Genomic DNA, 115343 nt, shown 5'->3' on the forward strand with positions numbered 1-115343 from the left:
TGAAATACAGCTTGCTCATGTTGATAAGAACAGCATTCGAGGGACTTACAATCACGCCCAATATCTGGATGGTCGCAGGGAAATGCTTCAATGGTATTCTGACTATATGGATACACTTGAATTAGGTGAAAATGTGGTGCATGGCAAATTTATGAAACGTGCTTGATTGAATTATCTGAAAATAATCATTTACTATTAATACATAACTATTTATGGCTTCATATTAATCATAAATAGTTATCTTTGTAAACTGTAAGGCGTAATATCCTCTTTGTATGAAATGGATTACTATTCCTATGTGATGATCTCAAACTGTAACTTCGGTTTAATTATCCCTGTTCTAATAACGTCTAGAAACATCAAATATAGATAAGTTAACAGGGAAAACCACATGTCAATAATTACCACACCTAAAGAAAGTCTTATTCGTTTATCAGAAGTCCAACGTAGAACAGGTTACAGTAAAGCGTGGATCTATAGGCTTATCGGAGAAGATAGATTCCCGAAACAAATCAAAATTGGCACTCGCTCAGTTGCTTTTCTTGAATCAGAAGTTGATGGCTGGATAGCCCAACGCATTTCTGAATCTCGCGGTGAAATGTAATAGAAAATATATTTTCAGAATAACCAAAAAGCACAATAAATAAAAAATCATGAACAATAAAAATACGGATAATAGCCGTTACGGATACCCTTACGCTAAAAATAAGACAACCGATATTTTAATTATCGGTATAGCTATTAATTGGGCTGAAAAAGAAAAGGATAGCACTGTGAATGCTACCCTTAAATTATCTTTCTTGAAAAAGAATGTTACCCACTGGGATTATTGTTGGCTCATTCAAGAATTAGATTCAATACCTCTTGATTGCAATTCTTTGCGGATAATTCTCTTTATCCATGCAGATACGGAAGCGTCACCATCTTGGGCTAACGCTGTTTTTATTCCTTGCTCAAGGGATGGCTCTACCCTTAATGCGATTTGCTTATTTCCCTTTCCTGATATCTTGATGGTTGACACTTGGTTTACTCCTGCTTATATTAAACTTATATACCAAGTGTATGACAGGTGTGAACCAAAAACAACGCCCCGAAGTGCTACCAACACTATCGAGGCGTCTAACCAACAACCGTTAATAGAGGTAACGACTATGGCTGGCATACAGCATACCCAAACTCACCCTAAATTTACATGCCTAATTGCGTCAGGTAATCAACGACTAATAGATATTCATGTCCAGCGCTTTATCTCCGTTTTGGCGGGCATTTCCTCCCTGAGATCCGTTTCCCGTCAGGAGATGCGCCGTGGGTAAAAAAACTCTTTCATTAAAACAGGCAGAGTATCGCACGCAGCTAGCAGCCTCTGTTTTCACGTTTATTCTCGAAAAGTCACCGGAAGAATGCACCATTGAACTCAATAACTTGATTTTGCTGGCGCGTGATATCAATCAGGAAATACAGCAAGCATTGTTGAAACATACACCACAGCCCTTGTTGATGACATTGTTAGGTTATGTGGTGAACAGACATCAGAAAGCGATACCGTTAGATCAGGCCATGTATCGGGCAGGGCTAGCCATATCATTATTTGAGGTCATTCTTGACCAAATAGGCAGGGATTGTTCAGAAGAACTGCGCGATCTGCTGGCGCTAGCTTGTGACTTTAATCAAGACGTCTATCACGCACTGTGTGCGGCTGTTTATGGGGAGGAATAAATCATGCCCCATTCCTCTTCAAAATATACGGAGAATCGACCGATAGACGTTAGGCGCATGGAAAGCCTGCCAGACTGATTATGATGAATACGACCTTAAAGGGCTGGAGTGTTACGCCGGACTGGATTTATCTTCAACGAGCGATATCACCAGTATTTGTTACACCTTCCCCGTGGATAATGAACTGTTATTACTCACCCGCCATTACTTGCCCGAAACCCAGTTGCAGAATCCCGCCAATAAGAATCGGGCGGTTTATCGCCAGTGGGCGCAAGCAGGCTGGATACGCACCACCGCAGGCGATTGTATTGATTACGATCGTATCCGTGATGACATTCTCAACGACAGCCAGCAGTTTGATATCAAGCTGCTGGGCTTTGACACATGGAACGCCACGCATCTACGTACCCAATTACAGGGGGCAGGGCTGGATGTTGAACCCTTCCCACAAACCTATATGCGCTTTAGCCCTGTGGCTAAATCGGCTGAGGTATTCGTGAATCGCAAAATCATTCGTCACAATGGCGATCCGGTGCTCGCGTGGGCAATGTCCAATGTGGTGATGGAAACCGATGCCAACTCCAATATCAAGCCGAACAAGAAGAAATCCGCAAATAAAATCGACCCTGCAATTGCGTTCCTGATGAGTTTTGGTACATGGCAGATTGAGCATGCAGAGTTTGCGTTTAGCTTAAGTGAGGAACAGCGGCAGCGATTGAATAGCTTTGATGGAATTTAGATAACCGATTGATTTTTTTAATACCTGTGCAGTATAGGAATTAATGAAATCAAATGTTCAAAAGGTTAGATATTGCACACGTTTTTGGGATTAATCTCTAGTTTATTTGACAGTATTCTGTATAAAAGTGCGTCTAAATCGGACAATAAGATACTTTATAACTGTATCTTTATTGTCTGCAAGGCGGTTCTTGGTTATTAATAATTCAATATTTAACGAGATGTATTATGACGAGTCAAGCAACAGAAGAGTTGAAAGAAATTTACCAAAAAATTAGTAAGAAAATGGTTAAATTAATACCTTATCTGACGTTTTTGTCTGGCATAATGGTATGGAGTTACTTAAATAATATTGGTAGACTAGATTTACTAATAGACTCTTTTTCAATTAATATAGGATTGATTTCTTTATTAATATCTGCGGTAATTCTCTCTATTGCTATAGTTATAACCCTCATTCTACCTAGCTCCATACTTATTCTTCATTATTCCATATTTCCTGATGTAATTAAAAATCCAATATCTACACCTTGGCTAGGTTGGGGGTGTTCAACTTTATTCTTAACATTAACATTCCTTCCTCATGTTCCTTTTATTAAAAAAATAACCTCACCTCCTTCTGCATTACTAACCATCACTATAATAGTAATATTATCTTTTTTAATTTTTATATTAACTTCCTTATTTAAGGGGGATTTTAAAAATAATAGTATTTTTGATAAGTTTAGAAAGATAGGTCAAATACTAGTAGCTACATTCACAATAGTATTCGCTACATTATCAATATCGCTTCCTGTTAGTTTGCTGTTAAAGAATAGTACAGGAGAGAAAACAATATCATTGCTAATAGCATTGGTTTTCATGATTGCATTTGCACTATCATCATTTCTTCCAGCAATGGTATATTTTAATGATATAAAAAACACTCCATCAAGTAGTGAAAACAGAAGTATAATTCTATTAGCAAAAAAATTATCAATCGCTGTTATTTTAACCACAATAACCACATCCATTCTATTTCCTAATATAACCTCTACACTAGTGAATAGTTCTCTTTATTCTATTGGGATCATGGATAATAAAAACCATCATTTTCTAATTAATGGCAACAAGTATCAGCCAAAAATGTTTCCCCAGCACTTATGGATGACATCGACAACAAACAAGATTGAGAAAGACTTTTTCATCTATGGAATAAGAATGTTTTCCACTGGAAATAAAAATTTAATATGCCCAGAGAGTGTTAGTGAATTTAAAAAAAATATTGATAGAAGAAATTACGATTTAATTACTTCCTCTGGTAGTGAAGGCAGTGCAAGAAAACTAAAAGACATGACTGATATTTGTGTTATTTTGAATAGTGATGATGCTAAGCAATGGGATACTTTCTTTAAAATTAATAGCCAAAACTAAATGATTTTTTATATAATCCTATAGCCAGAATAATAATTCTGGCTTTATTCTTTTCGTTACAAAAAATTTGATGGAAGAAAGAACTATTATTCTGAGTTTGGGATCTCCCCAACATCCTTTACTAGCACGGAGTTGACTGTCATATTTGCTTGAACTCAAAGTAGCAAGGTATCAGATCTTATCTGGACAGCATATAACGCAAAAAGTTAAGTGTTTATACGAGTTCGCTTATTGAACCAGATAAACCAATCAGTTAAAGTAGCCTCGCCATTGGCAAAATCCAATGGTCAAGGATTCTCACCCTTGTTAAGAGCTATCCACTGGTAGGAAATTTCTACCAGTGTGTCTGCTATCGCCCTTTCAATGGCGGTTCAGGCGGGGGAGGTTTCGGCCTCGCTGGAAGATAGCTCCCAGTTGTGAGAACCCTGTCTGGATCGCCACCATCAATATAAATTAATGGAAGGGGTAGCAGGAATGAATAACGTTAGAAATGACTGGCATCAAGCCGATATTATTGCTGCATTACGTAAGCGCGGTACGACCTTAGCGGCTGTCTCCCGTGAATCGGGACTCAGTTCATCAACATTAGCGAATACACTTTCTCGTCCGTGGCCTAAAGGCGAATGGATTATCGCTAACTATCTCGAAATACATCCCTCTGAAATCTGGCCTAGTCGTTATTTTGATTCTCATACCGGAGAATTATTAGAAAGGAAAGTTCGCGATAAACCAGAAGAATAATTATTCTAAAATCAAAAAAGACATCAGGGAAATAGTCACCTCATCTTGTTACTTGCAGTACGTTATTGGATTTGATGAGGTGCTACTATCAATTAGCTATTACCTCAACCCTTGTAGCCTCCGCCGTAATTCATCGTAATTTTGAATTGATACAAAAAAATATTTTTATATCAATGATATAACTCAGAGAGTAAGATCGAAGTGTTGAATGTACTGAGCTAACTTTTATGTGAGGACATTAGAGCATAAAGGGATAACCCCAAAAGGGTAATAAAATAATGTGGGGGTACAAATGGGGGTATATTAACTTTTTAATGAAAATAATTTGTTTAATATTAAATGGTTATATATTTAATATTGCTCCCTCCTGCGCTAACAGACTTGGCAATCAAACGAGCCAAACCAAAAGAAAAAGCCTATACGCTGTGAACTGACCCCAAAAAGTTGGACATTTTAGTTAAGCGGCATGTAAGGCCTGATTTCGATATTCTATCGGAGTTAGGCCTTTTAATTTCACCTTAATCCGTTTTGTATTGTAATATTCGATGTATTCTTCTATCTTTTCAATCAGTTCATCAGCATCTTTAAAGTACTGTCGGTGATACATTTCTGTTTTGAGTAAGGCAAAAAAGTTTTCGGCCATCGCATTATCCAAACAGTTCCCTTTCCTCGACATACTTTGCTTAATATCTTTATCAGCAAGTTGTTTTTGATAAGCCCTATGTCGATATTGCCAACCTTGATCACTGTGAATGAGTGGCTTAGCGTGAGCATCTACCCGGGGTCGTTAAATTGAGAACTGCGCTAGTGTGAGTGAGAGACCAATCATTTGTCCACATTAATTTCAAAGCATGGAGTTTTGTTGTAGCACAAAGAGAGTGAGGCGTTGGCAAAAAAGCGTTATCACCATGAATGGCAACAACTTGAGACCAGTATCGAATTTGTCGAGAAGAGATTGAATATTCCGCTGATAGCTTATCCGATGCGTTACCTGCTAGACATCGTTTAGCAATCATGATTTTTAGTTCACGACTATATTTAGACATAAAAAACCCCCAGTCATTGGTTGTCCAACTATTGGGGGTCACTTCAAACGCCGCATAAATTCGACGCGGATAAACAGCAACAATTTATTGAGACCTACAACGCGCTGAAAGCGAAATGTGGTCAGCATGAGCCGATTTTGTTTATTGATGCCATGCATCCTACCCAGTCCACAAAATTAAGTTACGGTTGGATGAAACGCGGAAGAGAGCAGGTCAAAGTGGTTGAAACGACAGGAAGCCGTACTCGACTCAATCTCATGGGGGCGCTCAATTTGCAACGGATTGAAGAGACCGTTATTCGTGAATATCCGACGATTAACGCCAAAAATGTCGTCCTGTTTTTCGGTGCCATCCGGGAAACGTATCCGCTTTCACAAAAAATGCATCTTATTCTGGATGGAGCCGGTTACCATCGCGCTGAAATCGTTAAATTTTTCGCCGAGGTTCTGAATATAGAGTTACATTATCTGCCACCTTACAGCCCTAATCTCAATCCGATAGAGCGATTAGAGAAGTACGCTAATGAACAGATACGCAACAATGTCTATTCCCGGATGCAAAAACATTCCGCGAAACATTTCATCATTTTTTTCATGTCACCTTCCCCGAAAAAATACAGGCATTGGCTACTCGGCTGACGGATAATTTCCAAACTTTAATTCCTGCATCTTCAAGTTAATTGCGTATATATAAAAACTCTCAATTCTCCAGATTAAGATTAAAAGCTAGAAAATTGAGAGAATATCATTTTTTATTCTTAGAACCGAAAGCTCTATATTATTACTCTGATACCATCATTTTCAGGGCTTCATAAACAGGTAACAGACGAGTAAAACCGTCTCTATCAAGAAAATGACCGCCATTATCAATGGTAATCACTTTAGTTTGCAACGATTGAGCCAAAGCATGAGAAGATTGTGGAGAAACAATCTCATCATTAGAGGAAATGATTGAAATACGGTGTTCTGTTATTTCTCGCAAAAAAGCATGATCTAACGGCTCAGCGGTAAAAGAATCCAGTTCTGGTAAAGTAGCTTGAGGTGAGTCACACCCTGCAACCAGAATATATCCGCCAATATGAAGAGAAGCTGAACGTATGACCTCTAAATGTCTCAGAACAGTAATACACCCGAGGCTATGACCAATAAAAATTGTATTGCTATCTACCTGTGGCGCAATATCCATCATCATCTTAGCCCATGCTTCAGGTTTCGGTGCTAACGGTTCAGGCATCGCAGGTATGATAACCTCTGCGCCTTGTTCAGTCAGTAGCTCTTTTAACCAAGGGAACCAATGCAATGAAGGTGATGCAGTATATCCATGAATAATAATTACTTTCTTTCCAGAAAACAGCTCATTGTTCTTTATTTTTTCTAACGTCATTGACTTTATCCTGCTGAATAATACACCGATTTTATTGGGATAAAACTTGGCCTTATTAATAACTTATAAACAACATAAGTCAATAACATATTGATTAACTATTGGTTGATAAATACAAAATCATTCAACTAAATGGCTTGTCAAAGCGGAGTTTTTGCTTTCTGGGGGAAAGCAAGCCTCATTATGATAATTATTCCTTCCCTAATTATTATACCCATTGGATTTCAAGATGCAGCGCGACGGCAAGGAACGAATCCCCTGGAGGATAGATAACTATGTGACCGGGGTGAGTGAGCGCAGCCAACAAAGCTGCAACTTGAAAGACGACAGGTAGAACTGGTTTTGTAGACTTTCTTTATCTGATTTAAGTTATCAGTGCTGCCCTTATTTTAATATGGAATGTTCAGAGATTATGCAGGTAATATCTAAGTGATGTTTGGCAAGGTTAATTTGTATAAATAAGAGGATTGTTATGATAAATAAAAAAGTGAGTTTTATTGCGGGGCTGCTTTTATCTCTGGTTGCTGGAACCGGAATAGCTGCTGAACGAGTAACAATTGGGAAAGAAGTCATTAATCCTAGTACTTTTAACTGTGATAAATTTATGTCGTCAGGCTATTATATAGGTAAGTTGGATTATGTAATATCTTTAAATAGCCTGAATAGTACTCATTATTGGTTTGTAAGTTCAGAGCAGGATAATCAAACAGGGTGTGTCCGAGTTGATGAATCAAAAGTGAAGCAAGCTCAGATTATTCATGACGCATTCCTTCAAGGAAAGATTGTAAAAGTTAAACTGAATGGGTTTGTCATAGAATCGATGTCATATTGAGTTTGTATATTAGAATCTCATAGCCCCGCGCTCGCGGGGTTTTTTTTACTGCCTAAAATCCCCCTTTTCTTCGATTTAGGAAACTATTGTGAATTTAAGTGACATATCCTTAATTAACGACGGCTCGCTAAACTTTACAGAACATTACCGGGGGCTTGATTACTCGAAAGGCGATGGCTATTTCAAACAATGCCGGGATTTGAAACAGTCGGGATTTAAACCGCTTGTCGATGATTTTCGTGATGCCCGGAAAACTTAGGCGTCACGGCAAAAGACATTCACGCCGCCACCGAGAAGCATGGGCGATATTTCTACGTCAGCAGGCTCTTATTTCTATAGGAATACGCCGTGAGTACAACATTAATATTCAAAGATCGTGAAATTATCCCTTTTGATAATGGTGATGGGAACATTTGGTTTACCAGTAAACAACTGGCTGATTTATTTTTCAATAAATGAGACGAGTAAGAATGCAGGGAACGTATTCTTAGATTACAAAATACATAATTATGTTAAGGCATGTAGAGATAATCAAAGAGGAAAAAGCTAAGGAAATAGAATATAGTCTGTAGATGGATGTAGTGTATCCCCGTAGAGTGGGAAGAGTAACAATCCAGCCCCGCTGGTGTTTTATTTTTTAGTAAGTTTTTTGAGTGAGTCTTCGATTTGTTGGTATGAATCATATTGGTCAAGAGAAACCATAGTCGCCTTCCATTATGATGAAGAAATAAGCACGTTATTCATTGATGTAGACCTGCCGGAAATAGAAGACACACCAGTCTCTAATGGCGAGCGCTTGAAAACCGCTGAGGAATATTTTTATGATTACACGAGGCATGTTCACGCTGTGATCCTTCGTGTATCCGGCATAGCTTTCAGAGTGTGTCCAGAAGTTCAATTTGTCGTGACGGCTGGTTATTCACAAATATTTAATCACGATACTGGTGATGAAGATGACTGTTATCTGATTAATGCTAGGCTCAATAGAGAGAAATTTGAGTGGCTACCAATCAAAAACATAGCTAAGTGTGACCCCATACAATATTTGTCAGGTTTTGATGTGTTAGTTAACATGGTAAACAATAAAATGAATGCAATTGAGGTGAGATGGTGACATAAAACTCCTTATGGGGCTTTTCTTTGTAATTACTCTTAGCAATCAACTGTTATAATTACCGCAAAAAAGAGAGGACGGTATGAAAAAGCGACACTGGGAACAAGGGAGACGGGAAACAACAGGGCCAGCTAAAGCCCTGTTAAGAGCAATAGACAAAGATCCCATTAATGTTCTAAAAGCGCTATCCTACCCTTATCTTTTAAAGGGGTATAAGTGGCTTAAGGTAGTTTATCAACCTTTGCCTCCACAACAACCCCCACAATATGTACATGATTGTTGAGAGGGATCATATTATATTGCGGATTCAGTGGCTTCAAAAACTTATCATATCCTTCAGTAATCAATTGCTTAAAAGTCAGTTCTTTTTCCCCATCCAGCTTTGCGACGACTAACTTGTTGATTGTAGGCTTTATTTCTGGATCAATTAAAATGATCATGCCTGATGGTATGCTTAATCCATTTGGGGAAGCCATTGAATCACCTTTTACTTCCAGCCAAAAAGCACGCTGTGAACATTCGACAACAGTTTCATATCTCTTTTCAATACGATTTGAATTGTATGTAGTCGCGGGTTCTTCACACCAATGGCCTGCACTTGCCCAGTCAAGTAATGGGTATTGTTTTTGAAGTTGTGGATGGTCAGAAAATGCAACATTATCGCCATAGAGAACAGTAACAAGTTTTCTGGCTTGTTTCTCTAATAATGGACTGAAATCTGCAATCTGAACCCCTAATTTTTGGGCAAAATAAGTTGCCATCTCCAGATTAAGTGCGTTTATGCCGTTGAGATAGTGTGAAATTGCACTTTGAGTCTTGCCAATTTCTTCTGCAAGCGTTTCCTGAGAGATGCCGAGCTGTTTTTTCTTGGATTCAAATAGCTCTTTTAAGCGTGTGGCATCTGCAAGTTGTTCTGCTGTGAGTTTCTTTTTCATGAGAGCATTTTAATACCAACGCTATTAAAATGATAAATACTAAAAGTATTGAAATATTTAGTACTTTAGATATTATTTTGAGATGTACAGGAGGAAACTTATGGAAAAAATTCCATTATCAGAATATGTAAAGCTAAATGGCCAAGCTAAAACAGCAGGTTTGGTTGGTGTTCACCAGACTGCGATAAGTAAGGCATTGAGATCAGGCCGTAAAATATTTTTAATTCGTCAGGAAGATGGAACTTATAAAGCTGAAGAATGTCGCCCATTTCCTAGCCAAAAACAGGCTGTATTACGGGTAGAGGAAATATAAGAAGGATGACTAATTCATCTCTATTATAGATTGAGTTTAGTGATGTCACTGATTTTATTAAGATGTTTTTTGTGTATATTGCTTGGGAGAAAACATGAATTCTAACATTTACCACTATTTGAGAATGATAGGGAGTATCCTGGATATCATGCCTGCAAACGATTATCGTGATACTTTAGAAACTGATTCATCAAATGAATATTTATTCGAAAATAGAGAGTATTCTTGTTATTTTGACTTACTTCCATCACCAGAAGTATTAAAAAATTATGAGTCAATCTTACCGGGTTGTACAGAAAGAATATTCTCTCTGAGAGAGAAAGAGCAACTTTTTCAACATGAAAAACAGAAAAAAGCGCTTGATGGCCTGATTAACCGGGATAAAAGAGGGCAATGGATGGGTTTCTTCATCGCTATGTTTATCTTAATGATTGCGACTGTTTTTGCTTTTAAAGGTGAAATTTTGTTTGCTGGTACTTTAATCACTATTGATTTAGTCGGATTGGTTGCTGTGTTTGTCATAGGGCGAAAATTAAATATTGCGTGACATTAAATCACTATAGAAAGTGATTCAGAGAATATGTACTATTTTGACTTACTATTTTTTATAGCTGTTATTTTTGTTCAAATTTATCTCCATGGTTCTTACTCTATGTCAATCAAACTGGCATGGAATTCATCGACAAATATAAAAAAAATTGTATGATAGAGGAAATGCTTGTGTATTAAAAATAAATTAGCGTGTAATAGAGAGTTAATATGGATATTAAAACTGTATGTGATCTTCACCAATCAGGAAAGAAACTGAAATATCTTTTTTTCTGGGGACATAAAACGAATCATACCAACCATATGGCTAAATTTTGTCTGAGTCAGTGGTATCCCATCCAATTTACTGTTGATGAAATAGAATATGCCAGTGCGGAACATTATATGATGGCAGAGAAGGCGCGTCTGTTTAATGATCCTGAAGCATTGAAGAAAATTATCAATGCTAAAAATCCTGGTGCAGTGAAAGTATATGGTCGTGAAATACGTGGCTTTAAGCAGTCTATTTGGGATGAACATAGATTTAAGATAGTAATTGAGGGTAATCTGGCTAAATTTTCTCAAAATAAGATTTTGGCTGAATTCTTATTGAAAACAGGGGATCAAATATTGGTTGAGGCCAGCCCTATGGATCGTATCTGGGGAATCGGGTTGGCAGAAAACTCTCCCAATATTCAGAATCCTTTGACATGGGATGGACTGAATTTACTGGGATTTGCATTGATGGCTGTACGTGAGAGATTAAAGGCATAAGTTAAAACTTGGAGCTTGATTGGATAGGCTCAAAAAACAGCTGGGTTGAGCTGAAAAGGGGGTAATACCTTATCTATGCTCTACTCTCAGCTAATTAAGAATTGTAATTTAATCAATTTATTCTGTTATAGAAAAAGAAACTAATAGTTATTACTCTATATTTAATGAACTTCATCTAAAGTTATCCATACGACCAAAGGAACTTAATCTTGCTTGATTCAGTTTTATTTTCTGCGATCAAAAGGCCGAAAGCTAAAGTACAGTTGGTATTTTTACACCACGCTGGAGGTTCTTGTTTTTCCTATATGGAATTAGCTAACAAATTGTCGGAGTCTATTGAAGTCTATTTTCTGGAACTTCCGGGTAGGGGAATGCGAATGTCGGAACCTTTCCAGACAGACGCTGGCACTGTACTGTCTGATATTCTTGCATCAATAAAACGTTTAAGGCTAGGAGAGGATAAACCTTTGCTATTGTTTGGTCACAGTTTAGGTGCAGAGCTTGCTTATCAAGTTGTTCGTAAAATTGAGAGTGAAATACCTGAAAAAAATTTAGCGCTAATTCTTTCTGCCCGTGCTTTTGTCGATCCAGAAAGTTTTAAAAATAGCCCAAGTGAGGAATATTCTGATACTCATGTATTGGATGTCATTGAGCAATGTGAAGGAACACCCTCAGATGTTCTTGCTAACCCTGAGTTACGTAATTATTTAATAAGAACAATGAAAAATGATTTGGTTTTACTTAATTCTTTATCTCGATTACCAAAAGGGAAAATTAATACCCAAACTCATGTCATAGGTGGATCCCAGGACAACAGAGTTCCTGTTTCCCGTTTGGAGGGATGGTGGAATGTATTGACTGCACCAATAGAACAACAAATTTTTACCGGAGGGCATTTTTATTTGTTTATTAATGATGCAGTACTCCCTTGGCTTGAAAAACGGGCCAGAGAATTAGTTGAACAAATTTAGCGTTATCACTTCTGAGGATTGTTTGTTAAGCGAGCAGTGTTCTTTATTTACTCAGAGGATCTGAAATTAATAGAATGATAATACGAGTGAAATATCCACCTAGTTGAATGATTTGGTATTTATCAACCAATAGTTAATCAATATGTTATTGACTTATGTTGTTTATAAGTTATTAATAATGTCAAGTTTTATCCCAATAAAATCGGTGTATTATTCAGCAGGATAAAGTCAATGACGTTAGAAAAAATAAAGAACGATGAGCTGTTTTCTGGAAAGAAAGTAATTATTATTCATGGATATACTGCATCACCTTCATTGCATTGGTTCCCTTGGTTAAAAGAGGTACTGATTGAACAAGGCGCAGAGGTTATCATACCTGCGATGCCTGAATCGTTAGCACCGAAACCTGAAGCATGGGCTAAGATGATGATGGATATTGCGCCACAGGTGGATAGCAATACAATTTTTATTGGCCATAGCCTCGGGTGTATTACTGTTCTGAGACATTTAGAGGTCATACGTTCAGCTTCTCTTCATATTGACGGATATATTCTGGTTGCAGGGTGTGACTCACCTCAAGCTACTTTACCAGAACTGGATTCTTTTACCGCTGAGCCGTTAGATCATGCTTTTTTGCGAGAAATAACAGAACACCGTATTTCAATCATTTCCTCTAATGATGAGATTGTTTCTCCACAATCTTCTCATGCTTTGGCTCAATCGTTGCAAACTAAAGTGATTACCATTGATAATGGCGGTCATTTTCTTGATAGAGACGGTTTTACTCGTCTGTTACCTGTTTATGAAGCCCTGAAAATGATGGTATCAGAGTAATAATATAGAGCTTTCGGTTCTAAGAATAAAAAATTATATTCTCTCAATTTTCTAGCTTTTAATCTTGATCTGGAGAATTGAGAGTTTTTATATATTAAATATAAAAGACCAGTGAGTTATTTAAAGTAATACCCACTCATTCACCTCGTCTATGATGGTAGCTTAATATGTGAATTCAAGTGATTTTTAAATATTTTATTTAATAAAAATGAGTTGTTATAAAGTTATATTATTTCTGACTATCAAAAAATCACAGAGTATGAGTCTGAGAAAAAGTGTGATTATAATGGTTTTGTTATACAAAATTCACTTTTAATTAAAATTTGTTGGCCGATAAAAACAGCTCTCTGAGGATTTTATGCCCCTGTTTTTTAGTATCTCTCCGATTATTCTGCTGATTTGGATGATGACCAAACGTAATGGTATTCCATCCTATATTGCTTTACCCCTGACTGCGCTTATTGTTTATCTCATGCAAGCATTTTGGTTTGGGGTTCAACCGAGATTATTACATGCCAATATCATAACCGCGTTGATTGCTGTTTTTACTCCTGTCACGATTATTTTAGGTGCGATTTTACTGAGTAAATTGATGCAAATTAGTGGCGCTGAAGATGTTGTACGCAATTGGTTAGAAAATATCAGTCCTAATCCTGTAGCTCAGTTGATGATCATTGGCTGGGCTTTTGCTTTTATGATTGAAGGTGCCAGTGGTTTTGGAACACCAGCTGCGATTGCTGCTCCTATATTGGTAGGTTTAGGGTTTAATCCATTGAGGGTGGTTTTACTGACTTTGGTAATGAACTCAGTTCCTGTTTCTTTCGGGGCAGTAGGAACGCCGACTTGGTTCGGTTTTGCCAATCTTGGGCTGCCTGATGATAATTTATTGGAAATTGGTCGATTGAGTGCATTGATCCATTTTGTTGCTGGTTTGGTTATTCCACTATTGGCATTGAGATTTATTGTGTCGTGGCAGGAAATCCGCCAAAACATCTTATTTATTTTTTTGAGCATTTTAAGTTGCACAGTGCCTTACTTATTATTGGCTCAGGTCAATTATGAATTTCCTGCGCTAATGGGAGGAGCGATTGGTTTGGCTTTATCAGTATTACTCGCTCGCTTGAGTATCGGCATAAGACATTATGAAAGGAGATACTCTGTGCAATCTGTCCCTTTTAACAAGATAGTCAAAGCCATGATGCCAACTATGTTATTAATTGTGATTTTAGTTATTACCCGTATTTATCAATTGGGGATCAAAGAACTATTAAATAACGCTGAAATTGCTTGGCAATTGAATTTAGGATGGTTGGGTGATTTGATTATCAGTAAATCTTTAATTATCAGTTTGCAACAAGTATTAGGCACGTCAGCTTCTGCCGGCTATAAAATGTTATATGTACCCGCAATTGTTCCATTTCTATTGGTAGTATTGATGTGCATTCCATTGTTTCAATTGAATCGCCATCAGGTCAAACAGATGTTTTGTGAGACGGCCTCAGGGATTTTCAAGCCATTTATTGCGTTATTTGGTGCATTAATAATGGTCAATATGATGATGATTGGGGATGAAAATTCACCAGTTATTATTATTGGCAAAGCACTGGCTTCAATGACTGGGGAGGGTTGGCTTTTGTTTTCTTCATTTCTGGGGGCACTGGGCTCCTTCTTTTCAGGTTCTAATACGGTTTCTAATCTGACATTTGGAGGGATCCAGCATTCCATTGCGTTAAGCAATGGAATAAATATCAATCTAATGCTGGCCTTACAATCTGTTGGCGGTGCTATGGGCAACATGATTTGTCTGAATAATATTATTGCTGTTTGTTCTATTTTAGGACTCTCCAATGTTGAAGGTCAGATTATGAAAAAGACGGTTTTACCAATGCTGGTTTATGGGGGAATTGCGGCTGTGATGGCCTTAATTCTGGCATCCTGAAAATGTGCAAATAATTTTTCAACAATAAGGTGCATATTATGATTATTTCCGCTTCAACTGATTATCGAGCGGCAGCACAGGCTAAGTTACCGCCTTTTTTATTCCATTATATTGATGGTGGAGCCTATGCAGAGCATACCCTTAAACGTAATACCACAGATTTATCGGATATTGAGTTACGCCAACGTGTATTGAAAGACATGTCTGAATTGAGTCTGGAAACCAGTCTGTTCGGAGAAAAAGTCTCAATGCCTGTGGCGCTGGCACCTGTGGGATTATCGGGAATGTATGCGCGTCGTGGTGAAGTGCAGGCTGCACGTGCTGCGGCTAAAAAGGGAATTCCATTTACTTTGTCGACGGTATCAATATGCCCGATTGAAGAAGTGGCTGCTGCGATTGATCGTCCGATATGGTTTCAGCTTTATGTACTGAAAGATCGTGGTTTTATGCGTAATGTGCTGGAAAGGGCACAAGCTGCGGGTGTTAAGAATCTGGTGTTTACGGTTGATATGCCAGTTCCCGGAGCACGTTATCGTGATGCACATTCTGGTATGAGTGGCCCGAATGCTGCCATGCGACGTATTTTGCAAGCGATGACCCACCCGCGTTGGGCATGGGATGTGGGGCTTCGGGGCAAGCCACATGATCTTGGTAATATTTCTGTATATCGCGGCAAGCCAATCAAACTGGAAGATTATATGGGATGGTTGGGAAGTAATTTTGATCCTTCTATTTCATGGAAAGATTTGGAATGGATCCGTGATCTCTGGAAAGGGCCAATGATTATTAAAGGCATTCTTGATCCTGAAGATGCTAAAGATGCTGTACGTTTTGGCGCAGATGGCATTGTAGTATCTAACCACGGCGGGCGTCAGCTTGATGGTGTCCTGTCAACGGCACGGGCTTTACCCTCAATTGTCGATGCAGTAAAAAATGACATTACCATCCTTACCGATTCTGGTATACGAACCGGATTGGATGTACTGAGAATGCTTGCTCTGGGAGCCGATAGTGTTTTGTTGGGGCGTGCTTTTGTTTATGCGCTTGCAGCGGCGGGTGAGGCGGGGGTTTTCAATCTGTTGGATCTGATTGATAAAGAGATGAGAGTGGCGATGATGTTAACTGGAGCAAAATCAATCTCAGAAATTAATTCAGAATTGTTGGTACACCATCAGGCTTAATGGACAATGGTAGCCATTGTGAGTCAGCAGAATTTATTCTGCTGACTGTATTCCTATTAGCTTTATCCCTATGGAGCGATATTCCTGTCATTCAGGTTTATCTGGCTGTTCGTGAAGGTTTTCAGTCAAGTGAATATGATAACGACTAATTTGCCCGAGAAGTAGTTAGACAGTTATCAATATCTTTAAGATTATTTTTATTTCATTAATCATGTTGGTTTTATTATTTTTTATATAAAAATTATGTTCTACACGTTTTCGAGCAATATTTGCCCATATGAAAAGAGTGTTGCTTTGCCCGTCAGATAAACACGATCGCCATCTATTCTGCATAATAATTCACCTCCTCGTTCGGATAATTGACGAGCCCGGAGTTCGGTTTTATTGAGCCGTTTTCCCCAAAAAGGAGCTAAAACACAATGGCTGGAACCCGTGACAGGATCTTCATTGACGCCTTTTGCGGGAGAGAAATAGCGTGAAACAAAATCAGCAGATGAATCCCCAATAGCAGTAATGGCAAGCCCTGGTAAGGAAAGGGTAGCGATTTTATCAAAGTGAGGTTGGGTACCGATGATTTGTTCAACAGAGTCTAATACACAAATGTAGCGATCTCGTGAGATAAGGACTTCAAGGACGTTTTGTCTCAAGGCTTCTTGCATAATCGGGATAAGTGCCTTTTCATCATGGCAATCGACGGCAGGGAAATCCAGTGTAAAAATTCCATTTTGATGAGAAACACGAAGTTCACCAGAGTTGCTTTGGAAAGTGAGCTGGTTACTCTGATAGTTTCTATGTTCTATCAGAACAAATGCAGTCGCCAATGTTGCGTGTCCACATAAATCGACTTCGGTTCTAGGTGTAAACCAGCGAAGTTGGTCTTCTACCAGAAAAGCCGTTTCGGGGAGACCGATTTCCGCGGCAATGGAAACTAATGTTTCATCTGTCGGCCATTTATCCAATAAGACAACAGCAGCGGGATTGCCGGAAAACAGTTTTTCTGTAAAAGCATCTACTTGGTAAATCGGGTATGAATGCATCAGGGTTTCACTTTATTTTTTTCAATGGGGAATAGAATACAGAATGTTAAAAATGCTTTTATTTGTAAAGAGTTATATTGTTTGAATGCAAAATATACAAATATTTTGGTATTGACCTTAGGTGATAATGACTATTAAATAATAATTATTTGTTATAATTACAATAGGGAATAATATGAAAATCAAAGGATCTCCTTTCCTGTTTTTTATTTTGTCAGTGTGTTTTTCTCAGGCTCTGGCATTGGATTTAGGCTACAAAAGCGCTATACCTGCTGATAACAAACCTTCAGAAGAGTATCTGAAAAAAAGAAACCAGTTGGATCACAAAGACTGGAATATGGAAAAACTGGCTTCTGATAATGCTTTGGCTGAGAAACGGGAGAATGAACGTCAGGAATACCAGAATAGGTTTAAACACAATACATTTGAACAGAAACAACCTTCGCCATTCCCTTACGATTGGGATGAGAAAAGGTGGATAACCTCTTCTCATATGAGCCAGCCACACGTTATGGCGCAATTCAATTACGATTCGGAAGAGAGAAAGTGGACAATTTCTCCTTCTACTCATATGAGCACGGTACACATTATGCAGAATTTCAAAAAACATAAACGCCGATGCTATAGAGAAACCAGACAGAAATTAGAAAAGGAAAAAGGAAATGGCTATTCCTATGCTGATATTTCTGATGCTTGTGGTTTTTATTAGAATACCGATGATTATCAGATTGAGCGCTGCATCAGGGGAAATGGGTCGATTCAGGTTGAAGTAAGTCCAACTGTGGTTCTACTTCAGCTTGATAAAATTGTATCAAAACCGCCCAATCTCGTTTTCATTGAGTTTACATAAAAGTAAAGCCATCTCAGTATAACGAAGATGGCTTTTGTACATCTAATTATCGATTATTTTCTCAATTAGGATTTTGCTTCCGTTCCATATAATCTGCTCATCAAACGACGATGGCTTATCCGCACATACGTGATAGGGATAAAACCGTCGTGGTTGCAAAGCGAAAAATCAGCAGTGCTATCAGTATTCCCAATCCATCGACGTCAAAGCTCCAGTACCAATCATAATATTGTTATTTCAGATTATCTTTTTTCTAATTTTCTGATTTATAGTCTTTTTTTAGAAATTGGTTATCAAATGATTTGTATTAGTGGATATTATCGTTATCACCGTATAGGGATGGCATCCCTTCTGGGCGTGTCTTGAAGCGACGATGTAGCCACATATATTGTTCAGGTGATTGCATAATTTCCTGCTCAATTACCTTATTAATAAATGTTGCCGCTTCTATTTCATTCTTCAGAGGAAAACCTTCTACAGCAGCTTGGATAATTAATTCATAGCCTTTGCCATCAGGCAACCTGTGAGGAGTAAAAGGGATTAATGCAGGATTGGATAAGCGGACGAGAATTGAAGTGCCTGTTGTGGTTGCAGCATGCTTAACAGCAAATAACGGAGCGAAAACGCTGTTGCGTGGGCCATAATCATGATCAGGCGCATACCAGACAATTTCGCCGTTTTTCAGACAGCGGATCATCCCCTTAACATCTTTTCTATCCAGCATGTATTTATTAGAGCGTAGTCGTCCCCAAGTTTGCAGCCAATCCATGACTGGATTGTCATTTGGGCGATAAACTCCAATGCCCGGGTTCAGAATCCCAAAGATACGTGCCCCTAATTCTAATGTTAGAAAATGAATCCCAATAACGATAATCCCTTGGCCTTCGGACTGCACTTTTTGAATGTTTTCCCGTCCGGTGATTTTAAACCAGCGTTTGACTCTCCAGTCAGGCCAGAACCAGGCCATTCCGGTTTCAAACAGACCCATGCCAACAGATTCAAAATTTTTGATCAGCCATTCATGCCGTTTTTCTGGTGACATTTCAGGAAAACAGAGTGCCAGATTACGTTCAGCAACTTTGGCACGTTTTTTCAAAAAACGTTGTGAAAGCCGCCCCAACCGAGTACCCATCCAGTAAATCGCGGGATAAGGAAGTAAAACCAATAAATAAAGTATGCCGATACCTAGCCAAGTCAGCCAGTAACGGGGGTGTAAAAATGAACGATGAAAAGAGGGTGCTTGTATCATGTGTTTTCAGTATGTTTTGTCAGGTACCTACAGAGATAGGCCCTAAGAGTAATATTGGCATGATTATGATATTCCCTTGCCTGATATTCAAATATTTGATTTAGATTGTTTGGATAAAAGAACATAAATCATGATGGGCTGCAGGCCATTTTCACTATGATATCAATGACTTTGATATCGATGTCAAAGAGCGTCGATTCCTGTCCTTACAGTGATAGGCAAGTTAGTTTTGAGGTTTTAGTAGATTCATGGTACGGATTGATAGATCTAGGTCACAAGAAAAAGTAATATTGTAGAAAATAAAAAATCCCAAGTGTGCTTGGGATTTCTGATTAAAAATTGTCGATAATGGTCCAGTGTGTCCACTTTGTGGGCATAGAAAGACATAAAATCATAAATATCAATGAACTACGAGGATATTCTGAACACCATGCCAGTGTTACACAACCGTATTTCTAATAAAGAGCTGAAAGAGCACATGTTGGCTGAAGTTGAGCCGCGCACGACTATCTCTTTTTATAAATATTTTACCATCGCCGAACCACAGTTTTTTCGCGATAGTTTTTATCGTAAATTCACTGAGTTGTCTGTTTTTGGGCGAGTTTATATCGCCAAAGAAGGTATCAATGCACAAATCAGTGTGCCCTCCAAAAATGTTGATGCCTTAAAAGCATTATTGGATGAAACTGATCCTGCGTTACGCAACCTGCGCCTTAACATTGCTCTGGAAGATGACGGTAAGTCATTCTGGGTACTACGAATGAAAGTACGTGAGCGTATTGTTGCTGATGGTATTGAAGATGAAACTTTTGATCCATCAAAGACGGGCGAATATCTTAAAGCGGAACAGGTTAACCAAATGCTGGATGATCCTGAAACCGTCTTTGTCGATATGCGTAACCACTACGAATATGAAGTAGGGCATTTCGAAAATGCAATTGAAATTCCTTCAGATACGTTTCGTGAACAGTTACCAATGGCAGTAGACATGCTGAAGGACAACAAAGATAAAAATATCGTGATGTATTGCACTGGTGGCATTCGTTGTGAAAAAGCCAGTGCTTATATGTTGCATAACGGTTTTAACAAAGTCTACCACGTAGAGGGCGGCATTATTGAATATGCCCGTAAAGCGAAAGAACAAGAGTTACCGGTTCGCTTTATTGGTAAAAACTTTGTTTTTGATGAGCGAATGGGTGAGCGCATTTCTGAAGAAATCATTGCACACTGTCATCAGTGTGGTGCGCTGTGTGATAGTCATATCAATTGTAAAAATGATGGCTGTCACCTGCTATTTATCCAATGCCCATCTTGCGCAGAACGTTTTGAGGGCTGTTGTAGTAATGTTTGTCGTGAAGAAATGAAGCTTCCTGAAGAAGAACAACGTGCTCGTCGGGCAGGAAGAGAAAATGGGGCTAAGATTTTTAATAAGTCCCGTTATCGGTTAAATGATGGCTTAAATATAACTTCACTGCAATCCATTAAGTAATATACCCGTCGTCTTTCAAGTTTCAGTTTGGTTGACTGCACTTATTCCTCCCGGTCATGTAGATATCTATGTGACAGGGGGAATGTTCCCTTGTCTTCGCGTTACGACTGAAATTGAGTTAATGAATTTGTGAGGGCCAAACGTAGCGTAAATTAGGATTATTTGCGATTAAATAATTATTTAGAGGGATGCAACAGATATATTTAAAAATATTATAAATGAGAATTAACTCTATTTTGTCAGAAGCGCCTGATTTTTATATAATATATCTTTTATGAGAATAAACTGTTCTATTACTGATTTTTAATGTTTGGTGCTTCTATGGATGTCAGGTAAGCGTCAACTAAACCCCACCTTGCTTTTTCCATGGCAGCAGTTTTTCCAGATCCGGGGCGGGCTGGCATAACTCATCCAAACAGGTCATGACATAATCGAAGGGGATCAGGCCATTGGCTTTGGCCGTTTCAATGACACTGTAGAGGATCGCACTCGCCTGCGCACCGCGCGGGGTATGGCTGAACAGCCACGCCTTTCGCCCGATGACAAACGGTTTAATCGCCCTTTCAGCCCGGTTATTGTCGATCGACAAACGACCATCCTCCCGATAGCGGATCAGTTTGGGCCATTGATTACTCAGGTAAGTCACGGCCTCACCCAGCTTGCTTTTGGGGATCACCTGAGATTGGGTTTTAACCAGCCAGGCCGATAACTTATCCCAGATAGGAAGCGCTTTTTCCTGGCGGATCCGGTATTTTTCGGCCGGGCTTAACCCCTTGATCTGATGCTCAACCCGGTACAGTGACTGGATCAGGCTCAGCGCGATATCGGCTTTGCCCGTTTTGTTTTTTCCCTGCGCCTGCTTCGCTTCCATAAATTTACGACGGGCATGGGCCATGCAACCGACCAGCCGGGCACCGGTCTGCTCATAGCCTTGATAGCCATCCACCTGCAGATAACCTTGAAAACCGGCGAGATAGTCAGCAGCGCAGGTGCCTGAACGGCTGGCCTGGTGGTCATACAGCACAATATTCGGTGTGAGCGCCGCCGGTTCGGGGGTATCAGTGCCCACACAATAGACCCACATGTAATGGGTCGTTTTTTCAGACGTCACCCCCTTCACCGGGGTTTCATCCGCATGGAGAACCGGTTGTTGCAACAGCGTTTCCCTGAACCTGGTCACCAAAGGCGCAAACAACTGCGCGGATTTTACTATCCAGTCACTCTGGGTCTGGCGGCTGAGGTCAATGCCATACTGTTTGAACACACTTTCCTGACGGTACAGCGGTAACCCATACTGATATTTACTGGTGATAAGCTGGCTGAGCAGGCTGCTGGTCGCCATGCCTTTCTTGATGGGCATCGCTGGCAGGGAGGCTTGTTTGACAGGCGTCTGAATGCCGGATTTTTCACATTCACGGCAGGCGTATTTGGGGCGGACATGCTCAACCACCCTGATTTGAGCGGGAATGAACAACAGTTTTTCACTGCGATCTGCCCCCATCTGATGCAACCTGCCGCCACAGCACGCACACTGTTTTTCTTCCTCGGCGATATCATGGAACACGGTTTCGCGCGGTAAATCTTTGGGCAGGGGGTTGCGTGTCGGCTTACGGCGGGGAGGTGTGAGGGTTTCCTGTGCGGCGGCCGTTTCAGCCGGCAGCGCAATTTCTTCCGCTTCGTTAAACAACTCCCCCTGGCCGGGGAACGCTTCCGAGGAAGCCCCAAACCGTTTTTGTTGGGCTAAACGGAACTGCTCTTCCAAAAAGGCCAGCCGCTGCGACTGCTTAATCAGCAGCCGTTTCAGTTCAGCGGGGTCATTGGGCAGGGCATCAATATCAATTTTCATGGGGACATTTTATGCCATCCCCGGCGAAAAAGCGTAATTAATGCCCGTTGGTTTGATGATCATCAAGGGATCAGGCGACATGGCAATCCTGGACGGAGAAGGGCTGGTGCCCGATGACCTCATAACCCGATAACAACCCGTGCAGTTGCTGCTCTGTCAGGGTCAGGGAGGCACTGTTGACGGCGGTGGGCCATTTGAATTTCGCGTTCTCCAGCCGTTTGTACCAGAGCGCAAACCCGGTTTTATCCCAGTAGAGGATTTTGAGTTTATCCCGCTTCTTGTTGCAAAAGAGGAATAACGCGGTTTGCGTCGGCGACAGTTGCATTTCCAGCTCTACCCAGACCGCCAGCCCGTTGATGGATTTTCGGAAGTCGATAAATGAGCGGCACAAATACACCTCCGGCACATCCACAAACATTTTCATGCGGCGAGCCCTCGAATAATCGCAATGATAACATGCTTATCCGTGCCGGCAGGAAAACGCAGTGTGCCCTGTGGTGTCTCAAATAAGATGGGGAGTGGGCTGGATGAGGCGGATTTTTTCTGAGCGGTGCTGACGTTAATAAAAGCAGACGGTGAAGCCAGCCCAGACGGCTTTTCCGGTGGATGGGAGGTGCGTTGGCGGTGGTGATAGAACCGGGTGGTCGACACACCGATTTTTTGGCAAAACTGCGGGACAGTCAGTTCGGATTTTTTCTGCTGTTCAAACAGGTCCCGCCACTCGGCTTGAGTAAACCTGGATTGGCTCATGTGAGTTTTTTCCATCATCAGAATAGGTGAAACTATTTTAATCAATGGATTTATCCTGGCTAGGTGGGGTTCCCCGTACGCTTACGATGTCAGTTCTTAACATCCAGTAGTAGATAATTCTATTTTCCTGATAACTAAAATAGAGTTGTATGTGTTGAAGTTAGCGGATGGGTGTTTGACTGAAAGGATATGGTTTATCAATATAAATGTATAAATGCGCACTATATCTTGAGATTCATTGGGTATACAGATTATTTTGTTGGCTAATATTCATCCAGATGTTCTTGCTGGACACTCAAGGGGTTGAGTGTCCGAATTTTTTTGAAGTGTTGAAATCTATTGTTAAAGCTAATGTTTAATGTAATCGAGCTGACTATATTCTGAGGCTTCTATCTTTTCAATCCCAGCCTGTAAAATAAGGATGAGTTGCTTTGCAACACCCGTTGTTAACCATAATGTTTTGTCGACACTGACATTCTCTGGTGGTTGAGCTTCGGAAGATGAGTAATGAAGACGGAGCATCATGGCATCATAGGCGTCAACAGTACTGATATCCCAACCTACAACAGGATGAGTTTGAATTATTTCATTTTTTCTATCCATATAACCTCCTAATCAGACTACAGCATCACTATTGATATAATTGACTAAGAGCAAAAGATCTCATCTAAGACGAGCCAATAGCAGTATAAACCTTTTTAGCAATCAAAGAAGCGAAAAAAGCAGAATTTTTCACTTTATCACTGATAGAAATCATTGTAAGTTATTCCTGAACCTTATAAATAAGGATAACTACCCGGAAATAAAGAATAATTTCCGCACAGAAGTCAGTGAAAAAATTACTTACATACTTTGACATCCCATCCAGCATCTTCTCCGGCGAGGAAGGGGATTAATTTCTCATCTCCACACTCAATATATTCAACGACTTGTGTAGGTTTACGTGTAAGTTCGATAAACCCTTTGTTAATGGGAAGATTATAAAAGGAAGGGCCATTTAGAGAGCAAAAAGATTCAAAATGTTCCATTGCTCTTAACTCTTCAAAAACAGTAGCGTAAGCAGCCAAAGCTGTAGGTGCATTAAAAACTCCTGCACAACCGCAAGATGATTCTTTACGGTGTAGCACATGTGGGGCCGAATCTGTCCCCAGGAAAAATCGGTTACAGCCGCTGGTAACTGCCGCTCGCAGAGCTTCCTGATGAATATTGCGTTTCAGTACAGGTAAGCAGTAAAGGTGGGGGCGAATACCACCAACCAACATATGATTCCGGTTGAACATCAAGTGCTGTGGTGTCAAAGTTGCACCTAAGTTGTCGTCCCCTTCAAGAACGTATTCAGCAGCTTCTTTAGTTGTAATATGCTCAAAAACAACTTTCAGTCCAGGAAATTGCTTACGTAATGGTTCCATTACCTGTTCGATAAATCTAGCTTCACGGTCAAAAATATCAATATGAGCAGCGGTGACTTCACCATGGATCAGTAAAGGTATTCCTATTTTTTCCATGGTCTCCAATAAAGGATAGATTTTCTTTATATCAGAAACACCGTGGCTGGAATTAGTTGTTGCATTGGCTGGGTAAAGTTTACAGGCAGTGAAAACCCCTTCGCTGTAGCCAACTTCAATTTGGGTGTTGTCTGTTGAGTCAGTCAGATAACAAGTCATAAGAGGCTGGAAATGGTGATCTGATGGAGTTGCTGCAATTATCCGATCTTTGTAGGCTTTGGCACTGGCTACATCTGTCACTGGAGGAGCAAGATTAGGCATGACGATAGCTCGGCCAAAGAAACGGCTGGTATGGGGGACGATAGTTTTTAGCATATCACCATCGCGGAAATGGACATGCCAGTCGTCAGGACGGCGGATTTTAATTGTGTATGATTCAGTGGTCATGGAACCGGCTCCAGAATATAGATGAAAAATGATGGATGCTGATTCAGCATTCCTTAAGCCGGAGGAGGATGATAAAGAGAAAATAGCCAAATAGCTATTATTGAATGATAGATTTCTATGAATTTTTTGTAATTAGAATTTTAATTTTTTGTGTTAGGGTATTCAGAGGAATTTTCATATCAAAAAATAAAAAATAGAAGTAACAACACGAGGGTGAATTGAATTTGGCTCCTCCAGCTGGACTCGAACCAGCGACATACGGATTAACAGTCCGCCGTTCTACCGACTGAACTATGGAGGAACTCCTTCAAGACGGGTGCATATTAACGGTACTCTTACCGTTTGTCAAAGCAGAAAATATCAATAATTGTTTAATTGCCTGCAATGTATACTGTATCTGTTTTTTTGTCTTTATTACTGCTCATTTGAGGGAAAGCAGAAAATAAAGATATCATGTGCAAACAGAAAGGTGGAGAAAAGATAAAAAGTGGAAGGGGAATAGCAAAGGGCCTGATTAGTTTTACTAATCAGGCCCTTTAGAATATTTGGCTCCTCCAACTGGACTCGAACCAGTGACATACGGATTAACAGTCCGCCGTTCTACCGACTGAACTATGGAGGAACTCCGTTTAAGTGGCAGGAATATTAACGGCACTTTTTACATTTGTCAAAGCAGAAAATAATGATAACCGTTTGATTGCTGAAAATATGTTCTTATTGTGTTGTTTTTGATCATATCTGTATTTTTAGCATGTGTAATGCAATCTTATGAATTTCAAGATACGGTATTTATTCCTTGTGGATAAATCTGAGCATTGGAGGATGAGGGAACATAAGTGAGTGGAAGGACGAAAATACAACGAAATTATAAAGTGGTAGTGATAAAAGAAAGTTTTGGGTTTATTAGAAATAGAAAAACCGATTAGCAATGCTAATCGGTTTTTCCAGAATTTGGCTCCTCCAGCTGGACTCGAACCAGCGACATACGGATTAACAGTCCGCCGTTCTACCGACTGAACTATGGAGGAATTGGTTTGCTCCTGAGAACGAGGAGGATAATACAGTTGTTGCTTCAGTGTTGTAAAGTAAAAAAAAGGAAAATAGGCTCAACTGGTTTATTTTAGTTCAGAATGGTGATTTTTTGTTATTTCTTGATGAAATTATCAAACATTCAGGGAAACTTTTCTTGATTTTTCTATTTCTGATGAAATCTGGTTTATTTTGGCCAGAAGCTAATTTATCTATGATAAAAGCGTTAATGAAAGTATTAACCTGTCAAATACTTGTTTGAGATGGAAACAGTATTCACTACATCGTGGTAGTTGGTATAGAAGTTACAAGACTAAAGGCTATTGAACTTAATGGAAGTAAAGAATGGAGAAACTCTGGAGCAAAAAAATGGCTTTCCAAACGGAAAGCCATTTCTAACAAATTAGGCCGATTGGTCTAATTTTACATCACGCTTGTAAATTCTGCGCGATGCTTTGAATTTGGCTCCTCCAGCTGGACTCGAACCAGCGACATACGGATTAACAGTCCGCCGTTCTACCGACTGAACTATGGAGGAATTACTTCGTTCTTGAGAACGGGGCGAATATTAGCGATGAACTTAAATAGTGTCAACGCAAAAATACCATTTTCTTACTGTTTGCCTGCTATGTAAGCGTATTGTGTCATCATCATACTAATTTGTTGAATTTATGCGCTTTTATTTACCATAATCATGGACTGAACATAAGGTGACTGTTTTGAACAAGTAAGCATAAACACATCATAGAAACAAATGCTTTGTTTCTTTTTCATAATGTATTTGATGTCATTTTTGATTTCACTAGGTACTTGAGGATGAGTAAGTATTTGATTGACAGCTTTTTGGGAAACTTGTTCGCTGACGAACCACTCACCATTATAACATACGCGTAAATCGAGCACATCGATATCTTCAAAATGGTAGACGGGTTTAATATCAAATAGCAGAACAGCTGCCATAGCAATAAAAGCCACGGTAAATGCCAAAAGAGACCATGTACCGAAATAGGGTGCATACCACATGAGCGCAGCCATAAAAGCATAAGCGATAACCATCGCCAGACATAGGTATGGATGGTGGCGAATAAAGATACTGTTGAAGTGTACTTTACCATCGCGATGTTCTTTAAGATTGATCCGCTCAAGATCCTGAATCAATATCTGTTTGATGATGTTCATAATACTAACCCACTTATTTTCTAGAAAAGTGTTGTAAAAAGCATAATCGAATTGAAAGTTGTACCATTTTCAAGGTTAACATGGCCCGAACACACATCTGTATATCAATTGGTTTAATTTATTTATGAAATTGTTATTGTTGGCGTCTAGTATCAGTATTTTCGCTAAGACAAAAGTTGAATAAATCAAATAAAATTATAAATGACCCACTTTATTATGCTATTTTGTTCTAATATTGAGCAGATTCGTTTTTTTTAAAACGAGAATACATAAAAAGGTTGCTATTCGTGTGCGTTAATGCGTTAATGCGTTTGGCCTGATTAACAGACCTACTTTATGTACGACATCTTGAGTTAATGAGTTATGTGTAAGTGCTATTTCTGGTAGCCTTTGTTGACCGTTTCCTTCTTAGTGCCTCCATAAGTAATAGCTGATACTGGCCAACACATGCCCAAGGTGGCGAGTTTTTTTTGATATATAGGAAAGTCAAATGTCCGACAAAATGAAAGGTCAAGTGAAGTGGTTCAACGAGTCTAAAGGCTTTGGTTTCATCACTCCAGCTGATGGCAGCAAAGACGTATTCGTACACTTCTCTGCCATTCAAGGTAACGGCTTCAAAACTCTGGCAGAAGGCCAGAACGTAGAATTCACCATTGAAAGTGGTGCCAAAGGCCCAGCGGCAGCAAACGTAACTGCTATCTAATTGCCTTAAGCCTTATTTAAGCTCGTCAGACCAATAAATTGCCCTGACGGGCTTTTTGCTTTTTGTAGTGCAACCCGTATCATATGAATCCTATATCACACAGCCTCCGTTCTAAAAATAGTTTCCATTATAACAATTTCTAATTGAATTTATTTACATAATAAAAGTAACTTTATGAAAATAAATAGTTATTTATTATGGGATAAAATAAATTTTGGTTGGATGACAAAATATTTGCAGAACCATTGTTGTCCAATGAAACAAAGAATGTATGATTTCTTGTAAAATTGTATTTGTTCTTGTTAGTTTAGTCGCTAATGGTTTCTTGCGATCCGCACTATGTTTTGGCACCTTAATTGAAGCTGCACACTAATGGCATCAACTATGGCTGGTGTCGCACAAATTGTTTCTGGAATTGGTTTTCTTTGCGTTGGGACAATATGGGTCGCAGGTATTGGGCGGTCACTATTCTGTGTGACAACATCTCATTAAGATAAGCTGCACAGCGAATTAATGCTCAACTCCATCAACATGCATTGGGTTTAGAGCCGCGTTATAAAATTTATATTATCTTCGCTATAAATGATGAAATCTTGGTAACTACTTTGATTTTACAAGCGATTAATAGACTGGGCGGCAGTGAGTAGTGCTGGTGCTCTTCAGTCTGACAGGCTTGAAATTTGTGTGGAAAATTGGCAATACCCGCTGAATAAAAATAAATCGAATTGATTATCTGCCGAGTAAATCTGGAAAAAAGTGTTAGTGCAGTTAACTGGAAAACTGCTATTGAATTGCCAGATTAGAATCCATTAACAGGTCGCATCGTTACATCCTGACTCAACTCCTTATCACCTTTCCATAACCCTCTTATCTATATATTATCACTATTGGTCATGGTCTTTTTTCGTACTGTTCACTTCTTACTATCATTCAGCGAGGAAGAAGTATGATCCCGCTGATTTATGCTTAATAGAGTTCAGGTATTTATTTGTCGACCAGGCGATCTTGATGATAGAAGTGATCCCGATCGAGAAATGCAATATCTATTGCGAGATTAATTGTAACTTAATGCAATGTAGAGTCTTTGCTCAATGGGCGGGCGGTGTACCGATAAAACGGAGGCATTAACTCAAGGAAAAATTATTCTCCAGTATTATTTGGATACAGAGAGTAGAGATTCTTTGTTCTCCATTTATTTTGGTTCAACTGCATCCATCAAAGGGATAGCAGAAATCTAATGAATCAAGCGATCATTGGTTATGACAGTAGAAATTCAGCTATCAATTTTGTATGCAGCTACAGAAAAATTGATGAGTTACTATTTGATTTTGTTAGACCCAGTCAATCAATTTTGCACATAATTTGTATAAAAAAATACCAATTAGCTGACAAGAGTGTTGTGCAAGAACTGCTATCAGTTTGCTCCTATATTAAAGATAAAGGAGAAAATAATTTCTCTCACTGAAGAAAGTCGTAACAATGTGGTGTAACTGGTTAGTCGCTATAACGGACAAGGTTTCAGGGTGTTAATCTTAGTGACACGGGAGTTAAGCATTGATGGAGCGAATTATCCTCTTTTTGTTACTGATGAAAAGGTGATGATGCAATAGGGTTTATAACATTTTTAGATCTAGCAAAAGAAAATGAAACAATGGCAATAACAACATTAGGATAAATGGTATTCTGGCTAAGGTGATTACCGGAGATAATCCTGTCATTATGGCTAAAGTTTACCGTGATGTAGATTTAGATTCTGGAAATATTTTTATTGACTCTGATATTGAGTTAATGAGTGATGAAAACCTTTCAAAATAAGTGGAATTAAGGTCGGTTTTTTGTAAGTTAACCGGGTTACAAAAATCACTCATTTTAAAGCCATCGTAAAAGAATGGTCATGCCTTTGTTTTTCTTCATGGTGGAATAAATGAAGCTCTTACATTACAGGTTACTGATGTCAAAATTTCAGTTGATACAGTGGCAGATATCACAAAAGAGTCAGCAGAATCATTCAGCCTGATGAAAACCGGATGATATTAGTGAAAGGGGATAATTAAGAGAAGGGTATCGTTTAGGAATATTACTAATTATTTAAATATGACGACTAATTCGAAATTTGTGAACATATTTTCTGTACTAGTTATCAGTGAATTTATTTCATTTTATTGATGTTAACCGTTCATTTGCCCATACAAAACCTAATATGCGATATTTCACAACAGTTTTTGCTTTGAAATAAAACAGATATAGAATTTCTGCAAAAAACATAAGTGGATACGAACATAGTATTGAGTGTTTTCTGCTCTGGAGCGAGATTGCTCATCTATCTTCTATATAACGACATACGACGTGATGTGGTATGTATTTGCAGCGAACAGCTAGAATATCAAGCCTTATTTCAATCAGAATGATCTGTGGAAGGGTTATTATTATCAACATGGATTGTACATATATCATTCACTCAAAAGATCTCCTTGTAAAAAATGTGGCTGTATTACCTGTTTTATTAGCGTCATTAATAATAATGGCATTAGGTAATTAATTTCATTTCTTTCCCTTGATACCCCTATGGAGTTACATTCGCTACCTTGCGATTGCTTTTCATGGTTAATCAGGAGGTTAATAAGCTAGTGTATTGTTGTTCAAATGATAAAGAGATTTTACATTCACTTCTTAGTGGATGGTTGTAAATAATTATCATTAAATAATATCTTATTCTGTATGTTTTAAAGGAGCAATTCATACAGTGCGTACTCCATTGTAACTCTCCTTAAAACAAATTTTTTATGAATATTTAGAATAGGTATTGATGTTATTCTTTGAATGTGAACTTCCTATCACAATAGGAATTAATTTAAGGAAGTAATAGGGTTATATTTAGCTGTTATATTATTTATTTGAAACGGCAATTCAAATCATCTATTGTTATTTGTATTCCAACTTAAGTTGGATAAATTTATTTTTAATTTATTTTATCTATTAATACTCATTTAATTTTATTTTTAATATCTATTCTTCTTGTAATTGGATTTTATACAATAATAATTAGTCACTAAATTTGCATTTGGGGATGATTTTATATCTATATTTTTTGTTATTTAAGCGAATTGATTTTTAATCAATAATCTAACTTTCTTGTGAATTTTCTCATCAGTTTTTAAGTTATAGAATGCCACCAAAAACATTGATTATCCTTATCATTTGTGAATTTGTAAGTAATTTAATTGATTATTTTTTCTTATGTTTTTGAGTGGAAGCTAGCCAGTAAGTGGAAATAATCACCAATGAGCATTTGGTTAAATTTATGTCACAAACAGGCTATGAATGCGTTTTCTTTGTTTAGAAAAATTTATTTATTTTTATGGGCAAGAATAGCTTCGATGGCTCTTGATAGACGTTGATTTTGTTTAGTTGGCAAAGCATTGCTGGCTATATCTATAGGAGGGTAATAAGGTAGATGTTTTTTTATTTCAATATCATACTGTATTTTATCTTATTTTTGTGATCTGTGTGAGATTTGACCCGTGAGTGGATGAAGTGCCTCTCTTTCTTCTGTGTGAAAAAAATACGATCATAAATTAAAAATGATCAGACTGGTATCTTTTTAATAACTAGTATTCACATATAATTAATAAATTTGGCATAACTATGATCTAAATCAAGTTATAGTGGAAGATGAGTACCTACCTACATTATCAAGAGGCAAATTTTACTAAGATATTGGTAATTTTACTAAAGGAGAGATTTTTTATCGTTATTTTGGATTTATAAGTTTAATAGATCGCATAAAACAAAAAACAGTCCCTAATATTTTTATTTAAATAATTTAACTTATTAATTGTAGACTATTTTTTGTTTTCTATTGCTTGAATAGTTAATGAGCTAGAATCATAATAAAAAGTGTTAGTTTTGTGATCATGGTCACATAGTATTTAAAATGACATATATTCTCCGTTGTATAAGTTGATGATTCAGGAGTAAAGTTAATTAGCATTAAGAATATTCTTAATCAATTGTGGCAAGTGTATTACCCAGATGACGCAATAATACTTTCACAACCCATTACCGAAATATTTTAGAAATTGGGCGATCCCAAGAGTAATACAAAGGACAGTTACTGCTCTGGCTAAAGATGTATATTTCAGTTATGTCGGAGATTATTGAATCTCATGCTACTGGTAATTTTGTCGTGAGTGATTCTTTGATCACTTAATTTAATTTTTTCATGTAATCGGACGGGATATATAGAAATGAGTACGGTTGAATTGCTCAAACATATTTATGACATAAATTTATCGTATTTGCTTTTAGCGCAACGGCTAATTAACCATGAGAAAGCATCTGCGATGTTCCGTTTAGGTATTAGTGAATCGATGGCTGATACGTTGGCCGAGCTGACATTGCCTCAGTTAGTAAAATTAGCTGAAACAAACCAACTGATTTGCCATTTTCGGTTTGAAGACCACGAAACCGTGCAGCAGTTAACGAAGGAGTCGCGGGTGGACGATCTGCAACAAATTCATACAGGTATCTTGCTGTCTACTCATCTTTTTCAGCAGTTATCCGCTCAGGATGACACTTCAATCAAGAAAAGAGCGTAAAGATGGTTGAAAAAAGTATTGTTCAGGAAGCGAAAGATATTCAGCTGGCAATGGAACTCATCACTTTAGGTGCACGATTGCAGATGCTTGAAAGTGAAACTCAACTAAGCAGGGGCCGACTGATCCGGTTGTATAAAGAGTTGCGGGGAAGTCCTCCACCTAAAGGGATGCTCCCCTTTTCGACGGATTGGTTTATGACTTGGGAACAGAATATTCATTCATCAATGTTCTATAATGCTTACCGTTTTCTGTTGAAAAGTGGACATTGTGAAGGTGTAGAAGTTGTTGTAAGAGCTTATCGACTGTACCTTGAGCAATGTCCCCCGGGAAATAATGGGGATGTGCCTATTTTGGCATTGACCAGAGCTTGGACACTGGTTCGTTTTGTTGACAGTGGTATGCTACAACCAACAGAGTGCCGTTGTTGTGGTGGAACTTTCATCACACATGCTCACCAACCAGTCAATAGTTTTGTTTGTAGTCTTTGCCAGCCGCCGTCACGAGCGGTAAAAAAACGTAAACTTTCCTCTCAACCTGCCGATACTAATTCACAACTGCTGGATGGATTTGCTCAGCAAGCTGTGTGAATTTAAATGGGAAAGTAAAATTCAGGTTACAGGCTTTAAAAACCTGTAACCTGCCACCCACCCTTCTTCATTTATCAATTCACTCTGTTCAAATCCCATCTGCTCACCAACTTAGCTAAAGGATATCGCGTGTTAGTACTTTTAGGATATATAGTGGTTTTTGGTGCGGTAATTGGTGGCTATCTGCTTGTCGGTGGTCACATGGGCGCACTTTATCAGCCAGCGGAATTTCTAATTATTGCAGGCGCGGGAATTGGTGCTTTTATCGTGGGCAATAATGGCAAGGCGATAAAGGCAACCCTGCGTGTTTTACCAAAAATATTGCGCAGATCAAAATACAATAAAGCGATGTATATGGATCTTATGGCGTTACAGTTTCGCCTACTATCTAAATCGCGCCAGAATGGGCTTCTTGCTTTGGAACGGGATATTGAAAACCCACATCAAAGTGACATTTTCACCCAGTATCCCCGTTTACTGAAAGATCAGCAATTGATGGATTTCATCACTGATTATATGCGCTTGATCATCGGCGGTAACATGAACCCTCATGAAATCGAAGCTTTGATGGATGAAGAAATCGAAACTTATGAACAGGAGAGTGAAGTACCCGCTACAAGTTTAGCAATGGTGGGAGACTCACTGCCAGCATTTGGTATTGTTGCAGCTGTAATGGGGGTTGTCCACGCTCTGGGATCTGCGGATCGTCCGGCAGGGGAATTAGGTGCTTTGATCGCACATGCGATGGTGGGAACATTTTTAGGGATCTTGCTGGCTTATGGTTTTATTTCTCCCCTGGCCACATTACTTCGTCAACGCAGCAGCGAACAAGTCAAAATGATGCAATGCATCAAAGTGACACTACTTTCCAGTCTCCACGGTTATGCACCACAAATTGCCGTTGAATTCGGTCGCAAAACATTATTCCTCACCGATCGCCCTTCATTTACAGAACTTGAAGAGCATGTTCGTCGGGTTAAAGCCCCTATACAACAAGAAGTTGAAGAATAATTATGAGAGCGAATAATATTACCGTCATCAGAATAAAGAAGCGTAAAAAACATGATCCGGGCCATTGCGGTGGATCATGGAAGATTGCGTATGCTGACTTTATGACTGCGATGATGGCATTCTTTTTAGTGATGTGGTTGATATCCATCGCCAGCCCACAGGAGTTGACCAGCATCGCAGAATATTTTCGTACTCCTTTGCAAGTCGCTATTAATAAAGGGCAACAAAGCAGTGATAGCACAAACCCGATCCCTGGTGGAGGAGAGGATGTTTTCCAACAGGATGGAGAAGTCTTCCGCCAAATTAAACAAGTTGAAACCAGCGAAGACACTCGCCGTCTGAACCGCCTGCGCCAGCAACTTGATCAGCTGATTATTACCGATCCCCGCCTTAAAGAACTGCGTCCTCATTTATTGATTGACATGATGGATGAGGGATTGCGCATTCAGATCATCGATCGGGAAAATCGTCCTATGTTTATGATTGGCAGCGCAAAAGTTGAAAGTCACATGAGCGATATTTTACGGGCAATTGCGCCGATCCTGAATGATATTCCGAATAAAGTCAGCCTTTCTGGTCATACCGATAATCTACAGTATGTCAATGGTCAGCGAGGTTACAGCAACTGGGAACTTTCTTCTGATCGTGCGAATGCATCAAGGCGTGAATTGTTGATGGGGGGATTGGACGAAGTGAAAATCCTGCGGGTTGTCGGGATGGCATCCACTGTTAGCATGCAGAAAGGCATTGATCCTAATGCGCCGGTTAACCGTCGTATCAGTATCATTGTACTGAATAAAGATGCAGAAAAACGAATTGAGCAGGAAAATAGTGGCGGCAGCGCCATGACCGCTAACGATAGTATGGACATGCAAAAAGTCATCAGAATGGATTCGAATGAGGGAACACCTGTTCAACAACCTACCGACCAATCCAATGAAATCACAAAACCGGAGCAGCCATCGGCTGAACCGAGTAGTGATACTAATAAGGTGACAGAGTAAGTAACGATGGATATTACCGCGTTTTATCAGACTTTCTTTGATGAAGCAGATGAGTTATTGGCGGATATGGAGCAGCATTTATTACTGCTCAACGCTGATGAACCTGATCCTGAACAGCTAAATGCAATATTTCGCAGTGCCCATTCAATTAAGGGGGGGGCTGCGACTTTTGGTTTTACCAAGCTGCAACAAACTACGCATGTTTTGGAGAATCTGCTCGATAGTGCCAGACGTGATGAAATACGCCTGACCATTGAGATTATCAACCTGTTTTTAGAAGCGAAAGATATTATGCAGCAACAATTGGATGCCTATAAAAGTTCACAGGAGCCGGATGAAGATACATTCAATTATATCTGCGAGACATTGCGTCAGCTTGCGTTAGAGCTACAGGAAGATAAACAGGAAGAGGAACTTTTCGCTGCATCATCTGAAATTCAAGCTGATCTTGTCATAGAAAAAGCTGTAGATACTATAGAGATAGAGAAAGAACAAGCGGTAGCAGGCGTTCAATCTTCTTCTTTAAATAAACCCGATAATGGGCAGATCCGTATTCATCTATCTGGACTGAAAGAACGCGAAGTTGCGTTGATGAAGGATGAATTAGCTCATCTTGGTGATATATATGATGTGGAACAAACTTCAAACAGCCTTGAAGCATCCTTGATAACATCTGCGACAGAAGATGATATTACTGCTGTACTGTGTTTTGTGGTTGAGCCTGAACAAATAACGTTTTTACCGACGCATGAATCCCAGGCAGAAGTGACTAAAATTGAAACTGAAAAAACTGTTGTAGCAGAAACAGTGAGCACAGAAAAAAATACAGCAAGCGAAAATCCTGTAGCGACAAATACAGAAACTCCAAATAAGCCACAATCTGATGAAGCACCGAAAAAGACAGATGTACGTGAAATCGGGCGTCCTGCACCTCGTCCTGCGGCGGGATCACCACGTCAACGTGCGGAATCTTCCAGTATTCGTGTCGCTGTTGAAAAAGTCGATCAACTTATCAATTTGGTAGGGGAATTGGTCATTACCCAATCTATGCTGGCACAGCACTGTGATGGTCTGGAACCGGCAATACACAGCGAACTGTTGAGTTGTATGACTCAATTGCAGCGAAATTCCCGCGATTTGCAAGAGTCTGTCATGTCTATCCGTATGATGCCGATGGAATATGTGTTTAGCCGTTATCCACGTTTAGTGCGTGATTTGGCCGGAAAACTCAATAAAAAAGTGGAGCTGACACTGATCGGTAGCTCCACAGAACTGGATAAGAGTTTGATTGAGAGAATTATCGATCCTCTGACACATTTGGTGCGTAACAGTCTTGATCATGGTATCGAAAGTCCAGAAAAACGTCTTGCAGCAGGGAAATCAGAAACCGGTAATTTGACACTGGCGGCTGAGCATCAGGGTGGGAATATCTGTATTGAAGTTATTGATGATGGTGCAGGTTTAAACCGCAAGAAGATTTTGGCTAAAGCACAGTCTCAGGGCCTGAACATCAGCGAAAACATGAGCAATGAAGAAGTGGCCATGCTGATTTTTGCTCCCGGATTCTCTACCGCAGAAGTGGTAACAGATGTTTCTGGTCGTGGTGTCGGAATGGATGTGGTTAAACGTAATATTCAGGATATGGGTGGGCAGATTCAGATCAACTTCCAAGAAGGGAAGGGCACCATCATTCGTATTCTGCTCCCACTGACATTGGCAATACTGGATGGTATGTCCGTCAAAGTTAATGGGGAAGTTTTCATTCTGCCTCTGGGGGCTGTAGTCAGTTCATTGCAGCCACAGGAAGAAGATATTTACCCATTGGCGGGTGATGAGAAATTATTGCAGGTACGTGGGGAGTATTTACCGTTGCTTGAACTGTACCGCATACTCGATATCCCGAATGGAAAAACCGATCCTACAAAAGGCATTGCCGTTATTGTGCAGAGTGCCGGACGCCGTTATGCGTTGTTGGTAGATAAACTGGTGGGGCAGCACCAAGTTGTTGTTAAAAATATTGAGAGCAATTACCGCAAAGTGCCGGGTATTTCTGCGGCCACCATCATGGGGGATGGTAGTGTTGCACTCATCATTGATATTCCTGCTTTGCAGAAACTCAACCATGAACAATTGGCTGTGCGTAAAGCAGAATTGGTGAATAAATAACAAATAAGATAGACCCGATAGATTTCAGGTTGCGGCATAGCCAATAGAGCGGTGGCTTGAAAGGTAAAGGTGATAATCATCTCAAAGTCAAAAGGTAACATCATGTCAGCCATAGAAGAATTAAATAAATTATCAGGGGAAACAACCGGAAAGGAATATCTGGTTTTCACCTTGGGTGACGAAGAGTATGGAATTGAAATACTGAAAGTGCAGGAAATTCGTGGTTATGACCAAGTTACCCGCATTGCGAATACGCCTAACTTTATAAAAGGGATTACTAACCTGCGTGGGGTAATCGTTCCTATTATTGATTTGAGGATCAAATTCTCACAGGAAGATGTTACCTATAACGACAACACTGTTGTTATTGTTCTGAACCTGCTGAATCGCATCGTCGGAATTGTGGTGGATGGCGTGTCAGATGTCCTTTCCCTGAAGGAAGATCAAATCTGCCCTGCACCGGAATTTGCGGTTACGTTATCAACAGAATATTTGACAGGGCTTGGTTCCCTTGATGAACGGATGCTGATTCTGGTAGACATTGAAAAGCTCCTCAATAGTGAAGAAATGGCATTGGTCGATTCAGTTGCGAAAGGCTGATGTTTCTAAAGCTGCTGTACTAAGAAAAACAGCAGCTTTATTGTTTCAGGTCGTCGGATAAAAAATGTTTTAGATCAAAATTGCTCTAGATCAAAAAAAGCACTGTAAAAAAATCAATTTTTAGAATTACGCATAAAGTTCCCTTTAAGCGTGCCGATAACACTGGCATAGCAATTTATTACAAAAGGGAAGTCATGTTTAACCGAATGAAAATAGTGACGGGCCTGATCTCGGTCATCATATTATTTGGTGCTCTGCAATTTATCTCCGGGGGCTTATTCTTCAATGGGTTGAAGGATGATACAGAAGCATTTGAGCTGACGGATAAAATGCGCGAGCAACAAAAATTACTGGATGAAAGTTGGATTAACCTGCTGCAAGCCCGTAATAATCTGAATCGTATTGGTATCGTCACCATAATGAAGCAGCAGAATTTTGATAGTGAATATTCTGTCGACGAAATCTGGGCGGAAGCCAAAGTCAATATTGCTCGTGCGGAACGTCGTTTCGAACAGTTTGATAAACTGCCAAAATTGCCTGTACATGATCCAGAGCGTCTTCAAATACTGAAACAAACTTACCGTGACTACCTTAATGCTTTGAAAGAACTTGATATTCTTTTGACAAAAAAAGACTTTAAATCCTTTTTTGAACAGCCAACCACTGGCTTCCAAAACGCTTTTAATGTGGAACATACATTCTATTTGAACCAGAATGACAAACTGTATCAAGAAATATCAGAAACAGCGAATAGCGCTTATCGCAACGTCATTATCAGCCTGATTTCTGTATTTGTGTTGCTGATTGGTGTCATGACCGTAAGTTGGATTGGCCTGCGTAAAGCACTTATCGATCCATTGCATACATTGCTGGAAAACATAAAAGCCTTCTCAAAAGGAGATCTGACTCAGACGATTACCGTATCCGGTAATAATGAGATGGGCATGTTAGCTGTTGGCTTGAGAGACATGCAGGAAGAATTGATTAACACGGTCAGAAGCGTCCATCAAAGTACTGAAACCATTTATACCGGCACCAGCGAAATTGCTGCGGGTAATAACGATCTTTCTGCCCGGACAGAACAGCAAGTGGCTTCGTTGGAAGAAACAGCTGCCAGCATGGAACAGCTGACTGCGACAGTAAAACAAAATGCTGACAATGCTCGCCAGGCCAGTAATTTAGCTGACAATGCCTCTGATATCGCCCGTCAGGGAGGTAAGGTGGTGGCTAACGTTGTTGAGACAATGCATGAAATCGCTGACAGTTCCCGAAAAATCTCTGATATCACTGGCGTGATTGATGCCATCGCTTTTCAAACCAACATCCTTGCACTTAATGCTGCGGTGGAAGCTGCCCGTGCCGGAGAGCATGGACGCGGTTTTGCCGTTGTTGCGGGTGAAGTACGCAATCTGGCGCAGCGTAGTGCTGAAGCAGCCAAAGAGATTAAGGGACTGATTGAAGACTCTGTAAACCGCACTGATACTGGCTCTATGCAGGTAGAAAGTGCGGGTGAAACCATGAAGAAAATTGTCAATTCCGTAACACGCGTGACCGACATCATGGGAGAAATTGCATCGGCTTCTGATGAGCAAAGCAGGGGAATTACTCAAGTTGGTGTGGCTATCTCTGAAATGGATAGAGTTACTCAACAAAACGCGTCACTGGTTGAACAGTCTGCCGCTGCGGCGGCGGCATTGGAAGAGCAGGCAAAAGTATTGACCAAAGCGGTCGCGTTGTTTCAGTTACCGGAGCAGGTAGAAAGGATGAAACCTGAAAACAGAAAATATGAAGTTTTATTGACGAAAAAGATGTCAACCCCTCCAGCTAATAAAACGAATTCCCCCACACTGAAAAAAAGCAGTGATGTGGAAGACCCATCTAATTGGGAAACATTCTAAAAAAATAATAGCGATAACCACGGCTGCTTAAGGCAGCCGTTAAACGAGGTGATTACATGTTAGGCAAGCTTCGCATATCAACCAGTTTGTATCTATTATTAATGATGTTTTGTGTTATGCAAATTGTTTCGAGTGGTTTATCTCTGGGAATAATTCATACAGATCAGACATATATTGAAAGAATTGATCTGGGAACTCAACGGAGAGATACCCTTGGCTTGAGTTGGGCAGCATTGTTACAAACGCGTAACACTCTGAATAAAATCGCAATTGCACAAAAAGTAGGACAGCCGCAAGTTCAGATAGATGCGATGGAAGCATTACTTAAAAGCTCACTGAATGAATCGGAAAGAAATTTTGCCAAATTTATTTCACTGCCCCAAATTGGAGAGAGTAAAAAAAGGGATGACTTATTAGCTGAGATTGAACAGGCTCATCGAGAATATTTTAATGCTCTGAAAGAGCTGAAGGATTTTCTTTATGGAGGAGATTTTCAGGCTTTCCTTGATCAGCCGACAGAAGAGCATCAGCGTCGGATGGAAGTTGTATATAACAATTATATGCATTACCTCAATACCAACATTATAGAGTTGATGGCCGACGCAGCACTGTATTACAAAATTGCTGTTGCTATGTTCTTCGGCTCCATTCTGATGGTATTTACTGTCGCTATAGCAGCTAATTGGTGGCTGAAACGTAATCTGCTCAAACCATTTGAAAATCTGAGAGCTTGTTTTCAAGATATGGCAGAAGGCCGTTTGGATAAAGAAGTGTCTGTCACAACCAATGATGAAATTGGCGACATATTCAGAAAACTACGTGATATGCAGGAATCGTTAATTAAATCGATTTCGGCAGTGAGGGATAACACCGATCAAATGCATATCGGTATTCAGGAAATTACACAGGGAAATACCGACTTATCGTCACGGACAGAAGAACAAGCAGCATCACTGGAAGAAACCGCAGCCAGTATGGAAGAACTGACCGTCACTGTGAAGCAGAACGCAGAAAATGCACGTCAGGCCAGCGAATTAGCAGTTTCCGCATCCCAAACTGCCTCAAAAGGTGGTGAATTGACCACGAGTGTTGTGGCAACCATGGATGAAATTGCCAATAGTTCGAAGAAAATCAGCGCAATTATCAGCGTTATTGATGGCATTGCTTTCCAGACCAATATCCTTGCTCTTAATGCTGCGGTAGAAGCTGCCCGCGCAGGAGAACAAGGGCGTGGATTCTCCGTGGTTGCAGGTGAAGTACGTGATTTGGCACAGAGAAGTGCCGAGGCAGCAAAAGAGATCAAAACCTTAATTGATGAATCTGTCCATCGTGTAAACCAAGGCTCAGAACTCGTTAATCATGCGGGGCAAACCATGGATGAATTAGTCAGCTCTGTTAACCGGGTAACAGAACTGATGGCTGAAATTGCGGCTGCTTCCGATGAACAAAGCCGTGGTATTCATCAAGTTGCCCAAGCTGTCAGCCAAATGGATCAAGTCACACAGCAAAATGCGGCCTTGGTGGAGCAATCTGCGGCGGCTGCATCAGCACTTGAAGAGAAAGCAGACATGCTGGTGAAAAACGTTGCTCAATTTGAACTGCCTAAAGATTCTGGCAATGAATATAGTCATCAGAAGTCTTCTGCATCAAACATGACCAATGAGTATATTGTAAGTTAAGTACACTGAGGTCAGATGAAATCCAATTTAACAGCTTCAGATATTGATGCTATTGCACCGCTGAACTTTATGCTCCAGCGGCATGTTTTGTCAGATGCGCAATTTGAGCGCATCTGCCAGTTTATCTATCAACGGGCTGGCATTGTACTGGCAAAAAATAAACGTGAGATGGTGTATAACCGCTTAGTCAGGCGGCTTCGTGTATTAGGGCTTAATAACTTTGGCCAATACCTGTCGATTTTGGAACAAGATATCCACAGTAACGAATGGGAATTGTTCATCAACGCATTAACCACCAATCTCACGGCATTTTTCAGGGAAGCCCATCATTTTCCTATTCTGGCGACACATGCCAGCAGGAAAAATGGGGGAACATACCGTGTTTGGAGCGCAGCTGCTTCAACGGGTGAGGAGCCGTATTCTATTGCAATGACCTTGTGTGATGCACTGGGGCATCGTTCAAATCGGCTAAAAATCATTGGCAGCGATATCGATACTAGCGTGCTGGAGAAAGCCCGGCAGGGTGTTTATCGACTGGAAGAATTACAGTCTCTGAGTGAGACCCAAAAGAAAAAATATTTTTTCAAAGGAGTTGGTCTTTTCGAAGGTCATGCTCGGGTTCGCCCTTTGCTTGCTGAGTTGGTGAATTTTCAGCACTTGAATCTATTGGATTCTGATTGGGCTCTAGACGGTAAATTTGATGCGATATTTTGTCGTAATGTCATGATTTATTTTGATAAAAAGACACAGGAAAGGATTTTGCGCCGTTTTATCAATGTCTTAAAACCGGATGGTTTGCTCTTCGCAGGGCATTCCGAAAACGTCACTCAAATCAGCCGAGAGTTCTACTTGCAAGGACATACCGTTTACGGTGTAAGTCGGGCAAGGAGGGGTCATGAATAAAATAACTGTTCTTTGTGTGGATGATTCGGCGCTGATGCGTCAAATCATGCGGGAAATTATCAATAGCCACCCTGATATGGAAGTGGTCGATTGTGCTCCGGATCCATTTGTTGCCCGCGATTTAATAAAAAAATACAACCCGCAGGTATTAACGTTGGATGTCGAGATGCCTCGCATGGATGGGATCGATTTTCTTGAAAAATTAATGCGGTTACGTCCTATGCCAGTTGTGATGGTTTCTTCTCTGACAGCAAAAGGTTCGGAAATTACATTAAAAGCGCTGGAATTAGGTGCCGTGGATTTTGTCACCAAGCCACAGCTGGGTATCCGTGAAGGTATGTTAGCTTATAGTGAACTGATTGCTGAGAAAATCCGTGCTGCGGCACAGGCAAAAGTCAGTTCCAAGGCACAGTCTTCTGAAATTGCTGCACCGCTGAATTTCAAGCCATTATTATCCAGTGAAAAACTGATCGCAGTTGGAGCTTCGACGGGGGGAACGGAAGCAATTAAAAATTTGCTGCAACCCCTGCCTGTTACCAGCCCGGCATTGATGATCACACAGCATATGCCCCCTGGTTTCACGCGCTCATTCGCTGAACGACTCAATAAACTGAGTCAAATCACTGTCAAAGAAGCCGAGGATGGAGAGCGAGTCCTGCCTGGTCATGCTTACATAGCACCGGGGGATTGCCATATGGAGCTTTGTCGCAGTGGTGCCAATTACCAAATCATGATAACTAATGCACCCCCGGTTAATCGTCATCGCCCTTCTGTTGATGTTTTATTCCGCTCTGTTGCCAAATATGCGGGGCGCAATGCCATAGGCGTCATTTTAACGGGCATGGGCAGTGATGGTGCGGCGGGATTGTTGGAAATGAAACAGGCGGGAGCCTATACCCTGGCGCAGAACGAAGCAAGCTGCGTGGTATTTGGCATGCCACGGGCAGCGATTCAATTGGGAGCAGTGGATGATGTCATGGACATCCGAAACATCAGCAAAGCTATGCTTGCTAAAATCAGCGCAGGGCAATCGATTCGCATTTAGTAGTTGTTATTTGACGTTAATTTTTGCAGCACTGTTTTTGCAACATTATTTTTACAACTTTATTTTTACTGTGTTGTTTTTGCAAACAAAATTGTGCTGCCGGACAAATGAAATTCCAAGGAGTTTTTATGGCAAGTAAGGATCTGAGATTTTTGGTTGTTGATGACTTTTCAACTATGCGCCGGATTGTGCGTAATCTATTGAAAGAGCTAGGTTTCAACAACGTAGATGAGGCTCAGGATGGGGCTGAAGCGCTGACTAAACTTCGTACTTCTGAATTTGATTTCGTTATTTCTGACTGGAACATGCCAAATATTGATGGTCTCGAATTATTGAAAACGATTCGCGGCGAAGAAAAATTGGCTTCTTTACCTGTTTTGATGGTGACAGCAGAAGCGAAGAAAGAAAACATTATTGCAGCAGCACAGGCTGGAGCCAGCGGTTATGTGGTGAAACCGTTTACTGCCGCTATCTTAGAAGAGAAGCTCGATAAGATATTTGAAAAATTGGGGCTCTAAGGAGACAAAATGAGTGAAAATCCAGTCATGCCTAGAGGTGAGGCAATTCCTACCAGTGAAATAATTAGTCGTATTGGGCAGTTGACAAGAATGCTGCGCGATAGTCTGCGTGAACTGGGATTGGATCAAACTATAGCTCAGGCGGCTGAGGCGATCCCAGATGCAAGGGAGAGATTGAATTACGTTGTTCAAATGACGGCACAGGCTGCTGAAAGAGTGCTGAACTGTGTTGAAGCAGCGCAGCCCCGTCAGAATGAACTGGAAGCGTCTGCAAAATCTCTGACTGAACGTTGGGATGAGTGGTTTGCAAACCCGAAAGATTTGGAGCTGACTGATGCCCGCTCACTGATAACAGATACGAGAAACTACCTGACTCTTGTGCCTGATTATGTCTCATTTACCAATACCCAATTGCTTGAGATCATGATGGCACAAGACTTTCAAGATCTCACGGGACAGGTAATCAAGAGGATGATGGAAGTCATTCAGGAACTGGAAAAACAATTGGTTATGGTATTAATGGAGAATATGCCCTCTGACCAGATGGCTAAAGGGAAAAAAGAGAACGATAGTCTCCTTAACGGCCCTCAAGTCAACCAAAATGGTACAGGTATCATTGCCAACCAAGAACAAGTTGATGATTTGTTGGATAGCTTAGGTTTTTGATAACGAGAGAAAATACTTAAAAACGGTGTATTAAAAAATAACTTAATGAACAGGACGATTGTGTTTTGATCACGTTTGGGTGAGTCTGATGGCTGGCCCAAACATCCACCTTGGCTTTCCCCCACTATTCTTCTATATCCAATGAATTTCAAAATTAGTGTATAAAAGGACACTGTCCTACATCACACAGAGGAAAACATTGTGAAGTCGATTGATAAGATTATTAAGTTGAAAAATTCATTTGTTTCTTACCGTAAAGAATCAGAAGACGGTCTGGAGAATAATCGAAACCCCATCGTTTTTCTGCACGGTACAAATAGCAGTGGTCAAAGCAGCTTTGGTGAAATAACAAAAGCATTTAACGGTGATCGCACCGTGATTATTCCAGATTATGCGGGATGTGGAAATTCTGGATTACCGCCCGAAACATTGACAATTGAACATCTCGCAGAGCAGGTGGCGGCTGTCATAGAAGACAGTAGCAGTATGCCAGTCGATTTAGTGGGAGTATCTCTGGGAGCGGTAGTTGCTGCTGTTGTGGCGGCTAAATATCCGAATCTTATAAATAAATTGATATTGACCGCTCCATGGGCAGCAAATGATGATCCTCGCCATCAATTAATATTGAAGACTTGGTTACATTTGGCGCTTAATGACAAAATATCATCGATGGCCTTTAGTTTATCACATGCTTTAAGTCCGGAGTTTCTTTCATCGTTAGGACATGAAACCATACAGCGGGTCTGTACCCAACCAGCAGAAAAAGAGATCGATAAACGTATTGCTTTGGGATTAACCATAAACATAAAGCATTATCTCACTCAAATAGATAAAGACACCTTAGTTATTGGATTAAGCAGTGATTCGTTAATTCCACCTTATCTAGTACATGAAGTTTATAAAAAGATTAAGAACAGCATATACAAAGAAATTGATAGCGGTCATGCCGTACAAATTGAGAAACCAACCGAATGGAGCAATTTAATAAAAGATTTTACGCTTTCAATATCGTAGCTTACTAATCGAGTTGATTTTGAAATGGAAAATTAACCACTTTCCCTACGGGTAAATACTTATAAATTGTTGATAACGAGACATTGTAAATAATTGACAGCTGTTTTCGGGAGTGTCCCTTAGTCAATAGTCTGGCAGCTTGCTGACGATCTTCTTCGGTAAATATCACGGGTCGTCCACCAATTCTTCCCTGTTCCCGTGCTGCTGCCAGACCCGCATTGGTTCTTTCCACAATTAGTTCACGTTCCATTTCTGCCAGCGCACTCATTACATGAAAGAAAAATCGCCCCATTGCGGTACTGGTATCAATACTGTCAGTCAGACTCTGAAAATGAATATCACGCTCATGCAGTTCAGAAATAAGAGTGATAAGATTTTTTACACTGCGGCCTAATCGATCCAACTTCCAAACTACCAGAGTATCACCGGGTTTAAGGTGTTTTAAAGCACGTTTCAGTCCGGGGCGATTTGCCGTTTTACCACTTATTTTATCTTCAAAAATCAGTTCACAATGAATATTGACCAACGCATTTCTTTGTAAATCACTATTTTGGTCAGTTGTTGACACTCTAATATAACCTACTTTTGCCACAGATGTTCCTTTTATTACTTTTAGAAACTGTTAATTACATAAATAATACCCATTTATTCGATATAAAAAACCTTTTATTTATCTAAATGCGTGATAAAAAATGGTTGTCGTGAAGTGTTTATCCGATTAAGTGATGAAAGAGAAATTATTACCAATCAATTCAATAAAAAATAACCTAAACGAGTGAGCTGATTCACAGTATCAATTTTTTCTTATCAGTAATACGCAATTAGTTCTCGCTTATTTTTCCAAAATGCTCTTTATTTAATTGAAATAATTTTGTTGCTAACTTGTTATATTAAACTGCCGAGGGTGTATATGGAATTGATTACACAATGGTTAGGTGCAATAAACGGGGTAGTATGGGGCGTTCCCATGCTGATCGGTCTTTTAGGTATCGGTATTTTCATGCAAATTCGTTTGTCATTCTTACCGATCCGTAAACTGGGCACCGGGTTCAAATTACTCTTCCAAAAAAATGACCAACGGGGTGAAGGCCAGATTTCACCTTTCAATGCGTTGATGACAGCCCTGTCAGCGACAATTGGGACAGGAAATATCGCGGGTGTGGCGACAGCCATTGTTATGGGGGGGCCGGGAGCATTGTTCTGGATGTGGATGACCGCATTGGTGGGTATGGCCACAAAATATTCAGAAGCGGTACTGGCGATACGTTTCCGTGAAACTGATAAAAATGGTAATTACGTTGGCGGTCCAATGTATTACATCAAAAACGGATTGGGGAAAAAATGGGTCTGGCTGGGAACACTCTTTGCTTTTTTTGGCAGTATTGCAGGCTTTGGCATTGGCAATACTGTACAAGCCAACTCAGTCGCTGATGTACTGGAAAGTAACTTCGGAATAGAAAAAGTCATAACGGCCGGAATTCTGGTTGTTTTGGTCGGTGCTGTACTGATTGGTGGTATCAAACGGATTTCTGATGTTGCAGGTAAATTAGTACCTATCATGACCGTAGGTTACTTTGGTGCAGGTGTAGTAGTTATTGCCCTCAATATCTCTGCTGTTCCTGATGCATTTGTTTTAATCATTAAATCAGCCTTCACACCTGTCGCTGCACAGGGCGGTTTTGCTGGTGCGGCAGTCTGGGCGGCAATCCGTTTCGGTATCGCCCGTGGCGTATTCTCTAACGAAGCCGGTATGGGGAGCGCGCCGATCGCCCACGCGGCTGCAAAAACCCAAAACCCGATCCGTCAGGGTTTAATTGCTATGTTAGGCACCTTTATTGATACGATCATTGTCTGTTCTGTCACTGGCTTAACCATTGTCATTACCGGTGGCTGGCTGACAGGTCAGACAGGGGCAACATTGACTGCAGCTTCTTTCTCCGCAGTGATCCCGGGTGGTAACTATATTGTTGCCATCGCTTTGGCTATTTTCGCCTTCACAACCATTTTGGGATGGAGTTTCTATGGTGAGAAATGTATTCAATACTTACTGGGACCAAAAGCTATCGTGCCTTTCCGGATTGCCTGGATTATTGCATTGCCGATTGGTGCAACCCAGTCACTGACTTTTGTCTGGTTGCTGGCGGATACCCTCAATGCGATGATGGCAATTCCCAACCTGATAGCAATCGCGTTACTCAGCCCGATTGTTTATAGGCTGACAAAAGACCATATTCGTGATGTTAATGCGGATAGTATTGATATTAAACCGATGACGAAGACAGACTAAGATTCATATTATTTGAGTGAGAAAATCAAAAAAGAGGTGGCTTGAAATATCACCTCTTATTTTTTGTGTTTTCAGTAGATTGAAAGATAAAAAATGCATAATTTACTGAATTTATTCTTCAATAGGTGCAGCATTGGATAATGGTGCAGCGTCAGAGAGAAATTAAGTCACTATTAAATTAGGGTTAAACTGAAAGCTTTTCTTTTCAGAAATAAATAAAGATAATGAGTTGTAGGTATATTTAGAATTACCTCTTGTGTTATTTATATTTACCAGACGAGAATATATTGGTCAGAATTCAATGGATTTATTCAACAAACAAATAAACCAATGGCAAGTATTCATGCTGATTATCCATTCATGTCAGTTATCTATTCTGGGTTGTTTAAGTTTTTATTACCCTAAAATGAACATCGGTAAATGGAAAGATTTATCAATCAAACCTGTGATAAGGGTTATACCTGTCGATTAATAATGTTATTGATAAAGGTACCTTGACTCACGCTATCAAATTCTTCAAAAACGGATATTTCAGAACATCATCCGGCTTTTTATTAAGATAAAATGGATATGGACTTGAGCCAGAAAACCGGGAATGAAGAAATGGGTTCAACACTGTTATGAAACCTCTTTTAAAATGATGATTTTTTATTATCCTTTGTTTATAAAGACATTTTTCTTTTTTCTTTTTTTATTTCATATTTTTTTGTTATTCTATTGCCACGATACCTTTATTTTGTGTATATTTCTCCCTCTTTTATTAAGAGATTTTTTGCAGGATGTTAATAAGCTAATAGTTATAAGCCTTGTACTTTTTAATGATTAGTCTGGTGGATGTATTTCTTAAATGGCACGCAAGCGAATATTATAGATCTTTTAATTAATTTTAATTATATGTTTAAATAATTGTTTAGAATAAGGTTAGGTATTTATTTTTATGCAACTTAATAAATTATCAGCTATGGCAATGGTCATTGGTGTATTAAGCAGTACATCTGTAATGGCTGTTTCTAATGGAACAATCACTTTTAAAGGGGAGGTGTTGGCAACTACTTGTAATGTAGTGCTTGATAGTGGCGGCTCAGCGAATGGCACTGTTTCATTACCATCTGCTCTCCTGTCAGATTTGGATAGAGACGGGAAGGTCGCGGGGGAGACTGGTTTTACTTTGACGCTTACGGACTGTGTTCAGCCGAGCCACAGATCCGCTCCTCCTGTCCCGTTTGCCTATTTTAGCAGTAGCGATTCCTTAAAAAGATTAGCTAATCAGAAGGTTGACGGAGCTGCTAATGTTGAAATTGAACTCCTTGATTCTAACAAAAACGCTATAGAAATAAATGATATTATTCAACAGAGAACTAACGCTGCACCTGCTACTATGAAATCCGGAGGTGGTGTAAAAACCGGAACTGGTAAGTTGCAATATTATGCCCGATATAGGGCAACAGGGATAGCTACTGCGGGGGCTATTACCTCAACGGTAAGTTATAACATCCAATATAAATAATGATATAACAGCGGAGGAAACTCCGCTCTGCCACTCAGAATAAAGAGCTGTAACATGTCATCAAAATTTTATCTGTTATTAAAAAAAGTACCGGGAGTATTGCTTCTGGCAATCATGGCACATCCTGTTTTTGCATCTGTTGTGCTCTCATCTACCCGCGTGATATATCCACAAACAGAGAAGGAAGTTACAGTACAGGTAAATAATCAGGGAAAATCACCGGTGTTATTACAAAGCTGGATAGATAATGGCGATGCAGAAGCACTACCGGAAGATATTAATGTCCCTTTTATTCTCACACCACCGGTTAATCGGATTGACCCCAATAAAGGCCAGTCTCTGCGTATTCGTTATATTGAAAATAATCATCTTCCGGCGGATCGGGAATCTCTCTTCTGGTTAAATGCGTTGGAAATTCCGGTGAAAATTAAAGAAGAAGGTAATCGTAATTACTTACAATTTGCGATACGTACCCGTATCAAAATATTCTTTCGTCCCTCCTCCCTCAAAGGAGAGCCTGAATCAGCGGCTAAAACGTTGCGCTGGGAAATCGACAACAAGGGCATTACTGCTATTAATGATTCTCCCTGGTATATCAATCTGATGAATATCACGGTAGAGCAAAAGGGTAAAGAACAGCTCATCGAAGGCGATGCGGTTCCCCCGTTTGGCAAACGTACCTTCGCAATTAAAGGCTCCCCTGTTGGTAAAATAATGGACTGGCAATATATTAATGACTATGGCGCCATACACAGTACACAATAAGATATTTTAGTCTTCAGGAATAAATAAAGATATAAAGATATAAAGAAATAACAGAGTAAAGGAATACAATGAAACCAACTAAAATTAATAACCGTTTATATCCTGCCATTGTATTTCGTTTACTGTTATTTTCCTTGGTAATGGTATCTGCTTATTCTGTCGCATACACCAGCGAAGATATTGAATTTGAGGCGGCATTTTTACGTAGTGTCTCTCCAGAGAAATTGGATTTAAAACATTTCAGTCAAGGAGCGGCCATGTTGCCGGGAACTTATTTATCTGAGATCTGGCTGAATGGGGAATACCTGACACAGGATAGTGTTACCTTTAAAGGATTACCAAACTATCAGGTCAATTTGTGTGTGCAGGCGGATGTCTTAAAGCAATTGCCCCTTGAGCTGAAACTATTGGCAAAAGATATCACAGCAGCAGGAGCGGAAGATCAGGATTGTACTTCATTGGCTGAATGGTTGCCGGAAGCCACGGTAAATTATGATAGTAGTTATCAACAACTCAATATTAGCCTGCCGCAGATATATATTAAAAAACAGGCCCGGGATGCAGTTGATCCCACATTGTGGGACAAAGGTATCAGTGCTGCTACTCTGGGTTATAATTTCAGCGCATACCGTAGTGAATCCGGTGGTGATCACCATGATTCTGCTTATGGTTCATTGAACACTGGTTTGAATCTGGGAGCATGGTATTTCCGCCATAATGGCAACCTCAATTGGCAGCAGGAGAGCCAAAAAAAATATCATGCCCTGAATACCTATGTACAGCGTGATATTCCTGCATTGCAGGGCCGAGTATTGATTGGAGAGTCATATACTTCCGGTCAATTGTTCGATACCTTGCCATTTACTGGGGTTTCGTTGACCAGCGTTCCATATATGTTACCACTTTCACAACAAGGCTACGCGCCTGAAATTCGGGGTATTGCCCGTACCAATGCCAGAGTGACCGTGCATCAGGGAGAGCAAGTTATATATGAAACTACGGTGCCGCCCGGTGATTTTATTATTAATGATCTTTATCCGACGGGTTATGGTGGTAATCTGGCGGTAACGGTTCATGAAGCTAATGGCAGCAAACAGCGTTTTGAAGTGCCGTATACAGCTGTCGCTCAGTTATTACGTCCCGGTTCCAGCCAATATAGTTTTACCGTGGGTAAATATCGCAGTCACGAGTTAAAGGAGCCACCACTGTTTGCCGAAACGACCTGGCAGCAGGGTTTAACTAACCGTATAACCGGTAATGCGGGATTACAATATTCACGTAATTATTATGCCGGGCAGTTGGGTATGGCAGTTGATACCCCTATAGGAGCACTATCGGCAGCTGTCGCTCATACTCATTTAAATACCGGTAATGGTAAGTCGTTACGTGGGCAGAGTTATAACTTAAGCTACAGTCAATATGTGCATGAAACTGGCAGCAATTTCTCTTTGGCAACTTATCGTTTTTCAACCAAAGATTATCGAAGCTTGTCCGATGCAGTATCTTCACAGGGCATGGCTGATGATTATGGGAGCACACCACGCAACCGCGTCACGTTAACATTCAATCAGAGCCTGCCAGAACATTGGGGACAGTTCCATTTAAGTGGTTCCATGGAGAATTCCTGGGAACGTAAGGGTTATAGCCAGCAATATCAGCTCGGCTACAATAACCATTGGCAAGGAATCAGCTATGGTGTATCGGTGACTCGTAACCAGAATAACCGGAGGAAATTCCAAAATAGCTGGCTGTTTAATGTCAGTCTGCCTCTGGAAAAAAAGGCTTTCAGTCATATCAGTACTCAACTGACGCATGATGAGCAAAGTAAATGGAGGAAACAGCTTAGCCTGTCCGGCACGGTCGGGAAAGACACTCCATTTTATTATAACTTGAATGCTTCACAGCATCAGGGTTCTGACTATGCGACCTCACTTTCCGGTAATTATCGTAACTCGTGGAGTGCGTTGTCTGCTTCTTATAGTAAAGGAAAAAACTATAGCAGTGCTTCGGCCGGAATAAATGGCACGGTAATCGCGCATTCAGGAGGCATCAGTTTTTCATCCCATAGCGGCAATACTTTTGCCATTGTCGAAGCAAAAGGGGCTAAAGGGGCACAGGTTTCATCCTACTCAAATATCCGTATTGATTCTCAGGGTTATGCGATAGTGCCCAACCTGAATCCGTATCAGATGAATGACATTATCATCGATCCCAAAGGAGCCAGTGATGGTGTGGAATTAAGGACTACACGGCAGAAAGTGGCACCGTTATCGGGCGCGGTTGTTAAGGTGAATTATGGTGTTAAACAGGGCGCTGCAATCTTGCTGAGACTACAGCAGCCAAATCAGCAGCCTATTCCTTTTGGGTCGGAAGTCACAGACGAAAAGGGAGGGCTGGTAGGTCACGTCGGTCAGGCAGGGCAATTGTTTGCCCGTGTTCAGACATCAACGGGTGAACTGAAAGTGCAATGGGGCAGTCGCAATCAAATGCAGTGTCGGGTGAAATATCAATTACCGGATAGCAAAAGTTCGTGGTGGGATAATACTCAGAACGTGCAGTTGTGTAATCACGGGCAACACTGACGGTATTCAGTGTGCTAAAGGAATGATCAGCGAGTTGATGATGAAGAAATTATATCAATTATTTTTATCGGTAATCTTTCTGGGGGGGATATTATGTTCCACTGGAGTTGAAGCATATGAACGGGTTAATTGTGACGGCAGAGATAAGGATACCGAAGAGATCAGTGTGCTCTTGCCTGGTAGTGTTTCGATTGTGGATATCAAAAAGAATCTTATATTTGACAAGGAAATCTATCCTTCTTTCTTAAAAACGCAAACTAAGTCTTTATCATATGGTTTTTCCTTAATACCTCCTGTCGTTATTGACAGTCCCGATTGGCGGGTGTTTAGTACAGCAATGAAAGGTATTAATATGGTAGCGAAACGTGGAAACACTTTCTTCCCATCTAAGACGGTTCCTGATACAGAGAGTAAAAGTGTATGGTTTAGGCTTTTCAAAAGTTCGGGCTTACAGCCGGGAAAACTCGATGGTTCTTCTCTTCCTGAGTTATGTATCAACAGTGGCGGTCAGACCAAAGTTATAATCAGATTTACAGGAACACTCGAGATCACTGAACCGACTTGCAAAGCCCCTGATAAAACAGTGGATATGGGAGTCCATCATATTAATACGTTTACGGGTAAAGGTTCCGGCACAAGATGGGAGGATACCAGTATTGTTTTGACCGAATGTCAATATGCTCCTAGCCTGTCGATTAGTATCTCTCCCGTTAATCTAGCGAATGATCAAAAAAAGGGTATCATGGAGATTGACAGTAGTGGAGATGCTGCTAAAGGTATAGGTATTCAGTTGAGATATGGCCTTACTGGCAATAGCTTTGTAGAATTTGGAAAGAAACATAAGTTGAATGCATCGATGAGTAATGGTCTCGGGATTGAGATCCCATTATCAGCACGCTATATCCAAACCGAAGATAAAGTCACCCCCGGCACCGCCAGCGGCAGAGTCACCTATACTATGAGCTACTATTAGCTATAAGTAACATCAGCTATAAATAGCACCAATCCCATTGCCGGAGCTGCCCAGCCTCCGGCACTCCTATAATTCCCCAAATACCCCCGCAAATTTTGCAGTGTTCCCGCCATTGAATTTCTGGGCTTTTGTCATGCTTAACACAATTTCATTTGTCCTTTGCCAAAGGCAAATTTTCTGCATGTAATCACGAATGCTCACCAGGGAAAGCCGTGGCTGAAGATAGCGACCTCGAAAAAACCGAAGAACCCACGCCCCATAAACGGGAAAAAGCCCGTAAAGATGGACAAATTGCGCGTTCGAAGGAACTCACCTCAATCCTGATGTTAGCGGGAGGGGTAAGTTTGCTCTGGATGAGCGGACAATCGATCACCTATGAACTTTCTCTGATGGTGTTTGAAGGGTTTAATTTTGATCACAATATGGTCAGCAATGATAAACAAATGCTGCAACAAGTCGGTCGATTACTGAAACAGGCTGTTTGGGCGTTATTGCCAGTATTTTCCGGATTGGTATTGGTTGCTCTCAGTGCCCCAGCATTGATGGGAGGGCTGATATTCAGTTCAAAATCCATCAAGTTTGATCTGACCAAGCTGAATCCTGTTTCTGGTTTGAAGAAAATTTTCTCCATGAATGCCTTGGCGGAATTATTCAAAGCTATCTTGAAAGCATCATTGGTAGGTGGCGGCGCAGCCCTGTTTATCTGGCTGAATTGGTCTGCCATGCTTAATCTGATAGCCCAGCCCCCACTAATGGCATTGAGTGATGCCATGCTGATGATGATTTTTGCCTGCTATATTGTTTTATTTATGCTGATACCGATGGTGGCATTTGATGTGCTTTATCAAATCCGCAGCCACTTGAAAAAATTGAGAATGACACGTCAGGAGATCAAGGATGAATTTAAAGAACAAGAAGGGGACCCACATGTAAAGGCAAGGATCCGTCAACAACAGCGGGCAGCCGCGCGTAAACGCATGATGGCGGATGTGCCGAAGGCTGATGTCATTGTCACCAACCCGACCCATTACGCTGTTGCTCTGCAATACGACAGCAAAAAAATGAGTGCGCCGAAAGTATTAGCCAAAGGGACAGGGTTTATTGCCTTGCGCATTAAAGAAGTTGGTGCGGAAAACCGCATTCCGTTGTTGGAAGCTCCTCCTTTGGCGAGGGCATTATTTCGCCATGCTGAAGTGGGAGGCTTTATTCCTGCGGCGCTCTATGCCGCTGTCGCAGAAGTGCTTGCCTGGGTTTACCAATTGAAACGTTGGAAACAGGAAGGTGGCCTGAAACCGAAGAAACCTGAAAATCTGCCAGTGCCGCCAGCACTGGATTTTGCTGGAGAAAATAATCGTCATGGCTAATCTGGCCTCGTTATTCCGTTTACCGGGGAATATGAAAAGCTCCGAATGGCAAATGCTTGCGGGACCTGTTCTGATTCTCATGATCTTGTCGATGATGGTGTTGCCGTTGCCACCATTCCTGCTTGATCTATTATTCACTTTCAATATTGCGCTTTCTATTATGGTGTTGCTGGTGGCGATGTTCACCCGCAGAACGCTTGATTTTGCTGCGTTTCCGACCATTTTATTGTTCTCGACTTTATTGCGTTTGTCACTGAACGTTGCTTCCACACGAATTATTCTGATGGAAGGCCATACCGGATCAGCCGCCGCAGGACAGGTAGTGGAAGCCTTCGGGCACTTTCTTGTTGGCGGCAATTTTGCGATTGGTATTGTTGTTTTCGTTATCCTGATCCTGATTAACTTTATGGTGATTACTAAAGGTGCGGGGCGTATCGCCGAGGTTGGTGCGCGCTTCGTGCTGGACGGAATGCCCGGCAAACAGATGGCGATTGACGCTGACTTGAATGCCGGATTGATTGGTGAAGATGAAGCTAAAAAGCGTCGCGCTGAAGTTACACAGGAAGCGGATTTTTACGGCTCGATGGATGGTGCGAGTAAATTCGTGCGCGGCGATGCGATTGCCGGATTAATGATACTGGTGATCAATATCATCGGAGGATTGATTGTTGGTGTTGTTCAACATGGTTTGGTGTTGGGAGATGCCGCAGAAGCCTATACCTTGCTGACTATCGGTGACGGACTGGTTGCCCAGTTACCAGCTTTGATCATCTCCACTGCGGCGGGTGTTATTGTCACTCGTGTTGCGACTGATGAAGATGTTGGTCAGCAAATGGTGACCCAGCTTTTCAATAATCCGAAAGTGATGATGTTGAGTGCGGGGGTTCTTGGCCTGCTTGGTTTAGTGCCGGGAATGCCTAACTTTGTCTTTTTGCTGTTTACGGCAGCGTTGGCTGGGGCGGGATATTTCTTATTGCGTAAGGATAAAAACCCACTGGCTGTACAACACGAAGAGATGAAAGCGATGGAGGAACAACAGCAGACCGCAGAAGCTTCATGGTCTGATGTACAGTTAGAAGATCCCTTGGGGATGGAGGTGGGTTATCGTCTTATTCCGATGGTGGACTTTCGCCAAAATGGTGAATTGCTCGGCCGTATCAGTGGGATACGCAAAAAATTTGCGCAAGAAGTGGGTTATTTGCCCCCTGTAGTGCATATTCGTGACAACCTTGAATTGGCACCCGCCAGTTATCGCATCATGATGAAAGGTGTAGAGATTGGTCGTGGTGAAGCACATCCGGGACGCTGGTTGGCGATTAATCCGGGTGGTGCTATCGGGGAATTGCAGGGTGACTTAACGACAGACCCGGCCTTTGGTTTGGCAGCGGTATGGATTGATGACAGCCTGAGAGAACAGGCACAGGTACAGGGTTATACAGTCGTAGCAGCCAGCACCGTTGTTGCAACCCACCTTAACCATCTACTGTCACAGCATTCCAGTGAATTGTTCGGAAGGCAGGAAGCACAGCAATTGTTTGAACGGGTCAGTCAGGAGATGTCGAAACTGACGGAAGATTTCATCCCTGATGTCGTTAGCCTGACAACCTTGCACAAAGTTCTGCAAAATTTACTGGCGGAACAAGTACCCATTCGTGACATGCGCACTATTATTGAAACATTGGCAGAACATGCGCCGACGCAGAAAGATCCTTACGAATTAACCGCCATGATCCGAATTGCTCTTGGCAGGGCGATTGCCCAGCAATGGTTCTCAGGAGCGGATGAGATCAAAGTTATTGGATTGGATGCGGGGCTGGAAAGATTACTGCTTCAGGCACTGCAAAATGGTGGCGGACTGGAACCGGGTCTGGCAGAAAGTCTGGAACGTCAGGCGGCAGAAGCATTGGAACGTCAGGAAATGTTGGGAGCACCGCCAGTGCTATTGGTCAACCATGCACTGCGCCCGCTATTATCTCGTTTCTTACGTCGCGTATTGCCTCGGTTGGTTGTATTGTCCAACCTTGAAATTACCGATAATCGTCAAATCAGAATGACGGCAACGATTGGTGGTACGAGATAAGATAATGTATATAAGATGATCGCTTTGACGATCATCTTATTGTATTTCAGTAAATAAAAATCAATCTTCGGAGCTTACCAAAGTAATTATCTATTAACCATGCAATAGTTATTGTATGGAAGGGTGGGGGGTTATTTAGTTATGGTTTGAATAAAATGACACGCTCCATTGTTCAGATTGCAAACAATCTTATGTATGGTAATTTTTACTGCAAGGATAGAGTTAGTGTAGTTTCTGTATTTAGACCTATACTTGATAGTAGGTATAGAAGCCCCAATAAGAAAATAATAAACAATGCCTTAAATAATATCTATCATTTCAGAAACTAGAATTAATTAAATTTTCCAATTCCAATATAGTCATGATAAAAATTATACAAGCAAACCTCTTAACTAAATTTATATTTTAAGAGGTTTGTCTATTTTATATTTTTTTGGTAGTACTAATAATTAAACGCTGATCTTATGGCCTGATAGCGCTGAATTACGTCGGGCCTGACCATCTGCACCATAAAGAGAAGGGCTATGGTGACTTTTTAGAAAAGCAATGGCTTTACTGTTCAACTCTACATGCTGATTCAGCAGAAATCCATTATGCGCATTTAAATTACGGATACGTTCAATCGTCTGGTTAATTTGTTCCCATAATACAGCCAGTTTTTCATGATTGGTGTAAGGTGGCTTTATTTCCAGCGTTTCATTTAAGTGCTGACGCTTCCGTTCTGCGTGATCGATTGACGAAAGTAAAAACGTTTTTTGTTCCGTCACTCGATGTAAATGATTCGCCTCAATAAAACCATCGCTCAATATGCGCTGTTCTTCTGCTATAGTTTGCGAAAGCGAGTTCAGGTGCGCGCTTTGCTGTTCAAGCAAGAGTTGAAGTTCTTCCATTTATGGCTCTTTATGAATTTGATGGTTTATTTATCATATTCCATATTTTCAAGGGCTTCTCTGAAGAGGGCATCGGCAATTTTGCCGCTGTCCATCGCCAGTGTTCCCTTTGCAATGGCTTCTTTCAATTGTTGTACTTTCTGGATATTAATATCTTGACTGCTTGGCTGAACGAGCTTTTTCTGCGCTTCGCTCAATTTGACTTGCGTATCGGCGCTTTTTTCTGCGACAGCCACAGTTCTGCGAGTGCTCTGAGCACCTTCATTGGCATTGCGTTGCTGTAAAGCAGCAATAGCCAGTAGAGGTTGAGTGCGTTCAATACTCATAATCGTAATCCTTTAATCAGGCATTATTTATTTGTCTTAGGTAGCAGGCGATATACCGCTGGCATGCCTGTAAATCATGGTCTGTTGATTATATCGGCTTGAAAAAATAAAACTTTAGCCATTTATAACATCATTTTTACACTGCCATTTTCTTGAGCTTCACCAGTAATAACCTGCCCGGAGTCCAGACGAACACGGATATTATCAAAACTTGCGGCGTTGTTAATCGCTTTTCCTTCGTAACGCACCTGAAAATGATGTCCATCTACGATGACGACCACTTTTTGTCCGGCTTTAATTGCCCACTGACGCCGGATCATGTTGTGTGTGATGAATTTTCCGGCAGGTATATTGCGGATAGCAATACCATTTTGTATGGACTTTCTGTTACGGATTATATCGCTTGGCAGTTTATCTAAAGACCCTGTTTTTATTTGAAAATCTTTTTCTGTCAGGACTACATTGCGGTAAATGGTGCGCTTGGAAACCAAATATGGGCCGGTGACGTTGACATAGACCTGAATGAAACGACGTTTCTGACCACAAGTTACAGGGATGGACAGATTACCCCAGTTTTTGTTGCCAAGTGAGGGTTGTATCTCAGGGAACTCACAATTCGGCCATTGCTGTTCAGGCGTTTTGATTTCCACAGAGACTTTCTGGCCCGCTGTATGGTGAATCTGCCTGAAATAATCATTTATTAATTGCGGTAAGTTGTTTCCCCAAGCCAAAGAACTAGCAAAAAATAGATTAAGGAAAAAGGTAACGAACCCGATAATTTTTAATGCCGTCATATCATCACCTTTAATCCCGTTAGCGAACCATGATTTCAAAAAATATTCAGTACCTGTTGGATGTTAATAGTGTAACGCCATTGATTATTCGTTAATGGGATAAATAGCAATTCAATTTGTTTCTATTCTTCGAATCACCTTTTTCTTCTGCGTTTATTCTGTTAGCTGCTTAGAGCTTAAAACCCATCAGATTTCACGAACAAAACCGAGGGAGGAATATGCTCGATAAATTAGATGCCGCCTTTCAATTTCGACAAGAAGCGCTGGCACTCCGCAACCAGCGACAGGAAATTTTGTCTGCCAACATTGCTAATGCGGATACCCCTGGCTATCAGGCCCGTGATATCGATTTTGCTGCCCAACTGAAAAAGGTCATGGCACATGGTCGTGTGACGGGGAATGGAATTGGGCTGACTCTGACTTCCGATCGACATATTCCCGTTCAGCCTCAAAAACGTCTGGAGATGGATCTGCTGTATCGGGTGCCATACCAGACTGCTATGGATGGAAATACCGTTGACATGGATATGGAACGCAGCAATTTCGCAGATAACAGCCTGAAATATCAGTCCGAACTTACTATGACGAATGCGCAGCTCAAAAGCATGATGTCAGTTCTACAGTCACAAGGATAATGGGAATGTCTCTACTCAGTATTTTTGATATTGCCGGCTCTGCGCTCTCTGCTCAGTCCCAGCGACTGAACGTTAGTGCCAGCAATATGGCGAATGCCGATAGCGTTGTAGGGCCGGATCGTGAGCCATATCGCGCCAAACAGGTTGTATTCCGCGTCGCCGCCCCCGCAGGGCAGGAGATTGGCGGTGTTCGTGTCAGCGAAGTGGTGGATGATCCCACACCTTTCCGCTTTGAGTATCAGCCGGGTCATCCGCTGGCTGATGAAAAAGGTTATGTACGTATGCCAAATGTAGATGTGGTTGGGGAAATGGTCAATACCATCTCCGCTTCCCGCAGTTATCAGGCTAACGTTGAAGTGCTTAACACCACTAAGTCCATCATGTTGAAAACTCTGACGTTGGGTCAGTAACAGGAATTTCGTTATGGGAATTACCGCTTCAATTAATGAGTCACTGGATAATTCAACCGTTGGTGAACTGGCTAAGTTGACCAATGGAAAGCCGCAAAATAGTGGTGATATTAAAGATGGCTTCTTGAATATATTGGTTGCTCAGCTTAAAAACCAAGATCCTACCAATCCAATGCAAAACAGTGAATTGACTTCACAGATTGCGCAGATCAGTACGGTTGAGGGTATTGAGAAACTGAATAAAACGTTGGGTTCCATTGTCGGACAAATGGACAACAACCATACCATGCAAAAGGTTGCACTGATTGGCCGGGGTATCATGGTTTCAGGCAATGTTTATGGTAATGAGATTCTGGTTAGTTCCAACGAAAAAGGGGACATCAATACAACCGCATTCGGTTATGAACTGGATCGGCCTGCCGATATCGTCAAAGTCACCATCAAAAATAAAAGTGGCGCAGTGGTTCGGGAAATGGAATTCAATAAATCAGATCCCAATTCATCCGCATATTGTGGTGCTGGAGTCCATGTACTGAACTCTTCCATATGGGATGGCAAAGACGCAGATGGTAATGCCGTGGGGGACGGAGCTTATAACTTCACCATTTCCGCAAGCCAACAAGATCAAATGTTGATGATACACCCCCTGAGGTATGCCCAGGTTAACGGTGTTGTGCGGCAGGAAAACAGCACTAAATTAGACCTAGGGCTGGTGGGTACGGCAAACATGGACGAAGTACGTCAGTTTCTTTAATTAAACGGAGGACATATGTCTTTTTCACAAGCGGTCAGTGGGTTGAATGCCGCAGCGGGTAATCTGGACGTTATCGGTAATAACATTTCAAACTCGGCAACATATGGCTTTAAATCCAGCTCCGCTTCCTTTGCGGACGTTTTCAGCGGTTCAGAAGTGGGTTTGGGGGTTAAGGTTTCTGGTCTGGTGCAGAACTTTAAAGATGGCTCAACCACCACGACCAACCGTCAGTTGGATATGGCTATCACCCAAGGCGGTTTTTTCCGCATGCAGGATTCTAACGGTAATATTTTCTATTCCCGTAATGGTCAGTTCAAAATGGATGCAGACCGTAACCTGATCAATATGCAGGGTATGAAGCTGACGGGTTATCCGGCGGTAAATGGTGAAATTCAGCAAGGCGGGTCAGTCGGGTCGATTTCGATTCCAACCGATATATTGGATGCAAAAGCGACGACGGAAATCAAACTGAAAGCTAATCTGAATTCAATGGAAACAGCTATCACCGAAGGATTTGATCCCAATAAGAAAGACACATTTAACTTTAGTGCTCCGCTTCAAGTATTTGATAGCTTGGGGAATCAGCATGATATCAATGTGTTTTTTGTTAAAACAGACAATAACAAATGGATAGCTCATGCGCTGGATCGGTCTGTTGTGGGTGCTAAATCTCAGGAATTGGGTGAATTAGAATTTAATACCAGTGGCCAAATGAAAGATATTCCACCATTTAAATTTGATGTACCCGCTTTAAATGGCTCTGCTGCTGCGCAAATCAATATTGAACTCAATGGTAGCAAGCAGCAGAGCATTGCTCAAAATTCTATTTCTCCTCCAAAACAAGATGGTTATGCAACTGGTCATTTCACCGATTACCGTGTCGATGATGACGGAAAAATTTACGGTATTTACTCTAACACTGAGACATTAGCTCTGGGTCAGGTTGTACTGGCAAACTTCTCTAATCCTGAAGGCTTGGTTGCACAAGGTGATAATGTTTGGACAGAATCCGGCGCATCTGGCAGCCCGGTTGTAGGCGTAGTGGGTTCAGGTAACTTCGGTAAGCTGATCAGCGGTGCGCTGGAAGCCTCTAACGTGGACATGAGCCAAGAGCTGGTCAATATGATCGTCGCCCAGCGTAACTATCAATCCAACGCCCAGACCATCAAGACGCAGGACCAAATTCTGCAAACGCTGGTCAGCATGCGTTAATAGACTTAGTCGGATAGCTTTATGGATCACGTCATTTATACCGCGATGGGTGCTGCGCGCCAAACGCTGGAACATCAGGCTGTCACCGCCAACAATCTGGCTAACGCCTCAACGCCGGGCTTTAAAGCTCAGCTTGCTGCGTTGCGTGCTGTGCCGATTGAAGGTGAAACCCTGCCGACACGCTCGCTGGTTGTTGCTTCCACTCCCGGCATGGATAGCCGTCAGGGACCGATGAATTATACCTCCCGTCCGTTGGATGTGGCGGTCGGACAAGGCGGCTACTTGGCTGTCCAGCTTGAAGATGGGGCGGAAGCCTATACCCGCAACGGCAGCATCCAGATTTCACCCGAAGGGCAACTGATGGTGCAGGGGCGCATGTTGATGGGCGAAAACGGGCCGATTGATGTTCCGCCGCAGGCTGAATTAACTATCGCGGCCGATGGTGCCATTTCTGCCCTGATTGCCAGTGATCCGCCAACGTTGTTGGGTCAGATTGGCAAGTTGAAAATTGTCAAGCCGGAAGCCAACCAAGTGGTGCGGGGCGATGATGGTTTGTTCCATTTAACGCCACAGGCGCGGGAACAGCAAGGCAATGAACTTACGGCCAGCACCGAGGTGAAAATCATGCCGGGTGTTCTGGAAGGCAGTAATGTGAATCCCGTGGAAAGTATGGTGAACATGATTGCCAATGCGCGTCGCTTTGAGATGCAGATGAAAGTCATACACAGTTCCGATGAAAATGCCCAGCGGGCTAACCAAATTCTCGCTATGAGCTAATCGGGGGGAGATAAATTCATGATCCGATCTTTATGGATTGCCAAGACTGGGCTGGATGCTCAGCAAACCAATATGGATGTCATTGCTAACAACCTGGCAAACGTCAACACCAACGGTTTTAAACGCCAGCGCGCGGTGTTTGAAGATTTACTTTATCAAACTGAACGTCAGCCGGGCGCGATGTCGTCTGAACAGACCAACCTGCCATCGGGTTTGCAAATCGGTACAGGTGCGCGGCCAGTGGCGACTGAACGCCTGCACAGTCAGGGTAATTTGGCACAGACCGGCCGCAGTCAGGACGTGGCAATCAAAGGACAGGGCTTTTTCCAAATCCAGATGCCTGATGGCACGACGGGCTATACCCGCGATGGTTCATTCCAGAAGGATCAAAATGGTCAGTTGGTGACTGCCAGTGGTTTTCAGGTCGTGCCTGCGATTATTATTCCAGACAATGCCCTCAGCATCAGCATTGCCCGTGATGGGATCGTCAGCGCGAATATGAAGGGACAAGCGCCTCAACAAATTGGACAGCTGACGCTGACCACGTTCATCAACGAAAGCGGTTTGGAAAGCATCGGTGAAAACCTCTATCTGGAAACCAACAGTTCCGGGATTCCGGTGGAAAACGCACCAGGCATCAATGGTGCCGGATTGCTCTATTCAGGCTACGTTGAAACATCTAACGTTAATGTGGCGGAAGAGTTGGTCAATATGATTCAGGTTCAGCGAGCCTACGAAATCAACAGTAAAGCAGTATCAACATCTGATCAGATGCTGCAAAAACTGACTCAGTTATAACCTAATCATTAATAGTGGGGAAAGCACATTCCCCCACTATTTCTGCGATAAATGTAAGAGCATAGAAGATGGATACAATGCCCGTTGCCAAGAACCATTCCGGAAGCCATGCTAAAAACCATGTAGCTTATGATTCTGCCGGTTTACGGAAAAACCGGGGAAATAAACAGCGTATCAACATATCTGTGGTGGTATTAACATTGTCAGCACTGACATTGGGGGGATGTGCTTATATGCCGCACAAACCGCTGGTGAATGGGCAGACAACCGCAAAACCCGCCGAAGCAACCGCCCCAATACCAAATGGTTCTATTTTCCAGACTGTCCAACCAGTCTATTACGGTTATCAACCCCTGTTTGAAGACCGCCGTCCGCGCAATATCGGTGATACGCTGACGATCATCTTGCAAGAAAACGTCAGCGCGAGCAAAAACTCCTCAGCCAACGCCAGCCGCAATGGAAAAACGGGTTTCGCAGCGGCTTTGACTCCCCGTTTCTTACAGGGGTTGATAGGCAGTGATAAAACCGATTTGAGTATGGAAGGCAATAACGAATTCGGGGGTAAAGGCGGGGCGAATGCCAACAACACATTCAGAGGTACGATTACTGTAACTGTGGATAAATTGCTGGCAAACGGCAACCTGCATGTGGTGGGGGAAAAACAGATCGCCATCAATCAGGGAACGGAATTCATTCGTTTTTCTGGTGTCGTCAATCCGCGCACTATCACTGGCAATAATACGGTGAGTTCTAACCAAGTTGCAGATGCCCGCATTGAGTATGTTGGCGATGGTTATATCAACGAAGCGCAGCATATGGGCTGGTTGCAACGTTTCTTTATGAATATCTCACCGTTTTAAAAGAGGATGGTCAGGATGAAAAAATTAGTCGCCAGCCTTCTTACATTTTTGCTGGTACTGTTCAATACGATTGCATCAACGGGCGCTTTTGCGGAACGCATTCGTGATTTGACGACCATAGAAGGTGTCAGGGATAACGCACTGATTGGTTATGGTTTGGTGGTTGGGTTGGATGGTACGGGTGACCAAACCATGCAGACGCCTTTTACTACCCAAAGTTTGAGCAATATGCTGTCACAGTTGGGAATTACCGTACCGCCCGGTACGAATATGCAGCTTAAAAATGTTGCTGCCGTCATGGTGACAGCCAAGCTGCCACCTTTTGCGCGTGCAGGGCAAAACATTGACGTTGTAGTTTCCTCTCTGGGTAATGCTAAAAGCCTGCGTGGTGGTACATTGCTGATGACACCATTGAAAGGCGTGGATAATCAAGTCTATGCGTTGGCTCAGGGAAATATTCTGGTGGGAGGTGCAGGTGCGAGTGCTGGAGGTAACAGCATCAAAATCAATCAGCTTGCAGGTGGGCGAATTTCCAACGGTGCAGTGATTGAGCGTGAATTGCTAACGCAATTCGGTCAGAAAGGTACTTTGAACCTGCAACTGAATGATGATGATTTTAGTTTGGCCCAGCAAATCAGTGATGCGGTCAACCGCCTGAAGGGGACAGGAACGGCAATCCCGCTGGATTCCCGCACTGTGCAGTTGCGGGTGCCGATGGAAAACAGCGAGCAGGTGAAATTTCTGTCTCAAGTACAGAATCTGACTATTCGTGTGGATGCAGGTGATGCCAAAGTGATTTTCAACTCCCGTACAGGGTCAGTCGTGATGAACCGCAATGTCACGCTGGATAGTTGTGCCATTGCCCACGGTAGCCTGTCAGTGACCGTTGAGCGTCAGACTGCGGTCAACCAGCCTAATACGCCATTGGCGGGTGGCAATACCGTTGTAACCCGTAATACTAATGTCGGCATTCAGGAGCAGGGCAGCGCATTGCAACAAGTCAGTGCCAGCGCGAATCTCGCTCAAGTTGTGCGTGCATTGAATACGCTGGGTGCGACACCAACGGATTTAATGTCGATTTTGCAGGCAATGGAGAGCGCAGGTTGTCTGCGTGCGAAGCTGGAGATTATCTGATGAATGATTTTCTGACGATGTCCAACGCTGCTTACGATGTTAATTCACTGCATTCACTGAAAGCGAAACTGTCACAGGAACCAGAGCAAGGGCTACGGCAAGTAGCCCAACAACTGGAAGGTGTTTTCGTTCAGATAATGCTGAAAAGTATGCGTTCCTCGTTGCCACAGGATGGAATCTTAAGCAGCGAGCAGACCCGTTTTTATACTTCGATGTACGATCAGCAAATTGCTCAGGATCTTTCCCAAAAGGGACTGGGATTTGCTGATATGATCGTCAAACAGTTCTCCAACGCTAATAATATTTCGGGTGAACTGGCGGGAACAGTCCCGATGCCATTAGGGAATGATATTCTGCAAACATTGCCTAAACAGCCATTGGAGCCGTTTATGCACCGGGCCATACCTGAAAATGCTTCCCCGTCCTTCTCTAATGGTCCAGTCCAGTCGAAGCCATTGACGATGAACAGTACCAACTTTGTTTCCATGCTTTCCTTGCCTGCGCAATTGGCGAGTCAGCAAAGTGGTATTCCACATTTATTGATCATTGCACAGGCTGCGCTGGAATCGGGCTGGGGACAACGGGAAATCCTGACCGCAGAAGGCAAACCGAGTCATAACCTGTTTGGTATCAAAGCCGGTAAGCATTGGAAAGGAGCTGTCACCAATATTATGACGACGGAATATATTGATGGCGAACCGAAGAAAATGCAGGACAGTTTCCGCGTATATGGTTCTTATGTGGAAGCGATAACGGATTATGTCAAACTACTGACAGAAAACCCTCGTTACACTAAGGTAGCGCAATCAACAACGGCTGAGCAGGGCGCATACTCCTTGCAGGATGCCGGATACGCCACCGACCCCGGTTACGCCAAAAAACTCGTGTCACTGATCCAGCAGTTAAAAAATACCGGCCACCAGATGGCAAAAGCCTACACCTACGATTTCGACAACCTGTTTTAGCCCATTTAGCTTTAAGCAAGAACTATCGGAACTAAGCGTATTTTCGCTCAAGGAACAAGGTGATTTGCCGATAACTGTATCAGTGAATGACCTCCTATAGATGGAGGTTTAAAGAAAAACGTAAAAGGATCTACACATGTCCAATAGCCTTATGAATACTGCCATGAGTGGTATTAATGCCGCGCAGGTGGCAATGGGTGTAGTAGGTAATAATATTGCCAACTCCAAAAACGCGGACTATAACCGACAGACTACCGTAATGACACAAAATAATGGAACCATGTCCCCTGTGGGCTTTGTGGGCAACGGAGCGGTTGTCAGCGGTATCAACCGAGAATACAGCGAATTCCTCACTGGGCAATATAATGCGGCACAAACCAAATATGCTGCGTTAAAAACGTATAATCAGCAGATGATTAAAATCAATGATCTGTTGGCGGATAAAGACGTCAGCTTATCTAATTCCATTGGCGATTTTTTCAAAAGTCTGGGAGCGGTTGAAAGTAATTCGGAAAACAGCGCTGCCAGAACCACGGTACTGGGCAAGGCGGAAGGTCTGACCAGCCGCTTCAAAGAAGCTGATGTATATCTGCGTCAAATCGATAACAGTATCAATTCCCAAATTGAACAAAATGTTCAAGAGATCAATCAGTACACGAAAGAAATTTCCAATCTGAACAATGAAATTACCCATATGCGCGGTACAGGTAATGGCGAACCACTGGCTTTGCTGGATAAGCGCGATGAAGCTGTTAGTCGATTAAACCAACTGGTAGAAGTGAATGTGGTTCAGCAGGATGGTGGTGTTTTTAACATCTCATTCGGTGGCGGTATGACACTGGTATCAGGTAATCAATCCTATCAATTGGAAGCTATTCCATCCAGCATTGACAGCAGCCGTATTACATTGGGTTACAACAATGGTATATCCGGTACCTGGGAAATTGATGAACGCTTTATCTCTCAGGGTGCTCTGGGTGGTGCATTGGAGGTACGCAGAGAAGCCGTGGATAAAACCCGTAATGGATTGAATCAACTGGCATTGGTAATGGCAGATCAGTTCAATCAGGTACATCGTGCTGGTTTTGATTTCAAAGGCAACGAAGGTATTGATTTCTTTAATTTCACCAAACCGGAAACCGTTGCTAACAGCAATAATAAAGGCTTGGCTGAGATTACAGTCGAATATGCCGATACCTCTAAAGTTAAGGGCAGTGATTATACCCTCAAATTTGACGGCAAGGATTGGAAGGCTCAGCGTATTTCTGACAAGGCAATGATCTCTGTGAAAAAAGGGGGAGATACGCTGGAATTCGACGGACTGAAAGTCAAAATTGACTCTTCCAAGACAGAAGCTAACGATACTTACACGTTGAAAACCGTCAGCAATGTTGCGGCAACGTTGGAAGTGAACCTGAAAGACTCTTCTCAGTTGGCGACCGCCGGTACTAAAGATGGAGGCCAGAGTGATAACCGCAATGTGAAGAAATTCCTTGAATTGCAGGATAAGCGTTTAGTTGATGGCAAGTCCTCCTTTGCTGGTGCCTATGCTTCGTTGGTGAGTAAAGTAGGCAGCGATGCGAACAAAGCTGAAATTGGTTTCGAAGCTCAGAAACATATCGTCGATCAACTCAAAACAACACGCCAATCAATTTCGGGTGTCAATATGGACGAAGAATACGGCGAACTGCAACGCTTGCAGCAGTATTATTTGGCAAATGCCCGTGTAATGCAGACTGCGACAACATTGTTTGACGCTATTTTGGGTATTCGTTAATCACCGTTTGGTTGAATGAGAAAAAGGAAGTGATATTGTGCGTGTAAGTACGAATCAATTATACAGTCAAAAAATGAATGGGATCTTGAGTGCCCAATCTAAGTGGATGAAATCGGGTGAGCAATTGTCCAGCGGTCGTCGAGTGATTAATCCGTCAGATGATCCGTTGGCTGCTTCGCAGAACATTATGGTTTCTCAGTCTGAGTCGAAAAACCAGCAGTTTGCTACTGCCCGCATTTTTGCCAGAAACTCTATGTCAGCGCAGCTGAGCATTACCTCAAATATGGTAACAGTTATAAATAATGTTTTTGAAACAATAGTAGCTGCGACGGATGAGTATAGCGATCAGGATCGTGAATCTTATGCCCAGCAGTTGGAAGGTTTCAAACAAGAATTGCTGAATCTGGGCAATAAAACCGATGGTAATGGTCGTTATATTTTTGCCGGTTATAAGACGGACAAACCTCCTTTTGTTGCTGATAAGAATAGTGGGAAGGTGAGTTACGTTGGTGGTGAAGAAAGAATCACCCAGAAAGTGGATGATAATCGTTCGATGATTATTGCCCATACAGGGAGAGAAGCATTTTTATCCCAACCCAGTAACCCGATCAAAGAACCCAGTGAGAAACCTGGTAAAGAAGTCAACAGTGAGTCAGATGTTTTTGCTTCCATTGATATGGCAATTAAGGCATTAAAAATGCCATACAGTAACGCTACTGATGAACAAAAGAATGAAGCAAAGGTGTTGATGGATAAAGCTAATCGTGGCATTCGCAATAACTTGAACAACTTCTCTTCTGTAGAAGCGGTTCTCGGTTTACAGCTTCAGGAACTAGACCAACTGGATTCATTGGGCAGTGAACGTAGCATATCTAACAAAGTGCGCTCAGGAGAGCTGGTCGATGCCGATTGGGTTGCGACTATTTCTGAGTACTATCAGCAACAGGCTGCACTGCAAGCTTCTTTCAAAGCGTTTACTGACTTAAAAGGCATGTCTTTGTTTGAGGTATATCGCTGATTAAGTGTGGCATAGTGTTTTCTCAAGCCCTTATCTTCTTTCTCTTTTCCAGTGGAAATGAGAAAGAAGATAAGGGCGGATTATTTCCCCTATTTTTGTATATACAGTTTTTGTTGGCTGTGTATGTATCTCTGTTTTCTTGCCTTTATTAGGGTATGTCTTCTTTTGGCTATTCTTCCTCTCAAAGCATCTCTTCTGCATAAAAAATTAGCAACTTCAAAATAACAGAGAGTAATAATCAAACCATTTTTGTATAAGTCATGAAGTTAAAATAAACAGCCATAAATTAGAAATTAAAAGGAGATATATTTTAAAAATTTTTATTACAAACAATGTTTGAGCTTTTTTATGGTTTTGATGTATGACAAACGTAGTAAAAATAGGTTAGTGAATTATCATTTCAAATTAAGGATGATAATAGGAATTATAATCGAGTAAAATGACTCTCTACCAGATAAATTCAGATTTTTCTGTTTAATATATTATTTTATCTTGTGATCAAGATCTTATCTTGATAGGAAAGCGGAATATTACATTAGATTTTTTGATATAAAACATGGGTTATTGTTTGGGTGTTTTTTGGCTAGGGTTAAATATTGTCTTATTATAGATGATAAGAATAAATAAACATGAAAATTATAAGTTTACTCTTTTGTGTTATTTTTATTTTATTCAGTACGATATTGATTGGTTGTCTTTCAACAATTGATCATGACTGGATGATCGGGGAACAGGATATCAAGACGGTTTGCGATCTGGTAAATAACTTCGTTATCAATGATGACAGGTTATTGACAGCGCCTTTATGCTTTTTGCTTTTATTGCCCTTTATGATTTTTTTTGTAGCGAAAGGTGTCAAAGATTTTTCGGTGGATATATTACGGGCGATTGCCTATTTGTTGACAGTGTTTTTTTTAGTTGGGTATTGGTATTGGATGTTTTTTGGTCGGTTTGCGGAATGTCCGTTCCCTGCGCATTGATTTGATAAAGTTTGATTAAAAATTAAAAAAACCAAATCCAAAAAACGATTACCAACAACAGAGCTAAACTTCCGGTCACTGATTTATCCAGTGACCGAAAAGTTACATCAAGTCATCTATAGTTGATTATATCTCATATTTCAGTTGGTGATTCCTCCCTGCTATACATCCCATAATTGCGGATAATAGCGGCGACTTTCAGATGATAATCTGCAAATACTCTGTTGCGTCCTAACTCTTGTGCTTCCCGGTGTTGGCCTGTATGTCGCCACTGTTTTATAGATTCTTCATCATGCCAGTAAGAGAGGGACAGATATTTATTATTATGATTAAGACTCTGAAAACGTTCCACGGAGATAAAACCTGGGATTGAGTTCAATAATGGCCTAATGGCCGCAGCGGTATCAAAATAACGATCACTTTGGTTTTCTGCGATTTCAACTTCAAATATGACAACTAACATTGTCACCTCCTTGCAAGATAAAAAAACCTAAGATATCTTGCTGAATCTATTGTCACTTCGATGGCTGTCAAAATATGAATGAATTTAATCTTGAAGCAAGAGTGGCAGCTATTGCCGCGATATTGGCAGATCGCACTCGTGCCCGCATGTTATTTTTGATGATGGATGGTCGTGCTTATACCGCGACAGAATTAAGTGCAGCTACTGATGTCGTACCGTCAACAACCAGTGCTCATTTAAATCGTTTGCGGGAAGAAAATTTAATTAGCTGTCTTCAACAAGGGCGACATCGCTATTTTAAAATACACAGTACAGAAGTGGCTGAATTACTCGAAAATATGATGCGATTTGCCAATGGTGAACATAAAGATATTGCCAAAATTTCCACACCCAAATCTTTGCATTTTTTCCGAACTTGTTATGATCATATGGCAGGAGAAATTGCGGTAAAAATTCATGATAGTTTTCTGGCAAATCATTGGATAACTGATAGCTATGAATTAACGTCAACCGGTAAAGATTTTCTGTTTTCTCTTGATATATGCGCTGATACTCAACTTTCCTCACGCCGAAAATTCGCCTGCTCTTGTCTTGATTGGAGTGAACGATACTTTCATCTTGGCGGCTCCTTGGGGGCATCATTACTTGACACTTTTTTAAAGAAAAAGTGGGCAATCAGGCAATTGGACAGCAGAGAATTGATATTGACAGAATCTGGCAAGCGAATCCTTAAAAATAAGTTTGAAAAATTACAGGATTATACCTTGACACCGTTATAGCCAGATAAAATCCGTTCCCATTCTTGTTGGGCGAACCATGTTTGGGTTGTGCTGTTATAATGCATTTTATCGGGCAGGAATACACCATATTCAGAAGCGACACCGGTATAATTTTGCGAATTCCGAGCATCAATCAGAATACGGTATCTGGACTCAGCGGCAATAATATCTTCAATTGCTTTATTGACATAGCTGGTATTAAGGGGATCAAAGGCGACTGAAAGTGGATAATACAATCGCCACGGAATATCACGGGAACTGATAGCATCGCTAATTCCTGTGATGATCCGGGTAAAATTCACCTCTGAAACTTTGGCTGCCGCTAAACTTTCTGTTTCCGCCTCCCATTGATTCCAATGAATCGCCAGAATACGTGGATTTTTCCCCATTTTCCGTAGTGACTGAACGGCCATACGCAATGTTCTCATTGCTCGGGGATAAAGAGATTCTACATCTTTGGGATCGCGTTCTGGTGCCCAGCGGTTATCGGGAGGGTTATCCAGATACATTCCCTGCCCACCGTATCCCATTAAAATCACGTAAAGATCGGGTAAATCCAACGTATTGCCCTGATTGATATGGCCTTGCCAAAATTTGGCGAAACGGTTGGCAACATTGCAGGGATGATCTTGATTACCGCGTTGTAAACCGACAGGGGCACCAATATTGGCATTGCCAAAGCTGGTCAATCCTACCCAGTTAATGGTTGAAAAATTGATACTATAAACTTCTGGCAGGGATAGAGTGAATACATTGTTTAAACCTTGGGTAATTCTTTCATCTAGTGGTAATTGTGTGCCATGACCATAGCTGTTGGATTGCCCAAGAATGATAAGCAGCGGAGCATCGTTGGCTTCCCACTGTAAATATTTTATTGTGGGAGAATGAAGCGTTTTAGATATCATAAGAATCTCCTTTTAAATACGTTAATTACTTGATAGTTAACCCCTTTCTAAAGGCTTTGTTTATATAAAAGAAAATATTTCTCGTTGATTCAATTTATCATCTTTAATTTATAAAATGTCAAGCGTGAAAAATATTTCAATATTTTCCTGAGAAATGATTTGGATTATAAACAATTATTACGCTGTGTTATTTATATTATTTTATTTATTTATTTATTTATTTATTTATTTTATTTTTTTAAATAGGCTATCCATAATAGTAATGCACACAAATTATGAGATTCCCTTACTCCTCGCGCTGAGAGAAGTAAGGAGGTGATCGACAATTTTTAATTGCTATTTAATTCCAAGTTGGATTTTTAAAGTTTTAATTATTATTGAATTTTTTTGTCAATAAATTTTAAAATGAAAAGCGATAATAAAAATTAATAAGGCTGTGAGTATCATTAACTCGTTAGAATAAATATTCTAAATCATATTTTATTATATGGTCAGAGATTTTTATATTAATGAGGGTATTAGCATGATGAGATTTGAAAATAAAGTTGTCGTCATCACTGGTGCAGGCAGTGGTATTGGAGAGGCCACAGCAAAGCGTTTTTCTCAAGAAGGTGCGATTGTTGTTCTGGCAGGGCGGGATACAGATAAGCTTAACCGTGTATTCAGTGAACTGTTATCGGATAAGACGTTAGTGATTCAGACGGATGTTGCGGATCGCGATTCAGTCAAAAGTATGGTTGATGAAACGGTCAGAAATTTTGGTCGGATAGATATTCTGGTTAATAATGCGGGCTTGTATGTTGTTGGTGATTTATTAAGTGTATCTCAGGAAGAGGGGGATGTGGTACTGGCTACAAATCTTAATGGCGTACTCAATTGTAGCTATTCTGCGTTGCCGCATTTGTTGGAAAGCAAAGGATGTATTGTCAATAATGCTTCTGTATCAGGACTAGGCGGTGATTGGGGAGGCGCACATTATTGCGCAGCAAAAGGAGCGGTCGTGAATGTGACCCGCGCTATGGCACTGGATTATGGTTCTCAGGGCGTGCGTGTCAATGCTGTATGCCCCAGTTTAGTGGCAACGCCGATGGTTGCCCGTTTTGATGATGAAACCCTGAAACATTTTGATAGCCGAATTTCGTTACAAAGAGCAGGAAAACCCTCTGAAGTTGCAGCCGCCATTGCATTTTTAGCGAGTGAAGATGCCAGCTTTATCAATGGAGTAAACTTACCGATAGATGGTGGAGTAACGGCATCCAATGGTCAGCCTAATTTCAATTAAGTGAACAAACGTTAAAACTCTTCCCTGATAGATTTCAAGTTGCTGCTTTGTTGGTTGCAACTTGAAATTAATATAACGTTTTAAAACACAATTTCATTGATAATCACCGCCAGATTATCAAACATTTCTCCAAATAACCGTTCAGTAAATGGCACCAGCATCGGGATCAGCAGGGAAAGTGTGAAAATTCCTACTGTCAGAGTCAATGGAAAACCGATCACAAAAACGGAAAGTTGCGGTGTCATGCGATTTAGCATACCTAAGGAAAAGTTCAAGATTAGTAGCAGGGTAATCATTGGCATGGCCAGCATCATACCGTTAACGAAAATCAGGCTGGCACTTTGGGCTAACAACAGGAAACCTTTCGGATTCAACTGTGTCACTTGAACCGGAATGGTATAAAACGTATCTACCAAAATAGATAACAGCCACAGATGCCCGTCAAATGCTAAAAATAGTAACATCATCAGCATATTCAGAATACGGGATAAAATAGGCATATTCGGCCCACCGGTGGGATCAAAGAAGGTGGCGAATGAAAGCCCCATCTGCAAACCGAGAACTTCACCAGCATGGCGCACAACAGCAAAAGCGATTTGCATAGTCAGGCCTAAAGCCACGCCGATCAAGATTTGTTGTATTAATACCCAAATTCCGGCAACAGAAAAAATAGGAATTTGGGAAGAAGGAATACTGGGAACCAATAAAGCAGTGATCACTAATGCCAGACCGATTCTGACTTTTATCGGCATCTGTTTTTCACTGAAAATTGGCGCTATGCTAAACAACGCCAATAAACGAACCAAGGGCCAGAAAAAGTCACTGACAAGGCGGGAAAGTGTTTCGCTATCAAACGGAATCATGATTAACCGATAATAGTGGGAATACTGCTAAACAACGTGCGCATGTAATCCAGCAGCAAGTTCAGCATCCACGGCCCAGCGACGATGATAGTAACGACAACAGCCAAAATTTTTGGGATAAACGATAAGGTCATCTCGTTTACCTGAGTTGCCGCCTGCAATAAGCTGATGATCAAGCCACAGATCAGGGCAGATAAAAGCAGTGGTGCGGCCAGCGCCAGTGCTACTTTCATCGCCTCAACACCGAGGGCCATTACCGATTCTGGAGTCATAATTTTCTCAAACCGCTTTTGTGATCTTTTTCCAATAAGATTTCATGCCAGATACAAAAACTGCCTATCAGACATAAAAACTTTGTGCCAGTGAGCCAAGTAATAATTGCCAGCCATCTACCAGGACAAACAACATAAGTTTAAACGGCAGCGATATAGTGGCCGGTGGCACCATCATCATCCCCAATGCCATCAAAACACTGGCAACGACCAGATCGATAATTAAAAATGGGATGAAGAGGGTAAAACCAATCTGGAAAGCGGTTTTCAATTCGCTGGTAATAAACGCAGGTACAAGTACACGCATTGGCACAGAATCCGCAGTTTCAAACGCTTCTTGATCTGCAAGGCGGGCAAACAGAGCCAAATCATTTTCCCGGGTCTGGCGTAACATAAACTGGCGCAATGGCTTGGAACCCTTGTCCAATGCGGTTTCCAGCGTGATCTTATCTTCACTGTAGGGTAAATAAGCATCTTGATATACTTTATCGAATACGGGCGCCATGATGAAAAATGTCATGAACAGTGCCAGACCCAGCATAACTTGGTTAGGCGGGGCAGACGGAGTTCCCAGTGCGTTACGCAATAAGCCGAGTACGATGATGATGCGGGTAAAGCTGGTCATCATCAGCAGGGCGGCTGGAATGAACCCCAGAGCCGTGATAAAAATCAGCGTTTGAACGGGCAGTGACCAACTTTGGCCGCCATTAGGCAAGGGCTGGCTGATGATGCCAGGCAATTCGGCAGCGGCGTTCATGGGGAACAGCGGTAACAAAAGTGCCATAAGCAGGGTTCCCAAACGCACTGAATTCAAACGTATTGAACTTAATCGTATTGAACTTAATCGTATTTGGTAAAGCTGTGAGACAAGTTTTTTGCCTGTTACTCGATTGCCTGTCATAAAGAAAACTCTACTTTTCATCATCGTCCTTGTCGTTCCTGCTTTTTCTCTGGAGCGTATTTTTTAGCATCTGACCAAACGGCAGCGACTTGAGTACGTTGTCCTTTTCCACGTCATCAGGTGGGGCAGGCATTTGATGCAGCATATTGATCTGTTGAGATGTCACGCCCAGTACCAGCCAATTGCCTTCGATTTCCACCACAACGACCCGCTCTTTTGGACCGAGTGAGCAGCTTGCCTTAACATTTAACAATCGGTGATTTTTGTTTTTGGCGGGAGCAAGACCCAAACGGCGAACCAGCCATGTTATGAAGAATATCAGCAATAAAACACCACCCAATGCACTACTGACTTGCATCAAGGTTTGTCCGGCCGGGAGAGGTTCGGTACTGCCTGTCGTGCTGACGGGTACGGCATCTGATGCCGTACCGCGTTGAAAAGACGCATGAAAGGAAGGCTGATTCGCCATCATGGTTAACGACTCAAGCGACGCATGCGTTCAGAAGGAGTGATGATATCTGTGATACGGATACCGTATTTATCGGATACAACAACCACTTCTCCTTGTGCGATCAAATAGCCATTGATCAGAATATCCAACGGTTCACCCGCAAGGCCATCAAGGGAAACAACAGAACCTTGTGACAGTTTCAGTAGCTGTTTAATGGTCATTTTGGTGCGACCCAGCTCGACAGAAAGCTTAACGGGAATATCCATGATCAGATCAATATCAGAAAGCTGGGAGAGCACATCCTGTGGTTCCAGATTCTCAAATATTGACGCGCCGCCGTCAGAGGTTTGCTGTGCGGCCTGTTGTTCCAGCGCTTCTGCCCACATATCTTCAGTCAGTCTGGTATCTGTGGGTTGTTTAGCATCACTCATTGGGCTTTTCCTCATCCAGAGCAGTTAAAACAGGGTTAATCAGGTGTTCAACACGCAGGGCATACTGCCCGTTTAGTGTTCCATATTGACTGGTGAGCACAGGCACACCATCAACGTGAACGATCAGGCGTTCAGGTTTTTCAACCGGCAAAACATCGCCGGCTTTCAGTTCGAGGATCTTTGACAGCCGCAGGGGAATATCAACAAAATTCGCCACCAGCTCTAATTCTGAGTGCTGAACTTGTTTCACCAGACTTTTACGCCACTGGCCATCTTCCTGACGCACATTTTCCACTGGTGGATTGGTCAGGCGTTCGCGCAGAGGTTCGATCATGGCGAATGGAATACAGATATTAAATTCGCCCGTCAATGCACCAATCTCCACATGAAATGGTGTCGTAACCACGATATCGTTCGGTGAAGTGGTGATATTGGTGAATTTTACCTGTGTTTCGGAACGCACATATTCCATTTCAATTTTAAATATAGAATCCCAGGCGTCCCGATAGGCATCCAACGCCAGTTTCAGCATTCGGTTGATGATCCGCTGTTCGGTATGGGTAAATTCACGGCCTTCCACTTTGGTGGGAAAACGGCCATCTCCGCCAAACAGGTTATCAACGGCGATATAAACTAAACTGGGTTCGAAAGCGAATAGTGCGGTTCCCCTCAATGGTTTCAAGTGCACCAAATTGAGATTGGTTGGCACGGCCAGATTGCGGGCAAATTCGTGATAAGGCTGAACCTTGATAGCGCCGACCGTAATATCCGGGCTGCGGCGCAGCATGTTAAACAGCCCCATCCTGAATTGGCGGGCAAAACGTTCATTGATGATTTCCAGTGACTGCAAACGTTCGCGTACAACGCGGCGTTGCGTATTGGGATCGTAAGGACGAACCTCACTTTCTCCGGACGCAGTTTGTTCCACGTCATCAGTAGAGGCACTGTCACCATTTAGCAGAGCATCGATCTCTGCCTGTGAAAGAATATTGTCACTCATTGTGATTATCGCAGAATAAACGTGGTAAACAACACATCGGTGATCTCTTGATCAGGTTCACCGGGTATCAGTGTCGGGTTTAATGTCTGTTTGATCTCTGCCACCAAATGCATCTTGCCGTCATCTTTTGCTAAATCAGCCGCTTTCTGGCGAGATAATAACAGCAACATACGGCTACGAACTTCTGGCAGATAATCATGCAAGCGTTGACGGATTTTTTCTTCAGACAGACGCAATGTGACTCCAACATACAGAACACGGTCGAAATGATCTTCGTTGTCGATCAAATTGACGGTAAAAGGTTCCAAAGACATAAACACAGGGGTTTTAATGACTTTGGTTTTTGTTGTACTGTTATTGGCCGACTGGTTCATCGCCCACCAGCTATACCCTCCGATGGCAGCACCAATAACAGCAATTAGTACTAACAGTATCATCCAAATTGGATTTATGCGTTTATGCTCGTAGCTATAATCAGACATGGACAGACAAATTCCTGTTTTCCGTGGCGGATAAGTCCCCGCGCATTCCGTGGCGGGTCTGCTTATCCATCAAAATCAATATCAATTATCCCGCGTCTTTGTTCCGGCAATGGCAGAAACAAACGTGGAAAAAACCATTAACTCACACGTTTGTTATCGGCCCTTTTTCTCTTTCTTACAGCGCATAATGATATTGGGCGAATAATCAGGTGGATAATTAGGCAAATGTATCAATACCTCCTCGGGTCGAGGCGAGTTGTTGAGGTGTCATTCTCATGGCTGATGCAGGAGAAGCCGTTATTCCTGTTGCGGCTGCCAAGCCATGACTTTGGGTATCTTCACGGGAACTTAAATGGTCGTTGGCATGATTAGTGGCATGGTGTTCTTGCTGCCAATTCCCTTGGGCATCGCTATTTACGCTGCTTTGCGCCAATTGAATGCCATTTTCAGCCAATGCATGGCGAAGTCCCGGCAATGCAGCTTCCAGTGCAGCACGAACATTTTGATGAGCAGAAACAAAATGCAATTGTGCTTGATTGTCTTCAACACTCATGCGGATATGCAGCGCGCCCAATTCTTGGGGATGTAGGCGAAGTTCTGCTTGTTGCAGTCCATTACGGTTAAAGAACAGGACATGCCGGTTGAGCTGTTGCTGCCACTCTTCACTGCCAAGATGAGCATTCAACAATGGTGCGGTTGTTCCACTTAGCTGAAATTGGCCCACAGGTTGCTGTCCGGCTGAAAGTAGGGGAGATGCTGCCAATATTGCAGGAGAATCAATTGAGGTTGTTTCAGCAGTAGTGGCAGTTAATGCAGGAGCAGCCGCCTGAAGCAGATTTAATTCCTTACCGTTGCTCGAAGCTGGATTTTTAGGAATGGTATTACTTTGGAGAGACTGGTTGAACTCTGCTTTATTGCTGGTAGCAAGTTTTATTTGTCCAGCGGCTGGTACCAGTGTAGAGCGAATGTCGGTGGCATCGTCTGATTTATGATTCAGGGCAGTATTCCGTGCAGCAGAAAGATGTATGCTTTCATCCCGATCACTCTCTTTAGGTGATTCAACAAGATCTATATTGGTCAGCTTGGCATCTTTGGGACTTTTGTCCAGCAGCGCACTGGCAAGGCCGCCTTCACTATCCAGTAATTTATCCAGTAATTCATTTTCTGCCAATCCATCGGTGTTCTCGGCAAGCGCCACAGTACCTGTAGGAGGGGTAACTAATCCGGCAATCTGAATTGGAATAACTGCACTTAATGCATCGGCTGACAGCAAATCGTCATCTTTCAATAGAGTAAATTCGGCATTGTTCTCTTGCAGAGTGATTTCTTTCTGCAATTTATCTTCGGCAGTCTTATCTGATACGCTCTGTAATTGCGACCATTCGCTTTTTGCTGTTTTATCAACAACGGAATTTCTTTCTTTCAGACTATGTTTACCTGCCTGAGCCGGGCGCTTCTGCATAGAGGCTGTTTCTGCATCAAGAAGCTGCCCGAATTTAGGGGAATGGCTATCGTTCACGAGATCATTTAAGGATGACTGACTTTTTGCCGAACCTTTATCCGTGAGTTTTAAATCCGTAGGTAAAAGAGTGAGATTCATTGTTTCATTCTCCGTTGTGCACCACGTTGTGCGTACTCGTCCATTTGTTTTTGCTCCATGCGATTTTGGTGTAACTTCAGATTATGTTCTGCCCGCTGTTGCAGTGTGTCGAAGGCGTTCAGACGCTGCTGTTTTTCCTGCCATTGAGATATGGCTTGCTCAAGTCGTTTTTTCCATTGATTGAGCTGTAACTTGTGCTGTTCAATTGCCATTTCCAGCGTTTTCATAAACTGCTGGTAATTCTGCCATGTTGAGCAGGGCATGCCGCTGCTGAGAGTGTCATTCAAACGGGTACGATATTCATCCTGATAATTCATTAACGCCGTGAGTTGTTGCTCCATTTGCTGGTGGTTTTGCCGAATCTGAGTAAGCTGAGATGCCGCTTTTTCTGCCGCATCTTGGGCAAGTTCACGTAAAGTCACGAGAGGGGAGTGTTGTTGCATGTATTTCCTCGTATTAATCACTACGCAGACATAAGCGTTACTGAATTGCATCAAAGTTATATCGGCATTGAACCGACAAACGTTATACCCGTTGGCCGAATACTCTTCGGCGAAATTTTCATAAGCAAGATATTATGTCGGTAACAATTGTTGAAGCTGAGTACAGGCCGTATCATATTCACTGCGTTCATCAATGCCTTGTTGCAGGAATTGAGCCATGTGCGGATAAAGCTCAATCGCTTTATCCAACAAAGGATCACTACCCGCAGCATAAGCCCCAACGTTGATCAAATCCCGGTTACGCTGATAACTGGAAAGCAACTGTTTAAAGAGCTGTACCCGCCGGTAATGGGTATTGTCGATCAGAGAGGTCATGGCACGGCTGATGGATGCCTCAATATCAATGGCCGGATAGTGGCCTGATTCTGCCAACGAGCGTGATAACACGATATGGCCATCAAGGATGGCTCGGGCAGCATCGGCAATGGGGTCTTGCTGGTCATCACCTTCTGTCAGAACAGTATAAAATGCGGTAATGGAACCTCCGTCACTGACGCCATTACCCGCCCTTTCTACCAGAGCGGGTAATTTGGCAAATACAGAAGGGGGATAACCTTTGGTTGCCGGTGGTTCGCCGATAGCCAGTGCAATTTCGCGCTGGGCCATGCTGTAGCGGGTCAGGGAATCCATGATCAGCAGCACATGTTTACCGCGATCTCGAAAATCTTCGGCGATGCGAGTCGCGTAAGAAGCCCCCTGCATCCGTAACAGCGGCGAAACATCAGCAGGAGCGGCGACGACCACTGAACGTAACAACCCTTCCGTACCTAAGATATTTTCGATAAAGTCTTTGACTTCCCGGCCTCGTTCACCAATCAGCCCTACGACGATCACATCGGCTTGGGTATAACGTGCCATCATGCCAAGCAGTACACTCTTACCAACCCCCGATCCAGCGAACAGCCCCATGCGTTGTCCGCGTCCTACCGTCAGCAAGGAGTTGATGGCACGAACGCCGACATCCAGTACATTGCTGATTGGAGTTCGTTGCAGGGGGTTAAACGGAGTTGTTGTCAGGGGAGCGCGATAGCCTGTATCGGGAGCCGGTAAATCATCAAGAGGACGTCCTGCACCATCCAGAACCCTGCCGAGCAATTCAGGCCCCAGAAGCAAGCGCCGCCCCCCTCCGGCATCCTCACCGTATGAGCGGGCATAGACGCGGGCTCCCGGTACAATGCCTTCCAGTTCTTCCATTGGCATTAACAGTAGTTTTTCGCCATTGAAGCCGACAACTTCACTTTCGACTTCTTCAATCTTTTTACCATTCTGACGCTCGATAAGACAGGTCGAGCCAAGGGGCATATGCAAACCAGTGGCTTCCATGACCAGACCTGTAGCACGGGTAAGGCGCCCATAGCGACGTACTTTTGGCGTTTTTTCCAGACGCTTTTCCAGTGAATCCAATGTTGCCAGCCAGCGTCCGAGTCTTGCTGTCATCATAATTCTCCCGATGCTGCCAGACGGCACATTTCGTGCCAGCGCGTGGCTAAACTGGCATCCAGATCCCCTTCATCGGCACTGACTTTACAGCTACCCGGATGCAGTTTGTTATCTGCAACCAAACGCCAGCCATTCAACGTCAGAACTTCCCCCAGTTTTTGCTCAACCAGAGGAATGTTTTGTGGATGGACTCGCAGCTGAGGTTTACCGCTGAACATAGGTTCTTGCTGGATAAATTCACGGATTTGATTCAACAGGGCAGTGCCGTCACAAACAGCGGGTTGCCCTAAGATATGGTGAGCCGCTGTCAGTGAAAGTTGCATCAGACGTGAAGCAATAACGGTATCTAATCCATCCAATGAATGGCTGAAATCCATCAGTAGTGCTTTCCACTGGTCAATGACAACTTGCTGTTGTTGTCTGGCTTCTTGCAAACCCTGTTCCAGTCCGGCCTGTCGGCTTTCCTGGAGTCCTTGTTCATAACCTTGAATCTGGCCTTCTGCAAAGCCTTGCGCATGACCTGCTTGACGGGCCTGTTCTTTCAGTTCGTCCAGCATTTTTGCCTGTTTCAGAAGAATCTCTTGTTCGCTGGGCGGCTGTAATTCATCCATTGGTTCCAGTTTTGCCCGCAGAGATTCCCATTGAGTCAATTCGCCCGGCTGCCAAGGCTGCCAGTTTCCTTTATTCGGCTTATCAGACATAGGTATCATCACCACCATTCAGGATCATATCGCCACTTTCAGCCAGACGACGAACCACAAGCAGGATGGTTTTCTGTTCAGCTTCCACCTGAGACATACGGACAGGGCCACGATTTGCCAAATCATCACGCATGATTTCAGCAGCGCGTTGCGACATATTGTTGAGGAAGTGATCGCGCAATGCCTGATCGCAACCTTTCAATGCGACAAGCAGAGATTCGGTCGTAATTTCCTGCAACAAACGCTGGATACTGCGATCGTCCACACCGATAAGATTTTCGAACAGAAACATTTCATCAATGATTTTCTGTGCCAGTTCACCATCATAGGTACGAACTGCATCAATGACGCCTTCTTCTTGCTGGCTTTTCATCAAGTTGATGATTTCTGCCGCAGTACGAACACCACCCATCTTGCTGCGTTTGAGATTTTGACCGTCCAGCAGGTTATTCAGGACTTCAGTCAATTCTGCCAATGCGGAAGGCTGTACACCGCCAAATGTGGCGATACGCAGCATGACATCGTTGCGCAGGCGATCATCAAACAGGGCAAGGATATCGGCTGCCTGACCTCGGCTCAGATGAACTAAAATGGTGGCAATGATCTGCGGATGTTCATCCCGGATCATATCGGCGGCCATCTGCGGTTCCATAAAGTTGAGGGTTTCGATTCCTGTAGTGGTATCACGGGATTCAAGAATATCCTCAAGCAGACTGGAAGCCCGCTCTTCACCTAATGCTTTGATCAATACGCTGCGTAGATAATCGTTGGCATTAATGCTGAGGGCAGCATATTGCCCCGCATCTTCTTCAAACTCTGCCAGTACTTCAACCAGTTGCTGGGTGGAGACTTGTCTCATCCCCGCCATTGCGATACTGAGTTGTTGTACTTCCCGCGAATTCAGGTGCTTGAACACCTCAGCTGCCTGATCTTCTCCCAGGGTCATTAACATGACGGCACTTCTTTCTGTTCCGGTCAGGCTCATTGTTCGTTACTCATCCATTGACGGATCACCAGCGCAACAACGCGAGGATCTTTTTCTGCTAATTCACGGATACGCTGGCTTTGAAGTTCAGCATTGACTCGTTGACGAGCCATTTTACGTCGCATTTTTTCATCCATTTCTGCATTGGTTTCTGTGTTTTGTTTCTGCTGATTTTTCTGCGTATCCAAAGCCGCTTTTTCCGCAGCACGTTTTTTGGCAATTTGCGGTACGATCATCTTACGCCACAGTAACCATGCAATGAATGCCAGCAGTAACCAACGGCCTGCGTCCAGTAATTTATCCAGTAGGACAGGGTGCTGCCAGAACGGGAGGGTTTCTATCACTTCGGTGGTGTCATTGAACGGAGTATTGACCACATTCAGGCTATCACCACGGTCAGAAGAAAAGCCCATTGCTTCACGGGTCAGCGCTTCGATTTGTGCTAATTGTTCTGGTGTCAGCGGTTTTGTTTCAGGCCCGTTTTCTCCCTGAGCGGTGGTGTAGTTGACTACAACGGCAACCGAAAGACGTTCCACTGCGCCAGCGTGTAATTGTGTATGGCGAATGGTGCGATCCACTTCATAGTTGGTGGTTTCGTCATAACGATTATTACGATTATTGCTCACCATGCGCTCATAGCTATTATTTCTATTATTGCGCTGCTGTTGATCAGATTTTTCGTCACCATTGCCTTTAGAGTTAGCATTGGTATTTGGTTTTTCAATCGGTGCGCTCGGTGCAGCACTTGGCTGATTCGACAATGCCCCCGGTACACCGCCCACCAATGGCCCGCCGTTTTGTTCGCTGGAACTGCTCTGTTTGGAGCGGACAGCCGCCTGATTTGGTGGCTGATTCGGCCTATACTCTTCTGCTGTTTCCTCGCGGCGGGAAAAATCGACTTGAGCCGTTACCTGCGCATGTATATTGCCACGACCGACGACAGGAGCCAGAATTGTTTCAATGCGTTGCTGGAAACGGTTTTCAATTTCCTGCGTATATTTCAACTGAGTGGTATTTAAATCACGGCCAGTGGCATCGGCTTGTGTCAGAAGACGTCCTGATTGATCCACAATCGTGACATTCCCTGCTGGTAAACCGGCAACACTACTTGAAACCATATGCACAATGGCATTGATTTGTCCTTCATCCAGTACACGTCCTTGCAACAAACCAACAGTTACAGAAGCTGACGGCGATTTCTGTTCACGAACGAACAAAGAAGGTTTTGGCATAGCCAGATGAACTCGGGCGCTCTGAACCGGGCCGAGAGATTCAACAGTACGGGCCAACTCGCCTTCCAGTGCGCGTTGGTAATTGACCTGTTCACTGAACTGACTAATGCCGAATTTCTCTTTATCCAGAAGTTCAAAACCCGCAGCCCCGCCTTTGGGCAGCCCTTGCTGTGCCAGTTTCAGGCGGGTTTCATGTATTTTATCAGTAGGTATCATGATCGCAGAACCATTTTCGGAAAAACGGTAAGGGACATTCATCTGGGTTAATTGCGTAACGATTTCGCCGCCATCCTTATCACTCAGATTGCTGTAAAGCACCCGATAATCGGGGCTGCGCAACCAGAGAAACAGAGCAACGACAATAGCGATGGCAGCGGAGCCAGCAACTAATAACGGAACTTTCGGATCAGCTTTTATCCTGCTGATAATAGCGCTGAAACCTTTGTTTTGGTTTTCAACGTCGTTTGTTGCACTCATAGACGATCCTTGCCTTGCTGGTCAACATGAATACTAAAAGCGTGGCGTAACAAAACAGACTCCCCATACGCAAGCGAAAAGATTCTTCCTATTATTAATTCCATCATTATTCGCTGTTCACACCTCTTTTAATGGCACAATAAGCTTTGAATTTTGACTTCAATTACCCGCTTTAGATTAGAAGGGCTATGTTACGGTGGCAGCGTGGAAAAACTGCCAACCAGCCCACGGCTAATATGGCACTTAATCACGTCATCAATAGGGTGATTTAACGCGAGGTTTTTATGTCAATTCAGGCAATTGAAGGTGTGCTGCAACAGATGCAGACTCAGGCATTACAAGCAGCAAACATTGCCAAACCGCTGCCAGTGCAGAGTGGTTTTGCCAGTCAGCTCACTGCCGCAGTAGAAAAAATAAACCAGACACGTTTGAGCGCGGTCAAGCAAGCACAAGATTTTACGCTGGGCGCTCCCGGCGTAGAGCTAAATGATGTCATGGTTAATATGCAGAAGTCGAATATTTCGCTGCAAATGGGGATTCAGGTAAGGAATAAGTTGATTAGTGCGTATCATGAGATTATGAATATACAGGTTTGATAGGTTAATTGTGAGAGTCTATCAGCCTGTTTTATTTGTTATAACCCCTACAGGGATAGACTCTAAATATGATTTTAGTTATAAATCGGATGTCATACTATTTAATAAAGTTGCTCAATGAATTGGTTATGTGTTTTTTGTAAAAAAATATGCTGAATAAATTACGGTATTATAGCAAATGAACGTACCGGAAAGCCTGATGCGTTTTTAGGTTTAGCTACGATATTGAATATTATTGCTCCACGAACAGGAATTTCTTCCAGATTAGTCAAAAGTTCTATTTGGTAGGTATCTTGCTCCAATACATAATATTCACCCAATAATGCATTATTCTGTCTAAAATCTTTGGCTGAGTCAGTATCGAAGGTTTCATGTCCGATGGCCTTGATTCTCCGCTCTTTAAATAAAAATTTCAAGGCATCTATTCCCCATCCTGGGATTTGGTTATTTCCCTGTACATCTTTATTATCCATCTTTTCCTGAGATGGCCAGCGTTTGCTCCAGTCTGTTCTTAAGGCGACAAAAGTTTCTGCTTCTATGATGCCATGTTCATCTTCAAATTTAAGAATATCTTCTTTAGACAATGAAAAGTTAGGATCTTGCTGGGTTCTTTCTGACTGATCAATAACTATTAAAGGTAACACCAATTCTTGCAATTCCAGTTCATCAAGGGTACGGGCATCAGGAACAAAATGGCAGGGAGCATCAATATGTGTGCCATATTGACCGGGAAAGGTGAATTGTTGGACAAAAAATCCATTTTTGTAATCAAAAAGTGTTTTGAACTCAGCAGGGTTAAACATAAGAAAATGAGGTGAGTCTTTGTCAAAACTGTGTGTCAGATCAACCCATTTTTTTGATTTTAGTAAAGTGAGTGCTTGCAGAATATCACTGGTCATAACCACCTCTTTTGGTTTTTTTATGATTACACATCTATCATTTTTTCTCCGCAATCTATTTGTCAATAATCTATCGGCCCTGAGAGGCATTTCACAGATCTCGGTTCATTTATCTTTAATGAAAGGAGTGGGGATAACCCAACTCTCAGGTGTAATATCAATATAAGACGGTTCAGTTAATGAACATTCTTCCGCCGAAATAATCGAGGCAGCGATAAAAATCATAGGGGGTTTTTGCTTATCAATAAAAGGAATGGATATTTCTATAGTTTGGGTATAAAGCTGCCCCCAAGCTGAAAGTGTTATCGGTAACGCGTTTTTTGCCAGCGGGTATCTGGCGATCAATATTGATACCGCATTATACGGATCAAGTTGTTTATTTTCTTCAGCAGCGTTCTGTATGACTTTTTGTGCTACCCATGATTCCGTTTTAGCACAATAATTCAAATCTTCATCTACTGAAGAAAAACCCATTTCGGGGACTAATAATATAGAAATAAAAACAATATTAATTATATTATTTTTTAACATAATAAGTGATTTAATTAACGATAGAATGTGGTGATGATATCTCCCGTTATTCGCATGAAAAGGCACCGTTATCAATTGTTGGTTAATTTTTTGTTAACAAAAACAATTAACTTCTCTTGATTGTTTGCAAATTATAAATAAAATGCCGAGTTAGATTAACCAAAAAAGTGATGGTGACGAATTGACACCACCTGAAATGAAAAATGAATGACATTTTGATCAGTGCGATTATGAAAATAAAATCACTGGTGCCGTTGTTACATTTATTTTGGTTCCGTCGTAGTTAACTCCATTTCATAGTCGCTGACAGGAAACTGTCCATAAGTATCATGTAACAGTTGTTTACAGCTTTCCTGTTTAATCAGGTCGCTGAGTTCATCTAACCGTTTTTGCAACAATCTCTTAGTTTCTTTTTCATTATCCAAGACAGTTTGCAAAATTTTGGTTAATTGCTGCTGTAATGAAATGGGAACGTCTGAACCTTCTGATAATAAAGTAACCACTTCTACTGCCTTCAGATAAGTTATCTCCATCTCAACAAGTTCATCCCACTTTCCATTTTTAGCTAAATCAATCATTTGCTCACTTAAACTAAGGATCTGCTGATAAGCTGACAAAAGATCCAGATCATTTTTCATTAAACAATATCCTGACTGGCGTTGTAATGAGGATCTATTTGCCGCCAAGAATCTGATATCTCGGTAAGTAAATCAATCACTTCGGTAATAGCCTTCTCATCATTGCGTAAATTAGCCTGGAGCAGGCGGCGACTCATATATTCATATAATGCAAAGAGATTCTGGGCAATTTCGCCGCCTTTCTCGAAATCTAATCCCTCTTTGAGACCATTATCAATGATATTGATTGCCTTTGAAATAGCTAAACCTTTTTCTGGGATATTGCCTTGTTGCATCAGAATAATTGCACGACGTAGGGCGCTGAGCGCCCCATTGAACAATATCTGAATCAACTGGTAAGGAGAGGCATTCATAATTTCGCTCTCAAGATCTACTTGAGCATATAACTGGCTTGCCGAACGTTGATACATAATGTCCTTTATTATCTTAAAAGCTGGAATAGAGATGAAGTTGAGTTATTCAGTGAGTTAATAAGTTTATCTAACTCTGTAAATTGACGCTTATAGCGCTCCATCGTGGCATCAATATTATCATTCGTTCTTTCAACTTGCTTTTCAATTGTTTTCAGACGCTTGTTGATGCCTTCGGTTGCTGTGGCGATAGTTCCTTCGTGACTATCCAGCGTTTTTTTCAAAATATTATAAGTCTGGGTTGCAAAACCAGTTTTTTCACCGTCGCCCATAAAGAAAGCCTTAACGTTAGCCGGTTTTTCTTTTAGGTTTTTTTCCAGTTTTTCATTACTGATTTCCAGTGTGCCATCTAATTTCTGTTTAATGCCCAGTTTATTTAAAGTGGCGATATCAGCAACATCTTGTGCAGCAACGAGTTGGTGTCTTAACTGGCTTTGAATACCTTTTAATGTACCGTCACCAAGCAGGGCGCCATTGTCTTTTGAAGCCGCTTCCCCTTTTCCGACGGGTTTGAATTTGGTCAGTGAATCGAAAGTGGTTTGTAATTCGTTATAAGAATCAACCCACTTTTTGATTGCTTTTTTCATTGGCTCGATATCACGGGAAACGACCAGTGTCTCTGGCTTTATCTTTGTCTTTTCGTTGCCTTTTTCGTCTATAACTTTTTCTGTTTCAGAAACTTTTTTCAGATTCAGAATAACGCCTTCCGGTGCATCTTTTATTTCATTGGTCTGGCGTTCAATGGGGATACCGTTAACGGTTAATTTTGCATTGGTAGCCCCTATTTTTTGTGTCATTGCACCAGAGCCACCACCTTTGCTATCAGAAGTATAGTTCAGCAATTTTCCCAACTTATCATCACCTTCAACTTTGATGGTCATGACGGATTTTGTGCCAGCCTTTTTTGAGGTCAGGATCAAACAACCTTTACTGTCTTCTTCTGTACCGTTTTCGTCCGCTTTGAGAATGCTGGCATTAACATTGCCTTCTTTTTTATTGATGGCTTCGCGGATCTTAACCAGAGAAGTTTCATCATCTTTCAGGGAAATTTTCATTGGTTCTTTTTCACCTGGTTGGGTGATGATAATGGTACGAGTACCTTTACCTTGTTCCCCCAGAAGTTTTTTTACACCAGAAACTTCGGTAGATTGCAGAGACTGAGCCTTTGCAAGTTGTTGAACTTCAATTTCATAGTTACCCGGGCTGGCTTTAGAATCGGTGCTCGGGATAAATGTTTTATGATCTTCACTTGTTTTAGTGGTATTGAGCTTATCGAATTTTTTTAGTTCTTCGGAAGCTGTTTTAAGTTTTTCTAAACTTCCTTTCAACGAACCAAAACCGGTCAGTTTCGCTTTATAGCTGGTTTGTTGCTGTGCTAATGGTTCTAAACGTTTTTTTTCTGCTGCCTGAAGTTTATCCAGTATAGAACCCATATCCATCCCGGACCCGGCTCCTAATGAGGAAATGCTAGCCATGTTGACTCCTTTATTAGTAAAGCATCACTGGACATGTTATCGGATTAATTTGCGAAAAGTTTACTGACAAAATGATTTTTTTGATGGGGGGAATAATTGATGAGAACAGGCGCTGTTTGGGTTATCGGAGAAAATAGAGAAAAAAATAAAAAACTTTTTTCAAGAAATATTAAAGGTTTTTTTTGAGGGGTCGATAAAACTGTTGGCGGTGATGAACACCGTGAGCATATAAGCTCAAACTAATTACATCGACTTGATTTTAAAAAGGAACTCTACTATGGCATCAGTCATCAATACTAACTATTCATCTCTGCTGGCTCAGAACAACCTGACTAGATCTAAAGGCGTTTTAGGTTCTGCTATTGAGCGCCTGTCCTCTGGTTTACGTATTAACAGCGCGAAGGATGACGCTGCTGGTCAAGCGATCGCTAACCGTTTTACCGCTAACGTTAAAGGTTTGAATCAGGCTTCCCGTAACGCCAACGATGGTATCTCTATTGCTCAGACTACCGAAGGTGCTCTGAACGAAATCAATAACAACCTGCAACGTATCCGTGAATTGAGTGTTCAGTCACAAAACGGCAGCAACTCTAAGAGCGATCTGGATTCTATTCAGAAAGAAGTTAAACAACGTATGGAAGAAATTGACCGTATCTCTGAACAAACTCAGTTCAACAACGTAAAAGTATTGAAAGAAGATACTAAAATGAAAATTCAGGTCGGTGCTAACGATGGCGAAACTATCGAAATCGATCTGAAAGAAATTAATAGCAAAGAACTGGGTTTGGATAAGTTTTCTGTGACTCCTGATGTGCCAAAGGGAGAAACAATAACGAAAATCGAAGAGAAAGGTAAGGCTGGTACATTTCATGATCTTACATATACTCACGCGTCTATAGGTGCTAATAACCTCAATACTACTGAAGCGAAGATACATAAAGCTGTTGATGCTACGGGTGCTGTTAGAGCTGATGCATATGTGTTGGAAGCCAAAGACAATACAACTGGAAAAACTGTTTACCATAGCGCTACGATTGATGATAAAACTGGTGTGGTAACAGCTGGTGCTGCAATAACGCCTACAGTATCCAAAGATCCACTGAAAACTCTGGATGCAGCACTCTCTAAAGTTGACAATCTGCGCAGCTCTCTGGGTGCAATTCAAAACCGTCTGGAATCCACTGTTAACAACCTGAATAACACGGTTAACAACCTGAGCGCTGCTCGTAGCCGTATCGAAGACGCTGACTACGCAACTGAAGTTTCCAACATGAGCCGTGGTCAGATCTTGCAACAGGCTGGTACCGCTGTTCTGGGTCAGGCGAACCAGATCCCACAAACTGTTATGTCTCTTCTGCGTTAATTTTTATTTTCCGGTTGAGCATTTATGCAGGGTAACCTGCATAAACAACGCTTATAAAATAAGGATCGGTTTGCCGATCCTTATTTTTTGTTAATTGTCAAGGACAGCCTGAAACTTGCTATGCATTTGGGCGGACATCAAAAATTTCGCATAGGTGAAAAAGAAGTGCTTTTACTTCATTGTTCAAACGATTGTACCGATTAGGGGATTGGATAATGGTATCCAGTCTCTTATCCAAAGGTGTCTGTTGTTGTGAGCGATTTGTATACCGCCGAAGGCGTGATGGACAAAAATAGCCTCTGGAAGCGCTATGTACCACTAGTTCGCCATGAAGCATTGAGGCTACAGGTAAGATTACCTGCCAGCGTAGAACTCGATGACTTGCTTCAGGCTGGTGGCATAGGCTTACTTAATGCAGTGGAGCGTTTTGATTCCATGCAGGGAACCGCGTTTACCACCTATGCGGTACAACGCATCAGAGGTGCAATGTTGGATGAGCTGAGGAGCCGTGATTGGGCTCCGCGTAGTGTGCGGCGTAACGCACGTGAAGTCACGCAGACCATCCGTAAACTTGAGCAAGAGTTAGGCCGTCCAGCCAGTGAGCAGGAAGTTGCTAAAGAATTAAAGATTAATCTGATAGAATATCGGCAAATACTGTTAGACACAAATAACAGTCAACTGTTTTCTTATAACGAATGGCACGAAATTCACGGTGAAAGTTGTGAACCAGTGGTTGGGGAAGAGCATGAGACAAATCCTCTCCAACAATTACTGGAAGGTGATCTTCGTCAGCGGGTAATTGATGTTATTGAATCGCTGCCTGAACGGGAAAAGATGGTTCTGACGTTGTACTATCAGGAAGAACTTAATCTTAAAGAGATCGGCGCAGTGCTTAATGTGGGTGAATCCCGCGTAAGTCAGCTTCACAGCCAAGCGATAAAAAGGCTGAAGGCGCGTTTGAATCCAGAGAAGTAACTTTTTGCTTATTTGTTTTTTGTTAAGACTATACACAGGGCTTTATCTCTTATGTCTGTTACAACTCAAAAGAAACGGCCTCTCAGCCGTTATATTAAAGACTATAAACATAGTCAGACTCATTGTTTGCACTGTCATAAAACCCTTGACCGTATTTCGCTAGTATTTAACGGTCAGGTCATCAATAAAGAAGCTATTTCTGAGATGACTGATTTGGTGGATGACAAAACTTGGAATGAGTTACAGGGTAAATTTGTAGCGTTGTGCCGCTTTTGTAGTGAAATTTATTGCAATAGCCAGACTGATTATTTCGACATTATGTCATTTAAGCAGTATTTGTTTGAACAAACGGAGATGAGCCATAGTACAGTACGCGAGTATGTGGTTCGCTTAAGGCGTTTGGATGAATTACTGACTTCAAGTAATTATCCGGCTAATGAGTTTACGCCTGAAAAAATTCAGGAACAACTCAGCGAGAAACTGTCTCAGTCTGCTTTCAGCAATTACAATATTGCGCTGCGTAAATACGAACAATATCTGAGCTGGCAACAGAGCGGTCATTGATTAACTACGCCGATATATCCTATATATAAAGTCAGTTGGATTGAAAAGATTCTAGAGGGGGAATGCGATTGTCACGCATTCCCCTCTATATTTAATATGGTTATATATTTATAATAATTTAATCTTAATAATGTTTTCTAGCTAATTAATGTTAGGCCATTTACTTTGGCAACATATTATTAGCCAATTGTCATTAAACTGGCATTACCGCCTGCCGCTGCCGTATTAACACTTAATGAACGCTCGTGCAGCAAACGTTCCAGCAGCAGATTGGTTTCACCACGGGCAAATCCCTGTACAGAAATAATGGGTCCTTTGCGTTGTGCAATCGCTTCACAAACATGACGTAATTGATCGCAATCACCGTGATAAATAACCGCTTCCATTATTGTGTCTTCTTTTTGCCAATCGTTGACCCAATGAATATGTCGGTGAATTTCCTCCGGCAATTGACGCTGCAACTCTTGATGCAGTTCATTCTTCTCCCAGATAGTCTGACAACCAACGGAAAGTACTGCCGCTAATTGTACCAGAGCATCTTGTTTATTATCAGCGAGGCACAGAACAGGGCCTCGAGGCAACAGGGTATACGTATTGCGTTCTCCGGTTGGTCCCGGTAATAAACGTGTTGTTCCACCTTGTGCCAGCAAGCTGTATTCCTGAATGAGCTGTTTCAATGAATCATTGTTTTGTGCAGTTGCCCAGTCTGCCAGTTTGTTGAGGGGGGAGTGCAGAGCAACCCGAATTTTGGAATCCAGCTCATATTCTGCATCCTGACGTTCCAATGTTAGACTGGCTGCATTGACAGGACGCTGTGACAGCAAGCGATACAAATACAGAGGCCCGCCCGCTTTTGGCCCTGTGCCTGACAGACCTTCACCACCAAATGGCTGTACGCCGACAACCGCACCAACCATATTGCGATTGACATATAAATTGCCGACTTTAGCTTTGCCAGTCACTTGTGTGATGGTTTCATCAATGCGAGTGTGAATGCCCAATGTCAGGCCATAACCCGAAGCGTTAATCTGATCCACCAACTGCTCTAATTCATTACGCTTGAAACGTACGACATGCAGAACAGGACCGAAAATTTCTTTCTTCATTTCGTCAAAACTTTCCAGCTCGATAAGCGTTGGTTTGACGAAAGTACCTTGTAACCATTCCTGATTGTCGGTGTCATTTTCGTGTACTGCCTGATAAATCATCCGGCCTTTGGTTCGCATAGTTTGGATATGGCGTTCGATGTTGGTTTTCGCTTCTGCATCAATCACAGGGCCTATATCTGTCGATAAATGCTCAGGATTCCCCATCCGGCACTCAGCCATTGCGCCTTTCAGCATGGTGATAGTTTTTTCAGCAACGTCTTCCTGAATACATAGAATACGTAGGGCAGAGCAGCGTTGGCCTGCACTGTCAAAAGCGGAGGCAACAACATCGGTGACAACCTGTTCGGTCAAGGCAGAAGAATCGACTATCATGGCATTCAACCCGCCGGTTTCCGCAATCAATGGGGTTGGACGCCCTTGAGCATCAAGACGACCGGCAATATTGCGTTGTAACAAGCTGGCAACTTCAGTAGAACCGGTAAACATCACGCCACGTACGCGCTCGTCACCAACCAGTGATGCTCCTACGGTTTCTCCTTGCCCCGGCAATAATTGCAGCACATCACGGGGAATGCCTGCTTGATGGAGCATTTTCACTGCAACGGAGGCAATCAATGGTGTTTGTTCTGCGGGTTTTGCCAGAACACTATTGCCTGTTGCTAAAGAAGCGGCGATTTGCCCGGTAAAAATTGCCAGAGGGAAGTTCCACGGACTGATACATACCACAGGCCCTAACGGGCGATGTGTATCATTGGCAAAATCTTGACGGACTTGCCCCGCATAATAATGGAGAAAATCCACAGCTTCGCGCACTTCGGCAATCGCATTATTGAAAGTTTTACCCGCTTCACGGACTAAGATACCGAGCAGTGATTGCAGGTTATTTTCCATCAACTCAGCCGCACGCACTAAAATTGCCGCACGTTCTGACGGTGGTGTTGCAAACCAAATTGCACCGGCATCGGTGGCGACATTCAATGCATGGCTGACTTCTTGCTCGGTGGTTTCTCGTACGTAACCCACCAAATCGGAGAACTTAGCTGGATTGCTGACAGGCTTGGTAGCAGGTAACTCTCCCTTGTGTTGGTAATCACCACCCAATAGTGGTTCACTGTTCCATGTTTCCATTGATGAACTCAGCAACGCACTAGAAAGAGAAGCCAAACGATGTTCATTGGAAAGATCCAATCCTGAGGAGTTAACACGGTTTTTGCCGTATAAATCGTGTGGCAGAGGGATCTTAGGATGTGGCAGACCGATTTGCCCTTCGGTTTGTGCCAATTCCTGTACGATTTTCACGGGATCTGCGATCAGTTCATCAATTGGCAGTGAAGTATCTGCTATGCGGTTGACGAATGAAGTATTGGCACCGTTTTCCAGTAAGCGACGTACCAGATAGGCCAACAATGTTTCATGTGTTCCCACTGGTGCATAAATACGGCATGGACGATTGAGTTTGCCGTCAGCGATCTTACCAACGACTTGATCATAAAGCGGTTCACCCATTCCATGCAGACACTGAAATTCATATTGACCCGGATAATAGTTCTGTCCGGCCAGATGATAAATAGCAGACAAAGTGTGAGCGTTATGAGTAGCAAATTGTGGATAGATTAAATTTGGCACGGAAAGTAGTTTGCGGGCGCAGGCGAGATAAGATACATCGGTATAGACTTTGCGGGTATACACCGGATAGCCCTCCAGACCATCAGTTTGAGCGCGCTTGATTTCGCTATCCCAATAAGCGCCTTTCACCAGACGGATCATCAACCTGTGGCGGCTGCGCTGTGCCAAATCAATAATGCTGTCAATGACGAACGGGCAGCGTTTCTGGTAAGCCTGAATGACAAACCCAATACCGTTCCAGCCTTCCAATTTCGGTTCAAAACAGAGTTTTTCCAGCAAATCGAGAGAAATTTCCAGACGGTCGGCTTCTTCTGCATCAATATTGATACCAATATCGTACTGACGCGCTTGTAAGGTCAGAGAGAGTAAGCGTGGATAGAGTTCATCGATAACACGATCATACTGGGCGCGGTTATAGCGGGGATGCAAAGCAGAAAGTTTGATAGAAATCCCCGGCCCTTCATAAATGCCGCGCCCATTTGAAGCTTTGCCAATAGCGTGGATAGCCTGCTGATAGGAAACCATATAGGCCTGTGCATCTTCCTCGGTCAGGGCGGCTTCACCCAGCATATCATAGGAGTAACGGAACCCTTTCTCTTCGAGCTTACGGGCATTGGCAAGAGCTTGAGCGATGGTTTCCCCTGTAACAAATTGTTCTCCCATCAGGCGCATTGCCATATCCACGCCTTTACGTACCAATGGCTCGCCGCTCTTGCTGATGATGCGATTCAAAGAGTTGGATAACTTGGCTTCATTATGGGTAGATACCAGCTTACCGGTGAACAGCAATCCCCATGTTGCAGCGTTGACAAACATAGAGGGGCTTTGGCCTAAATGGGAATGCCAATTACCGTTGCTGATTTTGTCGCGGATCAGTGCGTCACGGGTGGCTTTATCAGGAATACGCAGCAAAGCTTCGGCAAGGCACATCAGTGCTACACCTTCCTGTGAAGACAATGAAAACTCCTGCAACAATCCTTGTACTAAACCTGCACGCCCGACACCTTGTTTTTGCTGACGTAGTTTTTCTGCGATGGAATAAGCGAGTTTGTGAGTCGCCTTAGCTTGTTCTTCTGAAAGTTGCGCACGTTGCAGCAGCATCGGGACAGCTTGTGTTTCGGGCAGGCGATAGGCTGAGGTAATTGCAGAACGTTTCACCGTTTGGGGTAAAATATGCTCGGCAAAATCCAGAAATGGTTGATAAGGTGCCTCAATAGGTGATTCTTCTTCGGAAATCTTTTCTTCTTTGTTATCCTGATTCGCTGATATTTCTGGGATCTTTTCCTCATTTTCCAGACGTTCAAGATAATTGAAAATGGCTTGCTTAATCAGCCAGTGTGGTGTGCGTTCAATTCGTTGTGCAGCAGCTTTGATACGATTACGCGTTGCTTCATCGAGCTTCACGCCCATAGTGGTACTACCCATTCTTACTCCTTAATAGGCAAGACTTAACCAAGTTACGTGACAATATCTGCTATGTTGCAACTTTGTGCAACTTTGTAAAAAGCAGTTATGCTGGATTTGTGAAATTAATCTTGTTTTTATTATTTTTTTGGTGAGCGTTATGAGGGTTACATATTCATATAATTGATATAAATTGGTTTTATTATAATCATTCATGAATGTTAGGTAAAACCTATTATTTAATGAAAGGTGCAACTTTTTAAATGATAAATGTGATTTAGCAAGCGTTTTTTATAAAAAACCGAGTTAATTGGTTGTTAAAAATGTTTTAAGTAAATTAGGATGGAATGTAATTTTTGAATAATCACATTCACAAATAATACATACAGAAATTAATGTTATCTTTGGGCACAACTTTTATAGCCTGACAGAATAGGGCTAGGTACTGCAGAAACTATTTACAGTACAGATAACATGATTTACGCAAATCATGCATTTGCGGATACATGATTTATAAAAATACTATGGAGAAGAACCTGCATGACAGTAAATTCACCAATGCTTATTACCTTCATTATCTACATCGCAGGGATGTTACTAATAGGTTTCATAGCTTATCGGTCCACCAAAAACTTTGATGACTACATACTGGGTGGCCGGCGATTGGGGAGTGTGGTAACAGCATTATCTGCTGGCGCTTCTGATATGAGTGGCTGGTTATTAATGGGATTACCAGGCGCAATTTTTTTCTCAGGTATTTCAGAAAGTTGGATTGCATTGGGACTGCTATTGGGGGCGTACTTAAATTGGCGGTGGGTCGCGGGTAGATTACGAGTACATACCGAAGTAAGCAATAACGCGTTGACATTACCAGATTATTTTACGAATCGCTTTGACGACAAAAGCAAAATACTGCGTATCATTTCCGCACTGGTTATCCTGATTTTCTTTACTATTTACTGTGCTTCAGGTGTTGTTGCTGGTGGTTTATTGTTTGAAAACACTTTTGGCATTAGCTATGAAAAAGCGATTTGGTTAGGTGCGCTGGCAACGATTGCCTATACCTTCCTGGGTGGTTTCCTTGCTGTAAGCTGGACGGATACCGTTCAGGCGACTTTGATGATTTTTGCTTTGATTTTGGTACCAGTATTGATCTTGTTTAAAGTAGGAGGAGTTGATACGGCTATCAATATTATTGAGGCAAAAAATTACGCTTATTTAGATATGTTTAAGAACCTGAACATCATTGCCATTATTTCTTTAATGGGATGGGGCTTAGGCTATTTTGGTCAGCCGCATATTTTAGCCCGTTTTATGGCAGCAGACTCCCACCAAACTATTCATAAAGCTCGTCGTATCAGTATGACGTGGATGTTCCTGTGTCTTGCGGGCACTGTAGCTGTTGGGTTCTTTGGTATAGCCTATTTTGATATGTACCCAGATCAGGCAGCTCCAGTTTTACAAAATCGTGAACGTATCTTTATGGAGTTAGGTGAGCTTCTGTTTAATCCGTGGATTACGGGAGTGTTATTGTCTGCGGTATTAGCGGCAGTCATGAGTACGTTAAGCTGCCAGTTATTGGTTTGCTCCAGCGCATTGACTGAAGATTTCTATAAAGCATTTATACGCACCAAAGCCAGCCAAAAAGAATTGGTATGGGTTGGTCGCATGATGGTTTTGATGGTGGCAATCATTTCTATTGTGATCGCTATTAATCCGAACAATAAAGTATTGTCATTGGTCAGCTATGCTTGGGCCGGTTTTGGCGCGGCGTTTGGTCCGGTCGTTCTGATGTCGGTGCTTTGGAAACGTATGACACGCGATGGTGCGTTGGCTGGTATGCTGGTGGGAGCCATCACAGTATTAGTATGGATGAAATTCCATTGGTTCGATTTATATGAAATCATTCCTGGCTTTATCTTTGCAACTATTACTATTGTGGCGGTGAGTCTGCTGGGGAAAGCACCAAATCAAGTGATACAGCAGCGCTTCGAAGAAGCAGCAGCGCATTATAACAGTAAATAAATTTATTATGATAAAAAGCCTCTGATTTTCAGGGGCTTTGGTAAGGAGACCATTCCTGCTCAACCTGTGATGATCTGACGGAAGGCGGTCAATCGACGACTATAGTTCTTATCATGGGTTTTATGGATAGTTTTTTATTGTTTACGAGCGTGTTCAAACAAAGGCTGTATCTGCTCACATTGCTAGTGGGTAATATCACTTGGGTATCTTTTTTTTCATTCATAGATGAACAATGATAAATGCATTTTAGTAAAGATTCTGAACAGCCTAATAGACATAATTCCAATATACGAAAAGATATTACCAATTGAAGGCATTTAAGAAAACAATCACTTTGTACTAAATGAATGAAATGTGCACTATGTGCTCTCTGCTAATAGGTTGAATTGTAACCGTCCTGTTTTTCATGTGAAATCCTTCTGTTAATACCGCTGTTGTCTATGTCACAATATTCCCTTAAACGCAGCTTGAGGGTATTAAGGCCATGCTGTGAGAATAAATTGGATATAGCTATGGAAGAAAAAATACAACCCATTCACACTCCTGAAACTGAAGGTTCGCATCTACAGCGGAGTCTCACGAACCGACATATACAGCTAATTGCGATTGGTGGTGCCATTGGCACTGGCCTGTTTATGGGATCAGGTAAAACAATCTCTCTTGCGGGGCCGTCGATCATTTTTGTTTATATGATTATCGGATTTATGCTGTTTTTTGTTATGCGTGCAATGGGAGAATTATTGCTTTCCAATTTGCACTACAAGTCGTTCAGTGATTTCGCAGCGGATTTATTAGGACCGTGGGCGGGTTTTTTTGTGGGCTGGACTTACTGGTTCTGTTGGGTAATTACAGGTATCGCGGATATTGTTGCCATCACTGCCTATGTCGGGTATTGGGTACCAAACTTTCCAGAGTGGGCGACTTCGCTACTGTGTGTTCTGGTATTGCTGACGTTGAATCTCGCAACGGTAAAATTGTTTGGTGAGCTGGAATTCTGGTTTGCCATGATCAAGATTATTGCGATTATTGCGTTGATTGTTACAGGCGGCATATTGATTGGCATTAACTTCCAATCTCCGGCCGGGCATGTTGCTGCATTTTCTAATGTCTGGAATGATGGTGGCATGTTTCCAATGGGGTTGAGTGGTTTCTTTGCCGGGTTTCAGATTGCGATATTTGCTTTTGTTGGTATTGAGTTAGTGGGAACTGCTGCGGCGGAAACTAAAAACCCGATGAAATCTTTGCCAAAAGCGATTAATGCTATTCCAATCCGTATTATTACATTTTATGTTTTGGCTCTAATTGTGATTATGTCGGTTACTCCGTGGCGAGCCATTATTGCGGATAAAAGCCCTTTTGTAGAATTATTTGTCTTAATTGGGCTGCCTGCTGCTGCCAGTATTGTCAATTTTGTGGTTTTGACTTCTGCCGCCTCATCGGCGAACAGTGGTGTTTTCTCCACCAGTCGAATGTTATTTGGCTTGGCTAAAGAAAAGAATGCACCAACGCAGTTTAGTCGTCTTTCCCGTCGTTCAGTTCCTGCCTCGGGGTTGATCTTTACTTGCCTATGTCTCTCTTTTGGCATCGTTCTGATCTATTTTATTCCCGATGTAATGCATGTTTTTACTTTGGTGACAACTGTTTCTGCAATCCTGTTTATGTTTATTTGGAGCATGATTTTATGTTCCTACCTCGCTTATAGAAAACGTCGTCCAGCCTTGCATCAGGCCTCGGTGTACAAAATGCCGTTTGGTATTGTGATGTCTTGGGTATGTTTGGCTTTTTTTGCTTTTGTCTTGGTATTACTGTCTTTACAGCCAGATACCCGACAAGCATTAATTGCCACGCCAGTTTGGTTTATTATTCTGGCGATTGGATTCCAGATTGTGAAAAGACGTAAAGCTCGTTTTACTCATTGAATGATAAAAAATCCCATTAATTAACTCTCAATGGCCCAAATATTGGGCCATTTTTACCTTAGCATGGCATGAGTGTGCCCTGATGAAATCTCAGTTGCCATTTTTTGTCCGAAGATAATTGCCAAATTGATGAGCGAAGAGCTTGGTTGAATAGGTTACCAACCTCATCAATTTCATAAGATTGATAAGTGAGTAAAATAATATTTTCACTCAGATAGTTAATAGAAAAATCTTCTGAGAAAATTTTGGAAATAGTTTTTATTTCTGTGATTAATTCATTAAACACGATTTTTTTAGTATAAAAATAACCTGATTTACTAATTTCTAGAAAATTATCATGTAATACAGCCTCAAGCCAATTGCCATTATTTCTCTTTTCACCATGAAGACTTATTTCAAGGTATTTTATAAATTCAAAAATAGCTGAATTTTCCTGAATCATATGGTTTCCACAGAAAATATACTAACGTAAAGTAATGTGACTAATAAGTGTGTAATTATTTGAAGTTATTTTTAAATATACTATTTACATTTATTTTTCTATCAGGTAGTTATAAAGGTGTCAAGTCAAAAAGAGGTATATATGGAAATTATAATTAGGGCAACTGAGCCTGAAGATGCAGAGCATTATCAAAGAATTTATAGTCAGCCGACTGTTTATTCCAATACTTTGCAGCGTCCATGTCCTTCACATGAAGCATGGCGGGAACGTTTAAAATTAAAAAAAACACAAGGGGATATTGATTTTGTAGCTGAAATCGATGGCAAGGTAGTGGGGACAATAGCAATATTTACTTATGCTAACCCAAGACGTAGACATTCAGTCAGCATTGGTCTTGGTGTAGATGAGATCTATTTTGGCAAGGGTGTTGGCTCAAAGATGATGGCATTTGTGATTGATTATGCATTTAGTTGGTTAGGTTGTATCAGAATTGAGTTGGAAGTTTTTTCCGATAATGAAAGAGCGATTGCCTTATACAAAAAATTTGGATTTGAAAGTGAGGGTATCCGACGTATGCAATCACTAAGAAATGGTCAATATTGCGATGTGATGGGTATGGCTCTGCTAAGTGATCGGCTAGTGTAATGTTTTTGAAATTTATCTTAATAAAATAGTCTAAGGAAGCTTTTTATTTTTGCTTCCTTTTTTATAAAACATCAATAATGTTACGTTGGGGTAAAAATTATATTAAATTTGATCCGGTCTTTTAAGGGTCTTGAAAAAATGGATGAAATTCTGACAGAGTTTTATAAAAGCAGTAATTGGACTACGGGACCAAGAGCAGACATTATTGAGAGAATTAGTAAAAGCACGAAATTGATAATAGAACTTCCAGTAGTGTCTATTGATGCTTTACGTGGAAGTAATCATTCAGAGAAAAGTAGAGGTTTTTTAGCCTGTGATTAAAATATGGGAATTTTATTGATGAAGAATAGTTGACTATTCTGATAACTTTACTGGTATTTTACCTATTTCAGGAGAAAAAATTATTATCACTAAGTATATCCATTGTTTTTCAAGTTGTCGCTTTGTTGGCTGCATTTGCTCACCTCAGTCACCGTTTTTATAAGTATACGGTTAGCTATGCTTCTGGGATCGCTTCTTTGTCGTCGTGCTGTATCTCGAAATCCATTGGCTATAATTTAAAGATATTCAGAAATTATCATTGATAAAAATAAAAACTAACATACAATCAGCATGGTAACTAATTTATTAGTGGGGGTCTTAGCATGGAAAAATTTACTGATAAATTAATTAGCCTGGATCGATTTGTTTTGCGAATATTGCGTTTCTTTTTTCATGCATTTATTGTTTTTTTGATAGGTATTATTCCTGGTGTATTAGGTTTTTTCTTGATTGAAAGCCATGCCATATCTGATGCTATATTGAATTCTGTCTCAATGATTGGAACTCAAAATTTGCATATTGAACCAGTCAGTAAATTAGGGAAATATTTTACAGCTATTTATGGGTTGTTTCTTCAGGCAATTTTTTTTATCGCTGTTGGGATGGTGGTAACGCCTTTTGTCCATCGAATACTACATAATTGGCACATCGACGATGATGATGAGGATCAAGAGGAAAAATGATGAACCAAGGTCGTTGCTTATGTGGTAGTGTTGGCGTGAAAACTCGCCAGAGTATTGAGAATATTAATGAATGCCATTGTAAAGTATGTCATAAATGGGGCGGAGGGCCATTTTTATCCGTTGACTGTAAAGATGATTTGGAAATAGAAGGTGCTGAAAATATTTTAAGATATTCATCGTCAGATTGGGCAGAACGTGCTTTCTGTAAAAAATGTGGAACGCATCTTTTCTACCATTTGCATTATCCCAGTACTTATTATGTGCCAATTGCTTTGTTTGAAAATAATACTAATAACAAAAGTAAATTATTTCGCCAAATCTATGTAGACAGTAAACCAAAATACTATAATTTTGTTGAAAAGACCCCAATGCTCACAGAACAAGATATTCTCAATTTATTTAAATAATCGCGGCAATATGAGGGAAATTTCTCTCTCATATTGTATATGATTAAATAGAACGTAATGAACAACATATTTATATGTTGTTTTAAAAATATCATACTAAAAGTTTGGGAAATTATATTTTATAACTAATTTACTCTATTGATATGTAACAATTTTCTTTTTGTTTTCCACTAATGTTAGTATAATCTCTTGTCTCATCAAAAAGATCTTGACATCACCCGAGAGAGAATGTTGTCTTCTTTTAAATTATCTTATGAAAATCATGAAGATAAACTCAGTATATCCGCTTGGTTTTGGATCTTATTCACCTCACCACCATTTAAGTGGGTATTACGTTAGTGGAGATATTGTTTGATTAATGTTTTATTAGTTGATGACCATGAACTGGTTCGCATTGGTGTCAAAGGTATCCTTGATGATGTTAGAGGAATCAAGGTGATAGGAGAAGCCAACAGCGGAGAAGATGCGGTAAGATGGTGTAGATCAAACAGCACGGATGTTGTCATCATGGATATGGGAATGCCGGGGATAGGGGGGCTTGAGGCAGCGAAGAAAATTATTCGCTATTCACCTGACACTAAGGTAATCATGCTGACCATTCATACTGAAAGCTCTTTGCCGACGAAAGTGATGCAAGCGGGAATCAGAGGATATTTGAGTAAAGCCGCAACTCCCCAGGATATGATTAATGCAATTCGGGCTGTTTATGCGGGGCAGCGTTATATCTCTTCAGATATTGCCCAGCAAATGGCACTCGATCAACTATTACCCCAAAAAGAAAACCCGCTGGATGAACTCTCTGAACGGGAGTTACAGATCATGATAATGATAACTCAAGGTCGCAAAGTTAACGAAATTTCTACTCTGCTTAACCTAAGTCCTAAAACAGTGAATAGCTATCGTTATAGAATGTTCAGTAAACTAAATATCAAAGGTGATGTAGAATTGACCCATATGGCAATTCGTTGTGGTTTGCTTGATGCACAAAATATGTTGGCCCAAGGTGGGTGATAAATCTGGTGGGTGATAAGCCGTGGCAGAGCAATTTAATTCGAAGACATTTTTAAAAACAGTGACTAGCCAACCGGGTGTCTATCGTATGTATGATATTACTGGTGATGTGATTTATGTTGGTAAAGCCAAGGATCTAAAAAAACGGCTATCCAGTTATTTTCGGATACAAGTCAGTAGCCGCAAGACAGAATCACTGGTGAAAAATATTGCTCAGGTTGACGTCACTGTTACCCATACCGAAACTGAAGCTCTCCTGCTCGAACACAACTATATCAAACTCCATCAGCCCCGATACAATGTATTATTGCGGGATGATAAATCCTACCCTTATATTTTTTTAAGTGGTGATACTCATCCTCGCCTGGCCTTATACCGAGGCGCTAAGCGCGCAAAAGGTGAGTATTTCGGGCCATTCCCTAACTCTCATGCTGTGCGTGAAAGCCTGGCTTTATTGCAGAAATTATTTCCTATTCGCCAATGTGAAGACAGCGTGTATCGAAACCGTTCAAGACCTTGTCTGCAATATCAGATTGGTCGCTGTCTAGCTCCCTGCATTAAAGAATTCGTGACTGATGAAGAATATCAACAACAAGTTGAATATGTTCGCTTATTTCTGGCGGGTAAGGATAAACAAGTACTGACTGAATTGATCAATAAAATGGAAGAGGCGAGTCAACAGCTAAAGTTTGAGGACGCAGCCCGTTATCGTGACCAGATCAAAGCTGTGCGGCAAGTAACGGAACGGCAATTTGTTTCTGGAGAAGGTGATGATCTTGACGTTATCAGTGTTGCTTTTGAGGCAGGAATAGCTTGTATGCATGCCTTATTTATCCGTCAGGGAAAATTATTAGGAAGCCGGAGCTATTATCCTAAAATACCTGCTGATACGAAATTAGATGAAGTAGTACAAACTTTTCTTGGCCAATTTTACCTTCAGGGCAGCCAAAACAGGACATTGCCAACAGAAATCTTGCTGGACTTCGCATTGCCCGAAAAAGAACTGTTGGAAGTATCACTGTCTGAATTGTCGGGCAGGAAAATTCATATCCAAGCGCGTCCAAGAGGTGACAGAGCACGTTACTTAAAATTAGCACGTACCAACGCTGCGACGGCACTAACTACAAAACTATCACAACAATCAACAATTCATCAGCGCTTAAAATCACTTGCCGCATTTGTAGGTATTGAGAAAATCCATCGTATGGAATGTTTCGACATTAGCCATACGATGGGAGAACAGACCGTTGCATCTTGCGTTGTTTTTGATGGTAATGGTCCTGTGCGTGCGGAATACCGCCGCTATAACATTACAGGCATCACACCGGGAGATGATTATGCGGCGATGAATCAGGTCTTAAGCCGTCGGTATGGTAAGACGATTGATAAAACCAAAACCCCGGATATTATCTTCATCGATGGTGGCAAAGGACAACTTGCACAAGCAATTGAAATTTTCAATTCACAAGAAATTGAATGGGATAAAAATCATCCCAAACTTATTGGCGTTGCAAAGGGGAGTGATCGTAAATCGGGATTAGAAACTTTATTTTTCCAAGCCGCAGGAGAAGGGGTGGTTCTTCCCCCAGATTCTCCAGCATTGCACGTTATTCAACATATTCGTGATGAATCTCACAATCACGCGATTACCGGACACCGCCAGCGTCGAGAAAAAGTGAAGAAGACCAGTACACTGGAATCGATAGAAGGGATTGGGCCAAAGCGTCGACAAATGTTGCTAAAATATATGGGTGGATTGCAGCCTTTACGCAACGCAAGTGTAGAAGAGATCGCAAAAGTGCCTTCTATTTCTTATGTGTTGGCAGAAAAAATCTATAATGCGTTGAAACACTAAGAGTATTGATGCACCATATTGATAAACTTTACATGGCCAGATAGTTACTAAGCATTATGCAATTAAATATTCCAACATGGCTTACTCTGTTTCGTATTGCCTTAATCCCGTTCTTCGTTTTGGCATTTTACTTGCCATTCCAATGGGCACCGATGCTATGTGCCATTATTTTTGTTATCGCTGCCGCAACAGATTGGTTTGATGGTTTTCTTGCCCGTTTGTGGAAACAGACAACGCGCTTTGGCGCATTTCTTGATCCTGTAGCGGATAAAGTCATGGTAGCTACTGCGTTGGTGCTTATCGCAGAGCATTATCATTCATGGTGGATTACCTTGCCTGCTGCGACAATGATTGCCCGTGAGATAATCATATCCTCTTTACGAGAATGGATGGCGGAGTTAGGAAAACGTAGTAGCATAGCTGTTTCTTGGATGGGAAAAACAAAAACTACAGCACAAATGGCAGCATTAGTTGTTTTATTATGGCGTCCTTGTGTTGAACTTGAAGTGGGGGGATTCATCTTATTATATGCTGCTGCGGTATTGACGTTCTGGTCAATGTTTCAATATTTGAGTGCTGCATGGGATGATTTGCGTGAAGCTTGATCGAAATGACGCAAAAATCATCGAACAGACGAGTTTTCTAAATAATTGTGTTGACTCATTTCGTGAAATAAGTAGAATGCAACGCATCGAACGGCACATGAGGTTTACAAGGTAAGTTAAGTAAATCAATAAGTTCGAAGAAAAAGCGGGAATAGCTCAGTTGGTAGAGCACGACCTTGCCAAGGTCGGGGTCGCGAGTTCGAGTCTCGTTTCCCGCTCCAAAAAAGGCGCGTTGGCAGAGTGGCCATGCAGCGGATTGCAAATCCGTGAACCTCGGTTCGACTCCGGGACGCGCCTCCAAATTTAGCCCAGGTGGTGAAATCGGTAGACACAAGGGATTTAAAATCCCTCGGCCTTCAGGCTGTGCGGGTTCAAGTCCCGCTCTGGGCACCAAAAAAAACTGACTGATAAAACAGTGAGTTAGGGTTAGAAAGAGCCACCTTCACGGTGGCTTTTTTCTTTGTTTCCGATTGCACGAAAATTCACAATTGGCAGCAGATTGGCAGCACCTTGGCATCACTGTTTTTTTATCCACTATCATTTACCCTGCTTTTTATCCCCTTATAAAACCTGATTTTTCCTATTTTTGAAAAAAATTCTGTTGAATAAAAAATCACTCTTATTGAATAAATATTATTCAGCGTAATTTATAGCCCACCAAAATAAAAAGTGGCGACAAAATGGCGATGAAGTGGCGACAGAAAAAAGCCCTCCTGAGTCGAGGACTTTTATTTTAAGCAATCAATATATTGACTGGATGAAGAACGTGCAGAAATTTTTTGTTTAAAAAAGCCCGGTGATTTCTCTGGCGGTGTGCAATATTCTGAGGATCTTGATACTTTCTATCTCCTCATCATAACGGTACAGCATGACGAAAGGAAAATGCGGGACAACCAGTTTTCTATACCGCTCATCCGAGGTATTCCGTGCCTTAACACCTGCATAAGGGGTCACTTTCAGAAGCGCAGACATTTCCACAAACTTTGCGTCAATTTCATCAGCCAGCAACAACCCCGCCTGCTCAAAGAAGTAGAGATAAATTTGCTCCCGGTCAGTTTGTGCGGTTTCTTCCCATGAAATCGTGATCACTTTATCCCCTACTCAGCTTATTACGCAGCAGAGCCATCCGGCGATGACTTTCAGCATCATCAATAAAATGCACTGAACCGTTTTCACACCGGTCTATCGCTTTCTCAATTTCCGTTTCTAACCAGTGGGCATGGGTATTTTTCTGATACTCACGTTCTTCGTTCGCCAGTTCTTCCGCTTTTTGTCTCATTAACTTTGTTAGATCTGTCTGATGGCGCTTAGCCGCTTGCATGGCTAGGCGCTTAGTCTCTTCATCAACACGAAAATGAATCGTCTCCATTCATCCCCCTTAAAAATGTTGTCATTTGTGTTGTCATAGTAGCATGACAATCCAATACAGCAATGTTGCTTTTAAAGAGAACAAACTTGATGAGGGATAACATTCGGGCAACGATTTGAAGGGAGAGAGTGGCAATCGAAGAAGCCCCAAAAATATGGGGCTGATTATCTTAAGGGGTATCGAAACACATGACTGTTTGTTGACCACGGGCAGGATGGGGCGGAGCAAACTCAAGCAACGTCGGCTTAGTGACCCAGCGGACAAACGTTTCATGGCTGACGAACGTGGCACCACAATTGATATTTTGGCACTGGTTATAACGTTCTTTGGTCTGGAGTGTGTGTTCAAAGCTGCTGCGGGTATGGGCGACGTGGCCGCAAAGGGGGCATCTCATCATAATGTGAGTACCTCAATTATCAAGAAAGCGCCAGCTGTGTTAGGCGATGGCGCGATTATAGCAAACTACCTGCCGGTGTCTTGTTCTTTCTTCAATAGCGATTTGCTTGGGTGGGTCATGACTTCCGCCATCCCACGCAGATCCTGCATTTCTTTGTCTGTCCGTTCAATCAGAGTGGTGCTGACGCCATCAAAGAACAGTATCCTCCACGCCTTGCGCAGTAAGGTGAACGCAATTTCTATTTTTTCACGCGGTTTCTTGGCACTCATTACCAACAATAGCATGTGATCTCCTCAGTTGTATGTTTCAGACGCTCATATCAGCATCAGATATTTTCACTTCCAGTTCTAACGCGGTGGTTAATCCACTGTCATTTAACGTGTGAGTCACCGTGACCAGTGTCCAGTCTGCCCCGTCAATCTGCGGTTTAAAGCCGCTGACCCTCACTTTCATTTCAGGAAACAGTTCCGGCCGGCCTTTGGCCAGTTGCAGGGAAAACGACGCGATACCGCGCTGGATCTTTTCCCATTCCGCTTTGGCAGCGCGTTCCGCATTGGCTTTATTGGCATAAGTATGTTTCATCACCAGGACATTACCTTCACTGCCGGCCAGATATTCCCCCTGTTTTTCGTCTTTTTTCTCCGGTGTGGTTTTGCGTTGCTTACGCTTGACCGTAATGTTTTCTTTTTTCTTGGGTTCACGGGTGTTAAGCCAGCTGGCCGACACACCGGTATAGGCGCTGCGATCAGCCAATGAAAAACGGTAGCCATCACCGGACTGGCGGGTGATGAAAATCTGAGGCAACGGTTTACCGCTGACCGTCTGGTTTTGGCCCTGCCGCATAAACAGCAGGTAGCCGTTCTTGACGGCGGCCACGGCCCCTTCCTGTCTGGCCAGCCGGGTTAGGAAGCTGCCGTCGGATTCGTTGGTCTGGTCGATATGGTTCAGCCGGATATCGGCCAGCGTGTTGTCTACTTCCGGTTTAAGGTTATTGCGCGTGGCGACGGTGCGCACAATGTCGCTGAGCGTTTTCTGGTGATAGGACAATTCCCGGCTGATATTGAGGGTTGCCCGAAAATCTGCGCTGCGGGCGCGTACCGTGATTTTATCCGGCGCGCTGCTGTACTCAATTTCATCCACAATAAAGGTGCCTTTGTGGATCAGCGATTCCCCCTGCCAGCCCAGATGCAGGGAAAGTGTTGTTCCGCGTGGAGGCAGGGACAGCAGGCCATCGCTGTCGTCCAGTTCAATATCGAGCTGGTCAGCCTCAAAACCCCGGTTATCGGTCAGGCTCAGGGACATCAGCCGGTTCTGGATGCGGGCATTGATATTCGTTTCACCGGCACTGAGCACGTAAACGGGGGTGTTGGTGTTGCCGGTTATCCAGTCAATTCGGGGCATATGGGGCAGGGGCATTATTTTAAGACTCCGTTGAGGGTGCGGGTGACGTTGGCTTTCAGGTCAGTCAGTTGGCGGCGCAGGTCGCCGAACATCTCACCGAGGTTTTCATCCACACGCTTGAGAGTGACGGTAAAGTCAATTTTGCGGGCGGCCCCGTCGATAAAAAATTCACTCTTGGTCTGGTCGAGACTTTCAATGATAAACATGCCGTAAATGGTGCCGCTGCCGTCCAGAAATGACCATGCCTTGCCGCTTTCTGCCATTAGTTCGAGCGTTAGCAGTGACAGGCGCCCGCCGGTGATTTCAGGATACAGGGCACCGGACAGCGTGAGGGTGTCATTATCCGGCCCCATAAACTGGAAAGCCGGCCGGGCACCGATCCGGTTGTTAAAGCCGTAGCGCCATGACTGTTGGTGTTGCAGGCTCTGGTAGGGCGTGGTTTTCAGCATAAAGACAAATAAACCTAATGCGGCCATCATGATTAAAATCCCTCGCTGTCGTAGAAGGTACTGCGTGCACGGGCGCGGCGTTGTTGCTCCCGGCGGTCAATTTCCTGCGCCACCATCCGCGCAATGTCCTGCGGTGACTGGGCGGGTGTGGGGTAAATATTAATCGTATACGCGGGGCGGCTGTCGCTTTGCTGCTGGTTGATCACCGCGACATTGGCCGGTTGGTACTGAGATGCCGGCAGGCTGTAGGGATGCAGGGGCGCCTGTTGGGTACTGGCTGAGGCCGCACCCAATGACAGCGCCGCGGCGGCCATGGTGGCGAGGGCCGCAGTTTGTCGTCGGCTGGTGACGCGCACCGGGCCGTTAATCAGCTCCGGGCCATGTTCCCCGACCAGCCCGAATTTACCCGTTGGGATAGTGCCACCGCGATCATGAGCACCGGAAAACGCCGTAAACGGGTTAGCATGTGGGCGGGTAGCGTCGTTATAGGCCTCCAGAGCCTGTTTCACCTGCGGTTTTTGGCGTTGATCCTTCATAAAATCCGGGGTCACCGCGTCCTTAATTTCGGTACCCAAATTTGCGATGCTCTGTTTCAGGGCTTTCCATTTCTCTTTGATACCGTTAATTAGTTTGTCGATGATCTCAGTGCCGAACTGCTTAAATTTTTCCGGCAGTTTTTTGGTATCTTCCACAATCTCATCCCATTTATCGGAAATGGTTTTTTTGATGCCATTCCATTTGTTCAGGGTGTCCTGTTTAATTTCTTCCCACTTGTTGAGGATTTTCTGCTTAATGTTTTGCCATGCCGTGGAGACGTAGTCAGAAATATCATCCCAGAGTTGTTTAAACCACGGGCCGAGTTTGTCCCAATTTTTGTAAATCAGGTAAGCGCCCAACACAATCAAGCTGATCACTAGCAGAATAGGGTTCATCAGCATCAGGCGGCCCAGCCACATTATGCCCTTACCCAGAAAGAGAAGACCGCGGCCCAGCAATTTTAATCCGGCCAGACTCATCCTCCCCATCCACAACATGCCGTTGCCCAACAACTTAGCTCCAGCCAGCCCTCGCTGTCCCATCCACTTCAGTCCCTTGCCCAGCAATTTAACGCCGCCCAGTCCTCGCTGACTCATCCAGTGCAATCCCTTACCTAATAGGGAAGCTCCCTTGCGCAGACGTTCCATGGAACCAGCACCTTTGATACCTAACATGCTGAGGCCAAATCTCACCATCACTAAAGGCCCCAATAAGGCTGCCAGTACCAGTGTGATCGCGCCAAATATGGTTAATATCACGCCTAATCCGATCCCGACCATCGTTAAGGTTTTGGTCAGCTCAGGATTGGATTTCATCCACTCGCCAGTTTTGCTGATAATTTTGGTAATGCGTTGAGTGACCCCACGCAAGGGACTGTCTACACCACCAAAGACTTGTATGCCGAGATCTTCCCATGCTGACGATAAGGCTTTCAGGTCGCCATCAAGGTTATCCGTCATGGTATCAGCCACCTTCTTGGCTTCACCCTGCGCGTTCTTCAATTCCTTAATGAGCTTTTGCAATTCGCCAGAACCTGCTTGGTCAGCCAATACTGACAGAGCGGAAAAGGCTTCCTCCCCAGCAATATGCTTGAAGATACCTGCCCGTTGGGCATTCCCCATTTTGGCCGTTTTGGCATTCAGTTCAGTCAGAATATCCGGCAGGGCACGCAAATTGCCTTTGGCATCCTTGGTTTGAATATTCAGTTTAGCCAGTGCCTTTGCGGCAGTAGCGGGCGGTTCGGCCAATCGTCCCAAAATGGATCGTAGGGATGTTCCCGCCATACTGCCCTGAATACCGGCGTCTCCTAACTTACCAGTGGCGGCGGCGGCAGTTTCAATATCTACCCCTAAACCTGCCGCGACGGGTGCTACATACTTCATGGTTTCGCCCAGCATCGTCAGGTTGGTGTTGGAACGGGTGAACGCCCCCACCAGTACATCACTGACCCGCCCCATTTCTTCGGATTTCAGTTTAAAGCCGGTCAGGATATTAGAGCCAATATCTGCCGTAGTGGCCAAATCGGTATCACCAGCCAGCGACATAGACAGCGTACCAGGCATGGCAGCACGTATCTGGTCAGGTTTAAAGCCCGCCATCGCATAAAAACTTTGCCCTTGTGCCACCTGATTGGCAGTGAATGCGGTAGTTGCGCCTAAATACCGCGCCTGCTCCCGCAATTGTTTTAATTCAGGTGAATTTTTATCCAATCGGGTCAGTGCCTGTACTTTCGACATTCCCACTTCAAAATCATAGCCCGGCATCATTACACGCTTGGCACTGTAAAGTGCGCCAACCCCGGCCGCCGTAGCCGTCGCGCCAGTCGCTGCCATCTGGTTGCGCACGTCTTTCATGTTCTGGTTGCGGGATTTGGCCGCAGCCATGCGCTGTTGCTGCTGATTCAGCCGCTCCAGTCGCTGCTGCTGTTGGGCCAGTGTGCTGTTGGTGCGGCTGATATCCCCGTTAAGCCGGCGCTGGGCTTCGCCAAGGTTCTTGGTTGATATGCCGCTCGCGCTCAGGGCATCGCGCTGGCGTTGCAGGGATTGGTTTAAGGCTTGGGTTTTTTCCTTGAACTGGGCGGCCGCTTTTTTTGCCCGCTCAAATTGCTGGGCCTGCGCTTTGGTTGGATTTTCAACCGATTTCAGTTCGCGCGCCAAGGCCGCTACGTGCTGGGTTGCCTCGCGGTAGGCTTGCTGCGTGTCAGTCAGGGTTTTCTTGGTTTTGCGAAAGCCGTCTATCTGGCCGGCCTGTTGGTTCAGGTCGCGCAGTTGCTGGCGTGACTGCTTGAGCGTCTCCGCCAGCCGCTTATTGGCATCCTGCGCGTTCTTAAACGGGCGGGTGAGTTTATCCACCGCGCCCAGTACCACTTGCAGGCGTAAATTTTGGTTACTCATTCTCTGCCCCGCTGCGTTTCATGGCCCGGTAACGCCATTCCAGCAATTCGGGCAGGCTCATTTCAGCCGTCACGGCGGGCGACCAGTGAAAGACGGTGGCAATGTCGGCCACCAGTTCATCCACGGTTAACTGTTCTGGAAATCGGACCTGGCCGACTTCGGCAACAAAAAATTGACTACCTCAATGGAGAGGTTGATCAGGTCACCCGGTGACATCAGCAATAAATCGTTTTTGGTCAGGGCCGGCGCGGTGATACGGGGCAAGACCAGCATGATGGAATCCACGTCCATCTCCATCAGGGCTTGCAGACGCACCCCGCGCAGGGCGCCACTGTTGGGCTTGCGGATAATCACGTCGCTGATGGTAGTTGTGCCACGGACAATCGGATCGTCCAGTCTGACAGCGGCTTGTTCGGGCTGGGTGACGGGGAGTTGTTCGGTCATAGTGAAGGTTCCTGTGTAAGTGAGCAAAAAAGGTTATTGATATTACAGGCCAATGGCGCGGCGATGGGCGTCGACCCCATCACTTTAAGCAACGGGGCCACGCTCTATTTTCTCGGCACCAATGCCCGCACCGCGCAAAGCTACCACGGCAATCTCTATCTGGATGAATATTTCTGGATCCCGCGCTTTCAGGAGCTGCGCAAAGTCGCGTCCGGCATGGCGATACACAAGAAATGGCGCCAGACCTACTTTTCCACCCCGTCCAGCCTGACCCACAGCGCTTACCCGTTCTGGTCAGGCAAACTGATTAACCGGGGGCGGGCGAAGGCTGACAGGATTGAGATTGATATCAGTCATGACGTGTTGGCTGAGGGGGTGCTGTGCGGTGACGACCAGTGGCGGCAGATAGTGACGCTGGAAGATGCAATACAGGGAGGTTGCGACCTGTTTGATATCGACCGGTTACGGCGACAATACAGCCCCGACGAATACCAGAACCTGCTGATGTGTGAGTTTATGGACGATATCGAATCCATATTCTCGTTGCAACTGATGCAGGGCTGCATGGTGGACAGCTGGGAAATCTGGCACGATGTCCAGCCCCTGATGTTGCGCCCGTATGGCTACCATCCGGTTTGGATCGGCTATGATCCGGCCAAGGGTGGCGAGAACGGCGACAGTGCCGGCTGTGTGGTGATAGCACCGCCACAAGTGCCGGGCGGCAAGTTCCGCATTCTTGAGCGTCACCAGTGGCGCGGGATGGACTTTCGCGCCCAGTCGGACGCCATCCGGCAACTGACCGAACAGTATAATGTGGAATATATCGGCATTGACTCGACCGGCATCGGGCATGGGGTATACCAGAACGTGAAAGAGTTTTTTCCGGCGGCACGGGAATTTGTTTATAACCCGTCCGTTAAAAATGCCTTGGTGCTGAAAGCGTGGGACATCATCCACCATCGCCGGCTGGAATTTGACGCCGGCCACACCGACATCGCCCAGAGTTTTATGGCTATCCGCCGTG

Annotated in this window: 113 protein-coding genes, 7 tRNA genes and 5 pseudogenes (2 of these 125 only partly in view); 73 read left to right on the plus strand and 52 right to left on the minus strand. The window is 42.4% G+C overall.

Annotation, left to right across the window (positions count from 1 at the left end):
• Together AC5JQI_RS07215 and AC5JQI_RS07220 are read left to right on the plus strand one after the other, a co-directional pair.
• Positions 1-166: the 3' portion of a tyrosine-type recombinase/integrase gene (locus tag AC5JQI_RS07215; RefSeq protein WP_493914214.1), read on the plus strand. Its footprint begins 1049 nt before the window's first position; 166 of the gene's 1215 nt are visible here — the last part of the coding sequence; the start codon falls outside the window, past its left edge; the stop codon is at positions 164-166.
• 225 nt (positions 167-391) lie between these two features.
• Positions 392-604 (plus strand): helix-turn-helix transcriptional regulator, encoded by a 213-nt coding sequence (locus tag AC5JQI_RS07220; protein ID WP_493914215.1) that lies wholly within the window; start codon positions 392-394, stop codon positions 602-604.
• Positions 605-841: 237 nt separating this feature from the next.
• Here AC5JQI_RS07220 and AC5JQI_RS07225 read toward each other — a convergent pair whose 3' ends face one another.
• Positions 842-1021 carry a hypothetical protein gene (locus AC5JQI_RS07225; RefSeq protein ID WP_051875344.1) on the minus strand — a complete coding sequence of 60 codons (180 nt, stop codon included), beginning with the start codon at positions 1019-1021 and terminating at the stop codon, positions 842-844.
• Positions 1022-1151: 130 nt separating this feature from the next.
• On the opposite strand from AC5JQI_RS07225, the gene AC5JQI_RS07230 reads away from it, so the two are divergent.
• The 5 genes and pseudogenes from AC5JQI_RS07230 (at position 1152) to AC5JQI_RS07250 (ending at position 4608) form a co-directional block, all read left to right on the plus strand.
• Positions 1152-1313, plus strand: coding sequence for a hypothetical protein (locus AC5JQI_RS07230; protein ID WP_493914216.1), 162 nt, complete (start codon positions 1152-1154; stop codon positions 1311-1313).
• Positions 1306-1716, plus strand: a complete 411-nt coding sequence (locus tag AC5JQI_RS07235) for a hypothetical protein (RefSeq protein WP_493914217.1) — start codon at positions 1306-1308, stop codon at positions 1714-1716. Before AC5JQI_RS07230 ends, AC5JQI_RS07235 begins: the two co-directional genes overlap by 8 nt.
• A gap of 52 nt (positions 1717-1768) precedes the next feature.
• Positions 1769-2455, plus strand: a pseudogene (locus tag AC5JQI_RS07240) (terminase TerL endonuclease subunit); the annotation flags it as partial.
• Between the two features lie 227 nt (positions 2456-2682).
• A complete protein-coding gene (locus tag AC5JQI_RS07245; RefSeq protein ID WP_493914218.1) occupies positions 2683-3867 on the plus strand; it encodes a hypothetical protein in 1185 nt (394 codons plus the stop codon).
• A gap of 474 nt (positions 3868-4341) precedes the next feature.
• On the plus strand, positions 4342-4608 hold the full coding sequence (locus AC5JQI_RS07250; RefSeq protein WP_493914219.1) for a helix-turn-helix domain-containing protein: 267 nt from the start codon (positions 4342-4344) through the stop codon (positions 4606-4608).
• 457 nt (positions 4609-5065) lie between these two features.
• On the opposite strand, the pseudogene AC5JQI_RS07255 reads toward AC5JQI_RS07250, so the two are convergent.
• Together AC5JQI_RS07255 and AC5JQI_RS07260 are read right to left on the minus strand one after the other, a co-directional pair.
• Positions 5066-5365, minus strand: a pseudogene (locus tag AC5JQI_RS07255) (IS3 family transposase); the annotation flags it as partial.
• A 4-nt stretch (positions 5366-5369) separates the two neighbouring features.
• Complete coding sequence (locus AC5JQI_RS07260) at positions 5370-5654, minus strand: transposase (RefSeq protein WP_493914093.1); 285 nt, start codon at positions 5652-5654, stop codon at positions 5370-5372.
• Positions 5655-5704: 50 nt separating this feature from the next.
• Between AC5JQI_RS07260 and AC5JQI_RS07265 the strand changes: the two are divergent.
• Positions 5705-6333: pseudogene (locus AC5JQI_RS07265) on the plus strand (IS630 family transposase); the annotation flags it as partial.
• A 101-nt stretch (positions 6334-6434) separates the two neighbouring features.
• Here AC5JQI_RS07265 and AC5JQI_RS07270 read toward each other — a convergent pair.
• Complete coding sequence (locus tag AC5JQI_RS07270) at positions 6435-7037, minus strand: RBBP9/YdeN family alpha/beta hydrolase (protein WP_493914220.1); 603 nt, start codon at positions 7035-7037, stop codon at positions 6435-6437.
• A gap of 472 nt (positions 7038-7509) precedes the next feature.
• Between AC5JQI_RS07270 and AC5JQI_RS07275 the strand changes: the two genes are divergently transcribed.
• The 3 genes and pseudogenes from AC5JQI_RS07275 to AC5JQI_RS07285 all read left to right on the plus strand — a co-directional run.
• Positions 7510-7869 (plus strand): hypothetical protein, encoded by a 360-nt coding sequence (locus tag AC5JQI_RS07275; protein WP_493914221.1) that lies wholly within the window; start codon positions 7510-7512, stop codon positions 7867-7869.
• A gap of 649 nt (positions 7870-8518) precedes the next feature.
• Positions 8519-8983 (plus strand): hypothetical protein, encoded by a 465-nt coding sequence (locus AC5JQI_RS07280; protein WP_493914222.1) that lies wholly within the window; start codon positions 8519-8521, stop codon positions 8981-8983.
• A gap of 91 nt (positions 8984-9074) precedes the next feature.
• Positions 9075-9176: pseudogene (locus tag AC5JQI_RS07285) on the plus strand (helix-turn-helix domain-containing protein); the annotation flags it as partial.
• A gap of 28 nt (positions 9177-9204) precedes the next feature.
• Here AC5JQI_RS07285 and AC5JQI_RS07290 read toward each other — a convergent pair.
• The gene (locus AC5JQI_RS07290; RefSeq protein ID WP_493914223.1) at positions 9205-9918 is read right to left on the minus strand and encodes a LexA family protein; all 714 of its coding nucleotides are present in this window, start codon (positions 9916-9918) and stop codon (positions 9205-9207) included.
• Between the two features lie 100 nt (positions 9919-10018).
• On the opposite strand from AC5JQI_RS07290, the gene AC5JQI_RS07295 reads away from it, so the two are divergent.
• From AC5JQI_RS07295 to AC5JQI_RS07330, 8 genes are all read left to right on the plus strand, one after another.
• On the plus strand, positions 10019-10231 hold the full coding sequence (locus AC5JQI_RS07295) for a Cro/CI family transcriptional regulator (RefSeq protein WP_237387914.1): 213 nt from the start codon (positions 10019-10021) through the stop codon (positions 10229-10231).
• A gap of 94 nt (positions 10232-10325) precedes the next feature.
• A complete protein-coding gene (locus tag AC5JQI_RS07300; RefSeq protein WP_323855727.1) occupies positions 10326-10778 on the plus strand; it encodes a DUF2335 domain-containing protein in 453 nt (150 codons plus the stop codon).
• 212 nt (positions 10779-10990) lie between these two features.
• Positions 10991-11533, plus strand: a complete 543-nt coding sequence (gene ybiA / locus AC5JQI_RS07305) for a riboflavin biosynthesis intermediates N-glycosidase (protein ID WP_493914224.1) — start codon at positions 10991-10993, stop codon at positions 11531-11533.
• A gap of 209 nt (positions 11534-11742) precedes the next feature.
• Positions 11743-12504 (plus strand): thioesterase II family protein, encoded by a 762-nt coding sequence (locus AC5JQI_RS07310; RefSeq protein ID WP_493914225.1) that lies wholly within the window; start codon positions 11743-11745, stop codon positions 12502-12504.
• Positions 12505-12735: 231 nt separating this feature from the next.
• Positions 12736-13338 carry an RBBP9/YdeN family alpha/beta hydrolase gene (locus AC5JQI_RS07315; RefSeq protein WP_493914226.1) on the plus strand — a complete coding sequence of 201 codons (603 nt, stop codon included), beginning with the start codon at positions 12736-12738 and terminating at the stop codon, positions 13336-13338.
• A 358-nt stretch (positions 13339-13696) separates the two neighbouring features.
• Positions 13697-15277: an L-lactate permease gene (locus AC5JQI_RS07320; RefSeq protein WP_493914227.1), complete on the plus strand. Its 1581-nt coding sequence runs from the start codon at positions 13697-13699 to the stop codon at positions 15275-15277.
• Positions 15278-15315: 38 nt separating this feature from the next.
• On the plus strand, positions 15316-16458 hold the full coding sequence (lldD, locus tag AC5JQI_RS07325; protein ID WP_493914228.1) for an FMN-dependent L-lactate dehydrogenase LldD: 1143 nt from the start codon (positions 15316-15318) through the stop codon (positions 16456-16458).
• On the plus strand, positions 16458-16607 hold the full coding sequence (locus AC5JQI_RS07330) for a hypothetical protein (RefSeq protein WP_493914229.1): 150 nt from the start codon (positions 16458-16460) through the stop codon (positions 16605-16607). The genes lldD and AC5JQI_RS07330 overlap by 1 nt, the downstream gene beginning before the upstream one ends.
• Before the next feature lie 99 nt (positions 16608-16706).
• Here AC5JQI_RS07330 and AC5JQI_RS07335 read toward each other — a convergent pair whose 3' ends face one another.
• A complete protein-coding gene (locus tag AC5JQI_RS07335) occupies positions 16707-17495 on the minus strand; it encodes a PhzF family phenazine biosynthesis protein (RefSeq protein WP_493914230.1) in 789 nt (262 codons plus the stop codon).
• 175 nt (positions 17496-17670) lie between these two features.
• Here AC5JQI_RS07335 and AC5JQI_RS07340 point away from each other — a divergent pair, with 175 nt between their 5' ends.
• A complete protein-coding gene (locus tag AC5JQI_RS07340; protein WP_493914231.1) occupies positions 17671-18204 on the plus strand; it encodes a hypothetical protein in 534 nt (177 codons plus the stop codon).
• A gap of 448 nt (positions 18205-18652) precedes the next feature.
• Here AC5JQI_RS07340 and AC5JQI_RS07345 read toward each other — a convergent pair whose 3' ends face one another.
• A complete protein-coding gene (locus tag AC5JQI_RS07345; protein WP_493914232.1) occupies positions 18653-19594 on the minus strand; it encodes a Kdo(2)-lipid IV(A) acyltransferase in 942 nt (313 codons plus the stop codon).
• Between the two features lie 430 nt (positions 19595-20024).
• Here AC5JQI_RS07345 and trhO point away from each other — a divergent pair, with 430 nt between their 5' ends.
• Positions 20025-21083, plus strand: a complete 1059-nt coding sequence (gene trhO / locus AC5JQI_RS07350; protein ID WP_493914233.1) for an oxygen-dependent tRNA uridine(34) hydroxylase TrhO — start codon at positions 20025-20027, stop codon at positions 21081-21083.
• A 343-nt stretch (positions 21084-21426) separates the two neighbouring features.
• Here the strand turns inward: trhO and tnpC are convergent, their stop codons facing one another.
• From tnpC to AC5JQI_RS07400, 10 genes are all read right to left on the minus strand, one after another.
• Positions 21427-22929: an IS66 family transposase gene (gene tnpC, locus AC5JQI_RS07355; protein ID WP_493913440.1), complete on the minus strand. Its 1503-nt coding sequence runs from the start codon at positions 22927-22929 to the stop codon at positions 21427-21429.
• A 70-nt stretch (positions 22930-22999) separates the two neighbouring features.
• Entirely contained in the window at positions 23000-23353 is a 354-nt protein-coding gene (tnpB, locus tag AC5JQI_RS07360; protein ID WP_275358884.1) for an IS66 family insertion sequence element accessory protein TnpB, read from the minus strand.
• Positions 23350-23679 carry an IS66 family insertion sequence element accessory protein TnpA gene (gene tnpA / locus AC5JQI_RS07365; protein WP_493912782.1) on the minus strand — a complete coding sequence of 110 codons (330 nt, stop codon included), beginning with the start codon at positions 23677-23679 and terminating at the stop codon, positions 23350-23352. Before tnpA ends, tnpB begins: the two co-directional genes overlap by 4 nt.
• A 348-nt stretch (positions 23680-24027) precedes the next feature.
• Positions 24028-24282: a biofilm formation regulator BssS gene (bssS, locus tag AC5JQI_RS07370; protein WP_237387904.1), complete on the minus strand. Its 255-nt coding sequence runs from the start codon at positions 24280-24282 to the stop codon at positions 24028-24030.
• A gap of 236 nt (positions 24283-24518) precedes the next feature.
• Entirely contained in the window at positions 24519-25571 is a 1053-nt protein-coding gene (gene pyrC, locus AC5JQI_RS07375; protein ID WP_493914234.1) for a dihydroorotase, read from the minus strand.
• A gap of 225 nt (positions 25572-25796) precedes the next feature.
• Positions 25797-25872: transfer RNA gene (locus tag AC5JQI_RS07380), tRNA-Asn, on the minus strand.
• A 245-nt stretch (positions 25873-26117) separates the two neighbouring features.
• Positions 26118-26193 (minus strand) — tRNA-Asn (locus AC5JQI_RS07385).
• 330 nt (positions 26194-26523) lie between these two features.
• A tRNA-Asn gene (locus tag AC5JQI_RS07390) sits at positions 26524-26599 on the minus strand.
• Positions 26600-27062: 463 nt separating this feature from the next.
• Positions 27063-27138 (minus strand) — tRNA-Asn (locus AC5JQI_RS07395).
• Between the two features lie 131 nt (positions 27139-27269).
• Complete coding sequence (locus tag AC5JQI_RS07400) at positions 27270-27779, minus strand: YlaC family protein (RefSeq protein ID WP_493914235.1); 510 nt, start codon at positions 27777-27779, stop codon at positions 27270-27272.
• Between the two features lie 490 nt (positions 27780-28269).
• On the opposite strand from AC5JQI_RS07400, the gene cspE reads away from it, so the two are divergent.
• The 14 genes from cspE (at position 28270) to AC5JQI_RS07470 (ending at position 46171) form a co-directional block, all read left to right on the plus strand.
• Entirely contained in the window at positions 28270-28482 is a 213-nt protein-coding gene (gene cspE / locus AC5JQI_RS07405; protein ID WP_015834829.1) for a transcription antiterminator/RNA stability regulator CspE, read from the plus strand.
• Between the two features lie 4247 nt (positions 28483-32729).
• A complete protein-coding gene (gene flhD / locus AC5JQI_RS07410; RefSeq protein WP_010847229.1) occupies positions 32730-33080 on the plus strand; it encodes a flagellar transcriptional regulator FlhD in 351 nt (116 codons plus the stop codon).
• A gap of 2 nt (positions 33081-33082) precedes the next feature.
• Positions 33083-33667: a flagellar transcriptional regulator FlhC gene (gene flhC / locus AC5JQI_RS07415; protein WP_237388117.1), complete on the plus strand. Its 585-nt coding sequence runs from the start codon at positions 33083-33085 to the stop codon at positions 33665-33667.
• A 129-nt stretch (positions 33668-33796) separates the two neighbouring features.
• A complete protein-coding gene (gene motA / locus AC5JQI_RS07420) occupies positions 33797-34678 on the plus strand; it encodes a flagellar motor stator protein MotA (RefSeq protein ID WP_493914236.1) in 882 nt (293 codons plus the stop codon).
• Positions 34679-34680: 2 nt separating this feature from the next.
• Positions 34681-35682 (plus strand): flagellar motor protein MotB, encoded by a 1002-nt coding sequence (motB, locus tag AC5JQI_RS07425; protein WP_493914237.1) that lies wholly within the window; start codon positions 34681-34683, stop codon positions 35680-35682.
• A 66-nt stretch (positions 35683-35748) separates the two neighbouring features.
• Positions 35749-37848 (plus strand): chemotaxis protein CheA, encoded by a 2100-nt coding sequence (gene cheA, locus AC5JQI_RS07430; RefSeq protein ID WP_493914635.1) that lies wholly within the window; start codon positions 35749-35751, stop codon positions 37846-37848.
• 102 nt (positions 37849-37950) lie between these two features.
• Positions 37951-38448, plus strand: coding sequence for a chemotaxis protein CheW (cheW, locus tag AC5JQI_RS07435; RefSeq protein WP_237388113.1), 498 nt, complete (start codon positions 37951-37953; stop codon positions 38446-38448).
• A 194-nt stretch (positions 38449-38642) separates the two neighbouring features.
• Positions 38643-40346: a methyl-accepting chemotaxis protein gene (locus tag AC5JQI_RS07440; RefSeq protein ID WP_493914238.1), complete on the plus strand. Its 1704-nt coding sequence runs from the start codon at positions 38643-38645 to the stop codon at positions 40344-40346.
• 56 nt (positions 40347-40402) lie between these two features.
• Positions 40403-42025: a methyl-accepting chemotaxis protein gene (locus AC5JQI_RS07445; RefSeq protein ID WP_493914239.1), complete on the plus strand. Its 1623-nt coding sequence runs from the start codon at positions 40403-40405 to the stop codon at positions 42023-42025.
• A 15-nt stretch (positions 42026-42040) separates the two neighbouring features.
• Positions 42041-42928, plus strand: a complete 888-nt coding sequence (gene cheR / locus AC5JQI_RS07450; protein WP_493914240.1) for a protein-glutamate O-methyltransferase CheR — start codon at positions 42041-42043, stop codon at positions 42926-42928.
• Positions 42921-43973: a protein-glutamate methylesterase/protein-glutamine glutaminase gene (locus AC5JQI_RS07455; protein ID WP_493914241.1), complete on the plus strand. Its 1053-nt coding sequence runs from the start codon at positions 42921-42923 to the stop codon at positions 43971-43973. The genes cheR and AC5JQI_RS07455 overlap by 8 nt, the downstream gene beginning before the upstream one ends.
• A 128-nt stretch (positions 43974-44101) precedes the next feature.
• Positions 44102-44491: a chemotaxis response regulator CheY gene (gene cheY / locus AC5JQI_RS07460; protein WP_092547648.1), complete on the plus strand. Its 390-nt coding sequence runs from the start codon at positions 44102-44104 to the stop codon at positions 44489-44491.
• Between the two features lie 9 nt (positions 44492-44500).
• Complete coding sequence (gene cheZ / locus AC5JQI_RS07465; protein WP_493914242.1) at positions 44501-45157, plus strand: protein phosphatase CheZ; 657 nt, start codon at positions 44501-44503, stop codon at positions 45155-45157.
• Between the two features lie 201 nt (positions 45158-45358).
• Complete coding sequence (locus tag AC5JQI_RS07470; protein WP_493914243.1) at positions 45359-46171, plus strand: alpha/beta fold hydrolase; 813 nt, start codon at positions 45359-45361, stop codon at positions 46169-46171.
• Positions 46172-46175: 4 nt separating this feature from the next.
• Here the strand turns inward: AC5JQI_RS07470 and AC5JQI_RS07475 are convergent, their stop codons facing one another.
• Complete coding sequence (locus AC5JQI_RS07475) at positions 46176-46763, minus strand: recombinase family protein (RefSeq protein ID WP_493914244.1); 588 nt, start codon at positions 46761-46763, stop codon at positions 46176-46178.
• 318 nt (positions 46764-47081) lie between these two features.
• On the opposite strand from AC5JQI_RS07475, the gene AC5JQI_RS07480 reads away from it, so the two are divergent.
• The 7 genes from AC5JQI_RS07480 (at position 47082) to flhA (ending at position 57729) form a co-directional block, all read left to right on the plus strand.
• Positions 47082-48458 (plus strand): alanine/glycine:cation symporter family protein, encoded by a 1377-nt coding sequence (locus AC5JQI_RS07480; RefSeq protein ID WP_493914245.1) that lies wholly within the window; start codon positions 47082-47084, stop codon positions 48456-48458.
• Between the two features lie 937 nt (positions 48459-49395).
• Positions 49396-49965 (plus strand): fimbrial protein, encoded by a 570-nt coding sequence (locus tag AC5JQI_RS07485; RefSeq protein WP_493914246.1) that lies wholly within the window; start codon positions 49396-49398, stop codon positions 49963-49965.
• A gap of 54 nt (positions 49966-50019) precedes the next feature.
• Positions 50020-50730 carry a fimbrial biogenesis chaperone gene (locus tag AC5JQI_RS07490; protein ID WP_493914247.1) on the plus strand — a complete coding sequence of 237 codons (711 nt, stop codon included), beginning with the start codon at positions 50020-50022 and terminating at the stop codon, positions 50728-50730.
• 68 nt (positions 50731-50798) lie between these two features.
• A complete protein-coding gene (locus tag AC5JQI_RS07495; RefSeq protein WP_493914248.1) occupies positions 50799-53312 on the plus strand; it encodes a fimbria/pilus outer membrane usher protein in 2514 nt (837 codons plus the stop codon).
• A gap of 37 nt (positions 53313-53349) precedes the next feature.
• Complete coding sequence (locus AC5JQI_RS07500; RefSeq protein ID WP_493914249.1) at positions 53350-54285, plus strand: fimbrial protein; 936 nt, start codon at positions 53350-53352, stop codon at positions 54283-54285.
• Positions 54286-54497: 212 nt separating this feature from the next.
• Positions 54498-55649, plus strand: coding sequence for a flagellar biosynthesis protein FlhB (flhB, locus tag AC5JQI_RS07505; protein ID WP_493914250.1), 1152 nt, complete (start codon positions 54498-54500; stop codon positions 55647-55649).
• Positions 55642-57729: a flagellar biosynthesis protein FlhA gene (gene flhA, locus AC5JQI_RS07510; RefSeq protein WP_493914251.1), complete on the plus strand. Its 2088-nt coding sequence runs from the start codon at positions 55642-55644 to the stop codon at positions 57727-57729. Before flhB ends, flhA begins: the two co-directional genes overlap by 8 nt.
• Before the next feature lie 449 nt (positions 57730-58178).
• On the opposite strand, the gene AC5JQI_RS07515 is transcribed toward flhA, so the two are convergent.
• The 3 genes from AC5JQI_RS07515 to flgA form a co-directional block, all read right to left on the minus strand.
• Positions 58179-58619 carry a flagella synthesis protein FlgN gene (locus AC5JQI_RS07515; protein WP_493914252.1) on the minus strand — a complete coding sequence of 147 codons (441 nt, stop codon included), beginning with the start codon at positions 58617-58619 and terminating at the stop codon, positions 58179-58181.
• Positions 58620-58645: 26 nt separating this feature from the next.
• On the minus strand, positions 58646-58945 hold the full coding sequence (flgM, locus tag AC5JQI_RS07520) for a flagellar biosynthesis anti-sigma factor FlgM (RefSeq protein WP_198691236.1): 300 nt from the start codon (positions 58943-58945) through the stop codon (positions 58646-58648).
• Positions 58946-59067: 122 nt separating this feature from the next.
• Positions 59068-59739 carry a flagellar basal body P-ring formation chaperone FlgA gene (flgA, locus tag AC5JQI_RS07525; protein ID WP_493914253.1) on the minus strand — a complete coding sequence of 224 codons (672 nt, stop codon included), beginning with the start codon at positions 59737-59739 and terminating at the stop codon, positions 59068-59070.
• Positions 59740-59957: 218 nt separating this feature from the next.
• Here flgA and flgB point away from each other — a divergent pair, with 218 nt between their 5' ends.
• From flgB to AC5JQI_RS07585, 12 genes are all read left to right on the plus strand, one after another.
• Entirely contained in the window at positions 59958-60374 is a 417-nt protein-coding gene (gene flgB, locus AC5JQI_RS07530) for a flagellar basal body rod protein FlgB (RefSeq protein ID WP_237387189.1), read from the plus strand.
• A gap of 5 nt (positions 60375-60379) precedes the next feature.
• Positions 60380-60784 (plus strand): flagellar basal body rod protein FlgC, encoded by a 405-nt coding sequence (gene flgC / locus AC5JQI_RS07535; RefSeq protein ID WP_493914254.1) that lies wholly within the window; start codon positions 60380-60382, stop codon positions 60782-60784.
• 13 nt (positions 60785-60797) lie between these two features.
• Positions 60798-61538, plus strand: coding sequence for a flagellar hook assembly protein FlgD (locus tag AC5JQI_RS07540; RefSeq protein ID WP_493914255.1), 741 nt, complete (start codon positions 60798-60800; stop codon positions 61536-61538).
• A gap of 15 nt (positions 61539-61553) precedes the next feature.
• Positions 61554-62750: a flagellar hook protein FlgE gene (flgE, locus tag AC5JQI_RS07545; RefSeq protein ID WP_493914256.1), complete on the plus strand. Its 1197-nt coding sequence runs from the start codon at positions 61554-61556 to the stop codon at positions 62748-62750.
• 21 nt (positions 62751-62771) lie between these two features.
• A complete protein-coding gene (locus AC5JQI_RS07550; protein WP_493914257.1) occupies positions 62772-63527 on the plus strand; it encodes a flagellar basal body rod protein FlgF in 756 nt (251 codons plus the stop codon).
• Between the two features lie 18 nt (positions 63528-63545).
• Positions 63546-64325, plus strand: a complete 780-nt coding sequence (gene flgG / locus AC5JQI_RS07555; RefSeq protein WP_237387184.1) for a flagellar basal-body rod protein FlgG — start codon at positions 63546-63548, stop codon at positions 64323-64325.
• A gap of 68 nt (positions 64326-64393) precedes the next feature.
• Positions 64394-65185 (plus strand): flagellar basal body L-ring protein FlgH, encoded by a 792-nt coding sequence (locus AC5JQI_RS07560; RefSeq protein WP_493914258.1) that lies wholly within the window; start codon positions 64394-64396, stop codon positions 65183-65185.
• Between the two features lie 15 nt (positions 65186-65200).
• Complete coding sequence (locus AC5JQI_RS07565) at positions 65201-66319, plus strand: flagellar basal body P-ring protein FlgI (protein ID WP_493914259.1); 1119 nt, start codon at positions 65201-65203, stop codon at positions 66317-66319.
• Positions 66319-67284 (plus strand): flagellar assembly peptidoglycan hydrolase FlgJ, encoded by a 966-nt coding sequence (gene flgJ, locus AC5JQI_RS07570; RefSeq protein WP_493914260.1) that lies wholly within the window; start codon positions 66319-66321, stop codon positions 67282-67284. The genes AC5JQI_RS07565 and flgJ overlap by 1 nt, the downstream gene beginning before the upstream one ends.
• Positions 67285-67420: 136 nt before the next feature.
• Positions 67421-69061: a flagellar hook-associated protein FlgK gene (flgK, locus tag AC5JQI_RS07575; RefSeq protein ID WP_493914261.1), complete on the plus strand. Its 1641-nt coding sequence runs from the start codon at positions 67421-67423 to the stop codon at positions 69059-69061.
• Between the two features lie 37 nt (positions 69062-69098).
• Complete coding sequence (flgL, locus tag AC5JQI_RS07580; protein ID WP_493914262.1) at positions 69099-70079, plus strand: flagellar hook-associated protein FlgL; 981 nt, start codon at positions 69099-69101, stop codon at positions 70077-70079.
• A 629-nt stretch (positions 70080-70708) separates the two neighbouring features.
• Positions 70709-71059 carry a DUF2645 family protein gene (locus AC5JQI_RS07585; RefSeq protein ID WP_493914263.1) on the plus strand — a complete coding sequence of 117 codons (351 nt, stop codon included), beginning with the start codon at positions 70709-70711 and terminating at the stop codon, positions 71057-71059.
• Positions 71060-71192: 133 nt separating this feature from the next.
• Here the strand turns inward: AC5JQI_RS07585 and AC5JQI_RS07590 are convergent, their stop codons facing one another.
• On the minus strand, positions 71193-71522 hold the full coding sequence (locus AC5JQI_RS07590; protein WP_493914264.1) for an antibiotic biosynthesis monooxygenase family protein: 330 nt from the start codon (positions 71520-71522) through the stop codon (positions 71193-71195).
• Positions 71523-71596: 74 nt separating this feature from the next.
• Between AC5JQI_RS07590 and AC5JQI_RS07595 the strand changes: the two genes are divergently transcribed.
• Complete coding sequence (locus AC5JQI_RS07595; protein WP_493914265.1) at positions 71597-72301, plus strand: ArsR/SmtB family transcription factor; 705 nt, start codon at positions 71597-71599, stop codon at positions 72299-72301.
• On the opposite strand, the gene AC5JQI_RS07600 is transcribed toward AC5JQI_RS07595, so the two are convergent.
• Complete coding sequence (locus tag AC5JQI_RS07600; RefSeq protein ID WP_493914266.1) at positions 72280-73206, minus strand: hypothetical protein; 927 nt, start codon at positions 73204-73206, stop codon at positions 72280-72282. The genes AC5JQI_RS07595 and AC5JQI_RS07600 overlap by 22 nt on opposite strands.
• 523 nt (positions 73207-73729) lie before the next feature.
• Between AC5JQI_RS07600 and budC the strand changes: the two genes are divergently transcribed.
• Positions 73730-74488: a meso-2,3-butanediol dehydrogenase gene (budC, locus tag AC5JQI_RS07605; protein WP_493914267.1), complete on the plus strand. Its 759-nt coding sequence runs from the start codon at positions 73730-73732 to the stop codon at positions 74486-74488.
• A gap of 80 nt (positions 74489-74568) precedes the next feature.
• Here the strand turns inward: budC and fliR are convergent, their stop codons facing one another.
• From fliR to fliF, 13 genes are all read right to left on the minus strand, one after another.
• The gene (gene fliR, locus AC5JQI_RS07610; RefSeq protein WP_237387174.1) at positions 74569-75351 is read right to left on the minus strand and encodes a flagellar biosynthetic protein FliR; all 783 of its coding nucleotides are present in this window, start codon (positions 75349-75351) and stop codon (positions 74569-74571) included.
• 2 nt (positions 75352-75353) lie between these two features.
• Entirely contained in the window at positions 75354-75623 is a 270-nt protein-coding gene (fliQ, locus tag AC5JQI_RS07615) for a flagellar biosynthesis protein FliQ (protein ID WP_237387173.1), read from the minus strand.
• A 67-nt stretch (positions 75624-75690) separates the two neighbouring features.
• Positions 75691-76407, minus strand: coding sequence for a flagellar type III secretion system pore protein FliP (fliP, locus tag AC5JQI_RS07620; protein ID WP_493914636.1), 717 nt, complete (start codon positions 76405-76407; stop codon positions 75691-75693).
• A gap of 127 nt (positions 76408-76534) precedes the next feature.
• Positions 76535-76996 (minus strand): flagellar biosynthetic protein FliO, encoded by a 462-nt coding sequence (gene fliO / locus AC5JQI_RS07625; protein WP_237387172.1) that lies wholly within the window; start codon positions 76994-76996, stop codon positions 76535-76537.
• A gap of 2 nt (positions 76997-76998) precedes the next feature.
• Positions 76999-77406, minus strand: coding sequence for a flagellar motor switch protein FliN (fliN, locus tag AC5JQI_RS07630; RefSeq protein WP_237387171.1), 408 nt, complete (start codon positions 77404-77406; stop codon positions 76999-77001).
• Complete coding sequence (fliM, locus tag AC5JQI_RS07635) at positions 77399-78406, minus strand: flagellar motor switch protein FliM (RefSeq protein WP_237387170.1); 1008 nt, start codon at positions 78404-78406, stop codon at positions 77399-77401. The genes fliN and fliM overlap by 8 nt, the downstream gene beginning before the upstream one ends.
• Positions 78407-78411: 5 nt before the next feature.
• Positions 78412-78888, minus strand: a complete 477-nt coding sequence (fliL, locus tag AC5JQI_RS07640; protein WP_493914268.1) for a flagellar basal body-associated protein FliL — start codon at positions 78886-78888, stop codon at positions 78412-78414.
• A 217-nt stretch (positions 78889-79105) separates the two neighbouring features.
• On the minus strand, positions 79106-80488 hold the full coding sequence (locus tag AC5JQI_RS07645; protein WP_493914269.1) for a flagellar hook-length control protein FliK: 1383 nt from the start codon (positions 80486-80488) through the stop codon (positions 79106-79108).
• Positions 80485-80931 carry a flagellar export protein FliJ gene (gene fliJ, locus AC5JQI_RS07650; RefSeq protein ID WP_493914270.1) on the minus strand — a complete coding sequence of 149 codons (447 nt, stop codon included), beginning with the start codon at positions 80929-80931 and terminating at the stop codon, positions 80485-80487. Before fliJ ends, AC5JQI_RS07645 begins: the two co-directional genes overlap by 4 nt.
• A 132-nt stretch (positions 80932-81063) precedes the next feature.
• On the minus strand, positions 81064-82428 hold the full coding sequence (gene fliI / locus AC5JQI_RS07655) for a flagellar protein export ATPase FliI (RefSeq protein ID WP_237387166.1): 1365 nt from the start codon (positions 82426-82428) through the stop codon (positions 81064-81066).
• The gene (fliH, locus tag AC5JQI_RS07660) at positions 82428-83132 is read right to left on the minus strand and encodes a flagellar assembly protein FliH (RefSeq protein WP_237387165.1); all 705 of its coding nucleotides are present in this window, start codon (positions 83130-83132) and stop codon (positions 82428-82430) included. Before fliH ends, fliI begins: the two co-directional genes overlap by 1 nt.
• Positions 83125-84117: a flagellar motor switch protein FliG gene (gene fliG / locus AC5JQI_RS07665; RefSeq protein ID WP_237387164.1), complete on the minus strand. Its 993-nt coding sequence runs from the start codon at positions 84115-84117 to the stop codon at positions 83125-83127. Before fliG ends, fliH begins: the two co-directional genes overlap by 8 nt.
• Positions 84114-85826 (minus strand): flagellar basal-body MS-ring/collar protein FliF, encoded by a 1713-nt coding sequence (gene fliF, locus AC5JQI_RS07670; RefSeq protein WP_493914271.1) that lies wholly within the window; start codon positions 85824-85826, stop codon positions 84114-84116. Before fliF ends, fliG begins: the two co-directional genes overlap by 4 nt.
• A gap of 284 nt (positions 85827-86110) precedes the next feature.
• On the opposite strand from fliF, the gene fliE reads away from it, so the two are divergent.
• Positions 86111-86422, plus strand: a complete 312-nt coding sequence (gene fliE, locus AC5JQI_RS07675) for a flagellar hook-basal body complex protein FliE (protein ID WP_092547811.1) — start codon at positions 86111-86113, stop codon at positions 86420-86422.
• Between the two features lie 161 nt (positions 86423-86583).
• Here the strand turns inward: fliE and AC5JQI_RS07680 are convergent, their stop codons facing one another.
• The 5 genes from AC5JQI_RS07680 to fliD form a co-directional block, all read right to left on the minus strand.
• Positions 86584-87321, minus strand: a complete 738-nt coding sequence (locus tag AC5JQI_RS07680; RefSeq protein ID WP_493914272.1) for a cyclase family protein — start codon at positions 87319-87321, stop codon at positions 86584-86586.
• A 105-nt stretch (positions 87322-87426) separates the two neighbouring features.
• Positions 87427-87852, minus strand: a complete 426-nt coding sequence (locus AC5JQI_RS07685) for a hypothetical protein (RefSeq protein ID WP_493914273.1) — start codon at positions 87850-87852, stop codon at positions 87427-87429.
• A gap of 263 nt (positions 87853-88115) precedes the next feature.
• Positions 88116-88490 carry a flagella biosynthesis regulatory protein FliT gene (gene fliT, locus AC5JQI_RS07690; protein ID WP_493914274.1) on the minus strand — a complete coding sequence of 125 codons (375 nt, stop codon included), beginning with the start codon at positions 88488-88490 and terminating at the stop codon, positions 88116-88118.
• Positions 88490-88900, minus strand: a complete 411-nt coding sequence (gene fliS, locus AC5JQI_RS07695) for a flagellar export chaperone FliS (protein WP_493914275.1) — start codon at positions 88898-88900, stop codon at positions 88490-88492. The genes fliT and fliS overlap by 1 nt, the downstream gene beginning before the upstream one ends.
• 11 nt (positions 88901-88911) lie before the next feature.
• The gene (gene fliD, locus AC5JQI_RS07700; protein WP_493914276.1) at positions 88912-90375 is read right to left on the minus strand and encodes a flagellar filament capping protein FliD; all 1464 of its coding nucleotides are present in this window, start codon (positions 90373-90375) and stop codon (positions 88912-88914) included.
• 277 nt (positions 90376-90652) lie between these two features.
• Between fliD and AC5JQI_RS07705 the strand changes: the two genes are divergently transcribed.
• From AC5JQI_RS07705 to fliZ, 3 genes are all read left to right on the plus strand, one after another.
• Complete coding sequence (locus AC5JQI_RS07705; protein ID WP_493914277.1) at positions 90653-91738, plus strand: FliC/FljB family flagellin; 1086 nt, start codon at positions 90653-90655, stop codon at positions 91736-91738.
• A gap of 252 nt (positions 91739-91990) precedes the next feature.
• Positions 91991-92713, plus strand: a complete 723-nt coding sequence (locus AC5JQI_RS07710; protein ID WP_493914278.1) for an RNA polymerase sigma factor FliA — start codon at positions 91991-91993, stop codon at positions 92711-92713.
• 51 nt (positions 92714-92764) lie between these two features.
• Positions 92765-93277, plus strand: a complete 513-nt coding sequence (fliZ, locus tag AC5JQI_RS07715; protein ID WP_319926851.1) for a flagella biosynthesis regulatory protein FliZ — start codon at positions 92765-92767, stop codon at positions 93275-93277.
• Between the two features lie 179 nt (positions 93278-93456).
• Here fliZ and putA read toward each other — a convergent pair whose 3' ends face one another.
• On the minus strand, positions 93457-97437 hold the full coding sequence (putA, locus tag AC5JQI_RS07720) for a trifunctional transcriptional regulator/proline dehydrogenase/L-glutamate gamma-semialdehyde dehydrogenase (protein WP_493914279.1): 3981 nt from the start codon (positions 97435-97437) through the stop codon (positions 93457-93459).
• A 519-nt stretch (positions 97438-97956) separates the two neighbouring features.
• Here putA and putP point away from each other — a divergent pair.
• The gene (putP, locus tag AC5JQI_RS07725; protein WP_493914280.1) at positions 97957-99441 is read left to right on the plus strand and encodes a sodium/proline symporter PutP; all 1485 of its coding nucleotides are present in this window, start codon (positions 97957-97959) and stop codon (positions 99439-99441) included.
• A gap of 512 nt (positions 99442-99953) precedes the next feature.
• Complete coding sequence (gene cycA, locus AC5JQI_RS07730; protein WP_493914281.1) at positions 99954-101360, plus strand: D-serine/D-alanine/glycine transporter; 1407 nt, start codon at positions 99954-99956, stop codon at positions 101358-101360.
• Between the two features lie 58 nt (positions 101361-101418).
• Here the strand turns inward: cycA and AC5JQI_RS07735 are convergent, their stop codons facing one another.
• Positions 101419-101802 carry a nuclear transport factor 2 family protein gene (locus AC5JQI_RS07735; RefSeq protein ID WP_493914282.1) on the minus strand — a complete coding sequence of 128 codons (384 nt, stop codon included), beginning with the start codon at positions 101800-101802 and terminating at the stop codon, positions 101419-101421.
• A gap of 141 nt (positions 101803-101943) precedes the next feature.
• Here AC5JQI_RS07735 and AC5JQI_RS07740 point away from each other — a divergent pair, with 141 nt between their 5' ends.
• The 10 genes from AC5JQI_RS07740 (at position 101944) to AC5JQI_RS07785 (ending at position 107722) form a co-directional block, all read left to right on the plus strand.
• A complete protein-coding gene (locus tag AC5JQI_RS07740; RefSeq protein ID WP_323855658.1) occupies positions 101944-102447 on the plus strand; it encodes a GNAT family N-acetyltransferase in 504 nt (167 codons plus the stop codon).
• A gap of 138 nt (positions 102448-102585) precedes the next feature.
• Complete coding sequence (locus AC5JQI_RS07745; RefSeq protein ID WP_493914283.1) at positions 102586-102768, plus strand: nipsnap family containing protein; 183 nt, start codon at positions 102586-102588, stop codon at positions 102766-102768.
• 323 nt (positions 102769-103091) lie between these two features.
• Positions 103092-103451, plus strand: a complete 360-nt coding sequence (locus AC5JQI_RS07750; protein WP_493914284.1) for a hypothetical protein — start codon at positions 103092-103094, stop codon at positions 103449-103451.
• Positions 103448-103858 (plus strand): GFA family protein, encoded by a 411-nt coding sequence (locus AC5JQI_RS07755; protein ID WP_493914285.1) that lies wholly within the window; start codon positions 103448-103450, stop codon positions 103856-103858. The genes AC5JQI_RS07750 and AC5JQI_RS07755 overlap by 4 nt, the downstream gene beginning before the upstream one ends.
• A gap of 351 nt (positions 103859-104209) precedes the next feature.
• Complete coding sequence (uvrY, locus tag AC5JQI_RS07760) at positions 104210-104869, plus strand: UvrY/SirA/GacA family response regulator transcription factor (protein ID WP_237388050.1); 660 nt, start codon at positions 104210-104212, stop codon at positions 104867-104869.
• 22 nt (positions 104870-104891) lie between these two features.
• Positions 104892-106724: an excinuclease ABC subunit UvrC gene (gene uvrC / locus AC5JQI_RS07765; RefSeq protein WP_493914286.1), complete on the plus strand. Its 1833-nt coding sequence runs from the start codon at positions 104892-104894 to the stop codon at positions 106722-106724.
• Between the two features lie 56 nt (positions 106725-106780).
• A complete protein-coding gene (pgsA, locus tag AC5JQI_RS07770) occupies positions 106781-107329 on the plus strand; it encodes a CDP-diacylglycerol--glycerol-3-phosphate 3-phosphatidyltransferase (protein WP_493914287.1) in 549 nt (182 codons plus the stop codon).
• A 145-nt stretch (positions 107330-107474) separates the two neighbouring features.
• Positions 107475-107550, plus strand: a tRNA-Gly gene (locus AC5JQI_RS07775).
• 5 nt (positions 107551-107555) lie between these two features.
• Positions 107556-107629, plus strand: a tRNA-Cys gene (locus tag AC5JQI_RS07780).
• A 6-nt stretch (positions 107630-107635) separates the two neighbouring features.
• Positions 107636-107722: transfer RNA gene (locus AC5JQI_RS07785), tRNA-Leu, on the plus strand.
• Between the two features lie 390 nt (positions 107723-108112).
• Here AC5JQI_RS07785 and AC5JQI_RS07790 read toward each other — a convergent pair.
• From AC5JQI_RS07790 to AC5JQI_RS07830, 9 genes are all read right to left on the minus strand, one after another.
• Positions 108113-108418, minus strand: coding sequence for a type II toxin-antitoxin system RelE/ParE family toxin (locus tag AC5JQI_RS07790; protein WP_493914288.1), 306 nt, complete (start codon positions 108416-108418; stop codon positions 108113-108115).
• Between the two features lies 1 nt (position 108419).
• Positions 108420-108698, minus strand: a complete 279-nt coding sequence (locus tag AC5JQI_RS07795; RefSeq protein ID WP_493914289.1) for a damage-inducible protein J — start codon at positions 108696-108698, stop codon at positions 108420-108422.
• A 169-nt stretch (positions 108699-108867) separates the two neighbouring features.
• Positions 108868-109095 carry an ogr/Delta-like zinc finger family protein gene (locus AC5JQI_RS07800; RefSeq protein WP_099119535.1) on the minus strand — a complete coding sequence of 76 codons (228 nt, stop codon included), beginning with the start codon at positions 109093-109095 and terminating at the stop codon, positions 108868-108870.
• Positions 109096-109160: 65 nt separating this feature from the next.
• On the minus strand, positions 109161-109379 hold the full coding sequence (locus AC5JQI_RS07805; RefSeq protein ID WP_493914290.1) for a hypothetical protein: 219 nt from the start codon (positions 109377-109379) through the stop codon (positions 109161-109163).
• A 22-nt stretch (positions 109380-109401) separates the two neighbouring features.
• The gene (locus AC5JQI_RS07810) at positions 109402-110511 is read right to left on the minus strand and encodes a phage late control D family protein (RefSeq protein ID WP_493914291.1); all 1110 of its coding nucleotides are present in this window, start codon (positions 110509-110511) and stop codon (positions 109402-109404) included.
• The gene (locus tag AC5JQI_RS07815) at positions 110511-110975 is read right to left on the minus strand and encodes a phage tail protein (RefSeq protein ID WP_013184793.1); all 465 of its coding nucleotides are present in this window, start codon (positions 110973-110975) and stop codon (positions 110511-110513) included. The genes AC5JQI_RS07810 and AC5JQI_RS07815 overlap by 1 nt, the downstream gene beginning before the upstream one ends.
• A gap of 2 nt (positions 110976-110977) precedes the next feature.
• The gene (locus AC5JQI_RS07820) at positions 110978-113875 is read right to left on the minus strand and encodes a phage tail tape measure protein (protein ID WP_493914292.1); all 2898 of its coding nucleotides are present in this window, start codon (positions 113873-113875) and stop codon (positions 110978-110980) included.
• The gene (locus tag AC5JQI_RS07825) at positions 113868-113987 is read right to left on the minus strand and encodes a GpE family phage tail protein (protein ID WP_493914637.1); all 120 of its coding nucleotides are present in this window, start codon (positions 113985-113987) and stop codon (positions 113868-113870) included. The genes AC5JQI_RS07820 and AC5JQI_RS07825 overlap by 8 nt, the downstream gene beginning before the upstream one ends.
• 14 nt (positions 113988-114001) lie before the next feature.
• Positions 114002-114319, minus strand: a complete 318-nt coding sequence (locus AC5JQI_RS07830) for a phage tail assembly protein (RefSeq protein ID WP_493914293.1) — start codon at positions 114317-114319, stop codon at positions 114002-114004.
• A gap of 72 nt (positions 114320-114391) precedes the next feature.
• Between AC5JQI_RS07830 and AC5JQI_RS07835 the strand changes: the two are divergent.
• Positions 114392-115343, plus strand: a pseudogene (locus tag AC5JQI_RS07835) (phage terminase large subunit family protein) (its annotated part continues 155 nt past the right edge of the window); the annotation flags it as partial.

It is taken from the genome of Xenorhabdus sp. XBWT, assembly GCF_059072735.1.

Coding starts and splice junctions, on each gene's coding strand:
- AC5JQI_RS07795 (WP_493914289.1), bottom strand. CDS start 108,698: ATGGAGACGATTCATTTTCGTGTTGATGAAGAGACTAAGCGCCTAGCC.
- AC5JQI_RS07315 (WP_493914226.1), top strand. CDS start 12,736: ATGACGTTAGAAAAAATAAAGAACGATGAGCTGTTTTCTGGAAAGAAA.
- fliS (WP_493914275.1), bottom strand. CDS start 88,900: ATGTATCAACGTTCGGCAAGCCAGTTATATGCTCAAGTAGATCTTGAG.
- AC5JQI_RS07755 (WP_493914285.1), top strand. CDS start 103,448: ATGATGAACCAAGGTCGTTGCTTATGTGGTAGTGTTGGCGTGAAAACT.
- fliL (WP_493914268.1), bottom strand. CDS start 78,888: ATGTCTGATTATAGCTACGAGCATAAACGCATAAATCCAATTTGGATG.
- putA (WP_493914279.1), bottom strand. CDS start 97,437: ATGGGTAGTACCACTATGGGCGTGAAGCTCGATGAAGCAACGCGTAAT.
- AC5JQI_RS07680 (WP_493914272.1), bottom strand. CDS start 87,321: ATGACCAGTGATATTCTGCAAGCACTCACTTTACTAAAATCAAAAAAA.
- flgB (WP_237387189.1), top strand. CDS start 59,958: ATGCTCGATAAATTAGATGCCGCCTTTCAATTTCGACAAGAAGCGCTG.
- fliE (WP_092547811.1), top strand. CDS start 86,111: ATGTCAATTCAGGCAATTGAAGGTGTGCTGCAACAGATGCAGACTCAG.
- AC5JQI_RS07815 (WP_013184793.1), bottom strand. CDS start 110,975: ATGATGGCCGCATTAGGTTTATTTGTCTTTATGCTGAAAACCACGCCC.
- AC5JQI_RS07220 (WP_493914215.1), top strand. CDS start 392: ATGTCAATAATTACCACACCTAAAGAAAGTCTTATTCGTTTATCAGAA.
- AC5JQI_RS07480 (WP_493914245.1), top strand. CDS start 47,082: ATGGAATTGATTACACAATGGTTAGGTGCAATAAACGGGGTAGTATGG.
- AC5JQI_RS07485 (WP_493914246.1), top strand. CDS start 49,396: ATGCAACTTAATAAATTATCAGCTATGGCAATGGTCATTGGTGTATTA.
- fliT (WP_493914274.1), bottom strand. CDS start 88,490: ATGAAAAATGATCTGGATCTTTTGTCAGCTTATCAGCAGATCCTTAGT.
- fliM (WP_237387170.1), bottom strand. CDS start 78,406: ATGAGTGACAATATTCTTTCACAGGCAGAGATCGATGCTCTGCTAAAT.
- fliR (WP_237387174.1), bottom strand. CDS start 75,351: ATGATTCCGTTTGATAGCGAAACACTTTCCCGCCTTGTCAGTGACTTT.
- AC5JQI_RS07745 (WP_493914283.1), top strand. CDS start 102,586: ATGGATGAAATTCTGACAGAGTTTTATAAAAGCAGTAATTGGACTACG.
- AC5JQI_RS07805 (WP_493914290.1), bottom strand. CDS start 109,379: ATGCTATTGTTGGTAATGAGTGCCAAGAAACCGCGTGAAAAAATAGAA.
- AC5JQI_RS07735 (WP_493914282.1), bottom strand. CDS start 101,802: ATGATTCAGGAAAATTCAGCTATTTTTGAATTTATAAAATACCTTGAA.
- tnpB (WP_275358884.1), bottom strand. CDS start 23,353: ATGAAAATGTTTGTGGATGTGCCGGAGGTGTATTTGTGCCGCTCATTT.
- fliD (WP_493914276.1), bottom strand. CDS start 90,375: ATGGCTAGCATTTCCTCATTAGGAGCCGGGTCCGGGATGGATATGGGT.
- AC5JQI_RS07400 (WP_493914235.1), bottom strand. CDS start 27,779: ATGAACATCATCAAACAGATATTGATTCAGGATCTTGAGCGGATCAAT.
- AC5JQI_RS07330 (WP_493914229.1), top strand. CDS start 16,458: ATGGACAATGGTAGCCATTGTGAGTCAGCAGAATTTATTCTGCTGACT.
- flhA (WP_493914251.1), top strand. CDS start 55,642: ATGGCTAATCTGGCCTCGTTATTCCGTTTACCGGGGAATATGAAAAGC.
- AC5JQI_RS07345 (WP_493914232.1), bottom strand. CDS start 19,594: ATGATACAAGCACCCTCTTTTCATCGTTCATTTTTACACCCCCGTTAC.
- AC5JQI_RS07600 (WP_493914266.1), bottom strand. CDS start 73,206: ATGATATCTAAAACGCTTCATTCTCCCACAATAAAATATTTACAGTGG.
- cheA (WP_493914635.1), top strand. CDS start 35,749: ATGGAGCAGCATTTATTACTGCTCAACGCTGATGAACCTGATCCTGAA.
- fliF (WP_493914271.1), bottom strand. CDS start 85,826: ATGAGTGCAACAAACGACGTTGAAAACCAAAACAAAGGTTTCAGCGCT.
- AC5JQI_RS07295 (WP_237387914.1), top strand. CDS start 10,019: ATGGAAAAAATTCCATTATCAGAATATGTAAAGCTAAATGGCCAAGCT.
- AC5JQI_RS07750 (WP_493914284.1), top strand. CDS start 103,092: ATGGAAAAATTTACTGATAAATTAATTAGCCTGGATCGATTTGTTTTG.
- AC5JQI_RS07515 (WP_493914252.1), bottom strand. CDS start 58,619: ATGGAAGAACTTCAACTCTTGCTTGAACAGCAAAGCGCGCACCTGAAC.
- AC5JQI_RS07445 (WP_493914239.1), top strand. CDS start 40,403: ATGTTAGGCAAGCTTCGCATATCAACCAGTTTGTATCTATTATTAATG.
- pyrC (WP_493914234.1), bottom strand. CDS start 25,571: ATGACCACTGAATCATACACAATTAAAATCCGCCGTCCTGACGACTGG.
- flgK (WP_493914261.1), top strand. CDS start 67,421: ATGTCCAATAGCCTTATGAATACTGCCATGAGTGGTATTAATGCCGCG.
- cheZ (WP_493914242.1), top strand. CDS start 44,501: ATGAGTGAAAATCCAGTCATGCCTAGAGGTGAGGCAATTCCTACCAGT.
- AC5JQI_RS07830 (WP_493914293.1), bottom strand. CDS start 114,319: ATGACCGAACAACTCCCCGTCACCCAGCCCGAACAAGCCGCTGTCAGA.
- AC5JQI_RS07490 (WP_493914247.1), top strand. CDS start 50,020: ATGTCATCAAAATTTTATCTGTTATTAAAAAAAGTACCGGGAGTATTG.
- AC5JQI_RS07320 (WP_493914227.1), top strand. CDS start 13,697: ATGCCCCTGTTTTTTAGTATCTCTCCGATTATTCTGCTGATTTGGATG.
- motB (WP_493914237.1), top strand. CDS start 34,681: ATGAGAGCGAATAATATTACCGTCATCAGAATAAAGAAGCGTAAAAAA.
- flgM (WP_198691236.1), bottom strand. CDS start 58,945: ATGAGTATTGAACGCACTCAACCTCTACTGGCTATTGCTGCTTTACAG.
- flgA (WP_493914253.1), bottom strand. CDS start 59,739: ATGACGGCATTAAAAATTATCGGGTTCGTTACCTTTTTCCTTAATCTA.
- flhD (WP_010847229.1), top strand. CDS start 32,730: ATGAGTACGGTTGAATTGCTCAAACATATTTATGACATAAATTTATCG.
- cheW (WP_237388113.1), top strand. CDS start 37,951: ATGTCAGCCATAGAAGAATTAAATAAATTATCAGGGGAAACAACCGGA.
- putP (WP_493914280.1), top strand. CDS start 97,957: ATGACAGTAAATTCACCAATGCTTATTACCTTCATTATCTACATCGCA.
- AC5JQI_RS07705 (WP_493914277.1), top strand. CDS start 90,653: ATGGCATCAGTCATCAATACTAACTATTCATCTCTGCTGGCTCAGAAC.
- flgG (WP_237387184.1), top strand. CDS start 63,546: ATGATCCGATCTTTATGGATTGCCAAGACTGGGCTGGATGCTCAGCAA.
- AC5JQI_RS07645 (WP_493914269.1), bottom strand. CDS start 80,488: ATGAATCTCACTCTTTTACCTACGGATTTAAAACTCACGGATAAAGGT.
- bssS (WP_237387904.1), bottom strand. CDS start 24,282: ATGGATAGAAAAAATGAAATAATTCAAACTCATCCTGTTGTAGGTTGG.
- AC5JQI_RS07740 (WP_323855658.1), top strand. CDS start 101,944: ATGGAAATTATAATTAGGGCAACTGAGCCTGAAGATGCAGAGCATTAT.
- AC5JQI_RS07595 (WP_493914265.1), top strand. CDS start 71,597: ATGAATGAATTTAATCTTGAAGCAAGAGTGGCAGCTATTGCCGCGATA.
- ybiA (WP_493914224.1), top strand. CDS start 10,991: ATGGATATTAAAACTGTATGTGATCTTCACCAATCAGGAAAGAAACTG.
- tnpC (WP_493913440.1), bottom strand. CDS start 22,929: ATGAAAATTGATATTGATGCCCTGCCCAATGACCCCGCTGAACTGAAA.
- AC5JQI_RS07230 (WP_493914216.1), top strand. CDS start 1,152: ATGGCTGGCATACAGCATACCCAAACTCACCCTAAATTTACATGCCTA.
- AC5JQI_RS07550 (WP_493914257.1), top strand. CDS start 62,772: ATGGATCACGTCATTTATACCGCGATGGGTGCTGCGCGCCAAACGCTG.
- AC5JQI_RS07260 (WP_493914093.1), bottom strand. CDS start 5,654: ATGTCTAAATATAGTCGTGAACTAAAAATCATGATTGCTAAACGATGT.
- AC5JQI_RS07300 (WP_323855727.1), top strand. CDS start 10,326: ATGAATTCTAACATTTACCACTATTTGAGAATGATAGGGAGTATCCTG.
- pgsA (WP_493914287.1), top strand. CDS start 106,781: ATGCAATTAAATATTCCAACATGGCTTACTCTGTTTCGTATTGCCTTA.
- fliI (WP_237387166.1), bottom strand. CDS start 82,428: ATGACAGCAAGACTCGGACGCTGGCTGGCAACATTGGATTCACTGGAA.
- AC5JQI_RS07560 (WP_493914258.1), top strand. CDS start 64,394: ATGGATACAATGCCCGTTGCCAAGAACCATTCCGGAAGCCATGCTAAA.
- AC5JQI_RS07455 (WP_493914241.1), top strand. CDS start 42,921: ATGAATAAAATAACTGTTCTTTGTGTGGATGATTCGGCGCTGATGCGT.
- AC5JQI_RS07275 (WP_493914221.1), top strand. CDS start 7,510: ATGATAAATAAAAAAGTGAGTTTTATTGCGGGGCTGCTTTTATCTCTG.
- trhO (WP_493914233.1), top strand. CDS start 20,025: ATGCCAGTGTTACACAACCGTATTTCTAATAAAGAGCTGAAAGAGCAC.
- AC5JQI_RS07500 (WP_493914249.1), top strand. CDS start 53,350: ATGATGAAGAAATTATATCAATTATTTTTATCGGTAATCTTTCTGGGG.
- AC5JQI_RS07335 (WP_493914230.1), bottom strand. CDS start 17,495: ATGCATTCATACCCGATTTACCAAGTAGATGCTTTTACAGAAAAACTG.
- AC5JQI_RS07440 (WP_493914238.1), top strand. CDS start 38,643: ATGTTTAACCGAATGAAAATAGTGACGGGCCTGATCTCGGTCATCATA.
- fliJ (WP_493914270.1), bottom strand. CDS start 80,931: ATGCAACAACACTCCCCTCTCGTGACTTTACGTGAACTTGCCCAAGAT.
- budC (WP_493914267.1), top strand. CDS start 73,730: ATGATGAGATTTGAAAATAAAGTTGTCGTCATCACTGGTGCAGGCAGT.
- fliN (WP_237387171.1), bottom strand. CDS start 77,406: ATGAGTGATGCTAAACAACCCACAGATACCAGACTGACTGAAGATATG.
- AC5JQI_RS07250 (WP_493914219.1), top strand. CDS start 4,342: ATGAATAACGTTAGAAATGACTGGCATCAAGCCGATATTATTGCTGCA.
- lldD (WP_493914228.1), top strand. CDS start 15,316: ATGATTATTTCCGCTTCAACTGATTATCGAGCGGCAGCACAGGCTAAG.
- fliQ (WP_237387173.1), bottom strand. CDS start 75,623: ATGACTCCAGAATCGGTAATGGCCCTCGGTGTTGAGGCGATGAAAGTA.
- fliP (WP_493914636.1), bottom strand. CDS start 76,407: ATGGCACTTTTGTTACCGCTGTTCCCCATGAACGCCGCTGCCGAATTG.
- AC5JQI_RS07565 (WP_493914259.1), top strand. CDS start 65,201: ATGAAAAAATTAGTCGCCAGCCTTCTTACATTTTTGCTGGTACTGTTC.
- fliG (WP_237387164.1), bottom strand. CDS start 84,117: ATGAGCCTGACCGGAACAGAAAGAAGTGCCGTCATGTTAATGACCCTG.
- fliO (WP_237387172.1), bottom strand. CDS start 76,996: ATGATGGCGAATCAGCCTTCCTTTCATGCGTCTTTTCAACGCGGTACG.
- AC5JQI_RS07820 (WP_493914292.1), bottom strand. CDS start 113,875: ATGAGTAACCAAAATTTACGCCTGCAAGTGGTACTGGGCGCGGTGGAT.
- cspE (WP_015834829.1), top strand. CDS start 28,270: ATGTCCGACAAAATGAAAGGTCAAGTGAAGTGGTTCAACGAGTCTAAA.
- AC5JQI_RS07590 (WP_493914264.1), bottom strand. CDS start 71,522: ATGTTAGTTGTCATATTTGAAGTTGAAATCGCAGAAAACCAAAGTGAT.
- AC5JQI_RS07290 (WP_493914223.1), bottom strand. CDS start 9,918: ATGAAAAAGAAACTCACAGCAGAACAACTTGCAGATGCCACACGCTTA.
- AC5JQI_RS07245 (WP_493914218.1), top strand. CDS start 2,683: ATGACGAGTCAAGCAACAGAAGAGTTGAAAGAAATTTACCAAAAAATT.
- AC5JQI_RS07810 (WP_493914291.1), bottom strand. CDS start 110,511: ATGCCCCTGCCCCATATGCCCCGAATTGACTGGATAACCGGCAACACC.
- AC5JQI_RS07800 (WP_099119535.1), bottom strand. CDS start 109,095: ATGATGAGATGCCCCCTTTGCGGCCACGTCGCCCATACCCGCAGCAGC.
- tnpA (WP_493912782.1), bottom strand. CDS start 23,679: ATGAGCCAATCCAGGTTTACTCAAGCCGAGTGGCGGGACCTGTTTGAA.
- flgJ (WP_493914260.1), top strand. CDS start 66,319: ATGAATGATTTTCTGACGATGTCCAACGCTGCTTACGATGTTAATTCA.
- flgC (WP_493914254.1), top strand. CDS start 60,380: ATGTCTCTACTCAGTATTTTTGATATTGCCGGCTCTGCGCTCTCTGCT.
- AC5JQI_RS07270 (WP_493914220.1), bottom strand. CDS start 7,037: ATGACGTTAGAAAAAATAAAGAACAATGAGCTGTTTTCTGGAAAGAAA.
- fliZ (WP_319926851.1), top strand. CDS start 92,765: ATGTCTGTTACAACTCAAAAGAAACGGCCTCTCAGCCGTTATATTAAA.
- AC5JQI_RS07495 (WP_493914248.1), top strand. CDS start 50,799: ATGAAACCAACTAAAATTAATAACCGTTTATATCCTGCCATTGTATTT.
- AC5JQI_RS07340 (WP_493914231.1), top strand. CDS start 17,671: ATGAAAATCAAAGGATCTCCTTTCCTGTTTTTTATTTTGTCAGTGTGT.
- AC5JQI_RS07585 (WP_493914263.1), top strand. CDS start 70,709: ATGAAAATTATAAGTTTACTCTTTTGTGTTATTTTTATTTTATTCAGT.
- flgE (WP_493914256.1), top strand. CDS start 61,554: ATGTCTTTTTCACAAGCGGTCAGTGGGTTGAATGCCGCAGCGGGTAAT.
- cheY (WP_092547648.1), top strand. CDS start 44,102: ATGGCAAGTAAGGATCTGAGATTTTTGGTTGTTGATGACTTTTCAACT.
- AC5JQI_RS07540 (WP_493914255.1), top strand. CDS start 60,798: ATGGGAATTACCGCTTCAATTAATGAGTCACTGGATAATTCAACCGTT.
- AC5JQI_RS07685 (WP_493914273.1), bottom strand. CDS start 87,852: ATGTTAAAAAATAATATAATTAATATTGTTTTTATTTCTATATTATTA.
- cheR (WP_493914240.1), top strand. CDS start 42,041: ATGAAATCCAATTTAACAGCTTCAGATATTGATGCTATTGCACCGCTG.
- cycA (WP_493914281.1), top strand. CDS start 99,954: ATGGAAGAAAAAATACAACCCATTCACACTCCTGAAACTGAAGGTTCG.
- flhC (WP_237388117.1), top strand. CDS start 33,083: ATGGTTGAAAAAAGTATTGTTCAGGAAGCGAAAGATATTCAGCTGGCA.
- fliH (WP_237387165.1), bottom strand. CDS start 83,132: ATGTCTGATAAGCCGAATAAAGGAAACTGGCAGCCTTGGCAGCCGGGC.